General features: G+C 33.7%; 110 protein-coding genes and 1 tRNA gene (2 of these 111 cut by a window edge). 54 read left to right on the forward strand and 57 right to left on the reverse strand.

The features are described from left to right. From FLAPXU55_RS06475 to FLAPXU55_RS06500, 6 genes are all read left to right on the forward strand, one after another. Window positions 1-1,455, forward strand: the 3' portion of a protein-coding gene (locus tag FLAPXU55_RS06475) for a lipopolysaccharide biosynthesis protein (protein WP_180857029.1). 6 nt of this gene lie to the left of the window's left edge; 1,455 of the gene's 1,461 nt are visible here — the last part of the coding sequence; its start codon lies off the left edge, out of view; its stop codon occupies window positions 1,453-1,455. Window positions 1,456-1,484: 29 nt separating this feature from the next. After that, window positions 1,485-1,919 carry a dUTP diphosphatase gene (gene dut, locus FLAPXU55_RS06480; RefSeq protein ID WP_053472973.1) on the forward strand — a complete coding sequence of 145 codons (435 nt, stop codon included), beginning with the start codon at window positions 1,485-1,487 and terminating at the stop codon, window positions 1,917-1,919. Window positions 1,920-2,016: 97 nt separating this feature from the next. Beyond that, window positions 2,017-3,033 (forward strand): sugar phosphate nucleotidyltransferase, encoded by a 1,017-nt coding sequence (locus FLAPXU55_RS06485; RefSeq protein ID WP_180857030.1) that lies wholly within the window; start codon window positions 2,017-2,019, stop codon window positions 3,031-3,033. A gap of 18 nt (window positions 3,034-3,051) precedes the next feature. Continuing rightward, window positions 3,052-4,398: a tetratricopeptide repeat protein gene (locus FLAPXU55_RS06490; RefSeq protein ID WP_180857031.1), complete on the forward strand. Its 1,347-nt coding sequence runs from the start codon at window positions 3,052-3,054 to the stop codon at window positions 4,396-4,398. A 12-nt stretch (window positions 4,399-4,410) separates the two neighbouring features. Next, window positions 4,411-5,190, forward strand: coding sequence for a DUF4292 domain-containing protein (locus FLAPXU55_RS06495; protein ID WP_053472970.1), 780 nt, complete (start codon window positions 4,411-4,413; stop codon window positions 5,188-5,190). Window positions 5,191-5,214: 24 nt separating this feature from the next. Next, window positions 5,215-6,468 (forward strand): murein hydrolase activator EnvC family protein, encoded by a 1,254-nt coding sequence (locus FLAPXU55_RS06500; RefSeq protein WP_053472969.1) that lies wholly within the window; start codon window positions 5,215-5,217, stop codon window positions 6,466-6,468. A 32-nt stretch (window positions 6,469-6,500) separates the two neighbouring features. On the opposite strand, the gene FLAPXU55_RS06505 is transcribed toward FLAPXU55_RS06500, so the two are convergent. Continuing rightward, window positions 6,501-6,920, reverse strand: coding sequence for a CBS domain-containing protein (locus FLAPXU55_RS06505; protein WP_053472968.1), 420 nt, complete (start codon window positions 6,918-6,920; stop codon window positions 6,501-6,503). A 207-nt stretch (window positions 6,921-7,127) separates the two neighbouring features. On the opposite strand from FLAPXU55_RS06505, the gene rbfA reads away from it, so the two are divergent. From rbfA to FLAPXU55_RS06530, 5 genes are all read left to right on the forward strand, one after another. Continuing rightward, window positions 7,128-7,520 (forward strand): 30S ribosome-binding factor RbfA, encoded by a 393-nt coding sequence (rbfA, locus tag FLAPXU55_RS06510; protein ID WP_053472967.1) that lies wholly within the window; start codon window positions 7,128-7,130, stop codon window positions 7,518-7,520. A 1-nt stretch (window position 7,521) separates the two neighbouring features. Next, window positions 7,522-8,721, forward strand: a complete 1,200-nt coding sequence (locus tag FLAPXU55_RS06515) for an ABC transporter permease (protein WP_180857032.1) — start codon at window positions 7,522-7,524, stop codon at window positions 8,719-8,721. A gap of 169 nt (window positions 8,722-8,890) precedes the next feature. Next, on the forward strand, window positions 8,891-10,318 hold the full coding sequence (locus tag FLAPXU55_RS06520; protein WP_180857033.1) for an MATE family efflux transporter: 1,428 nt from the start codon (window positions 8,891-8,893) through the stop codon (window positions 10,316-10,318). A gap of 123 nt (window positions 10,319-10,441) precedes the next feature. Next, window positions 10,442-10,699, forward strand: coding sequence for a type II toxin-antitoxin system Phd/YefM family antitoxin (locus FLAPXU55_RS06525; RefSeq protein ID WP_073484019.1), 258 nt, complete (start codon window positions 10,442-10,444; stop codon window positions 10,697-10,699). Window positions 10,700-10,708: 9 nt separating this feature from the next. Beyond that, window positions 10,709-10,984, forward strand: a complete 276-nt coding sequence (locus FLAPXU55_RS06530; RefSeq protein WP_180857034.1) for a Txe/YoeB family addiction module toxin — start codon at window positions 10,709-10,711, stop codon at window positions 10,982-10,984. A gap of 86 nt (window positions 10,985-11,070) precedes the next feature. Here FLAPXU55_RS06530 and dusB read toward each other — a convergent pair whose 3' ends face one another. The 19 genes from dusB to FLAPXU55_RS06625 form a co-directional block, all read right to left on the reverse strand. Continuing rightward, window positions 11,071-12,063, reverse strand: a complete 993-nt coding sequence (dusB, locus tag FLAPXU55_RS06535) for a tRNA dihydrouridine synthase DusB (protein WP_180857035.1) — start codon at window positions 12,061-12,063, stop codon at window positions 11,071-11,073. A 163-nt stretch (window positions 12,064-12,226) separates the two neighbouring features. Then, complete coding sequence (locus FLAPXU55_RS06540) at window positions 12,227-13,519, reverse strand: phenylacetate--CoA ligase family protein (RefSeq protein WP_180857036.1); 1,293 nt, start codon at window positions 13,517-13,519, stop codon at window positions 12,227-12,229. Next, window positions 13,516-15,183, reverse strand: coding sequence for a C45 family autoproteolytic acyltransferase/hydolase (locus tag FLAPXU55_RS06545; RefSeq protein WP_180857037.1), 1,668 nt, complete (start codon window positions 15,181-15,183; stop codon window positions 13,516-13,518). The genes FLAPXU55_RS06540 and FLAPXU55_RS06545 overlap by 4 nt, the downstream gene beginning before the upstream one ends. A 5-nt stretch (window positions 15,184-15,188) precedes the next feature. Beyond that, window positions 15,189-16,706, reverse strand: coding sequence for a phytoene desaturase family protein (locus FLAPXU55_RS06550; protein WP_180857038.1), 1,518 nt, complete (start codon window positions 16,704-16,706; stop codon window positions 15,189-15,191). After that, window positions 16,703-20,383: a 1-acyl-sn-glycerol-3-phosphate acyltransferase gene (locus FLAPXU55_RS06555; RefSeq protein WP_180857039.1), complete on the reverse strand. Its 3,681-nt coding sequence runs from the start codon at window positions 20,381-20,383 to the stop codon at window positions 16,703-16,705. The genes FLAPXU55_RS06550 and FLAPXU55_RS06555 overlap by 4 nt, the downstream gene beginning before the upstream one ends. A gap of 163 nt (window positions 20,384-20,546) precedes the next feature. Next, window positions 20,547-21,734, reverse strand: coding sequence for a DUF2062 domain-containing protein (locus FLAPXU55_RS06560; RefSeq protein ID WP_180857040.1), 1,188 nt, complete (start codon window positions 21,732-21,734; stop codon window positions 20,547-20,549). Window positions 21,735-21,752: 18 nt separating this feature from the next. Beyond that, on the reverse strand, window positions 21,753-22,238 hold the full coding sequence (locus FLAPXU55_RS06565; RefSeq protein WP_053472958.1) for a hypothetical protein: 486 nt from the start codon (window positions 22,236-22,238) through the stop codon (window positions 21,753-21,755). A gap of 2 nt (window positions 22,239-22,240) precedes the next feature. Further along, complete coding sequence (locus tag FLAPXU55_RS06570; protein WP_053472957.1) at window positions 22,241-22,612, reverse strand: 3-hydroxyacyl-ACP dehydratase; 372 nt, start codon at window positions 22,610-22,612, stop codon at window positions 22,241-22,243. A gap of 8 nt (window positions 22,613-22,620) precedes the next feature. Continuing rightward, window positions 22,621-23,232 (reverse strand): outer membrane beta-barrel protein, encoded by a 612-nt coding sequence (locus FLAPXU55_RS06575; RefSeq protein ID WP_180857041.1) that lies wholly within the window; start codon window positions 23,230-23,232, stop codon window positions 22,621-22,623. Beyond that, the gene (locus FLAPXU55_RS06580) at window positions 23,232-23,831 is read right to left on the reverse strand and encodes a porin family protein (protein WP_053472955.1); all 600 of its coding nucleotides are present in this window, start codon (window positions 23,829-23,831) and stop codon (window positions 23,232-23,234) included. Before FLAPXU55_RS06580 ends, FLAPXU55_RS06575 begins: the two co-directional genes overlap by 1 nt. 37 nt (window positions 23,832-23,868) lie before the next feature. Further along, window positions 23,869-24,504 carry a hypothetical protein gene (locus FLAPXU55_RS06585; protein ID WP_180857042.1) on the reverse strand — a complete coding sequence of 212 codons (636 nt, stop codon included), beginning with the start codon at window positions 24,502-24,504 and terminating at the stop codon, window positions 23,869-23,871. Next, window positions 24,470-25,096 (reverse strand): outer membrane lipoprotein carrier protein LolA, encoded by a 627-nt coding sequence (locus FLAPXU55_RS06590; protein WP_180857043.1) that lies wholly within the window; start codon window positions 25,094-25,096, stop codon window positions 24,470-24,472. The genes FLAPXU55_RS06585 and FLAPXU55_RS06590 overlap by 35 nt, the downstream gene beginning before the upstream one ends. A 134-nt stretch (window positions 25,097-25,230) precedes the next feature. Continuing rightward, complete coding sequence (locus tag FLAPXU55_RS06595; protein ID WP_235991997.1) at window positions 25,231-25,944, reverse strand: polysaccharide deacetylase family protein; 714 nt, start codon at window positions 25,942-25,944, stop codon at window positions 25,231-25,233. 68 nt (window positions 25,945-26,012) lie between these two features. Then, the gene (locus FLAPXU55_RS06600; RefSeq protein ID WP_180857045.1) at window positions 26,013-27,074 is read right to left on the reverse strand and encodes a beta-ketoacyl synthase N-terminal-like domain-containing protein; all 1,062 of its coding nucleotides are present in this window, start codon (window positions 27,072-27,074) and stop codon (window positions 26,013-26,015) included. Next, window positions 27,074-28,273 carry a beta-ketoacyl-[acyl-carrier-protein] synthase family protein gene (locus tag FLAPXU55_RS06605; protein ID WP_180857046.1) on the reverse strand — a complete coding sequence of 400 codons (1,200 nt, stop codon included), beginning with the start codon at window positions 28,271-28,273 and terminating at the stop codon, window positions 27,074-27,076. Before FLAPXU55_RS06605 ends, FLAPXU55_RS06600 begins: the two co-directional genes overlap by 1 nt. A 140-nt stretch (window positions 28,274-28,413) precedes the next feature. Further along, window positions 28,414-28,671 carry a phosphopantetheine-binding protein gene (locus FLAPXU55_RS06610; protein ID WP_012023174.1) on the reverse strand — a complete coding sequence of 86 codons (258 nt, stop codon included), beginning with the start codon at window positions 28,669-28,671 and terminating at the stop codon, window positions 28,414-28,416. A gap of 2 nt (window positions 28,672-28,673) precedes the next feature. After that, complete coding sequence (locus FLAPXU55_RS06615) at window positions 28,674-29,288, reverse strand: 3-oxoacyl-ACP synthase (RefSeq protein ID WP_180857047.1); 615 nt, start codon at window positions 29,286-29,288, stop codon at window positions 28,674-28,676. Window positions 29,289-29,304: 16 nt separating this feature from the next. Beyond that, entirely contained in the window at window positions 29,305-29,736 is a 432-nt protein-coding gene (locus tag FLAPXU55_RS06620) for a hypothetical protein (protein ID WP_180857048.1), read from the reverse strand. A gap of 19 nt (window positions 29,737-29,755) precedes the next feature. Beyond that, window positions 29,756-30,367: a hypothetical protein gene (locus tag FLAPXU55_RS06625; protein WP_180857049.1), complete on the reverse strand. Its 612-nt coding sequence runs from the start codon at window positions 30,365-30,367 to the stop codon at window positions 29,756-29,758. A 71-nt stretch (window positions 30,368-30,438) separates the two neighbouring features. On the opposite strand from FLAPXU55_RS06625, the gene FLAPXU55_RS06630 reads away from it, so the two are divergent. Continuing rightward, on the forward strand, window positions 30,439-30,621 hold the full coding sequence (locus FLAPXU55_RS06630; RefSeq protein ID WP_180857050.1) for a hypothetical protein: 183 nt from the start codon (window positions 30,439-30,441) through the stop codon (window positions 30,619-30,621). 7 nt (window positions 30,622-30,628) lie between these two features. Here FLAPXU55_RS06630 and FLAPXU55_RS06635 read toward each other — a convergent pair whose 3' ends face one another. The 17 genes from FLAPXU55_RS06635 to FLAPXU55_RS06715 all read right to left on the reverse strand — a co-directional run bounded on the left by FLAPXU55_RS06635 (window position 30,629) and on the right by FLAPXU55_RS06715 (window position 46,152). After that, a complete protein-coding gene (locus FLAPXU55_RS06635) occupies window positions 30,629-31,768 on the reverse strand; it encodes a beta-ketoacyl-[acyl-carrier-protein] synthase family protein (RefSeq protein ID WP_180857051.1) in 1,140 nt (379 codons plus the stop codon). 212 nt (window positions 31,769-31,980) lie between these two features. Then, on the reverse strand, window positions 31,981-32,430 hold the full coding sequence (locus tag FLAPXU55_RS06640) for an acyl-CoA thioesterase (protein ID WP_180857052.1): 450 nt from the start codon (window positions 32,428-32,430) through the stop codon (window positions 31,981-31,983). Further along, on the reverse strand, window positions 32,405-33,688 hold the full coding sequence (locus FLAPXU55_RS06645; RefSeq protein ID WP_180857053.1) for an ABC transporter permease: 1,284 nt from the start codon (window positions 33,686-33,688) through the stop codon (window positions 32,405-32,407). The genes FLAPXU55_RS06640 and FLAPXU55_RS06645 overlap by 26 nt, the downstream gene beginning before the upstream one ends. Beyond that, window positions 33,678-34,430, reverse strand: a complete 753-nt coding sequence (locus FLAPXU55_RS06650; RefSeq protein WP_180857054.1) for an ABC transporter ATP-binding protein — start codon at window positions 34,428-34,430, stop codon at window positions 33,678-33,680. Before FLAPXU55_RS06650 ends, FLAPXU55_RS06645 begins: the two co-directional genes overlap by 11 nt. Before the next feature lie 4 nt (window positions 34,431-34,434). After that, window positions 34,435-35,433 (reverse strand): BtrH N-terminal domain-containing protein, encoded by a 999-nt coding sequence (locus FLAPXU55_RS06655; protein ID WP_180857055.1) that lies wholly within the window; start codon window positions 35,431-35,433, stop codon window positions 34,435-34,437. After that, entirely contained in the window at window positions 35,433-35,837 is a 405-nt protein-coding gene (locus FLAPXU55_RS06660; protein ID WP_180857056.1) for a hypothetical protein, read from the reverse strand. Before FLAPXU55_RS06660 ends, FLAPXU55_RS06655 begins: the two co-directional genes overlap by 1 nt. A gap of 28 nt (window positions 35,838-35,865) precedes the next feature. Continuing rightward, the gene (locus FLAPXU55_RS06665) at window positions 35,866-36,333 is read right to left on the reverse strand and encodes an ABC transporter permease (RefSeq protein ID WP_180857057.1); all 468 of its coding nucleotides are present in this window, start codon (window positions 36,331-36,333) and stop codon (window positions 35,866-35,868) included. A gap of 1 nt (window position 36,334) precedes the next feature. Continuing rightward, entirely contained in the window at window positions 36,335-36,766 is a 432-nt protein-coding gene (locus tag FLAPXU55_RS06670; RefSeq protein WP_180857058.1) for a hypothetical protein, read from the reverse strand. Beyond that, complete coding sequence (locus FLAPXU55_RS06675; RefSeq protein ID WP_180857059.1) at window positions 36,766-37,899, reverse strand: beta-ketoacyl-ACP synthase III; 1,134 nt, start codon at window positions 37,897-37,899, stop codon at window positions 36,766-36,768. The genes FLAPXU55_RS06670 and FLAPXU55_RS06675 overlap by 1 nt, the downstream gene beginning before the upstream one ends. A gap of 15 nt (window positions 37,900-37,914) precedes the next feature. Continuing rightward, window positions 37,915-38,817: a hypothetical protein gene (locus FLAPXU55_RS06680; RefSeq protein ID WP_053472938.1), complete on the reverse strand. Its 903-nt coding sequence runs from the start codon at window positions 38,815-38,817 to the stop codon at window positions 37,915-37,917. A gap of 214 nt (window positions 38,818-39,031) precedes the next feature. After that, window positions 39,032-39,913, reverse strand: a complete 882-nt coding sequence (locus tag FLAPXU55_RS06685; RefSeq protein WP_180857060.1) for an LpxL/LpxP family acyltransferase — start codon at window positions 39,911-39,913, stop codon at window positions 39,032-39,034. Then, the gene (locus tag FLAPXU55_RS06690) at window positions 39,913-40,167 is read right to left on the reverse strand and encodes an acyl carrier protein (protein WP_053472936.1); all 255 of its coding nucleotides are present in this window, start codon (window positions 40,165-40,167) and stop codon (window positions 39,913-39,915) included. The genes FLAPXU55_RS06685 and FLAPXU55_RS06690 overlap by 1 nt, the downstream gene beginning before the upstream one ends. After that, a complete protein-coding gene (locus FLAPXU55_RS06695) occupies window positions 40,160-41,395 on the reverse strand; it encodes a beta-ketoacyl-[acyl-carrier-protein] synthase family protein (protein WP_053472935.1) in 1,236 nt (411 codons plus the stop codon). The genes FLAPXU55_RS06690 and FLAPXU55_RS06695 overlap by 8 nt, the downstream gene beginning before the upstream one ends. A gap of 90 nt (window positions 41,396-41,485) precedes the next feature. Continuing rightward, on the reverse strand, window positions 41,486-42,217 hold the full coding sequence (fabG, locus tag FLAPXU55_RS06700; protein ID WP_053472934.1) for a 3-oxoacyl-ACP reductase FabG: 732 nt from the start codon (window positions 42,215-42,217) through the stop codon (window positions 41,486-41,488). Window positions 42,218-42,228: 11 nt separating this feature from the next. Further along, window positions 42,229-43,455 (reverse strand): WG repeat-containing protein, encoded by a 1,227-nt coding sequence (locus tag FLAPXU55_RS06705; RefSeq protein ID WP_180857061.1) that lies wholly within the window; start codon window positions 43,453-43,455, stop codon window positions 42,229-42,231. A gap of 39 nt (window positions 43,456-43,494) precedes the next feature. After that, on the reverse strand, window positions 43,495-44,604 hold the full coding sequence (locus FLAPXU55_RS06710) for a WG repeat-containing protein (RefSeq protein ID WP_180857062.1): 1,110 nt from the start codon (window positions 44,602-44,604) through the stop codon (window positions 43,495-43,497). Between the two features lie 27 nt (window positions 44,605-44,631). Next, complete coding sequence (locus FLAPXU55_RS06715; RefSeq protein WP_180857063.1) at window positions 44,632-46,152, reverse strand: HAL/PAL/TAL family ammonia-lyase; 1,521 nt, start codon at window positions 46,150-46,152, stop codon at window positions 44,632-44,634. A gap of 101 nt (window positions 46,153-46,253) precedes the next feature. Between FLAPXU55_RS06715 and FLAPXU55_RS06720 the strand changes: the two genes are divergently transcribed. Continuing rightward, the gene (locus FLAPXU55_RS06720) at window positions 46,254-47,504 is read left to right on the forward strand and encodes an NAD(P)/FAD-dependent oxidoreductase (RefSeq protein ID WP_053472931.1); all 1,251 of its coding nucleotides are present in this window, start codon (window positions 46,254-46,256) and stop codon (window positions 47,502-47,504) included. A 23-nt stretch (window positions 47,505-47,527) separates the two neighbouring features. Here the strand turns inward: FLAPXU55_RS06720 and FLAPXU55_RS06725 are convergent, their stop codons facing one another. The 6 genes from FLAPXU55_RS06725 to FLAPXU55_RS06750 all read right to left on the reverse strand — a co-directional run bounded on the left by FLAPXU55_RS06725 (window position 47,528) and on the right by FLAPXU55_RS06750 (window position 54,508). Next, window positions 47,528-48,601, reverse strand: a complete 1,074-nt coding sequence (locus tag FLAPXU55_RS06725; protein ID WP_180857064.1) for a hypothetical protein — start codon at window positions 48,599-48,601, stop codon at window positions 47,528-47,530. Continuing rightward, window positions 48,579-49,001: a hypothetical protein gene (locus FLAPXU55_RS06730; RefSeq protein ID WP_180857065.1), complete on the reverse strand. Its 423-nt coding sequence runs from the start codon at window positions 48,999-49,001 to the stop codon at window positions 48,579-48,581. The genes FLAPXU55_RS06725 and FLAPXU55_RS06730 overlap by 23 nt, the downstream gene beginning before the upstream one ends. Window positions 49,002-49,264: 263 nt before the next feature. Then, a complete protein-coding gene (locus FLAPXU55_RS06735) occupies window positions 49,265-50,950 on the reverse strand; it encodes a sodium/sugar symporter (RefSeq protein WP_180857066.1) in 1,686 nt (561 codons plus the stop codon). Between the two features lie 247 nt (window positions 50,951-51,197). Further along, on the reverse strand, window positions 51,198-52,259 hold the full coding sequence (locus FLAPXU55_RS06740; protein ID WP_180857067.1) for a UDP-glucose--hexose-1-phosphate uridylyltransferase: 1,062 nt from the start codon (window positions 52,257-52,259) through the stop codon (window positions 51,198-51,200). 15 nt (window positions 52,260-52,274) lie between these two features. After that, window positions 52,275-53,435 carry a galactokinase gene (gene galK / locus FLAPXU55_RS06745; protein WP_180857068.1) on the reverse strand — a complete coding sequence of 387 codons (1,161 nt, stop codon included), beginning with the start codon at window positions 53,433-53,435 and terminating at the stop codon, window positions 52,275-52,277. 17 nt (window positions 53,436-53,452) lie between these two features. Beyond that, window positions 53,453-54,508 (reverse strand): aldose epimerase family protein, encoded by a 1,056-nt coding sequence (locus FLAPXU55_RS06750; RefSeq protein ID WP_180857069.1) that lies wholly within the window; start codon window positions 54,506-54,508, stop codon window positions 53,453-53,455. Between the two features lie 103 nt (window positions 54,509-54,611). Here FLAPXU55_RS06750 and FLAPXU55_RS06755 point away from each other — a divergent pair, with 103 nt between their 5' ends. Further along, window positions 54,612-55,610: a GntR family transcriptional regulator gene (locus tag FLAPXU55_RS06755; RefSeq protein WP_180857070.1), complete on the forward strand. Its 999-nt coding sequence runs from the start codon at window positions 54,612-54,614 to the stop codon at window positions 55,608-55,610. 475 nt (window positions 55,611-56,085) lie between these two features. Here the strand turns inward: FLAPXU55_RS06755 and FLAPXU55_RS06760 are convergent, their stop codons facing one another. Then, the gene (locus FLAPXU55_RS06760) at window positions 56,086-56,775 is read right to left on the reverse strand and encodes an NUDIX hydrolase (protein ID WP_180857315.1); all 690 of its coding nucleotides are present in this window, start codon (window positions 56,773-56,775) and stop codon (window positions 56,086-56,088) included. 561 nt (window positions 56,776-57,336) lie between these two features. On the opposite strand from FLAPXU55_RS06760, the gene FLAPXU55_RS06765 reads away from it, so the two are divergent. From FLAPXU55_RS06765 to FLAPXU55_RS06840, 16 genes are all read left to right on the forward strand, one after another. Then, the gene (locus tag FLAPXU55_RS06765) at window positions 57,337-60,393 is read left to right on the forward strand and encodes a SusC/RagA family TonB-linked outer membrane protein (protein ID WP_180857071.1); all 3,057 of its coding nucleotides are present in this window, start codon (window positions 57,337-57,339) and stop codon (window positions 60,391-60,393) included. Window positions 60,394-60,423: 30 nt separating this feature from the next. After that, window positions 60,424-61,983, forward strand: coding sequence for a RagB/SusD family nutrient uptake outer membrane protein (locus FLAPXU55_RS06770; protein WP_180857072.1), 1,560 nt, complete (start codon window positions 60,424-60,426; stop codon window positions 61,981-61,983). 164 nt (window positions 61,984-62,147) lie between these two features. Then, complete coding sequence (locus FLAPXU55_RS06775; protein WP_180857073.1) at window positions 62,148-63,689, forward strand: alpha-N-arabinofuranosidase; 1,542 nt, start codon at window positions 62,148-62,150, stop codon at window positions 63,687-63,689. A gap of 12 nt (window positions 63,690-63,701) precedes the next feature. Next, on the forward strand, window positions 63,702-65,321 hold the full coding sequence (locus tag FLAPXU55_RS06780) for an arabinan endo-1,5-alpha-L-arabinosidase (protein WP_180857074.1): 1,620 nt from the start codon (window positions 63,702-63,704) through the stop codon (window positions 65,319-65,321). A 241-nt stretch (window positions 65,322-65,562) separates the two neighbouring features. Beyond that, a complete protein-coding gene (locus FLAPXU55_RS06785) occupies window positions 65,563-66,507 on the forward strand; it encodes a glycoside hydrolase family 43 protein (protein ID WP_180857075.1) in 945 nt (314 codons plus the stop codon). Window positions 66,508-66,634: 127 nt separating this feature from the next. Beyond that, entirely contained in the window at window positions 66,635-67,615 is a 981-nt protein-coding gene (locus FLAPXU55_RS06790; RefSeq protein WP_180857076.1) for an arabinan endo-1,5-alpha-L-arabinosidase, read from the forward strand. Window positions 67,616-67,628: 13 nt separating this feature from the next. Further along, entirely contained in the window at window positions 67,629-69,611 is a 1,983-nt protein-coding gene (locus FLAPXU55_RS06795) for a glycoside hydrolase family 127 protein (protein WP_180857077.1), read from the forward strand. A 163-nt stretch (window positions 69,612-69,774) separates the two neighbouring features. Next, a complete protein-coding gene (locus FLAPXU55_RS06800) occupies window positions 69,775-71,760 on the forward strand; it encodes an alpha-L-arabinofuranosidase C-terminal domain-containing protein (RefSeq protein WP_180857078.1) in 1,986 nt (661 codons plus the stop codon). Window positions 71,761-71,927: 167 nt separating this feature from the next. Further along, window positions 71,928-73,619, forward strand: coding sequence for a ribulokinase (locus FLAPXU55_RS06805; protein ID WP_180857079.1), 1,692 nt, complete (start codon window positions 71,928-71,930; stop codon window positions 73,617-73,619). Further along, window positions 73,603-74,304, forward strand: coding sequence for an L-ribulose-5-phosphate 4-epimerase (locus FLAPXU55_RS06810; protein ID WP_180857080.1), 702 nt, complete (start codon window positions 73,603-73,605; stop codon window positions 74,302-74,304). The genes FLAPXU55_RS06805 and FLAPXU55_RS06810 overlap by 17 nt, the downstream gene beginning before the upstream one ends. A gap of 138 nt (window positions 74,305-74,442) precedes the next feature. After that, complete coding sequence (gene araA, locus FLAPXU55_RS06815) at window positions 74,443-75,951, forward strand: L-arabinose isomerase (protein ID WP_180857081.1); 1,509 nt, start codon at window positions 74,443-74,445, stop codon at window positions 75,949-75,951. A gap of 95 nt (window positions 75,952-76,046) precedes the next feature. Next, window positions 76,047-77,225 carry an aldose epimerase family protein gene (locus tag FLAPXU55_RS06820; RefSeq protein WP_180857082.1) on the forward strand — a complete coding sequence of 393 codons (1,179 nt, stop codon included), beginning with the start codon at window positions 76,047-76,049 and terminating at the stop codon, window positions 77,223-77,225. A gap of 232 nt (window positions 77,226-77,457) precedes the next feature. Continuing rightward, a complete protein-coding gene (locus FLAPXU55_RS06825) occupies window positions 77,458-78,714 on the forward strand; it encodes a toll/interleukin-1 receptor domain-containing protein (protein WP_180857083.1) in 1,257 nt (418 codons plus the stop codon). Between the two features lie 18 nt (window positions 78,715-78,732). Continuing rightward, window positions 78,733-79,179: an OsmC family protein gene (locus FLAPXU55_RS06830; RefSeq protein WP_180857084.1), complete on the forward strand. Its 447-nt coding sequence runs from the start codon at window positions 78,733-78,735 to the stop codon at window positions 79,177-79,179. Between the two features lie 57 nt (window positions 79,180-79,236). Next, complete coding sequence (locus FLAPXU55_RS06835) at window positions 79,237-79,506, forward strand: type II toxin-antitoxin system Phd/YefM family antitoxin (protein WP_180857085.1); 270 nt, start codon at window positions 79,237-79,239, stop codon at window positions 79,504-79,506. A 3-nt stretch (window positions 79,507-79,509) separates the two neighbouring features. Then, a complete protein-coding gene (locus FLAPXU55_RS06840; protein ID WP_180857086.1) occupies window positions 79,510-79,803 on the forward strand; it encodes a type II toxin-antitoxin system RelE/ParE family toxin in 294 nt (97 codons plus the stop codon). Between the two features lie 126 nt (window positions 79,804-79,929). Here FLAPXU55_RS06840 and FLAPXU55_RS06845 read toward each other — a convergent pair. Continuing rightward, a tRNA-Leu gene (locus FLAPXU55_RS06845) sits at window positions 79,930-80,009 on the reverse strand. Between the two features lie 218 nt (window positions 80,010-80,227). On the opposite strand from FLAPXU55_RS06845, the gene FLAPXU55_RS06850 reads away from it, so the two are divergent. The 4 genes from FLAPXU55_RS06850 (at window position 80,228) to FLAPXU55_RS06865 (ending at window position 83,624) form a co-directional block, all read left to right on the forward strand. Beyond that, a complete protein-coding gene (locus tag FLAPXU55_RS06850) occupies window positions 80,228-81,169 on the forward strand; it encodes a ribose-phosphate pyrophosphokinase (RefSeq protein WP_053472911.1) in 942 nt (313 codons plus the stop codon). A 120-nt stretch (window positions 81,170-81,289) separates the two neighbouring features. Next, window positions 81,290-81,901 carry a 50S ribosomal protein L25/general stress protein Ctc gene (locus FLAPXU55_RS06855; protein ID WP_053472910.1) on the forward strand — a complete coding sequence of 204 codons (612 nt, stop codon included), beginning with the start codon at window positions 81,290-81,292 and terminating at the stop codon, window positions 81,899-81,901. Between the two features lie 345 nt (window positions 81,902-82,246). Then, window positions 82,247-82,873 carry an aminoacyl-tRNA hydrolase gene (gene pth / locus FLAPXU55_RS06860; protein WP_053472909.1) on the forward strand — a complete coding sequence of 209 codons (627 nt, stop codon included), beginning with the start codon at window positions 82,247-82,249 and terminating at the stop codon, window positions 82,871-82,873. 139 nt (window positions 82,874-83,012) lie between these two features. Next, window positions 83,013-83,624, forward strand: a complete 612-nt coding sequence (locus FLAPXU55_RS06865; RefSeq protein ID WP_053472908.1) for a superoxide dismutase — start codon at window positions 83,013-83,015, stop codon at window positions 83,622-83,624. Between the two features lie 64 nt (window positions 83,625-83,688). Here the strand turns inward: FLAPXU55_RS06865 and FLAPXU55_RS06870 are convergent, their stop codons facing one another. The 8 genes from FLAPXU55_RS06870 to FLAPXU55_RS06905 form a co-directional block, all read right to left on the reverse strand. Then, window positions 83,689-83,994, reverse strand: coding sequence for a hypothetical protein (locus FLAPXU55_RS06870; protein ID WP_180857087.1), 306 nt, complete (start codon window positions 83,992-83,994; stop codon window positions 83,689-83,691). Between the two features lie 428 nt (window positions 83,995-84,422). Continuing rightward, window positions 84,423-86,321, reverse strand: coding sequence for an amidophosphoribosyltransferase (locus FLAPXU55_RS06875; protein ID WP_053473031.1), 1,899 nt, complete (start codon window positions 86,319-86,321; stop codon window positions 84,423-84,425). 81 nt (window positions 86,322-86,402) lie between these two features. Beyond that, the gene (locus FLAPXU55_RS06880; protein ID WP_053472906.1) at window positions 86,403-87,326 is read right to left on the reverse strand and encodes a PfkB family carbohydrate kinase; all 924 of its coding nucleotides are present in this window, start codon (window positions 87,324-87,326) and stop codon (window positions 86,403-86,405) included. 208 nt (window positions 87,327-87,534) lie between these two features. Beyond that, window positions 87,535-87,876 (reverse strand): type II toxin-antitoxin system RelE/ParE family toxin, encoded by a 342-nt coding sequence (locus FLAPXU55_RS06885; RefSeq protein ID WP_180857088.1) that lies wholly within the window; start codon window positions 87,874-87,876, stop codon window positions 87,535-87,537. Next, window positions 87,834-88,088, reverse strand: coding sequence for a hypothetical protein (locus tag FLAPXU55_RS06890; RefSeq protein ID WP_180857089.1), 255 nt, complete (start codon window positions 88,086-88,088; stop codon window positions 87,834-87,836). Before FLAPXU55_RS06890 ends, FLAPXU55_RS06885 begins: the two co-directional genes overlap by 43 nt. A gap of 176 nt (window positions 88,089-88,264) precedes the next feature. Beyond that, the gene (locus FLAPXU55_RS06895; RefSeq protein ID WP_180857090.1) at window positions 88,265-89,167 is read right to left on the reverse strand and encodes an alpha/beta hydrolase family protein; all 903 of its coding nucleotides are present in this window, start codon (window positions 89,165-89,167) and stop codon (window positions 88,265-88,267) included. A gap of 53 nt (window positions 89,168-89,220) precedes the next feature. After that, entirely contained in the window at window positions 89,221-89,625 is a 405-nt protein-coding gene (locus tag FLAPXU55_RS06900; protein ID WP_180857091.1) for a hypothetical protein, read from the reverse strand. After that, the gene (locus tag FLAPXU55_RS06905; protein WP_180857092.1) at window positions 89,609-90,196 is read right to left on the reverse strand and encodes an RNA polymerase sigma factor; all 588 of its coding nucleotides are present in this window, start codon (window positions 90,194-90,196) and stop codon (window positions 89,609-89,611) included. Before FLAPXU55_RS06905 ends, FLAPXU55_RS06900 begins: the two co-directional genes overlap by 17 nt. Window positions 90,197-90,563: 367 nt before the next feature. Between FLAPXU55_RS06905 and FLAPXU55_RS06910 the strand changes: the two genes are divergently transcribed. After that, window positions 90,564-90,911, forward strand: coding sequence for a DUF6249 domain-containing protein (locus FLAPXU55_RS06910; protein WP_180857093.1), 348 nt, complete (start codon window positions 90,564-90,566; stop codon window positions 90,909-90,911). A gap of 70 nt (window positions 90,912-90,981) precedes the next feature. On the opposite strand, the gene rnhA is transcribed toward FLAPXU55_RS06910, so the two are convergent. Then, window positions 90,982-91,461, reverse strand: a complete 480-nt coding sequence (rnhA, locus tag FLAPXU55_RS06915; RefSeq protein ID WP_053472902.1) for a ribonuclease HI — start codon at window positions 91,459-91,461, stop codon at window positions 90,982-90,984. Window positions 91,462-91,612: 151 nt separating this feature from the next. After that, window positions 91,613-92,191 carry a phosphoribosylglycinamide formyltransferase gene (gene purN, locus FLAPXU55_RS06920; protein ID WP_053472901.1) on the reverse strand — a complete coding sequence of 193 codons (579 nt, stop codon included), beginning with the start codon at window positions 92,189-92,191 and terminating at the stop codon, window positions 91,613-91,615. A gap of 175 nt (window positions 92,192-92,366) precedes the next feature. Between purN and FLAPXU55_RS06925 the strand changes: the two genes are divergently transcribed. From FLAPXU55_RS06925 to FLAPXU55_RS07000, 16 genes are all read left to right on the forward strand, one after another. Further along, window positions 92,367-92,603, forward strand: coding sequence for an acyl carrier protein (locus tag FLAPXU55_RS06925; RefSeq protein ID WP_007137004.1), 237 nt, complete (start codon window positions 92,367-92,369; stop codon window positions 92,601-92,603). Between the two features lie 243 nt (window positions 92,604-92,846). Next, window positions 92,847-94,100 (forward strand): beta-ketoacyl-ACP synthase II, encoded by a 1,254-nt coding sequence (gene fabF / locus FLAPXU55_RS06930; protein WP_053472900.1) that lies wholly within the window; start codon window positions 92,847-92,849, stop codon window positions 94,098-94,100. A 9-nt stretch (window positions 94,101-94,109) separates the two neighbouring features. Next, complete coding sequence (gene rnc, locus FLAPXU55_RS06935; protein ID WP_053472899.1) at window positions 94,110-94,850, forward strand: ribonuclease III; 741 nt, start codon at window positions 94,110-94,112, stop codon at window positions 94,848-94,850. A gap of 125 nt (window positions 94,851-94,975) precedes the next feature. Beyond that, entirely contained in the window at window positions 94,976-95,464 is a 489-nt protein-coding gene (locus FLAPXU55_RS06940; protein ID WP_053472898.1) for an IPExxxVDY family protein, read from the forward strand. Between the two features lie 5 nt (window positions 95,465-95,469). Then, entirely contained in the window at window positions 95,470-96,903 is a 1,434-nt protein-coding gene (pyk, locus tag FLAPXU55_RS06945; protein ID WP_053472897.1) for a pyruvate kinase, read from the forward strand. 402 nt (window positions 96,904-97,305) lie between these two features. Further along, window positions 97,306-98,973 carry an arylsulfatase gene (locus tag FLAPXU55_RS06950; RefSeq protein WP_053472896.1) on the forward strand — a complete coding sequence of 556 codons (1,668 nt, stop codon included), beginning with the start codon at window positions 97,306-97,308 and terminating at the stop codon, window positions 98,971-98,973. A gap of 70 nt (window positions 98,974-99,043) precedes the next feature. Continuing rightward, entirely contained in the window at window positions 99,044-100,057 is a 1,014-nt protein-coding gene (locus tag FLAPXU55_RS06955; protein ID WP_180857094.1) for an HAD family hydrolase, read from the forward strand. Window positions 100,058-100,154: 97 nt separating this feature from the next. Then, on the forward strand, window positions 100,155-100,985 hold the full coding sequence (locus FLAPXU55_RS06960) for a hypothetical protein (RefSeq protein WP_180857095.1): 831 nt from the start codon (window positions 100,155-100,157) through the stop codon (window positions 100,983-100,985). 39 nt (window positions 100,986-101,024) lie between these two features. Then, on the forward strand, window positions 101,025-102,476 hold the full coding sequence (locus FLAPXU55_RS06965) for a DUF1254 domain-containing protein (RefSeq protein ID WP_180857096.1): 1,452 nt from the start codon (window positions 101,025-101,027) through the stop codon (window positions 102,474-102,476). 36 nt (window positions 102,477-102,512) lie between these two features. Then, window positions 102,513-103,985 (forward strand): DUF1254 domain-containing protein, encoded by a 1,473-nt coding sequence (locus FLAPXU55_RS06970; protein WP_180857097.1) that lies wholly within the window; start codon window positions 102,513-102,515, stop codon window positions 103,983-103,985. A gap of 10 nt (window positions 103,986-103,995) precedes the next feature. Then, entirely contained in the window at window positions 103,996-105,396 is a 1,401-nt protein-coding gene (locus tag FLAPXU55_RS06975) for a DUF2252 domain-containing protein (protein WP_180857098.1), read from the forward strand. A 222-nt stretch (window positions 105,397-105,618) separates the two neighbouring features. Next, window positions 105,619-106,197 carry a DUF4136 domain-containing protein gene (locus FLAPXU55_RS06980; RefSeq protein ID WP_053472892.1) on the forward strand — a complete coding sequence of 193 codons (579 nt, stop codon included), beginning with the start codon at window positions 105,619-105,621 and terminating at the stop codon, window positions 106,195-106,197. 130 nt (window positions 106,198-106,327) lie between these two features. Then, window positions 106,328-107,518, forward strand: a complete 1,191-nt coding sequence (locus FLAPXU55_RS06985) for a helix-turn-helix domain-containing protein (protein WP_180857099.1) — start codon at window positions 106,328-106,330, stop codon at window positions 107,516-107,518. A 51-nt stretch (window positions 107,519-107,569) separates the two neighbouring features. After that, window positions 107,570-108,538, forward strand: coding sequence for a SphA family protein (locus tag FLAPXU55_RS06990; protein ID WP_180857100.1), 969 nt, complete (start codon window positions 107,570-107,572; stop codon window positions 108,536-108,538). 62 nt (window positions 108,539-108,600) lie between these two features. Further along, on the forward strand, window positions 108,601-109,797 hold the full coding sequence (locus FLAPXU55_RS06995) for a BamA/TamA family outer membrane protein (protein ID WP_180857101.1): 1,197 nt from the start codon (window positions 108,601-108,603) through the stop codon (window positions 109,795-109,797). A gap of 67 nt (window positions 109,798-109,864) precedes the next feature. Continuing rightward, complete coding sequence (locus FLAPXU55_RS07000) at window positions 109,865-110,404, forward strand: alpha-ketoglutarate-dependent dioxygenase AlkB (RefSeq protein WP_180857102.1); 540 nt, start codon at window positions 109,865-109,867, stop codon at window positions 110,402-110,404. An 82-nt stretch (window positions 110,405-110,486) separates the two neighbouring features. Here FLAPXU55_RS07000 and FLAPXU55_RS07005 read toward each other — a convergent pair whose 3' ends face one another. Both FLAPXU55_RS07005 and FLAPXU55_RS07010 read right to left on the reverse strand, forming a co-directional pair. Continuing rightward, window positions 110,487-111,347 (reverse strand): CPBP family intramembrane glutamic endopeptidase, encoded by an 861-nt coding sequence (locus tag FLAPXU55_RS07005; RefSeq protein ID WP_180857103.1) that lies wholly within the window; start codon window positions 111,345-111,347, stop codon window positions 110,487-110,489. 78 nt (window positions 111,348-111,425) lie between these two features. After that, window positions 111,426-112,223: an AraC family transcriptional regulator gene (locus FLAPXU55_RS07010; protein WP_180857104.1), complete on the reverse strand. Its 798-nt coding sequence runs from the start codon at window positions 112,221-112,223 to the stop codon at window positions 111,426-111,428. Window positions 112,224-112,463: 240 nt separating this feature from the next. Between FLAPXU55_RS07010 and FLAPXU55_RS07015 the strand changes: the two genes are divergently transcribed. From FLAPXU55_RS07015 to FLAPXU55_RS07025, 3 genes are all read left to right on the forward strand, one after another. Further along, window positions 112,464-113,660 (forward strand): C1 family peptidase, encoded by a 1,197-nt coding sequence (locus tag FLAPXU55_RS07015; protein WP_180857105.1) that lies wholly within the window; start codon window positions 112,464-112,466, stop codon window positions 113,658-113,660. Between the two features lie 179 nt (window positions 113,661-113,839). Continuing rightward, on the forward strand, window positions 113,840-115,186 hold the full coding sequence (locus FLAPXU55_RS07020; RefSeq protein WP_180857106.1) for a DNA methyltransferase: 1,347 nt from the start codon (window positions 113,840-113,842) through the stop codon (window positions 115,184-115,186). After that, window positions 115,187-115,343: the start of a phosphoribosyltransferase-like protein gene (locus FLAPXU55_RS07025; protein ID WP_180857107.1), read on the forward strand. It continues 797 nt past the right edge of the window; 157 of the gene's 954 nt are visible here — the first part of the coding sequence; it begins with the start codon at window positions 115,187-115,189; its stop codon lies beyond the right edge, outside the window. It begins immediately after the preceding gene.

A 115,343-nucleotide genomic window follows, 5' to 3' on the forward strand; every position in this document is an offset into this window, starting at 1 on the left:
TTATATAAAAATCTATTCAAACAAACTGCAATTTATGGACTGGCAACCGTTTTACCGCGAATGCTCAGTTTTTTATTGGTCAGATTATATACAGGTATTTTACCGACTGCCGAATACGGCGAAGTTTCGATTGTTTTGTCTTGGATGGTTTTCTTTAACGTAGTGCTTTCTTACGGAATGGAAACGGCGTTCTTTAGATTTTACAGTGCCGAAACAGATAAGAAAAATGTAATCGCAACTTCTACCATATCAATATTTTGGTCATCGATAGGATTCTTGTTTGCGGGTTTAATTTTTAGAAATACACTGGCAAATTGGGCCGAAGTTGATGCACAGTACATTACTTATTCTGTTTGGATTTTAGTTTTAGACGCATTGGTTTTAGTACCGTTTTCAAAATTAAGAGCAAACCAGCGTCCAATGGTTTATGCGGCTATTAAAATTGGAAATGTGGTAATCAATTTACTGCTGAATATTTTCTTTTTACTATATCTGCCAAAACTTGCAGCTTCACATCCTAATTCAGTTTGGGATAATTTATATGTAGAAAATTTCCAGATTGCCTATATTTTCATCGCTAATCTGTTAGCTAGTTTAGCAACTTTCATTGTACTTTCTCCAAATTATCTTTCGCTTGGACGAAAATTCGATCCCGTACTTTGGAAAAAAATGATGAAATACGGTCTGCCAATTTTAGTTGCCGGACTTGCATTTGCAGTTAATGAACATTTCGATAAAATCTTATTAGGATATTTACTTCCAGAAAATCTTGCAAAATCAGAAGTTGGAGCTTATTCTGCCTGTTATAAACTAGGTTTATTTATGGTTTTGTTTGCAACGGCTTTTAGATTAGGAATTGAACCTTTCTTTTTCAGCCACGCCAAAAACGAAAATGCACCGCAGACTTATGCCGTAATTACAAAGTATTTTGTGATTCTGGGTTCACTAATTTTATTAGGGGTTATCGTTTTTGCAGACATTCTAAAATATCTTTTATTAGACAATAAATCCTATTGGGAAGCCATGAAAGTAGTGCCGTTAATTATTCTGGCAAACTTCTTTTTAGGAATTTACAATAACTTATCGGTTTGGTACAAACTTACAGATCAAACAAGAATTGGAGCTTATATTTCAATTGTTGGAGCAATTGTAACATTGGTTTTAAATTATTTTTTGATTCCAAAATACAGTTATTACGGATCTGCAATCGCAACTATCTCTGCCTACGGAAGCATGATGTTAATATCATATATTTTAGGAAACAAATATTATCCTATTCCGTACGACATGAATAAAATTTCGGCTTATTTAGGAATTTCAATTTTATTTTCGGCTATTTCATTTTATGGATTTAGAGAAAATTATTTTGTTGGAATTCCGTTATTATTAGCCTTTATGTACTTTGTTTATCACAACGAAAAAGACACAATCAAAGGAATAATGAATAGAAAGTAAAAGTGCTTTTTTAATCTTTTATAATAAAAATGAAAATACAAATTATCAATAAATCACAACATGATTTACCAAATTACGAAACAATTGCTTCTGCAGGAATGGACTTGCGTGCCAATATTACAGAACCAATTACGTTAAAACCTTTAGAAAGAACAATTGTAAAAACCGGACTTTTTATAGAATTGCCAATTGGTTACGAAGCACAGGTTAGACCAAGAAGCGGACTGGCAGCAAAAAAAGGAGTTACAGTTTTAAATTCTCCGGGAACTGTCGATGCTGATTACAGAGGTGAAATAGGGGTGATTTTGGTAAATTTATCAAATGAAGAATTTGTAATTGAAAACGGAGAAAGAATTGCACAATTAATTATTGCCAAACACGAAAGAGCTGAATGGATTGAAGTGGAAGAATTAACGGAAACTTCAAGAGGAGCAGGCGGATTTGGAAGTACTGGAGTGAAGTAGTTTTCAGTCGCAGTTGACAGTCCTTTACTGTATTTAAAAACTTGAACTAACCAAACGAAGAAGATTTTTTAAATCTTCCCACATAAAATAAAATTAGATGAAAATAATCGTTCCAATGGCAGGTCGCGGATCAAGACTTCGCCCACATACATTAACAGTACCAAAACCATTAATTCCGGTTGCGGGAAAATCTATCGTTCACCGTTTAGTAGAAGATATCGCTAAAATATTAAAGCAGCCAATAGAAGAAGTTGCATTTATCTTGGGAGACGAAGCGTTTTTTGGAGATGATGTTGTTACAAGTCTGCAGGATTTAGCACAAGGATTAGGAGCAAAAGCTTCAATATATCGTCAGGATTTACCTTTAGGAACCGGGCACGCGATTATGTGTGCAAAAGAATCCTTATCTGGACCAGCAGTTATCGCTTACGCGGATACTTTAATCAGAGCCGATTTCGAATTAGATCCATCTGCCGATGCTGTAATTTGGGTAAAACAAGTAGATCAGCCGGAAGCTTTTGGAGTTGTAAAATTAAATCCAAATAATGAAATTATAGAATTGGTTGAAAAACCAAAAGAGTTTGTTAGTGATTTAGCCGTTATTGGAATCTATTATTTTAAAGAAGTTGGAGATCTAAAAAAAGAGCTTCAGGGCGTTTTAGATAATAATATTCAAAATGGTGGAGAATACCAAATCAACGACGGTATCAAAGCCATGATGGCAAACGGAAAAGTTTTTAAAACCGGAAGTGTTGACGAATGGATGGACTGCGGAAACAAAGATGTTACGGTTGAAACAAACAGCAGAATGTTAGGATTTTTGCATAACGACGGAGAACATTTAGTGGATTATAATGTAACGCTGGAAAATTCAACAATTATTCCTCCATGTTATATTGGCGAAAATGTAGTGTTGAAAAACACAACCGTTGGGCCAAATGTTTCAATAGGAAAAGGCTGCCATGTAACCGACAGTTCTATTAAAAATAGCTTAATACAAACTAATTCTCAAATAAAAAATGCTAACTTAGATAATGCAATGATTGGAAATCATGTTAGTTATGATGGAAAATTCACAAGCATCAGCATTGGAGATTATTCAGTTTTAGAATAAAATGAAATCTTAAAAAAGATGAAAAAAAGGATTTTGATAATTTTATTTTTTGCTTTACTAAGCAATTCAGCTTCGGTTTTCGCGCAAACGGAACCAGAAGATATTGCTTTGGCACCAGATGAATATCAAGATGCTTTTTACGAATCTTTGAAACAAAAAGGAATCGAAAACTACGATAAAGCAATAGCATCTTTAGAAAAATGTATCAAAATAAAACCTTCTGATGCTGTCGCTTATTTTGAAGTTGGAAAAAATTACCTGGCATTAAAAGAATATCAAAATGCCCAAAATGCATTTGAAAAAGCCACGCAGTTAAATCCAAAAAACAAATGGTATTGGCTGGGAATTTACGACGTAAGTTACGAAACCAAAAACTATCCGCTGGCGATTGAAACGATTCAGAAAATTATTGTTTTTGATGAAGAATATAAAGACGATTTGATTTCGTTATATGTGCTTACAAACCAATATGATAAAGCGCTTGTGACGATTAATGAAATGAACGATAAATTCGGAAAATCTGAAGATCGTGATCGTTATAAAATGCAGATTTTATCGCAGGGAAAATATCAAAATGCAGAGATTTCAAATTTAATTGAGCAGATTAAAAAAAATCCAAAAGAAGAATCAAACTATGTTAATCTGATTTTTCTATATTCAAAATCTGACGAAACAGACAAAGCTGTTGATGTTGCAAAACAATTGGCAAAAGAACTTCCAGATTCTGAATGGGGACAGGTAAGTTTGTTCAAAAGTTATTTAGATGCCAATCAGGCCGATAAAGCCATTAAGTCGATGAACGTAATTTTGTCAAGTTCAAAAATTGATTCAAAAATTAAACATCGTACCTTAAATGAGTTTTTGATTTACGTCAATAAAAATCCGCAATATGGAGCAGATTTAGAAAAAGCCATTTCTTATTTTGACAATGATAAAGAAGTTGATGTTGCTAAAGAAATTGGAAAATTTTATCATAGTAAAAACCAGTTTGAAAACGCCATTAAATATTATGAAAAAGATTTAATGACCAATTCAGACACAGATCGTGAAACGAATTTGCTTTTGCTTGAAGCTTATACTCAGGCAAAACAATTTGCGCCAATGACAAAAAGAGCCATGACGATGATTGAAGTTTATCCAAGCCAGCCGCAATTTTATTATTATGCAGGTTTGGGAAGCAACCAGTTACAGCAATTTAAAAATGCAAAAACCGTTTTAGAAATGGGACTTGATTATGTTGTTGATGATAAAAAATTAGAGGCAAATTTTAATATTCAATTGGGAGAGGCATATAATGGATTAGGAGATGCGAAGAAAAAAGAGGAATACTTTTTGAAGGCAAATGAATTATTAAAAAAGAAGTAAGGAGAAATTAAGATGAAAAAATATATTATAATAGTATTAATGTCGGCTTTTATGATTTCGTGTAAGTCTAAAGCCGTCGCCGTTCAAAACAATAATACTACCGAAGTTGTCGCAAAAAAAGACAATAAAGCAATCGAAAAACATTACGAAAACAAATTAGATTTTTCGACCTTAAATATAAGAGCCAGCGCGAGATATGAAGACGAAAAGCAAAGTCAGAATGTTACCGCCGATATAAAAATCGAAAAAGACAAACAGATTTTAATAAGTGTTAAATTTCTGGGAATTACAATGGCAAAAGCTTTGATAACCCCAACAACAGTAAGTTATTACGAAAAAATAAAAGGCACTTATTACGAAGGAGATTTTAGCAGTTTAAGCGAATGGCTAGGAACTGACCTGGATTATAATAAAGTTCAGAATTTATTAATTGGAGAAGCTTTTGATGATTTACGAAAAGGAGAGTATACGCAGACAATTGTAGAAAATCTTATTCGTTTAGAAGATCAAAAAAGCCAGAAAATTCAAAAAGCATTTTATTTAGATCCTGAAAAATATCTGGTGCAGAAAGAACAAATTTCTCAGTCAGCTGAAAATATAAAATTAGAAATCAATTATTCAGATACTAAAACTTTCAGTCAGGGAACTATTCCAACAACATTGGTAATTAATGCATTGCAGCCAAAAGGAACAACCAATATTAATTTGAATTATAACAATATATCATTTAACGAAGAACTTTCTTTTCCGTATAGTGTGCCAAGCGGTTATAAAAAAGTTTTAATTAAGTAAATTTGTAAAAAGAAAAATAGAAAGATGCCAAAATTTCTCCTAAGCCTAATTTTTGTTTGCGCCACGACTTTTGTCTGGGCACAAGATTCGCAGCAAGAAAAACTTGAACAGCGCAAAGCGCAGATTCTTCAGGAAATAAAAGACAACGAAAAAATGCTGCAGTCTGTAAGGAAAAAAGAAAAATCAGCAGTGAATGAATATTTAATTCAGGCAAATAAAATTAAGCTTAAAGAAAAGCTGATCAATACAACAGCAAAACAGGAAAGAATTTTAAGCAACGACATGTATATTAATCAGGTTCAGGTTAATAAACTGAAAAAAGAACTGGCGGTTTTAAAAGAAGATTATGCAAAAATGATTTTGAAATCGTATAAAAGCCGTTCTGAGCAAAGTCGTGCGATGTTTATTTTATCTTCAGAAAGTTTTTTACAAGCCTACAAAAGAGCACAATATTTAAAACAATATACAAATTTCAGAAAAAACCAAGGTTTAGAAATTCAGTCTAAAACCGCACAGTTAGTTGACTTTAATGCAAAATTAGACGGCCAGAGAAAGGTTAAGAAAAAAATTATTGTTGAAAACGAAAAAGAAAAACAAAGTTTAGAAGTAGAGAAAAAAGAACAGCAAAAGCTTGTTAACGCAATTAAAAAAGATAAAAACAGAATCGCCTCTGATATTAAAGCAAAACAAAGCGAATCAAAAAGAATTGACAGACAAATTGATCGTTTGATTCGTGAAGCAATTGCCGAAGCAAACAGAAAAGCGGCACTTGAAAAAGCTAAAGAAAATCCTGGGTCTAATGCAACCGTAAAACCAGTTTCATCTTCTAAAATCGCAATGACACCAGAAGATAAAGTTTTAGCAGCCGATTTTAAAGCCAATAAAGGAAGACTGCCTTGGCCGGTAGAAAAAGGATTTATTTCGTTAGGTTATGGAGATCAGCAGCATCCGCTTTACCCAGATATTAAAGTTCATAATTCAGGAGTCGAAATTACGACTGAAGATGGTGCAAATGCAAGATCTGTATTTGCCGGTGAAGTATTTAGTGTAATGGTTTTATCTCCTGTAAATACAGTAGTTATGATACAGCACGGAGATTACTTTAGCGTTTATCAAAATCTGAGCAAAGTATTTGTAAGTAAAGGAGAAAAAGTTTCGATCAAACAAAATATTGGAAAAGTAAGAACCAGCGGAGATAGCGGAAAAACGGTTATCAAATTCTTGATTCTTCAAAACACAACCAATACCGATCCTGAAAATTGGTTACAAAACAGATAATAAAAAGGGAGCTATTTTAGCTCCCTTTTTATTTAATCATATTGTTCTAAAAAATATTTAATAACATCAGTTGTTGTTACAATCCCTTTCAGTTCTCCGTTATCTACAACCGGAAGAGCATGAAATTCTTCTTTTACAAATGTCGATGCCAAATCTTTAATAATAGTGTCAGAAGAAAGAGTTTTAGGTTTTGATGTCATAACCTGAGGAATCGTAAGCATATCTAAAATAGCTTCATCAACACCTTCCTGTCCGTCGAACAAAGCACCAAAAGTAAGACGGTTTACATCTGTACGGCTAATAATACCCACAACTTCCTTACCGTTTACAACAGGAATATGTCGAATGGAATTCGATTTTAGTTTTTCTACTACTTTTCTTAAATCGTCATTTTGATTTACAGTCACCACTGTTTTAGTCATGATGTGACTAATTGGTTCTCTTTTTTTCATAATAGATCAGTTTTATATTTACATCAAATATGTAGAATAATTCTGATAAATAACCTGACCTTTATCAGCTTTTATAACAATTAAAAACGCTATATAGTGATACTTTTTTGAGAGTAATATATTGAAAAGCATAGCGAAATTTCAATAATAATTCTTTACTTAATTTGAAATTGCAATGAATGAATTTAAAAATAGTATTTTTGCACTATGGAAACAAATAGACAGAAAAAAATAGGCAGTGTCATCCAAAAAGATTTGGTTGATATTCTGCAAGGTGAAGTGCGAAAAAATGGAGTTAGCAATTTGGTAATTTCAGTATCCAAAGTTAGTGTAACCTCAGATTTATCTGTGGCAACGGTATATTTAAGCATTTTTCCTCAAGAAAAAGCAAAGGAAACTTTAGAAGGCATAAAATCAAATACGACTTTAATAAAACATGATTTGTCGCAGCGCGTTCGTCTTCAATTGCGTCGTGTGCCAAATTTGGTTTTCTTTATCGATGACTCATTAGATTATATCGAAAAAATTGACAATGCATTAGCAAACAGAGAAAACCCAATTGAAAACCGTGATCTTTTAGAAAAAAGAAGAAAATCATAAATTGAATTTCCCATTTTACATAGCCAAACGTTATCTTTTCAGCCTTAGTAAAAATAACGCGATCAATATCATCAATTTAATTGCCAGTATGGGAATTATTGTTGGTACAATGGCTTTGTTTGTGGTTTTATCTGTTTTTAGCGGATTAAAAGTTTTCAGTCTTTCGTTTACAAATGAGATTGATCCAGATTTAAAAATGACAAGTACACACGGAAAATCATTTTTAATTTCACCCCAGCAAGAAAAAGAGCTGAAAGAAATTAACGGTGTTGCCTGTTACACAAAAATTATTGAAGAACGAGTTTTGTTTTTATTTAAAGACAAACAGCGCGTTACTTATTTAAAAGGTGTTGACAGTATCTACCCGGTTGTAAACAATATTAAAGTAAAACTTTTTAATGGACAATGGCTAAAACCAGATTCATATCAGGTTGTTATTGGTTACGGAATTGCACAGGATTTTTCGCTGGGAATTCTTGATTTCGAAAACCCGCTGCAGATATTTGCTCCAAAACCCGGAAAAGGAGCAATCGATAATCCCGAAGAAGCATTTAATAAAACAGATGTTTTACCCGTTGGAATTTACTCCATCAGCGAAGATTTAGATTCGAAATATGTTTTTGCCGATTTAGGTTTAACACAGGAATTATTGATGTATAATCCAAACCAAATTTCGGGAATCGAATTTAGGTTAAAACCAAACGCAGATGAAAATGCGGTTAATGCGCAGATTAAAAAGATTTTTAATAATAAAGTCACCATAAAGAATAGGGAGCAATTGAACGAGTCTTTATATAAAATGCTCAACACCGAAAATATTGCTGTTTATTTAATTTTTACGCTTGTAATTATTGTGGCACTTTTCAATTTGATTGGAGCTTTAATTATGATGATTTTAGACAAGAGGGCAAATTTAAAAACCCTTGTTAATCTGGGAATAGAAATAAACAGCGTGAGAAAAATTTTCATTCTGCAAGGAACTTTACTAAGTGTTTTTGGAGGTTTGATCGGACTTTATTACGGGATTATACTAGTTACATTACAGCAAAAATATGAGCTGATAATGATCACGCCAACATTGGCTTACCCAGTTGTTTTTACACTTGAAAATGTTGTAATCGTGATGACAACAATTGTTTCTTTAGGATTTATAGCTTCTCTAATCGCCAGCAGCCGTGTAAGTAAAAAATTATTAGATTAATTTTTTCTTTCAAAATATTACTTATATTTACCGCCTTGAAAATTCACAGCATATGATAGTTTCTGCCTAATCCTATTTTATTTTTAAGAATAATTAGGATACTTACGTTTTACTTTTTTCAGTTCAGATAAAACATCTGGACAAATTTTATCATTTATCCTAATATATCATGACAGAAACAACTATACAAAAAAGTTTTTTTTCTAAATTTTTTACCACTTTAAAACAAGCCTTAAAAGGCGATGAATCATTTGATTATACTGCCGGAAGTATAAAGAAAGCCGTAATTCTATTGGCCATTCCGATGGTTTTAGAAATGATGATGGAATCGGTTTTTGCTTTAGTCGATTTATATTTTGTCGGACATTTAGAGCATAGCAGTTTTGCAATCCAAACTGTTGGCTTGACAGAATCTGTGTTGACTATTATATATTCTCTTGCAATAGGAATGAGCATGGCCGCAACTGCTGTTGTAGCAAGACGTATTGGAGAAAAAGATCCGGTCGCTGCCGCAAAAGCCGGAATGCAAGCCATAATTGTAGCATTTGCTGTTAATGCTGTCCTGAGTGTTTTGGGAATTATTTATGCAAAAGATATTCTGCTTTTGATGGGCGCTTCAGTAGATGCTGCCGAACACGGTTTCAGATTCACGCAGATTATGATTGGCTCAAGTTTATGCATTATGCTTTTATTCCTAATTAACGGAATTTTCCGCGGAGCAGGAAATGCAGCAATTGCAATGAAAAGTCTTTGGATTGCCAACATTTGTAATATTATTTTATGTCCGATTTTAATTAACGGTTTTGGACCAATTCCTGCTTTTGGTTTAGTTGGAGCTGCCTTGGCAACAACTTTAGGAAGAAGCATTGGAGTTTTATATCAGGTTTATCACTTGTTCTCTGGAAATGGAATTTTAAAAATTAAAATCGCTTATTTCGCTCCAGACTTTAAGCAGATAAAAGCTTTGGTTAAAATAGCTGCACCGGGAATTTTACAATTCGTAATTGCATCATGCAGTTGGATTTTCTTAGCACAATTAGTCGCAACAACTGGTGGAGACCACGGTTCTGCAGGATATCAAACGGCACTTAGAATCATGATGTTTTTTATTCTTCCAGCTTGGGGATTGAGTAATGCTGCGGCAACTTTGGTTGGACAGAATTTAGGAGCAAAACAAATTGAACGTGCCGAAAAATCGGTTTATACAACAGCAAGATATAATGTGATTTTCATGGCAACGATTATGATTATTACTTTAGGCTTTGGCCAATATATTATTTCATTTTTCACCAATGATGAAATGGTTAAAACCATTGCGGTCGAAGCGCTGCAAATTATGAGCATCGGATTTATCTTTTACGGAATAGGAATGGTTTTGATCAATACTTTCAACGGAGCAGGAGATACCTGGACTCCAACCGGAATTAATTTCTTCGGCTTTTGGCTGTTCCAAATTCCGCTGGCTTTTGTATTAGCCAAACATTTCAATATGGGACCAACCGGAGTTTTCATCGCAATTCCCGTTGCCGAAACCGCTATAACTTTAGCCGGAATCTTTTTCTATAAAAGAGGAAAGTGGAAAAGAGTTCAAGTATAATACAAATAAAAAATGCCTTCAATTTTGAAGGCATTTTTTGTGTAAAAAAGTTAAATACTAGAAAAATTATTTTATATCACAAAGATATTGTACATTTGAGCGTACAATTAAAAGTACTATATCATGAAGGCTATTACAATATCTACATTAAGAAAAAACATTAAAAACTATTTTGATGAAGTCTCAGAATCCTCAGAAATAATTGTTGTTCCCAGAAATACTGAAGAAGATGCAGTTGTTATAATTTCAATGAAAGAGTACAATTCTATATTAGAAACACAACATTTATTATCAACTAAAGCAAATAGAAAAAGACTTTCAGAATCTATTGAACAAATGGAAAGTGGAAAGTTAACGTCTTATAATTTAGACGAATTATAGAAGAAGAATATGGATATTTGTTTTACAAAAAATGGTTGGGAAGAGTTTGAATATTGGATTGAAAACGATACAGATATTGCACTAAAAATAAAAGAATTAATTAAATCGATTAGAGAAAATCCATTTAAAGGAATTGGTAAACCAGAACCATTGCGACATGATTTAAAAAGCTTTTGGTCGCGAAGAATTAGCGGAGAACATCGATTGGTTTATAAAGTATCAGGAACAAAAGGGATTGATCAAAAATGTATAATTATACAATGTAGATTTCATTATGATGATTAATAAATACAAAAAAGACCTTCAAATAGAAGGTCTTTTTTGTATATTAGTTTTTTGTTAAAGTTCAAAACTTTAACAAAGATTATATTTTAAACAAACTCATACCCAGCATAAACCTGTTCGATTTCTTTCATAATCGCAAACAAATCTTCTGGAGCATCAGTCGTAACTAATTTCTGTTTGAATTCTTTAAAAGAATGAATCCCTTTAAAATAGTTCGTATAATGACGACGCATTTCTACAATTCCTAAACGCTCGCCTTTCCAGTCCATTGACCATTGCAAATGATTTCTGGCAGCTTCAACACGATCAATAACGGTTGGGGCAGGTAAGTGTTCACCCGTTTTAAAATAATGCTTGATTTCATTAAAAATCCACGGATAACCAATCGCCGCGCGGCCAATCATGATACCGTCGATTCCGTATTCATTTTTATATTTTAATGCTTTTTCAGGACTGTCGATATCGCCGTTTCCAAAAATAGGCATTGTAATTCTTGGGTTGTTTTTTACTCTCGCAATGTGCGACCAGTCAGAATGACCTTTATACATTTGAGCACGAGTTCTGGCGTGAATAGTCAAAGCCTGAACACCAATATCCTGAAGTCTTTCTGCAACTTCATCAATATTAATAGAACTTTCGTCCCAGCCTAAACGTGTTTTTACCGTAACAGGCAAATCTGTCCCTTTGATAACGGCTTGAGTCAAACGCACCATCAAATCAACATCTTTTAAAACCCCAGCTCCGGCACCTTTACAAACTACTTTTTTTACCGGACATCCAAAATTGATATCTACTAGATCTGGTTTTACAGTAGAAACAATTTTAGAAGACATTTCCATTGCTTCTTCATCACCACCAAAAATCTGAATTCCAACCGGGCGTTCGTAATCAAAAATATCCAGCTTCATGCGGCTTTTTATAGCATCACGAATTAATCCTTCCGACGAAATAAATTCAGAATACATCATGTCAGCGCCATGCGTTTTGCATAATCTGCGAAACGGCGGATCACTAACATCTTCCATCGGTGCGAGTAATAAAGGAAATTCGGGTAATTCTATGTTGCCAATCTTGACCATCTTCATAATTTTTTGCAAAATTACAACATTTAGTTTAATTCACAGCAAAACATTCAAGAAGCTGGAAATAAACCATATAAGTGATATAAGTTCATTTAATTAAAGCACTCATATGCGCAATCTTTTAAATGAAGTTATATTACTTATATGGTGGAAAAAATTTCTATATGTTTCTATAATCAAAAAATCGAATTGGTTTTCTACTCATTGGGTTAAAAACTAAAGGGTTTAAAGTTTCTTTTGAGGCGAATTCTATTTTTGGCGTTACTCTCAATTTTGCTCTAAAGTGATCTTTAATTTCCTGCAGAAATTCTGGTGTTTGATTTTTAACCGCAATTTTTATCACGATTTCATCAGTGCCTAAATCGTTTGTAGAAATTTCGATAATATGATTTTCGATATTGTCAAATCCGCTTAAAACATCGTTCATTGCTGGCGGATAAAGTGTTGTCCCTTTATATTTTATCATTTGCTTTTTGCGGCCAAGAACAGGACCAACACGCAAAGTATTCCTTCCGCAGCCACAAGGTTCGTTATGAAGCTGTACAATATCTCCGGTTTTAAAACGCAGTAATGGCATCGCTTCAATTCCTAAAGTAGTAAAAGTAAGCTCGCCTGTTTCGCCGTCTTTAACAGGTAAATTATTTTCGTCTAAAACTTCAACAATGATTAATTCCGGATGATGATGTCCGCCATTTCCGTGTTCACATTCTGTAAAAGCCGTGCTCATTTCGGTAGAAGCATAAGTCGAAAACAACTTAATATTCCATTTATCAGTGATTTTTTTAGATAAAGTATTCATCGAAAAATCCTGATCTCGCAAAGATTCTCCAATGCAAATTGCACCTTTTATACTCGAATTATTATAATCAATTCCGTGAATTTCGGCATATTCAATTAACTTCAATAAAAAGGACGGAACAGTAATTAAATAACTCGGATTGTATTTTAAAATCGAATCCCACTGCATTTCCGGAATTCCGGCGCCAACGCGAATTACGCCGACTTTCAATTTTCTTAAACCCAGAAAATAAGCCAGACCCGCCATGAATTTTCTGTCGATTGTCGTCATTAATTGCACAACATCACCTTCGGCAATTCCGGCGCAGGCAAACGAAATTGCTTCGTTGTAAGCCAAACGATCTAAATCAGAATCAGTTAAACCAAAAGTTACAGGATCTCCTAAAGTTCCTGAAGTAGAGGCGTAATCGATAATTTTATTTTGCGGAACGCATACAAAATCATCATTATATTGCTGTAAATCTTCTTTTGTCGTAACAGGTAAATGTTGTAAATCTTCTAAAGTTTTAATTTTTGATATATCAATATTTTGTCCGGCAAAAAGCCTTTTATAAAAAGGAGAATTTTGACTTATATATTCTAAAAGTTCAGATAGTTTTTTTTCTTGAAAAATTTTAATTTCTTCTAAAGAATCTTTTTCTATTGCTGGAATCATTTTAATTTTCTTTTGATTTTTTTTAAATATTTTTCAATTTTTTCTTTTTCAGGCAGCGTCGTAATTTCTTTGGTCAAAGCTTTTTCAAAATTAAGTTTTGCCTGCTGAAAATCTTTTATTTGGTAAAAGTACAATCCTGCCTTATAATATACAACCCAATAATCAGGGTTTAATGATTGATAATTTTGAATGAATTCTGGAGAAATCGTTTCCTTATTTTCAAGAAACGAATCTATTTTATGATCTTCAATTTTGAATTTTTTATAATTGCGAAAAGCTGCAGTTTCTAAAAACGGATCTTTGGCAATATTTAAATTTTCTTTTTGAAAAGAATTTACAGCATCATTTTTTCTTTCGCCAAAAACAGAATTCAAATCGTAACAAACAAATTCGCCCAATTGATACGGATTTGCCGAAACCCAAACTAATTTTTCTTTTGGTTTAAAAATAATTCCGTGATGCGCCATTAATTGATTTAAAGCTTTTTCTGAACCATAACCAAGTGGAATATCTTTTAAACCATTTTTATTTCGAAGAATTTCTGAAGCAATTTCCGGATTTACTTTTTGATTTTCTGCCAGAAGTTCCTGCATTCTTTCAAAGCGATATTCAGAATGACTGTTAAGAATTTGTTTCTGATTTCGTTTATCATTTTTAAATTCATCGCCTTGAAAATGATTCGAACAAATTAACTGATCCGTATTTGGAACATCATAAACGTCCATTTTTGTAGGTGAAACTTCAATCAAAATCGCTTTATTGTCGTTTGCACTTCCCACCATTATTGATTCAGAAACGAATACTTTTCTCTTTTTAGCAATCGAAATGGCTTCGTCTATATTCTTGGCATGCTGTAAAATTTCACGTGTCAAAATCGAAATTGGTGTTTTGGCAATTAGCGGAATTTTAGATTTCGAAGCATTAATCGTTACCGTTAAACCTTCCTGGTTCATTCCGGAAACAGCACCAACCATTCCCGGCCAGGTAACCATCATAAATTTATAACCAACTTTTGGATTGATGAACGCCACGATTTTATTTTCCGCGAAAGCGTCATTCACATAAAAATCAAAATTACGTCCGAGAATTAAATTTCCATCTTCTGTTTTTTCATTCCACGCAGCAAAAGACGAACAGCCAACCAAAGCCAAATCTTGTAAAGCGTGGCCAATATCGTGTGCCGCATGAAGATATAAACCACGCTGATATTTGGGCGCAATGTTATCAAGTTCATCCGAAGTGTATTCAGAAACGCCATAAATTTCCGTTTGATATTCTTCGGGAACATTCAAATATAATTTTCGATTGTACCATCTTAAAAACTGACGGAGTATTTTTTGCTGAAAATTAGACGGGATAAAATCTTTTACTTTAGAGAAAAAAACGCGCTGTTGATTTTTTAAAAGAGAATCGGTTAAAGCTCCGGTGTTTAAACCAATTTCCAGCGGATCGCCTTCGGTATACAATTCCCAAATGCCTTGTTTATTTTTTAAAAGCGAATTTTTCCCAGAAATAAAAACCGAATCAGATTTTTTTACAACGATTGGTTTTGCCGAATTATAGTGAGAAAGATCCGGTTTATGATGCATTGATTTTGATGTTCCGCAAGAAACAAGCAAAAATGTAAAACCGATAAAGAAGATAAATAAAATTCGGTTTTTCATGATTTCTATTCAGATTCGGAATTGATTTTCGTAACCAAATATTCTTTGCCCACAATTTCAGAACAGGTTGAAACAGCACCAATTGTTACGCCTAAAACGCCGTGCATATTGATACTCTGCCCTGTAAGATATAAATTATCTAATTTGGTTTTTGCCGGAATCAGCGTTTTCATCGGATTGTTTGAATCCTTAACATAACCGTACATATTTCCGTTGTAACCGCCAATATAATCACGATAAGAAAGCGGAGTAGAAGTGTGAATGGATTTTATACAACCTCTGATTCCCGGAAATTTAATCTCAATTTCATTTAAAAATTTTTCGGCTTTTCGGCATTTAAATTCCTCATAACTTTCGCCGCGGTCGCTTTCTTCTGCAGTTGTATTAAAAGTGTCGGCCCAGGGCGCAACATCTTCATATTTCATATAAGTAATAAAAGTCATTCCTTCGGCCCAGATTTCTTCTTTTTTTGAAGCATTCATGGAAGCCATAAAACCTTTTGGCCACGAATTTTCATCATATTCATGTGCCGTCCAGACTTCGCTGGTTTTCTTGAAATGATAAAAATTATGATTGATATATTTAAAAGTTTCCGGCTTAAAAACAATATATAAACTAAAGGCCGAAATAACGCCTTCAAGACTTTGCACACGATTGACAAAAGCTTTCCTGAAGTTTTCTTCCCCCGCCATTTTTAAAGTCGTTTTCGGTTCGATATTCGAAATAAACATGGAGCCAAAAACTTTTGTTCCGTCTTTTAATTCAACAAAATTGACTTTATTATCTTCAACATTAAAACGCGTAACTTCTTTATACTTGTAAAATTCTCCGCCGTATTTTTTGAGTTGTTTTAAAAGCTGTTTTGTAATCTGGCTTCCGCCGTTAATACATCGCCACGAACTTTGAATATAAGAGTTTACAGATAAGGCATGAACGTAAAAAGGCGATTTATCCGGAATACCCGCATACAAAAAATTGGAACCGGCAAGAACCGCTTTTAGTTTTTCATTCTGCGTACATTCTTCAATCGTTTCTTTTGCATTTAATGCCAGAATTTCGTTGTCGTATTTACCTTCCCAGTTTAAATTATAAAGCGGAAAAGCATCGCAGATGGTTTGCAGTTTTTCGCAGTACTTTTCAATATTTGCTTTTTCTTTGGGAAAAAAAGCAGTTAGTTGATCGACAAAATTTTGATAACCCTGTGCATGTGGATATTCGTTTTGATCGTCTTCAAACGAAATCATATCGTAACAATTCTCGTCTAATTTTTTTAAGTTGAGATGATCAATAATGCCGATATATTTAAAATATTTATACAAATTTTGACCTTCGGCTAAACCTCCGATATAATGAATTCCGGTATCAAAAATAGTTTTATCACGAACAAAAGTCTGCAGATTCCCGCCGTATTGATTGTTCTTTTCGAGCACACAAACGCTGTAGCCTTCTTTAGCCAAAATTATAGACGAAACCAATCCGCCTAAACCGCTGCCAACAATTACTACATCGTATTGCTCTTTCATTGCTTTTTATTTAATACAATTATCGCATTTTCTTCTGAAAAAATTTCGAAACCATAATCAACTAGTTTGGTTTTTAAATTAGAAGAATTGACTAAAATTATTGAAGGAGAGGCGATCACTTTTTCAAGATCCGAAACATAATTTTCATCAGAAATTAAAACTACTTCATATTGATTTTCAACTACAGAATCTAATTGATCGAGATAAGATATTTTTCTCTTTTTTAGAAAATAATTTATTTTGGCAACCAATACTTTTTCTTCGTCGTTTATAAAAGAAACTATTTTTCGCTGCGGTTCCTGTAATGCTAATAAAACGTCTAATTGCCCATAATCATTGCCAAGATGTAAAATTTTAGCTTTAGGATTAATGTGTTTATTTAAATTGAAATACGTTTCTAAATTCTGTTTTAAATCTTTTTTTACAGCATCGCCAATTTCAATTTCTTTATAATCGTAACTATTAACCAGCATTTTTTTGAAATAATCCGGCCCTTCTAACTGCTGACGAATTTTGCGATGTTCTCCTTTAAAAAAGGTACTTATTTGTTTTGTTCTTTCGGCATAATTGTTTCCAAACGAAGTATTTTCAGGAGTAATTCTTTCTAAAATAGTAACGGTTAAATTTCCATCATGAATGATAAAATCACCTTTTGGAATTAACTCTGAAGCACCATGAATAACAACCGGAATTATGTCTAATTTAAATTCTTCGGCAAGGAAAAAAGCACCTTTATGGAATCGTTTTATTACATTGTTTTCTGAACGCGTTCCTTCGGGAAAAACCATTAGCGAATATCCTTCGTTTACTTTTTTGCGTAAATGTTCAACGCCGCCTTCCAAACCTTCAGAAACAGGATAAAAACCGGCTTTTCTAACAACGCCGCCAAAAATAGGAGAGTTGTAAACCCAGTCGCTTACCAGAAAAATAATTTTTGGACTCAGCATTCCAATTGAAAGAATATCTAAAAAAGAAGAATGATTAGCAATGATAACGACAGGTTTTTCAAACGTTTCATTAAAATTGTTAACGACTTTTTTGTGTATAAAAGGGTTAGAATACAATACCGATTTCATGTATTTTGAAACGATATATCTAAAACCTTTCATTTTTGTTTTTTTACTGAGCGGCAAAATCGGCATTAATGTAAAACTGAAAAATGACATTAAAATTCCGCCCATGCCGTAATAGAAAAATGACATTACGCCATAAAGAAAAGTGCGCAATTGAAAAGGCGGGTTTCCTTTTTTAGGACGATTTGATAAAAATAATTTAAACAGAATCGGGTAAAAAATAAACGTAATAATTAATGCCGCAAAAACCCCAATTAACGAAACGGAAGAAATGGAACGCAGCGCCGGATGTTTGGCAAAAATCATCGCGCCAATTCCTAAAATGGTTGTAATTACTGCCAGAATAATGGAAGTTCTGTAAATGGCAATTTCGTTTTTGCCGTTTGTATATTCTTTCTGTAAAGCACTTGTCATGAAAATACTGAAATCGACACCGTGACCAAAAATCAAAGTACAGACAATCATGCTGAAAATGTTCATTTGAATGCCAAAAATGCCCATAATTCCGGCTGTTACAATTCCCGTTAAAGCAATTGGAATACAGCTTACGATTACTAATTCGATTCTTCGGAAAAAGAAAAACAGAATTAAAATTACAGCAACAAAAGAGTAATTAACAAGCGAATTAAAATCGGTTTTTAAAGTGCTGAAAAAAGTTTCGTTCATTTGCTGACGATCAATTGCAATAAGATTTTCTTTTGCAGAAGTCGATTTTACAAATTTGTCGCGCTGTTCTGGTGTAACTTTTACTAAAGTAGAAATCGTATAAAAACCATTTTTTTCGGTTACAAATTCTTTTAATTGTAATGCCTGAATTTTTAAATAATCTTGGGTAGAAATTGGTTTGAAATCAAAATCTAAATGATCAAAAAACAGCGAATAAGTGATTGGCTTAAAGCCGAGTTTTGAACCTTCGGTGATTAATTGAGATTTTAAAATTTGTTTTTTTTCTGCGTTCCAAAATGAATTCCATTTTGCAATTTTTTGAATTTGTTCTTTCTGCGAAAGTACAATTCCGCCAACAGAACTAAAATTCAATATTTTGTCTTGCTTTTTTTCTTCGGATAAATCAGAAAAAAGCCTGCTGTTGTTTTGCAAAACTTCTTCCATGCTTTTTCCGTAAGACGCAACATAAATGGTTTTTGAAGTTAAGCTGGTACTTTCTTCCAATTGTTTTTCAGCCGCTTTGATATCTTTCGGAACAAAATTTAATTGCGACAAATCGTTATTAAAACCAACATCATTATAAGTAAAACAACAAATAATGGTAATGATAACGCAAAAACCAATTAAGAATTTGTTATTGTGAAATGAAAAATGAGCCAATTTATCGATCGCATTTTTCTTGTGTTCAAAATTGTTTTCTTTTGGTTTGTATAAATGCGGGACAATTAAAAGAGAAAAAATTCCGGTTGCCATAACGATAACGGCAGCAAAAATTCCGAGATCATTTAAAGCGTCAGATTTTACAAAAAGCAGACATAAAAAAGCAACAGCCGTTGTTGAACTGCTCATAATTACGGGCATTGTAATGTCTTTATACAATGTTTTGATGTCGCTGTTATGTTTATAATGCGTTAAAATGTGAAGCGAATAATCGATCGTGATTCCTAATAAAATAGAACCAATTCCAAGAGAAATGGCTGAGATTTGTTCTTTTACAAAATATAAAAAGGCAACGGCAAATAAAGCCCCGAAAACTGTTGGAAGGAAAATAATTAGCGGAATAAATATTTTTCTGTAAAACAAAATCAGGATCAGCATTAGCGTAATCATGGCGATTGTTGTGGTCAACACAATATCGCTTTTAATTTGATTGGCATTTGCAACGGCAATCAAAGCAGAACCAAAATAAGTGACAGAAGTTTTTCCTTTAAATTTGGTATTTAAATTTTCCTGAATTGATTTTAGTTTTTCGGCAAAAAGAGTATTCTTTTCTGTTTCGCTTGAAGAAATATCTGAAGTTATAAAAAGCAGTAATTTCTTTTTATCCTTTGTCATTACAAAACCATTGTCGAGCGTAAAATCGTCGCCAATATTTAACTGCTGTAATTTTTTTAAAGCAATAAAAGAAATCCCAAGCGGATCCTGCAGAATAAAATCTTTGGTAATAAATCCCGAAGGCGAAATAATCGATTTGTAATTTCCCTGAACTGTTGCTGCAATACTGTCTTTTTGAAGTTTAGTTTGAATGGCAGCATAATCTTTATCTTCAAGAAAAAGCGGCAGATTATTGTAAACGAAATCAATAGTTTCCTGAATGTTTTCTTCATCAACTTTTCCCTGAATTCCGGTTATGTAAGGTTTACAGGATTTAGCAACGCTGTCTGAAAAAGCAGTAGCCATTTCTTTTAAATCTTCGGCAGAACCGTTTTTTTCGAGTTTGAAAATAACGGTCGTTTTATCGGCAAAGTTTAATTGTTTTAAAACTTTTGCGGTTGCATCAGCTTTATCATTTGTTGGGATAAGTTTGGTAATATCTTCTTCAAACTTAATTTGGGAAGCAAAAAAACCAAATACCAAAAGCATCAAAACGGCCAAAAGAACCGAGAGCGATTTTCTTCGGTTTACAAATAAATGAATGGCGTAAAAGTATTGATGCATAATTATTTATATTGTTTTTTTGCCACAGATTAAAAGTTTAGCTTTAGTTTGTCACCCTGAGCGAAGTCGAAGGGCGTTCCAATTGGACGTGGGCTTCGACTTCGCTCAGCCTGACAAACTGGATGTAAAAATCATTTTAATCCGTATAATCTGTGGCAAAATCTTATTTAATATTCGTTTTGTTTTTAGAACTAAAAGCGTTTAAAAGTAAATAACTTATAAGTCCAGCTGATAGTGCTAAAACGGATGCTAAAATAAGACTTCCGACGATATATTGTGCAGCGTTTTTTTGAATATCGTCAAGTGTGGCCGAACTATCTAAAATTAGCGGCGCATCGCTCGTAATAAAAAGACTTCCTGTTTTTAAAGAACCGTAGATTACCAGCGGAATAAAAGGCGGAAAACTCACATTTGAAGATAAAAAAGCAATGACTTTATTAAGCCTGAATAAAGCCGCAAAAGTAAAAAGAAGTATGGTTTGAAATCCCCAAAAAGGCGAAATCCCGATAAAAATTCCTAAAGCAATCGAAGCAGATTTTGTAAAATTAGAATCGTTACTTTCTAAAATATCTTCTAGGAAAAACTTTTTAAAACCTTTTTTTTTTGCTCGCCGAAAGAAATCGCGAGGTTTAATATACAGCAAAGCATTGGTTACCAAAACCGTATTTAAAATACTGATTCGGGTAAAATCCCTGAAAGGACGAAAATGAGAAACACGTTCTGCCGGATCATATAAAACCTGAATTGGAATGTTTTTTACCACAATTCCTTTCCATGCCGAACGAACAATCACTTCGATTTCAAACTCAAATTTATTGGTATAAAATCGTTTTGGAATTAATTTCAAAGGATATAATCTAAAACCGGATTGTGTGTCCTGAAGTTCAATTCCGGTTTCAAACTTAAACCAGAAATTGGAGAATTTGTTTCCGAAACTGCTTTTTTTAGGAACATTTTCCTGTGTCATGTTTCGGCTTCCAATTAAAAGCGAATTCGGTTCTTCTTGAATTGCTGAAATAAAACCTGGAATATCAGATGCGAAATGCTGACCGTCAGAATCTATCGTGATGGCGTACTCAAAATTTAGCTCAATTGCTTTTCTAAAACCATTTAGCAGTGCTCTTCCTTTTCCTAAATTTTTAGGATGATGAATTTGAGTAAACTGCGAATATTGTTTTAAAATTTCGCTGGTTTCATCTGTTGAACCATCGTTGACAATAATGATATTTTGAGTGAAATCTAAAATAGAATCCAGCACTTTTTTCAATGTTTTATGGTTATTGTAAGTGGGTACAATAACACAAAATGAAGTTGAATCGAGCAATTCCTGCTTTGATAAAATAGGTTTCATTGAGAATTTTTCATAAGCTTATTTTACAAACTGCTTCTCTTTTTCAGAGAAACTTTTCGATTGCAAAACAAAGTCTTTTAGATAATCTTTCAAAGCACCATTTTGCTCGGCATAATGTGCTGTGATGAATTTTTTATCTTCTTTAATATTTTTTCTGTAACCTGTAATTCCGGGAACATTTTCCTGAATACTCAATCGAATCATTCTGATTTCGATATTATTAGGTTCGCTTTTTATAGTCGATTCCAAAAGTTTTGCACCTTCTTTAAAACGAGAAATCTTGCTTCCTAATACACTTTCAAATTTAGAATCTAATAAAATTGAAGCTGCTTTGTAAGCCACTAAAATTTTATCATCGTTGTTTGAAACTCCGGAAAGTTTTTCGATAAATTCTTTAGAATTGGTTTCTGATTTTGCAACATCAGTATACATTTTGCGGATAGCAGCCAAATCCGGCGTTCCTGCAAAATTTATCCATAGAAGTAATGACAATAGTAATTTCATAATTATAATTTTTTATACACATTGCTTAATTTTAAAGCTGTGGTATCGTTAAAATATGTGGTGTTTTTCACCTTTACCAAATCATCTTCTGTGGTTGTAATGTCAATTTCTAAACGCAGTTCCGGATTTGTTTCCGGGTTTATTAATGCCATGAATTTTACATTCGAAAGTGTTTGTATAATCAACGAACTTTTTGTGATTGACTCCGCAAGTTCTTTAATAATCTGAATCATGCAAACGCCCGGCATTATTGGGTTTCCAGGAAAATGACCTTTAAAAACCTCATGATTGGCATTAACTAATATACGAAAATTATATTTAGCATCGCCTGTTTTCTCCTCCGAAAGCACTTTGTAAAAGTCTTTTAAAACCATATTTTTTATTATTTCACATCAAAAGAATAGGTAACACCTATTTGAAAATTGACATTAGTATTATAATCACCAAAAAAGTAATGTTCGTTTGAATTATTATGATAATAATCGCTGTCTAAAACATCATAAAGGCCTTTTTTAAATCGAATCTCAAATCCAAGTCCCGAAGGCATTTTATAAGCAAGGCCTGTAACAAATGAAAGATCATTATTTGTTTTTCTAAAAACTAAGTTGTCGTCTAAAAGAACGTCTAAAGCCGGACCAAACTGTACTTCTAAACCTTGTCCAAATTTAAATTTGTTAATCAAACCTATCGACAAATAACTTATTTGTAAATCCTGATAAACAGTTCTTTCTGTCTGTGTATTTGGGTCAATAAAATTTCGGGCAACATTATTAGAACCCTGCCTGATATAATTTATTTCGGGCTGAAGCGCATAACGTTTTGATATATTTATTTCTCCAAAACCGCCCACATAAAAATCAGGCTTGTAATCAGCATGCGTTTCGGAAATTGTCGATAAACTCAAACCAGCCCTTAAACCAGGATTAAAAGTTACCTGAGCTTTTGAGGCAAAGATTCCGATAAATAAAAAAGCAAATACGATTATTTTCCTCATTATTTTACTTTAAAAGTATAGCTGATTCCTATTTGGAAAACCTGATTTAAAATAACATCATTGTAATAGTAATCATCATTGTTATTATTAAGTCCGTCATAGCCATAAATATCAATCAATCCTTGTTTGATTCTCGCTTCAAAAGACAATCCATTTGGCAGCGTATATCCAACACCTCCCACAATTGCAAGGTCAAAACCTTCAGGATTGCTGTTGATATAATTATCACCAACTTTTATATCTAAAGATGGACCGGCTAAAACATGAAAACCTTTACCTCCAAAATGATATTTGGCAACGGCACCAAGTGTAAGATAGTTTAATTCATACTTTTCAGAATAATAACGGCCGTTTTCGAAATATCTTCCTTCATCCCCTTGTCTTGAATACGTTATTTCAGGCTGTAACGAAAAATATTTATTAAATTTAATGTCTACTAGTCCACCAATGTAAAAATCTGTTTTAGATCTATTATCATCAATATTGGTTAATGTTGAAATATTCAAACCGCCTCTAAGGCCGGGACTAACTTTTACCTGCGCTTGTGATTTTACAAGACCGATAAATAAAACGAATGCAATTAAGGTTATTTTTTTCATCTTTTTATTAGTTTAATTTTATGATTAGTTTAAGTTTCTACTCTGATTTAAAATAATTTAGCTCAATTTTAAGCTTAATATTTTGATGAATTATCTGAATCTTCTCAGCAAAAATATTGTTTTCTGAATGGAAAAACAGTGTAAATTTTTCTTTTGTTTTAGAGGCATGAACGATCTTTTCTAATTTTTGATCTTTTTTTGAGATAAAAATATAATTGTCTCTTTTGCCATCTGCCGATTTATAAATGTCATTTGATTCGTTTTCAAATTGTTCCTGAATCAAATATTGCTTTTTTAAAAGCAGGCGAAAATCTTCTTTTAATGTATTAATTAAAATTTTTCGATCTAATTCTGAAACAATCGAATTGACTTTAAAATCATTTTCAGAAATTTCAAAATCCATTAATTTATTTCCGAATTCCGTTGTAAAAACAATTCGATGCGTTGTGTCGCTTATTTTTTTTGCAATGAAAATTCCTGACAATTCATTTCCGTAAACAGATATATTAGTTTTATAAACATAATCCGTTTTTGAATCTGAAAAATAGGGAACATCATAAGCCGTTTTGTCTAATTTTTTCGGCGTATAGTTTTTTGTGACCGAGCCGCAAGAAACCAATACAATTGCCAGAAAGTAATTAATTAGTAAAAACTGAATCGTCGATTTTTGCATTGATTACTTTATTTTTAAGTACAATTCTGGTATAATCTTCAGATGATTCTAATAATTTTACCTGAACCACAGTTGCTTCTTCCTTGTCAAAAGTCAGTTCGATTTGTTTAATGTATTTTTTCAGCGTTGCATCTTTCGGAATAAATTTCGCTAAGTTCTGACCTTTCAGTTTAAAATACGAAATCGTAAATTCTTTATCATCAAACATATTTCCGCTTACGCTTCCCACGATTAATTTATTAATTCTCGCAAAGATTTTACTGTTGCCAATATCGACCGCGCTTTTCTTTCCTTCGTCGTTAATCAGTATTTTTCCGTTCTTGAAAACAATGCTGTAATTATATGGTTTTTTATATTGCCATTGCAAAAGTGCAGGTTCTTTAAAAACCATTTTTCCCGAAGTTTCAATGTCTTTCGAAAGGAAATCCAAATGTTTGTACTGAACAAAATCTGTACTTAAAGTTTTGATTTTTTTCGCCACAACATTTACATCTTGTTTAAAAGAAGCAATTTCAGCATCGGTCATTTTTTGTTCCTGAGCGAACAAACCACTTGAAATAAATAGAATTAGTAATGCTATTTTAGTTTTCATATTTTTTTAAATTGTGCTTATTATTTTGCCACGAATTTACTTCGTCTGTTCGCTATCGCTCGAGTCACCAATTTTCACGAATTTTAATTTAATAAAATCCGTTTTAATCTGCGTTTTCGCTTTAGCGAATCTGTTTAATCCGCGTTCAATTCATAAGCATTAAGATTCAAAAGTTCTTCAATCGAAACCACTTCATAATCATTCTGCTGTAAAAATTGCAAAAACTGTTCCAATACTAAAACAGAGTGCGATCCGGTATCGTGCAAAAGTACAATTCCGCCCGGAGAAACCCGTTTTATAATGCGATTGAAAATTAATTCCTGATTTTTAGTTCCCCCATCAAGAGAACGAATATTCCAGCCAATTGTTTTATGTCCGGTGATTTTTAAAGCTCTTCGAATAGAAGGCGTCGTAACTCCATAAGGCGGACGAAAGAAGTTTATTTTTTTTGAAGTAAATTTTTCCAGCAGTTTATCTGTTTTACGAAGTTCCTCAGTTACTTTATCTTCATTGTAAAAATCAAAAAATTTAGAATGAGAATAAGAATGATTTCCAACCAAATGTCCTTCTTCAATAACTTTTTGAATAATTTCAGGATGTTTTTCAATATTTTTTCCAATGCAGAAAAAAGTGGATTTAGCATTGTATTTTTTCAGAAGATCTAAAACATCTAAAGTAAATTCACTTGGGCCGTCATCGAAAGTTAAGGCAATTTTTTTCTCTGTTTCCAGCGGATTATTGCAGAAAGATTTTACATGATAATTAGAAGAAATTATAGAAGAGCCAACAGCATTTATTCCGATCCAGATAAAAATTATAGCAAAAAAATACCATAGATTTATTGCCATAAAAAGATTCAGAAGAAAAACTAAAAGCAATAAAAAGATAAAAAAGATCGAAATGTTTTTATGCGTTATCATTTTGAAAGTAACGTAAAACTATGATTTTTTCCGTTTAATTGATTGTACAATAAAATGGTTTTGTAAACTGGTTTTACAGCCGAATTTACTTTTATAATTTCTGGAATTTCCTGTGTTTTTAAAATCTTCGAAGCCATCCAAAAAGCAAAAGCCGAAGCCGTATCATATTCGCCGCTCAAATGTTTGTAGTATAAAACAGGAATTTTGGCGAAAGCATTTTCGGCAAGATTTTTATAATAATTTTCGAAAGAAGCATTTCCGTCAAAACCTAAAACCAAAGCGTCAACATCAGAAATTTCTAGATTATTTGATTTCAAAAATGATTTAATTTCAGATTCAATTTCGTTTTCTTCCAGCGTATTTACAATCGCAATATCCAAAAGTTCAGCGTATGTGTTTTCTTTTCTTTCATTTTCTAAAACAAAAAAACTGGCACCTTCTCCGTAAACAGCTCCACTCGTTGTAGAATTTAAAACATCGTAAGGCGCTGTATTATCAGCTTTAATACGTCCGTTTAGTTTAAAAAGTGAAGTCGTATAATCACCATTTTCATCAACGCCGCCCACTAAAATTGAATTCGCTTCGTCTTCCTCAATCTGCATTTTAGCATCCAAAAGTGCCGATTCAAAAGAAACCGCGCCGTTTACATACGTAAAATTATAACCTTTACATTGCTGTAAAAGTGCAATTTGCGCACCAACTGTATTGTGCGTAGATTGAATGAAAGAAGTTGGCGTTAAAAATTCTTCTTTATTATCTAAAATGCTTTTCAGGAATTTTTCAGAATCTTCGATGCATCCTAAACCGGTTCCGGTAATAATTGCATCGACTTTTTCAACATTCGCATCTTTCATGGCTAAAGCCGAAGCTACGATTCCGTTTTTTACACCTTTTGCCATTCTGCGGCTTGCAGCCGGAGAAATATATTCTTTGTATGCCGGCGAAACAATTGCCAATACATTTTCGTCGTGATTAACATTGGCCTCTTCTAAAAAAACAGTATCAAATGTTTTTTGAGTCGAAATACAGCCTACTCCATTTATATATGTTTTTTTCATTAGCTTTTTGAAAATATAAGAGTGGAACAATTTCCTCCAAATCCAAAAGAATTAGATAAAACGTGTTCGATATTTTTAGTTATTAATGAAGTCTGCGGAGTCAAATCGAATTCTTCCATCTGCGTTTCAAAATTCAAATTCGGATAAACAACATTATTCTGAATAGCCAAAACACTGTAAACGGCTTCAATTGCTGCCGCCGCCGCTAAAGTATGACCCGTAAAAGGTTTTGTCGAACTAAAATCCGGAACTTTTTCTTCTTCATAAATTCGGCGTAAAGCTCTTCCTTCAGATAAATCGTTGTTTGGTGTAGCAGTTCCGTGAACGTTGATGTAATCAATTTGAGAAGGTTTTAAACCCGAAATTTCAAACGCTTTTTTCATCGCCAGAAAAGCGCCGTCTCCATTTTCTGAAGAAGCCGTTTGGTGAAAAGCATCATTTGCATTTCCGTAACCGGAAACTCTTGCCAATACTTTTTTATTTTGTTTGGCCACAATTTCATCCGATTCTAAAACCAAAAAAGCAGCAGCTTCCCCAAGATTTAATCCTTTTCTGTTATTGTCGAAAGGTTTGTTGTAATCGTCAGATAAAATCATTAAAGTCTTAAATCCGTTGATGGTGAATTTTGACAAAGCGTCAGCTCCACCAACAATAACGCGGTCTAATTTTCCTGTCTTGATTAATCTCGCACCCAGCATAATTGAATTTGCTGCAGAGGAACAAGCCGTACTAATAGTTGAAACCATTCCTTTTAAACCCAGTTCTTCGGCAATTTTATCTGCAACATCGCCGCCGTCGTGACAGGTAATATATTTAACCAGTTCAGGTTTTTCGAAATAATCGTAATAATGTTTCTCTGTCATGTCCATTCCGCCCACACTTGTAGCCGAAATAAGCCCGGTTCTAAATTCGTTGATAGAGGTTATGCCGGCATTTTCAACAGCTTGTTTTGCTGCCAAAGTACCAATCATAGCGGTTCTCGAAAAATTATTATCACTGTTTAACTCCAGTTCGCTGATAAGTTCATCGTTGGTTTTTTTAATTTCACCTACTTTGATAACATCTGCATGAACTGTAGAAATATTAGAGATACGGGAAATCCCGATTTTATTTTCGATTAATGAATGATAATTTTCCTCAACCGAATTCCCGATTGCGGAGATAATTCCCATTCCCGTTATTGCAACACCTTTTGCCATTTTAGATTTTAGAGTTTTGATTTTAGATTCTAGAACTTTGTCAAAGTTTGAAACTTTGACAAAGTTGACGGATTTTAAAACATTTTAGATTTTAGATAACGAGATAAGAAATCTAAAATCTAAAGTCTAAAATCTGCAATCTATTTAGTTCTGTTGGCGCTAATGTAAGCCGCCATAGTTTCGATAGACTGGAAAATTGTTTTCCCTTCTTTCGGATCTACTAATTTAATTCCGTAATCTTTATCTAAAATCACGATCAATTCAAGCGCATCAATCGAGTCTAAACCTAAACCATCTCCAAACAAAGGATCGTTATCAGCAATGTCTTCGATTGTGATATCTTCAAGGTTTAAAGTCGTAATGATTTTATTTTTTAATTCTTCTTTTAATGCTTCCATGATTATTTATTGTATAATGTATTGATAGTTTCGTTTGTATATTCTGTGTTTTCGTCTTTACTTATTGTACAGAGAAAAGCTTTATAATTATCATTAAAAAATTCTACCCAACCGCATAAAACCATATCTGCTTTATTCGTATTCAACAGAATATTAGAATAATTCGACATAAATTCCGTGTTAAAAGTGTCAAATATAAAGAAAGAATTTTCACTTTTCAGCTGATGACGGATACTTATTTCACCAAGACAAATATTTGGGAGCGTATAAACGAAAACCGCCGGACTTGGAAAATAGTTTTCTTTGTCTGAAATCGATTCCTGATATTTTACATCGGTATCTAAACTTGACGATTTATTGGCCAAAACCAAAGCGATATTATGTTCTTTTTCTTCTGAAGTTATCGGACTCAAAAGCAATTCTGATCCTAAAAAAGCCAGTTTGCTCAAAGCATCCATTTTGAAAAATTTTGGATATTGCATCTCAAAATTACGATAGGCTTGTTTAGAGAAATCATTAAAATCTGTTGGTTCATTTTTGAATACAGAAGTTCCGTTCAAAACAATTTCGTTGTTTTGGATTGTGATGTAGGATTGTATGTTGGTTTTTTGAGTCATTTGTTTTTTATAGAGATTATTGCCCTCTTTCAAAAGTACTTTCAAAAATTACTTTTTTCAAAATGATATTGTTATCTACAAAATCATCAGTATCTATTATGTATAAAATTCTATTGTTATCAAAAAAATCTAAAAGCTCAGTTGTATTATATTTAGAAAAAAAATTGCCATCAATAATTTTATTTTTTTCGTTCTTTAAAAAAACATTTTGCTTTGTTATTCTTTCATAATTTTCAGTAATAGGATGTTTAAAACGAAACTGTTTGTAAATGCTATTGTGAAAGAAAAAAGTATAAAATGGATTTATAGAACCTTCAAAGAATTTTTCCTGACTTTTCCCATGATCAAATAAAATATAAATAGTATCTGATTTTTTTAAATTTTCTAAGCTTTGACTCCTTATTGTATTTATATTTATTAAAAAAAGGATAATAATAACTTTTTTCATTTTAAAAAATTCTATTTTTTTATGAAACCCAAGTTTGAACAACTTTTACAATATGCCATCTTCCTGATTTATTTTCAATTGTAATTTCAAATCCTTGCCCGCATTTTCCTCCTCCACAAGAAGCACTTGCAATTATAATTCCTGAAGTTTTATTTTTATTGAACCGAATATTAGAAATCTCGATTGTGCCAACTGGCATTCCACTTTTTTTATCTTCTATATTCCAAAATCTTTCTTCTGGAAATTTTGAAGCATATTGAAAATCAAATTTTTTATTGTTTTTAAAAGGCGTTAAATCGAATTTCTCATTTCTAATTTTATTGTTTACTATAAAATCATGAACACCAATTAAAATTCTGTTTTTGTCATTTTTAATACTGTCTTGTTCAATCTGATATCTTTTTAATTTATCGTGATATCCAATAGTATCTTCTTTATTTGTTTTGAAATCTCTTGTTGGCATTGGCGGCGGAAGCATAGTTCTTCGATCCATATAAATAGAATCTACGATTTCGACAAAGACACTATTCATTACGTGTTTTTCAAAATCAGATTCAGACACTTCTTTCTTTTTACATCCAAAAGATGAAAGCAGAATTAGAGTTATAAATATGAATTTTGATAATTTCATTTTTTAATTAACTATGTTGAACTTGTAAGATTTATTTACAAGTTGGAATTAAATTTTATAAATTTGATATCATGAAATTCTACGAAAAATATCCAATATTAAAACAAAAAAGCTTTCTATCAAAAGTTCTTATTGACACTGTATATTCTACCATGGCTTTAGAAAATCAAAATGTTTTAAAAATCAAAATCATTAAAATCGTTGATACTATTTTGAAAGAAAGAGAATTAAAAGATTCAGCATTCTTTAAATAGGATTTTTTTATTTCACTTTCTCAAAAACAACAGCCGTATTACAACCTCCAAATCCAGAAGCCGTTTTCAAAAAATATTCAATCTTCTTTTCTTCATTTTTCTCAATCACATTGATTGTTTCACTCACACCAATTTCATCAAAACCTTTTGATTCAAAAAGTGTATTTTGATTAGCAGATTCAATCGCAATTACAGTTTCCAATAATCCCGAAGCACCTAACGTATGACCGTAAAATCCTTTTAAACTATTTACAGGAACATTTTGTAAACCTAAACGATTTAAAGCAATCGCTTCCATTTCGTCGTTAAACGGAGTTGCAGTTCCGTGTGCTGAAATATAATCTAGTTTGTTAGCTTCTATTTGAGCTTCTTTTAAAGCATTCTGAATACTTCGAAACAAACCTTCACCTGTTCTTGACGGTCCAGAAATATGATTCGCATCGTTTATCGAACTGTCACCAATCACTTTTATTTTAGCGTTTTTTGCTTCCGCCGAAATTAAAACTGCTGCTGCTGCTTCGCCTAAACTTACTCCGGTTCTGTTTTTAGAATACGGTTTACAAGGTAAATCGCTCATTGCCTGAAAGGCATTAAAACCAGACAAAACAAATTCTGAAACTTCATCGCCGGCAACAACAAAAATGTTGTCATACAATTCAGATTGAATCATTCTTTTAGCAATTGAAACTGCCAAAATTCCCGAAACACAAGCATTTGAAATAACAATGGGCTGTGTTTGAAATCCGAAGAAATCTGAAATGGTTTTTGCTAAAATATCTAAATGTGCGTTATTAAAACTGTCGTCAGAATCATTTGCTAAAGCCGTAACATTTCCTTTTGTGGTAGAAAGTATAAAAGCCGTTTTTGAATTTAATTCAATTCCAGAATTTTTGATAATGGGCTCTAAAGCCAAAATCATCATTTTCTCTAAACGGGAATATTGAGTTTCAGTGCTTATTTTTGAAAAAGCACTGTTTATTTTTTCATCAGAAATAATCGAAGCATAAAATGAATTGGGCATTAAAGAAATATCATTATGAAGCTGAATGCCGGAATCGCCGCGAAGAATAGCTTCAACATTCGATTCGACATCAAAACCTAAAGGTGTGATACAATTTGTTTCTGTAATGTATATTTGTTTTAACATTTTATGATTCTCAGTTTCTCCTGCAAGGTTTTCAAAACCTTGTAGGTATTTATTTTAAAGCTTTGTCTGAAAAAATGGCTCGCAGATTTTACAGATTAAACAGGTTTACACAGATTATTTTATTTTATACCTACAAGGTTTTGAAAACCTTGCAGGAAACGAATCTTGGTTATTTTATTTTTTTATTCGTGAAAATTAGTGCAATCCGTGTTTTATAATAGTAATCCAACTTTCTTTTTCCATTCCGTATAAAAAGGAGGATTTGTCAGCATTAAATTTCCTTCTTTATCTAAAAAAACCTGAACAGTTTCGCCTGTGCAGGCAATTTCACCTTTGTCATCAATAATTTTAAAACGGTAAATCATTTTTGCAGCGGGCGTATCGACAACTGTTGTTTCGATTGTAACTACATCGCCGTAACGTAAAGACAATTTATGTTCGCAAGTCGATTTTACAATTGGCGTTGTATATCCGGTTTTGGCAATGTCTAAATACGTAAGTCCGTGCTGGCGGCCAAACGCTTCACGTCCATCTTCAAAATAAGTTATATAGTTGCCGTGCCAAACGATTCCAAGCGGATCAGTTTCGTTAAAACGAATTCTGATTTCGTGTGTAACGGTCAGGTTTGTAGCTTCGTTAAACTGCTCTTTTCTTTTTATCATAAAATAATGCGATGGCTGTGGTAAGAATAAAAAACAAAAATAGTAAACTTATTTTTGGGATGATTTCCAGGAAAGTAACGTTACGTAATAAAACGTCATAGAAAGCATCTAATCCCCAGTTCATTGGAGACGATTTAGCAATAATCTGCATGATTTTTGGCATGGCAAAAACCGGAACCCAGATGCCGCCAATTGCTGCTAAAATGATCACGCTTGTTGCGCCAAACGGAGCCGATTGTTCCTGTGTGCTTGCAATTGTTCCCAATAAAATTCCAAACCCGATGGCGGCAAAACCTGAAAATAACGCCACGACACTCATTAATGCTAAATGTCCTTCGATATTTAAAGACGGCAATCCGATGGATGGAAATAGAAAAACGGCAACGGCAACCATCATATAAAACTGAATCATACAAATGACAGAATAAGTGATCGTTTTACCAATAATCACAACTAAACTAGAAACAGGATTGGTTCTTAATCGAACAAAAGTTCCCTGAGATTTTTCTTTTACAATATTAATAGATAACGGAATTACAATAAAAAATATCGCAAAAAGTGTCCACGCCGGAACGTTATGCTGAACCGAATTTGGACGAACTTCTTTGTTATTAATCTTCGGAATTATCTCTTTGAAAGAAATGAAACTTTTTTGCTCAAAATTGGTGCTACCTTCTCCTAATTGTTTTTCGAAAGTGGTGTAAATTGATTTGGTTTCAATTTGCGAAATCATTTTGTCGATCGAACTCATGACCGCATTTTTAAAACTCATTTGAACCGCCGGATCAAAATACAGTTTTACTTCTTTTTCTTTAATTATGGGTTGAGGTTCGCTTGTCGCAGTACTGTCAGTCATGCCTAAACTGCTGACAATTTTTTCGACATTTTGATCAACTTTCGCTTGTAAATCTGAGCTTAAATTTTTTGGGATTACAATGGCCAATTGAAATTTTCCTTTGTAAACATTTTCTCTGGCAATATCTTCGGTAATTGTTTTATTGTCGATTTGCGTTACAACACTGAACAGATTACTTTTTTCTAAATTCTCAAAAACGGTTTTGGAAACAGAACCTTTATCATTGTCAACCAATAAAATGGGAATTTTAGAATCACTGACGGTTTTAAAAGTACTGTCCTGAATTAACGTAACGGTAATGACCAAAACCAAAGGCATTATAAACAGAATAATCAATCCGCCTAAATCGCGTTTAAGCAGTAAAAATTCTTTTACGATCGACATCCAAATTTTATATAGCATCTCTCAAGTCTTTACCGGTTAATGAAATAAAAACGTCTTCGAGATTTCGGGCATCTTCAACAGAATTAATTAAAGTTGAAGGCGTTCCTTTTGCGTAAATTCGGCCTCGGTCTAAAATGGCAATATTGGTGCAGAAATCTTCGGCTTCAGCCAAATGATGCGAAGTATAAATAATAGATGTTCCGTTTTGGTTCAACACTTTTAGATAATCTATAATGGCATTTTTAGACTGCACATCAACACCAACAGTTGGTTCATCTAAAAATAAAACTTTTGGTTTATGCAGAATTCCGGCAATTAAATTGACACGGCGTTTCATTCCGCCAGAGAACGTTTCAACAGGTTTGTCGGCAAATTTTAAAAGGCCCAAAAGATCTAAAGTTTCGATCACTTTATCTTTTAAGTCAGAACCTTTTAAACCGTACATGCTTCCAAAATAATGCAGGTTTTCTCTTGCTGTAAGAGTAGGATATAAGGCGTATTCCTGAGGAACAATGCCTATAATTTTTTTAATTTTTGAAGAATGATGCTGATAATCTAAACCATCAATTGAGAAATGTCCCGATGTTGGTTTTACCAATCCGCAGAGCATTGAAATTAAGGTTGTTTTTCCGGCGCCATTTGGGCCAAGTAAACCAAAAATTTCTCCTTCATTTATATTTAACGAAACGTCGTTCAAAGAAAACTGATCGGCTTCTTTGTACTTTTTCGAAAGGGATTCTATTTTAATTATGGATTGCAAAATATTAGCTGATGGCTTTTTTTAATTTTTTGAAAAAGATTTCTTCTCTGTTGGCAATGTCTAAAAGTTCATCGGCAATAGTGTTGTAAGCGTCTTCTTTAGCACTTCTGTTTTTATAAATACGTGAAGCTTCAACGGCAAAATCACGCCATGAATCTCCAATTTTTGTCATTTCTTTCGAAAGTTCTTTCAATTCTTCATTACCTAAAATAACCGAAGCTTCTTGTAAAAATGCCGCATAAATAAAACGGAAACCACCGCCTCCAGTTCCAATTTCTTCCTGCATACGAACCATTTGCGCCAAATAATGATTGGCTTTTTTGGTTCCGTGTTTTATCGGCCATTTTCTAATTTGCTTTGAAACAAATTTGATGCCGCGAACGCCTACAATTGGCATTGGCGCAAGCATATCTCGGCACGTATTTTTAATTCCTTTAATGATGGCGCTTTTTAAATCAACGTCTTTCGGAACCTGAATTGGATAATACATTTGTCCGCGAGGCGCAAAAGCACCTTTGGCAAAACGAACTTTGTCTAATTCTTCGTGCGTTAAAGTCGTAACGGTTTCCATAACTGGATCACTCACTAAATAATCTGTTTCGGTTTTTCCGTAAACAACTAAATTGTGTGCGTTGAAATGAAAACGATATTCGTCTGGAAAATAACTTAAGTTGTAAACGCCGACTTGTAATCCGGTTGGAATATTATTTTTTAAATTTTCGTCTAATTCTTTATTGGCATTTGAAACAGAAGAAAATTTTTGTCTTTTTATTTTTAAATTTAAACGATTGGCAACTTTATTAAAAATTTGTCCAGGCAGAGTTCTGTAACTAATTGCCGGAGCATAATTGACTTTTATAAAAGGCAGATATACAAAAAACAATCCAGAGCCAATACCAAAAACCATCGGTTCGCTGATGTTTAGTCCGCTGTTTTTTAGCAGATTCGACGCTACTCCATTCTCGCAATGAGCAGACTGATGATGTGTGAAAGTTAATTCCATTATTTGGTGATGCTGTTTTTTAATTCTTCAATTGAAATTTCAAAGGTGTCAGCGTATTTCTTTAAAACTTTATCGTTTAGTTTTGCAAAAACGCTTGGTTTAAAATGTCTTTTTACGCGCCATTTCCAAAGTCCTACGTAACTTGATAAAATAGTAAGATCCATTTTATTTACTTCCATAAAATAAACGATCGGGCTTACTTCGCCATTTAAAACTTGTTGTCTGGCTTCGGCGATACGCTCGTTTATTTCTTCAATAGAATTAGAGAGTGCAATTGTTTTGGGTTCCCAGCCTGTGCTTAGCGTTGTGGTATAATTGCCGTTTTCATCAGTTGCATATAAAAGCTCTTTTACATTGTTTTTAGTTAAGTTGCTTTTATCCTGAGGTACTTTATCTTTTTCCATTACCTAGTTATATTTTCAAGTGGAATTATTACGAAACTGAAACTGTTTTTTGAATGAACAAATTAATTTCGCATTCTAAGAGTATCTGATCTTCTACTGAACTTTGACAGCTCATTGTGCATAAAGTGTAATCGTCGCCGGCAAATTTTGAAACTAAATTTGCTTTGGTAATTATAGTATCGCCGACTTTTGGCAGCGAATGAATTTTTACATTTTTTAAGGCACTGATAAATCCAATTACATTTACGTTCTCATTTTCTGTTCCGTCTTCGTCAAAAAAGTATTTTTTTCCCACGATTGATGAACAAGTCTGCGCCGTATTTTCAATTAAACCTGCTTCGATAAAAACAGTATCCTGAACAAAAATATTGTCTTCTTTTATCAAAAAAGTGGTTTCTACAAAGTTGGCATCAATATCCAAAATCAAATCGACCATAAGCATTGGCGCTCGGTGCGGTAAATAATTTTGTATGTCAACTCCGGTATTCAAAATCATATTATTTAGCTAAAACGGTTTTCATTTGTCCGTTTGCAATTTCTTCATTATTTAATATCGTAACGATTTTCACCAAAGTGATTCCTGCAAATTCCTGCAAAATAGTTACTTCAGATTGAATGTTGTCATTTAGTTTTGGCAGCTTTTTAATTTCAATTTCTTTAATAGAACCAATGTAACCTGTTGGTGCAGTTTCGTTTCTTAAAAAAAACTGATATCCCGTATGCAATGCTACAGACTGTGCCATATGTTCAATTAAACCGGCTTCCAGAAAAATATCATTTTTCACGAAAATATTATCCTGCTGAATTGTTAAACCAGAAACCAAAGAAGTTTCGGTATAAGAATGCATAGCATCAACCATTACAAAAGGGAACTTTTGAGGTAATAAATTTTCGACTGTTTCTTTTTCTAAAAGTGCCATTGTTTCCATTAGCAAACTGTTAAATACGCATATGCAAAAGAAAATCTTCCGCTTTCCGGAACTGATAAAAGAATTTTATCTCCTTTTTTCAAATTTCCTGAATTCATTAATTCTTCTAAAGCCAGATAAATAGAAGCAGAACCTACATTTCCAACTCTGGAAAGATTCATGAACCATTTATCATCGCTCATTCCGATTCCTTTTTCGGTTAACCCTTTTTTCAGTCCTTCCACAAAAAAGTTAGAAGAAACGTGAGGAATAAAATAAGTAATATCGTCAGATTTGATGTTGTTTTTATCCATCGCGTCTTTCATACTTTTGGCACCTTTTGAAAGAATAAATTCATCTAAAAGTTTAACGTCTTGTTTAATTGAGAAAACAGATTCGTTCAGCCATTGTTCCGGTGCGTAATCGCTCCATGATTTTATTTCTCCGTTTTCTAATTTATCACCTCCGGCGTACATGCAGGTTTCTAATTCGTATGCATACGAAAAAGCTTCCATCCATTCTATTTTAAGAGAAATTGTTCCTCGGGGCTTATTTTCTAATAAAAATGCACCGGCACCGTCAGATAACATCCAGCGCAAGAAATCTTTTTTGAAAGCGATAATGGGCTGTTCTTCCAGATTTTTTAAATTGTCGGCTTCGTGATTGTATTTTTGAGCATTCAGCCAGGTTGAAACTTTTTCAGATCCTGTGCAGATTGCATTTTTTGAATTTCCAGAACGTACGGAAAGAAAACCAAATTTAAGGGAGTTCATTCCGGCACAGCAAACTCCTGTTGAAGAGTTTAGTTCTACCGATTTATTTTTTAGCAGACCATGAACCATCGCCGCGTGTGAAGGCAGAAAAATGTCCGGCGTTGAGGTCCCGCATGAAAGTACTTCTAAATCCTGAGGCGTAAAATTTTCGTCGAACAACGGCAAAATAGCATTGCGTGTTAATTCGGCATTACTGTGTGTGCTTTTTCCTGCTTTATCAACAGCGTAATAACGGCTTGTAATTTTGTTATTGCGCAAAATAATACGTCTTGCTTTTGAGGCAGTATCGTTGATAAGTCCTAAATAAGCTTCCATTTCATCATTTGAAACAGCTTCGTTAGGCAAATATTTTGCAGCTTTTGTTATATATACTTCAAACATAATCTAAATTCTCGTCTAAACTCCTTGATAATATTGAGTTTGTCTTTTTATGGTTTTTAACTTAAAAGGGTAGGAAATAAAGTGCAATATATACACTATTGGTGAGATTAACCAAATTGCCAAGAATAAATAAACATTAAATACTTTTAGAAGCTTTTTTCGGTTTTTTTGATTTTTAAAAATCAGGTTTGACCATTTATTGAAAATTTTATTAGCCGTTTTGTCTACTGTTACTAAGTACGGACTAATTTTTACAGCTCCAATTCCTACCAATTTTGGCTGTAAATCGTCTAAATCATTCTCATTAAATGATGAAAGTATTACTTCTCCAAATTTTGGAGATTCATTAATGTCTTTTTCTGAAACTCCCGGCAACGGAAAAATACCTAAATATTTTTTCTTAACACCAGAAAACATCCATTCTACAATTGTAATAACACTTATTAAATTTCCAACACGATCTACGAGAGCAACATTGCCTACTAATTGTGCATTGGCTTCTTTTAGTAATGTTTTAATTTTTTCCTGCGCCATAATCCACATGTTTCTTGAACCGCTGATAGTTACAACCGGCGTGTTGTTCAGAATTTTTTTGGCTTCGTCACTTTTCAAAAACGAGTTTATTGGGATTGAAGGTGATAAATACCAAACCTGATAATGGAAAAGTACCAAATCAAATTTTGTGTTTAAAATTTCTTCAGGAACTGGTTTTAATGCCGTTGGAATCTGTAAAAAAGATTCTGGAAAGGCATCAAAAAAAGCATCTTTACTCCACGGAAACGGGAAGGGTTTTTCTAATTGTATTTCGTGAAAAGTCACCTTTATATTCTCTGAATTTAGAAATGGTTTTGCGATGTTTTGCGCAATGGTTTCTAACTGTCCTGATTGAGAATAATAAATAACAAGAACATTTTTCATTGAGGTTTGTTTGCTTTGGTTGCGAACAAAAATAAGTAAATTTATTTAAACGGATTTTTCTTGTTTAACGGATTGAGGGTTTGCCACGAATTACACAAATTTTCACGAATGTATTGCGTAAAAAAGAATGTTTTATGCCACTCGTTGAGATTTATAAAATTTCACCAAACATTAAATTAGTGAAAATTTGTGTAATTCGTGGCAAAACAAAACTTTAAGATTTCAAATCATTCCAGAAATCGAAATAATTAAACCATTGCAGCGGGTATTTTTTTAAGATATTTTCTACGCTTGTTACGTATTCTTTGAGCAATGCTTTTTCGTCACGGTGTTTCACTGTGGCTTCTCTTGCGTATAAATGATAATGTAAATTTGGCTCTTTCATAACATAAACGAACACAACCGGAACTTTTAATCGTGATGCAATTAAAAATGGCCCGGCAGGGAAGTTGGCTTCTTTGCCTAAAATGTTTTCAGAAAGTGATTTTGTGCCTTCAAAATAACGATCGCCTGTAAAACAAACCAATTCATTGTTTGCCAAAGCGGCATTGATCTCAAAAATATGAGACAAATCATCTTTGATAATGATGAATTTTACGGTTGGTTTTTGGGTAATACTTTCCAGATAATTTTTAATGGCAGAATGTTCTAAATCTGTAGTGACTAAATTGATTTGAAAATCAAGATCGATATCGCCTAAAAAATGTTCTGCAATTTCAAAATTTCCAACATGTGCGCTAATTAAAACACCGCCTTTTTTTTCGGCCAACAGCTTTTTTAAAATTTCAATTCCGTCAAATTCATAGGTAAATTTGTTTCGCATTCCTGCCGAAATGGAAACCTTATCAATAATGGTCTGTCCAAAAGTGTAATAACTTTTGAAAACCATTTTTTTTGATTTAAAATAGGAATATTGAAGCCTTTCTTTAAAGTAATAAAAAATAGCGCGATTGCTTTTCTTTAAAAATAAAAAGTAATAAGAAGCGACAAAATAAAGTAAAACATAAGCAGATTTGACACCCGCTTTTTGAATCAAAAAAACGAATATTCTATAACCTAAAACAGTTCCTTTTGATTTGCCATCCCATTCACTCATTAAGCTGTTTTGGCTTTTAATTTGGTTTCGATAAGGTCATAGAAGCTTTGGAAATCAGAAATTCCAACAAAATCTGCCTCAACTAGTTTTACGCCAAAGTTTGATTCTATTGAAACTACTAAATCAACATAATCTAAACTATCTAAGCCAAGCGTATCTTTTAAATTAGCATTTGGTTCAATGTCGTCATTGTCTACTTCAAATTCATCAACTAAAAAACCATTGATTTTTGCTATAATATCTTCTTTATTCATCGTTCAATTTAAACTTTTTAACCACCAACGCCGAGTTGGTTCCTCCGAAACCGAAAGAATTGGACAAAAATATGTCAAATTTTTTGTTTAACGTAGTTTTAACTAAATTTAATTTTGAAGCATCTTCATCTGGATTGTCTAAATTGATGTTTGGTGCAATGAAATCGTTCAGCATCATTATGATAGAGTAGATAATTTCGCTTGCTCCGGCCATCCAGCATTCGTGGCCTGTCATTGATTTTGTTGAACTTACATAAGGGTTTTTCTCACCAAAAACTTCAAAAATAGCTTTGGCTTCGTTTGCATCGCCAACCGGAGTTGAGGTTGCGTGTGCATTTATATACTCAATATCTGATGCTTTTAGTTTAGCATCGTCAAGTGCTCTTTGCATTGCTGTAGCGGGACCTTCGACATTTGGAGTCGAAATATGTCCGCCGTTTGATGAAAATCCGTAACCTGAAACTTCGGCAATAATATTAGCTCCACGCGCAATTGCAGATTCGTAACTTTCAAGAATTAAAGTTGCACCTCCGCCACTCGGAATTAATCCGTCACGGCCGGCATCAAAAGGTCTTGAAGCTTTTTCAGGATCACTTTCTCTGTTAGAAAAAACGCCTAAACCATCAAAACTGCTCATTGCATATTTATTGATTTCCTGCGCTCCTCCGGTTATAATGATATCCTGAAAACCACTTTTTATTAAAAAATAAGCTAATCCAATAGAATGTGAACCGCTCGCACAGGCAGCACTTACGGTTAAATTAATACCGCGAAGTTTAAAAATCGTGGAAAGATTCATCGTAACGGTAGAATTCATCGATTTAAAAATGGCTCCAGAACCAATTAAGGCAGTATCTTTTTTCTCGCGCACGATATCTGTAGCGTCAATTATTGCTTTAGAAACGCTGTCGTTTCCGTACATAATGCCAACTTCGCGAGTGTCAAAAAAAGCATCGTCGATATTGGCATTTTTCAATGCTTCGATAGTGGCCATATAAGCATATTCGGTTTCTTCACCAATGCTCATACGCTGTCTTCGGGTCAATAGATTTTTTAAATCAGCTTTTGGAACCATTCCGGTTAAGGCTGACTGAAAACCAAATTCTTTTCGTTCTGAATCAAACTGAATACCCGATTTTCCGTTATACAATGATTCCTTTACTTCATCTAAAGAAGTTCCGATACAAGAATAAATTCCCATTCCAGTAATTACAACTCTCTTATTCATCGTCTTTCAAAGTAATTTTTTATCCTTAAAGTGTAATTTTTAAACAAAGGCACAATTTTTTTAATCTATTTATTATGCAAACATAGTATTTTAAGAATATATTCCTCCGTTTATATTAATAATCTCGCCGGTAATATAGCTCGATTTTTTTGAAATCAAAAAGCTTACCAAATCTGCAACTTCTTCGGCTTCGCCAAAACGATTTACCGGAATCAGCTTTAATAATTCTTTTTCGTCAAGTGCACTTGTCATATCTGTTCTAATAAAACCCGGTGCAACAGCGTTTACCGTTATATTACGTTTTGCAACTTCTTGTGCCAATGCTTTTGTTGCGGCAACAATTGCACCTTTTGCAGCCGAATAATTGGTTTGTCCGGCCGTTCCTTTTACACCCGAAACAGAAACCATGTTTACGATTCGGCCGTATTTATTGCGAAGCATTTTTTGAATAAAAAACTGCGTCACATTAAAAAATCCGTTTAAACTTGTGTTTACAACACCGTTCCAGTCTTCGGGAGTCATCCACATAAAAAGACCATCTTTTGTAATTCCGGCATTGTTTACAATGGCTTCCACAATAGCTTCAGGATTTGATTCCTGCCATTGCGTTAAAACAGTTTGTACTTGTTCAAAATTGGCAACATCAAAACCTAAAATTTCTCCGGTTGCGCCTAATTTTTGTATTTCCTGAAGTGTTTCTTCGGCAGCAGTTTTGTTTGAATGATAATTGATCAGAATATGATAATTAGATTCAACGGCTAATTTTTTACAAATAGCACTACCAATTCCTCTTGAACCGCCTGTTACTAATACACATTTCATTTATGTTGATTTTATTTTTTTTTCTTAGTTGCTGGTTTGCTGGCCGGTTTTGCTGTTGTTTTTGTTTCAGCTTTTGGACTTTCGGCAGCTACACTTGTTTCCTTTTTTTCTCTTTCTGCTGTTTGCGAAAACAATTCAGCATTTTCAAACCATTGATTTCCTAATACAGTTCCGTCTGGTCTTAGAAAACCCCATTTTCCTTCATTTTTTACTCTTGCAAGACCATCAATAAAACCTTTATCCTGCTGAACAAAAAGTGCAATAACGAATCCGTTTGAAGTGATTCCGTATTGTGTTGGAATTACCAATTTTCCGGCTTCATTAATAAATCCCCAGTTGCTTTCTTTTACAGGAGCTAAACCATTTGTACTAAAAACTTCTGCATCGCTGTACGTTGGTTCTATTACAAATGTTCCTTTTAAATTGATATAACCCCATTTTTTTCCAACTAAAACCGGAGCTAAATTTTTTGAGAATGCTTTTCCTTTATCATATATAGGCAGGATTACCCAATTTCCGTTTAAATCAATAAAACCAATCTTTCCGTTCTTTTTGGCATATGTTAAATCCTGAGTTTCAAAATCCCAGATTTTTTCAGCTCCATCAACAGGAGTGAATTTTCCTCCGCTTACAAGTCCGAAGGTTTTGTCTTTTCTTGCCCAGGTTGTGCCTTTAAAATAGTTTCCAATTTCTGCGTAAGCCGGTTCAACTAATTCTTTTCCGGAAGTATTTATAATTCCCCAGTTTTTATTTAGTTCTACTCTTGCATAGCCATTTTCAAAAGGTTTGATTTGGTCGTATTTTGGTTCTAAAACCACGGCAAGTTTTGAATTGATTAATCCAACTTTGTTTCCTTGTCTTATAAAAGCAACGCCGTTATTAAAATCGAATATTTTTTCGGTAGCAGGTGCTTTTAAAATTTCGCCTTTTGTATTAATATAAACCCAGTCCTTATCTTTTTGTACAACTGCAATTCCGCTGTTAAAATCTTTAGCATTATTAAAAGACGCCGGAATTACCCAGCTTCCTTTGGTATCAATAAAACCCCATTTTCCGTTGTCTTCGACAGCGGCTAAACCTTCAGAAAAACTTTTGGCAGATTTATATTGAGGTTCAATTTTAAAGGATCCGTCTTTGGAAATATATCCAATTTTTGAATTCTTTTTAACTAATGCCAGTTCTTGACTATTAACAAATTGAATAAAACTTAGCAACAAAAAAATAAGTGTTTTTTTCATGATTTTAAGATTCAATATTAATAATATAAAAATGCTTTTTTATTCCTGAAAGAGTTCAGCATTTTGAAACCATTCGATTAAAATATCTCCATTTGGTTTCAAAAATCCCCATTTACCGTTGCGTTTTACTCTTGCTAATCCGCCAATAAATCCTTTTTCTTCACGCATATAGCTTCCAAATGCTGCTGAAATTTCATAATCTGCCGGAATAACTACTTTTCCGCTTTCATTAATAAATCCCCAGCCGTATCCTTTGTTTACAGCAGCAAGTCCGTTTTCGCTAAAAGGTTCTGCATCATTGTACATTGGCTGTACCACACATATTCCTTCTAAATTGGTATAACCCCATTTTTCCCGAATGCGAACAGGTGCTAGATTATTAGAGAATGGTTTTGTTTTGTCAAATAGAGGTTTAAGAACCCATTGTCCTTCAAAATTTACAAATCTCCATTTTGCGTCTTTTTTCGCAGCAATTAAATCTTGCGTTCCAAAAGCGCCAAATTCACATACATCGTCTATTTTAATAAACTGTCCGTTATGAACCAGTCCATAATCTTTTCCTTTTTTAGCCCAGGTTGTGTTGTTGTAGTAATCTCCAACTTCGTCATAAATGGCTTCAACAACTTCTTTTCCAGATGGGTCAACAATTCCCCATTTATCATTTACGGCAGCTTTTGCATAACCATTATAAAAAGCTCTGATCACATCATATTTTGGAGCCAGAACAATTTCAAATTTATTATTGATGATCCCAACTTTATCTGCTTGTCTAAAAAATGCTGCTCCGTAATGAAAATCAAATAATTTATCAGATTCCGGATTACCTTTTAATATTTCGCCTTGTTTGTTGATGTAATACCAAACGGCTTTTTTTTCAATAGCAGCGATTCCGCTGTTGAAATCTCTTGCATTATCAAATGTTGGAGGAATTAAAAAAGTTCCCTTTCTGTCCACATATCCCCATTTTCCATTTTGTTTAACAGCTGCTAATCCATCAGAAAAATCTCTTGCACTGTCAAATTTTGGTTCAACGGCAAAAGTTCCTTCTTTTGTAATAAGACCAAATTTACCTTCTTTTTTAACTAAAGCAAGTTCTTGAGCATTAACTAATTGAAAAGCTATTAGAAATAAAAAAAATATTTTTTTCATGTTTTTTAAAATATGATTCCTGTCCAATTAATTGTTAATCAAATAATCTTTTACATTTTGAACAAATGGATACATTACCTGATCTTCCTTAAATGTTGGAATTATATTTCTAACATCATCGTACCATTTTTTGGTAACCGATGAAATTTTATCTTTTTGTCCTAAATAATCAATTGCCTGAACGATAGTAATCATTTCGATTGCCAATACTTCAAAAGCATTTTCGATAACTTTTGATGTAATTACCGCAGCGTTTGTTCCCATACTTACAATGTCCTGATTGTCATTGTTGTTTGGAATACTGTGAACGTACATTGGGTTGGATAGCATTTGACTTTCGGCAGTTGTTGAGGTTGCTGTAAACTGAACGCCCTGCATTCCGAAATTAAATCCTAATGTTCCTAAGTTCACAAACGGAGGCAGTAATTCGTTGATTTTTGAATTCAATAAATAATTCAGCTGACGTTCTGCAAGCATCGTTAATTTTGTAATAACGATTTTCAGTTTATCCATTTCCAGCGAAATATAATCTCCGTGGAAATTTCCTCCGTGATAAACGTGCTGATTTTTTACGTCGATAATTGGATTGTCGTTTGCCGAGTTAAATTCGTCTTCCAGAATAGAGGCTACATTATTGATCGTTTCTAAAACAGGTCCTAAAATTTGAGGAACACATCTTAATGAATAATATTCCTGAACTTTTTCTTTGAAGATTTCTTCGGTGTTTTCACCAGAATATAAATGGTCTTCTCTTTTACGGATTAATGTACTGTCTGAAAGATTCTGACGCATTTTAGCCGCAATTTCCTGCTGTCCTTTATGACGTTTTGTTTGGTTTAATTCTGCAGAAAAATGATCATCATATGCCTGAACCAATTCGTTTATGGCGCAAGAAGATTTTAATGACCAGTCTAATAATTTTTTAGCGTGATATACATTTACAACACCAATTCCTGTCATTACAGAAGTTCCGTTGATTAATGCCAGACCTTCTCTAATTTCTACCTGAATTGGTTTTAAACCTTCAATTTCAAAAACTTCAGGAGTTGGTCTTCTTTCGCCTTTATAAAAAACTTCACCTTCGCCTATTAAAACTAAAGCTAAATGTGATAACTGCACTAAGTCACCGCTGGCACCAACGCCGCCGTGTTCAAATATTAAAGGTGTAATATCTCTATTAATAAGTTCAGACATTAAATGAATTACTGACGGATGTACACCAGAATTTCCTAATGAAAGTGTATTTAATCGAGCCAATATTGCTGCTTTTGCACAAGCTGCATTTAATGGTTTTCCTGTTCCTGAAGAGTGGCTGCGGATTAAATTATATTGAAGCTGAATTTGATCAGACTCTTTAATTCTATATTGCGCCATTGGACCAAAGCCTGTGTTTACGCCGTAAATTACTTTATTTCCAGAGAATTCTTTTAAGAAATTGAAGCTTTCGTTTACTCGGTTTAGAACTACATCGCTAATTGTAACTTTTTGATTTCCAAAGATTATGGCTTCAAACTCTGCTAAACTTAAATATTCATTAATTGTATTCATTAAATCGTTTTTGGTTGTGCTAATTTAATTTTATTTATCAAAATAAATGTAGTTATTTTGATGATGGCAAATGTAGGTTAATAATTGATAATATTTTTATTATGACAAAGGAGTTTGTAGATGTTTTAGTAATAGGCGCCGGACCATCTGGATGCGTATCGGCATCGTATCTTCATAAAAACAATGTTAAGGTGAAAGTTGTTGAGAAACAAAAGTTTCCAAGACTTGTTGTGGGCGAAAGCTTAATTCCCAGAGTAATGGATCATTTTGCTGAGGCAGAACTGTTTGATGCTCTTAATTCAATGAACTTTGAAAAGAAACTTGGGGCCCGTTTTATTAGAGGCGAAGAGATCTGTGTTTTTGATTTCAGCAAGAAATTTGGAGAAGGCTGGGATTGGACATGGCAGATTCCGAGAGCTGATTTTGACAACACAATGGCGCAGGAAGTGGTTCGTAAAGGTGTTGACCTTGAATTTGAAACGGAAGTTTTAGAAGTTTCTTTTGAAGGAAAAAATTCAAAAACAATTGTAAAAGATAAGGACGGGAATTTAAAAGAGATTCATGCTAAATTTATCGTCGATTCCAGCGGATACGGCCGTGTTTTACCAAGACTTTTAGATTTAGATACGCCGTCGAAATTAGACCCGCATTCTTCGATTTTTACACACGTAAAAGATATTAACAGACCAGAAGGTGAGGAAGGAACGCAGATTTCATTTGATATTTTAGAAACTGAAGTTTGGCTTTGGGTGATTCCGTTTTCTAACGGAAACACGAGTTTAGGTGTTGTTGGGCCAACAGATTTTATTAATTCGCTTTCTGAAAATAAAGATAATGCGGAGGCTTTGAAAAACGCTATTCAGCTATCAGATTATTATATTAAAAGATTTAAAGGCACAGAATTTTTATTTGAACCTGTAAAGCTGGAAAATTATTCGAGAGCCGTAAAAAGAATGTACGGAGATGGTTTTGCTTTAACAGGAAACAGTTCTGAGTTTCTTGATCCGGTTTTTTCGTCTGGAGTTGCTTTTGCGACAGAATCTGGAATGTTAGCGGCAAAATTATATTTAAAAGAATCGCAGGGAATTCCTGTGGACTGGGAAGTGGAGTTTACACAATATATGAAACGTGGAATTTCAGTATTTACAACATATGTGAAGGAATGGTATACCGGAAACCTTCAGACTTTATTTTTCCATCAGCCGGAAAATCCCGAAGTAAAGGAAAAAATTTGTGCTGTTTTAGCAGGTTATGTTTGGAACGAAGAGAATTCGTTTGTCAAGAAACATGATCACGTAATAGCCAATATGGCGTATTTACTAAATATGCAAAAAGAACAAAGCCCTGAATAATCAGGGCTTTGTTCTGTCAGATATTAATTTTGGGTCGTGATTTCTTCTATTATATTTTTTATTCTTTTACTGCTTTCTGCCAATTCAATAGAATACGTAGCGATTAAATCAAGTGCAAATCTCTCTGAAGTTAAAACCTTATCTAGTGAATCTAAATTAATAATTCCATTTTTTGGAGATAAAAATTCTCTAATGCTTATAAAATAATCAATGACTCGACTATAGACTATGTCATAAGAATTTCGTAATGTTTTCATTTGAGGGTAAATTGGTTGAAATTTCATTGCATCAAAAGAACTTATTCTTTGTATTTTATCGATATTACTAATCCAAAAACTTTCATTGATTATGTATCTTGTTCTATCTAAATCTGACAAAGATTTTAGCGTTGTAATTGTTTTGTCAATTGTCATACTTATCGAGTTTGCGACTAAAGTGAACTTTTGAATTTCTAGAGAATCTTTTAGAAGTTCTTTAGATACAATTTCTGAAAAAGCATTTTTTGCTAAATCTCTAGGGCTAATTTTTACATTAGTTTCAATATTTTGGTATGGAAAAAGAGTTGAAAGTATTTTGATCCTTTTATTTCTTAAGCAAGTTGTATCCGCGATTAAACTAGCATATTTTAAAATAATTTCGGTATTTTTTAAAAGTTCTATTAGAACTTGATGATTGGAACTTAACTCTTGTTTATAGCCGACCAATAATCTGTTCTGTTGACTTTCTGGTAAATCAGATGATTGTTGCGCTATTTTAAGCATTTCGCGGATAGTTTCTGAGTTTTTGGCAATAAGAGCATTTTTCTCTTCTGTAGTACCATTAAATGACTTTAATTGTGAACATAACGAATATTGAAGAATGTCAAGTTCTTTTAATCTTTCACTTACTTCTACAAAATCTTTTTTTAAAGTAATTGAGCCAACATTTAGATTACTAATTTTTTCTTTACTTTCAATTTTTTTTGTAAGTCCTTTAATGTCTAAACTTCTGCTTTCATAAGAAAAAAAATTGTCACACTTGGAAGATGAGCAACTAGCTAATACTTGTATTAAGATTAATGTAATTAAATAACAATTATTTATTTTTAATGGTGTCATTGAGGGCTGGATTTTGAGCTATTTTTAACATTTCTTCTAAAACCTTAGTGTAATTTACAATAGCATTATCTCGTATAGAACCTTTGCTCAATCCATTAATTTGATTACACATAGCATATTGTAATAAATCCAATTCTTGCAATTTGTTATTTGCTACAACGTATTTAGGATCAATTGAAACTTCAGCGATACCTACATCTCCTAGATCTACTCCTTGACTTTTAAGTTTTAAGGTTATACCTTTTAAATCAATTTTTTTAGCACTATAAGTGTAAAATTTTGAGCATTTAACAGAACTACAACCAGATACTAAAAGAAATATAATCACTACAATTAAGTTCTTTTCTGATTTGAACTTTTCTTGAATTTTTAAAGGGAGTTTTTTTTCTTTTCTAAACATAAGATATTTATTTAGGTTACACATGATTTGCAAGTTTTATGTTGAGAATAAATATAATTTTGTAACTAAAAGATTTTCAGCTAAATATAGTGTAAAAATGCAATATAAGTTTCACGTATTTCTACCTGATTTACAGAATCTATTCATGTGATTATTTCATTATATTTAGAAAAATCACCTAAATATAATAATGAATTTATGTTTCAATAAAAAAGGGATCCCATACAGGATCCCTTTTCACTTCAAAATTACTTATTAAAAAATTACCAGAATTTAACGTACAATGCTACGATAATCAGTAATGTAATTACAATTAAAACTGTTGTTTGTGGTTTTACTTTAAACATTTCAGAGTCTATTTCAAACGCTTTTGGATTTACTTTTGGTCCAGCAAAACTGATTCCAATCATAGCTAACATCGTAAAGAAGAATGATAATCCCATACAGATGTGGAAAGGAATTTCGAAAGCTCCTTTTCCGTTAGGATAAGCAGTATACAGTAATGTCTCGTTTCCAAATAATGCCGGAGCATATTCGTTGAATAAAACAGATAAAACAAATCCTAAAATTACACCAACGATAGCTGCAGTTCCAGTAGTTCTTTTCCAGAACATACCAAGGAAGAACATTGCGAAAACTCCAGGGCTGATAAATCCGGTATATTTTTGAATGTATGTAAATCCACCAACTCCGCCAATTCCTAAAAGGTCATTCCAAGTAAATAAAACAGCTAAAAGCATGGCAGCAAAAACGGCAATTCTACCAATATTTACCTGTTGTTTTTCACCTGCATTTTTTTGAATGTATTTTTTATGGACGTCTAACGTATAGATTGTTGAGATACTGTTTACTTTTCCTGCTAATGACGCTACAATTGCAGCAGTCAGAGCAGCAACAGAAAGTCCTTTTAAACCAGTTGGTAAGAAAGTCAATACAGCAGAATAAGCTCCATCTTTTCCTCCAACTAATTGAGGTAAATGTCCGTTTTGGTATAAAACATAAGCAGCAATACCAGGAAGCATTACGATTAATGGCATTAATAATTTTAGCATACCAGCAAATAAAATTCCTGTACGAGCAGTTTGTAAATCTGCACCAAGAGCTCTTTGTGTAATGTATTGATTACATCCCCAGTAGTTTAAGTTGATAATCCAGATACCAGCAAGGTAAGACATCAAACCTGGGAAAGTCAAATATTTATCAATTTCAAGTTGAGATGAAGTCGCAGTTGGTTTTGGAATAATCATTTTAAAATGTTCCGGAGCTTCTCTCATTAAAACTTTAAAACCTTCGATTGCATTTTCGCCAACTCCAAAATATTGTCCAACTGTTGTTAAAGCAATATAAGAAGTTACTAATCCACCAATGATTAATACAGCAACCTGAATAACATCTGTATAAGCCACAACCTTCATTCCTCCAAGAGAAATAAATAAGGCAAACACAGCCAGGCCGATCATAATAATGTGAAGATATTCTCCTCCCGCAAGACCGTTAATAGCAACTGCCCCTAAATATAGAATAGAAGTTAAGTTTACAAATACATATAAAAACAACCAGAAAACAGCCATAATCAACGCAGTCGATTCGTTATAACGTGTTTTTAAGAATTGAGGCATAGTATATATCTTATTTTTAAGATACACCGGAATGAACCAAACGGCTACAATAATCAAGGCAACAGCAGCAAGCCATTCATAAGCAGCAACAGCGATTCCTAAAAAGAAACCTTCACCACTCATCCCGATGAATTGTTCTGCAGAAATGTTTGATGCTATTAATGATGCTCCAATTGCCCACCAGGTTAAATTTCCTTCGGCAAGAAAATAAGCTTTGGCATCGTGCTCGTCTTGTTTACGTTTGCGATAAACAGTGTAACCGTAGACAGATACTACGATGAAATAGATAATAAAAACCGCATAATCTGCGAGAGTGAGGTTCTGGTTCATTGTTAATAGTATTTTAGATAATTAGTATAGGTAATTGTTTAAGTTAAAAACTGAAATTAATATTTATGTGGTTTAATGTGTTTAAAAATGAAATATGTGTTTTTATTCTGTTGTTTTTTTATTAAAACAAGAACGAAAGCCAAATTTAAAATAAAAACTTAAAAAACAATCATTTTAAATGTGTTATTTACATTTATAAGTAAATAATTCTGTTAAATTTTCAAATGACAGACTATTACGTAAAAATTTAGTCAATTTTTACTGCATTTTTATAATGCACATCAGCTTGTTGTCTTAAAATTTCGGCACTTTTCTCCGGAGTAATATCTCTTTGAGATTCTCCCATCATTTCGTAACCCACCATGAATTTTTTTACAGTTGCAGAACGAAGCAACGGCGGATAAAAATGCATGTGGAAATGCCATTCCGGATGGTCAAAACCATCTGTTGGTGCTTGGTGAATTCCAGACGAATACGGAAAAGAAGTATTGAATAAATTATCGTACTTAATTGTTAACTGCTTTAAAATTTTGGCGTAAGCCGAAACTTCTTCAGCCGTAAAATCAGTTATTTTGCTGATGGCTCTTTTGCTTACAATCATTGTTTCGTAAGGCCAGATTGCCCAAAACGGAACTAATGCCACAAAATGTTCGTTTTCGATAACGATACGGCTTCCTACTTTTAATTCGGCCTGAACGTAATCTTCTAATAAAGTTCTTTGGTTTTTATCAAAATAGGATTTTAAACTGTTATGCGTTTTTTCAACCTGAGTTGGCAATGAAGACTGCGCCCAGATTTGTCCGTGCGGGTGCGGATTACTGCAGCCCATAACACTTCCTTTATTTTCAAAAATCTGAACGTGGTTAATGTATTTTATATTTCCTAAATCAGTGTATTCTTTCTGCCAGGTTTTTACAATATTTTCAATGTCTGAAACTTCCATTTCAGGAAGCGTAAGATCGTGTCTTGGAGAAAAACAAACCACTCTCGAAATTCCCTGTTCTGGTTTTGCCTTAAAAAATGTGTGCTTAATATCTTCTTCAAAAATAATTTCATCCTGTTTTAAAGCAGCAAAATCATTGTCGAAAACAAAGCTGTTTTTGTATGCCGGATTACTTACTCCGTTTGCACGAACATTTCCCGGACATAAATAGCACTCGGGATCGTGTTTAGGAAGTGATTCTGTCGAAATGGTTTCATTTTGTCCCTGCCACGGACGTTTTGCACGATGAGGTGAAACCAAAACCCATTCATTAATTAAGGGATTAAAACGTCTGTGGGGATCTTCGTTAATGTCAAAATTTTTCATTGTGTTGTGTCGGTATTAAAGTAATGTTGTTCCGTTTGAGATTTTTACATCATAAAATTTTAATTCAATCCCAAATGTATCTAAATAAAGATTTGAAAACTTACTTTTTACCTGATTTTCATGTCCTTTTTTTATTAAATTTATAGTACAGCCTCCAAAACCGCCTCCCATAACGCGAGAACCAATAATGGCGTCATCTGCTTTTGCAGTGTCTACAAGCATGTCTAACTCGGCACAGCTTACTTCATATTCCTTCGATAAACCATAATGCGTTTCAAAAAGCAATTGTCCTAAAAGTTCAATATCTCCATTGTCCAGCGCTTCGCAGGCTTTTATAACCCGGTTGATTTCTTTTACAACGAAATGAACCCTTTTAAAAACCGTTTCGCTCATTTTATCCTGAATACTTAAAAGCTGTTCTTCAGAACAATCCCTGAAACTTTTTACTTCAGGAAAATTACTTTTAATAATAGCCAAACCTTGTTCACACTCAATTCTGCGAGTGTTATACTCCGATGTAAAAAGAGAATGTTTTACATTACTATCCATTAAAATCAATGAATAATCTTTAAAATCGGCATTGTGATATTCAAAATCAAGCGTGTTGCAATCTAGTTTTATAACTTTGTTTTCAAGACCGTGAACGCTCGAAAACTGATCCATAATTCCGCAGTTAATTCCAACCCAGTGTTCTGCTTTTTGTCCTAATAATGCTATATCAACTTTTTCGATTTTTAAATCGAAAAGCTGTTTGATTCCAAATAAAGTTCCGCACTCTAAAGCTGCAGAAGAAGACAATCCGGAACCAACCGGAATATTACTGCTAAAAACACAATTGAAACCATCAAACGAATATCCGTTATCCTGCAATTGTTTTATAACACCGCGAATATAATTTGTCCAGACAACATCGCTCAGTTTTACTTCTTGAGTTAAATCAATTTCAAATTCTTCATTTAAGTCAATTGCGATTACTTTTGATTTTTTTGAATTGTTTTTTTCAAATGCAAAACAAATCACTTTATCAATTGCAGCCGGTAAAACAAAACCGTCATTGTAATCAATATGTTCTCCAATAATATTAATTCTTCCCGGAGAAAGCACCACTTTTTCTGGCTTAGAGCCAAATGATTTCTCAAAAAAAGCAGTAGTATTTTGTATTAAAATATCATTCATTATATTGTAATAGGTAGTTAGTTTATATTTTCAAATTTGTAAACCGTTTTCTGAATATACTCTTCGCCTTTTTTCAAAACCGAATTCGGAAAATGTGCGTGGTTTGGAGCATCTGGAAAATTTTGAGTTTCAAAACAAATTCCGCTTGTTTTATGGTAAACTACATCATTTTTTCCTTTTAAAATATCAAAACAGTTTCCGCCTACATATATATGTACACTTGGCTGATCTGTATAAACGCTCATTTTTAAATTATTTTTTGAGCTCGATAAAATTGCCGCAACGTTGTTTGTCGGTTCGATCACAAAAGAATTATCTATTGAAGCGGGGCAATTTTTAGCTGTTCTAAAATCAAATTCATGATTTGTAAGATCAATAAATTTTCCGGTTGGAATATTCTCGTGATTTGTTTCTACTATTTTTTCAGCATCAATAAAAATGGTCTGATCTAAAACACTTCCATCATGTCCGTCCAGATTAAAATAACTGTGATGCGTTAAATTTATAATAGTATCTTCAGTTGAAACCGCTTTATAATCTAATTTCAGTTCATTTTCTTCTGTCAAAGTATACGTTAAATCAACATGTAATTCTCCAGGATAATTTTCATCTAAATCTTTACTTATAAGACTAAAAGTTATCGAAGGATTTTCGCCCAAAGTTTGATTGGTAACATTCCATACTTTTCTTCCAAAACCATTATTTCCGCCATGCAGCGAATTTCCATTATTGTTTTTGGCCAATTCATAGGTTTTTCCATTTAATGAAAAAGTTCCTTTATTGATTCTTCCCGCATAACGTCCAACCGTTGTTCCAAAATAAGGAGCACTTGGCAGCAAATAAGACTCTAAATAAGAAGAAACAGAATCAAAACCCAAAACCACATCAACAAGATTTCCGTTTGAAACCGGAACTTGTAAAGACGTTACAGTCGCTCCATAATTTGTAATCTCGACTTTCATACCATTTTTATTCGATAATTCTAAAGAAAGAATTTCGTTGTTATCTGGAGTGAAACCAAAGGATTTAGAATTATAAGTTTCCTTTAAATGCGATTTATGTTTTATTTCCATGTAAATTTTGCCAAAAGTGAAATTCAAAAATAGAAACATTTCTTTACTTTTACATACCAGTACCTACCAGTTTTTGTATATTGCACAAAATTTCTCTTTTCCTATGAATATAATTTCGATTCAAAATAACATTGGTCTGCCAAAATATAAGCAGATAATTCTTTCAATAGAAAAAGCAATTGAAGAAGAAAAATTAGTAAAAGGCGACAGGCTTCCGTCAGTAAATAAAGTCTGTCTGGCGTTTTCATTATCGCGCGATACCGTTTTGCTGGGCTATGAAGAACTCAAAAAAAGAGGGATTATTTATGCCATTCCCGGAAAAGGATATTACGTTAAAAGCGTTGAAATCACTATAAAACAAAAGATTTTTTTGCTTTTTGATGAGCTGAATATTTTTAAGGAAGATATTTATAACTCGTTTTTAAACAACATTGGAAAAAATGTTCAGGTCGATATTTTCTTCCACCATTTCAACAGTCAGGTTTTTCAAAAGCTCATAAACGACAGTAATGGTAATTATACCAAATACATTTTGATGCCCACAAATTTAAAAGATATCGTTGCTTCGATAAAAACCCTACCAGTAGGTGATGTAATTATACTGGATCAAACAAATTCAGATTTAAAAATATATCCGGCAATTTATCAAAACCACCAAAAGGATATTTTTGAAGGACTGAAAAGAGGAAAAGAGCGCTTGCGTAAATACAAAAAACTGATTTTAATTTTTCCTGGTTTTCGCGAACCGCTGGGAATGAAATTAGGTTTTGAAGATTTTTGTGCCGAATATAATTTTGAATCTGAAGTTATCGCTGAATTTACCAACAGAGAAATTACAGAAGGGGATTTATATATCATTCCGAATGATCGTGATTTAGTTCGCGTAATCGAAAACGCCAGAGATAAAAATTTAAAACTCGGAAGCGATTTTGGAATTATATCTTATAATGAAACACCGCTGAAAAAAATCGCCGCGAACGGAATCACCACTATTTCCACACATTTTGAAGCCATGGGAAAAATCCTCGCCGAAATGGTTCTAAAAGGAAAGAAAGAACAAATTGAAAACAAATCATCGTTAATTATGAGAAATTCTTTGTAAGGACTCAACAAAGAATTTTAGCAAAAAGATTGTTTATATCACAGTAAAACAGCTTTTTGTTTGAAAAATCTAATAGTAAATTAATAAAAAACAATTTCTTGTTTTTGAAGATATATTTTGCTTACATTTGCAAATGTAAATTTTACACTTATTAATTTGTTTTAGCGGTTAGTGTTCATAATGACCGTTTAAAACAGGGTTAAAAAGATAATAAATAATTTTGTTTATTTTTTTAATAGTAGTTTTATTGAAGAAAAAACCCTGAAAATTGTGGATTTCAGGGTTTTGTTTTTTATAGATATTGCCACAGATTAAAAAGATTCACACAGATTTTAAAAATCATTTTAATCTGTGGCTAAACTTAAAACGTATAATCTGCGGTATCTGCAAAATCTGCGTGAAAAACTTTATTCGGTTTCCCAGAAAAAAAATTAAGATTAGTCCAAATCCGTAAAATCCGTGGGCAAAACTTTTCTTATAAATTCAATACAAAATCATTAAGTAATTTCTCTTCATACTTCTCTTTGTTAAAAGTATAGAGATAAGATCCTTTTCTGGACGACTGCATGTCTTTTTCATCCAGTTTATTCAGAATTTCAAGAGAATTTATTTTACTGATAAAATTTCTCTTATCTAATTCTTTGCTTAAAATCGCTTCATACAATTCTAAAAGCTGACGCATTGTGAATTTTTCCGGCAGCAATTCAAATCCAATTGGTTTTATCGAGGTTTTATAACGAAGCCTTTTTATCGCATTTTGAACCATGTCGTTATGGTCAAAAATTAAATGCGGTGCTTCATTAATAGGAAACCATTCAGCGTGATAATTTTTAATTAATTCTTCATTGTGGTTTTCGATATTAATCAAAGCAAAATACGAAACCGAAATTGTTCTTTCGACAGGGTCACGATCAATCTCACTGTAAGCATATAACTGCTCCATATAAATATCGTTAAGACCTGTATATGTATTTAAAATTCGGATAGCCGCATCGTCTAAAACTTCATCACGTTTTAAAAACCCCCCAATTAGAGACCATTTTCCCTTTTCAGGTTCAAAGTCCCTTTGAATTAAAAGTATTTTTAAACCGTCACTGTCGAATCCAAAAATAATACAATCTACCGCTAGTAAAACCTTATCGGCAGAGCTATAACTGTTTAGCATATTCAATATTTTATTGGTAAAGATATAAACTTCCTCAATTGTTTCATAATTTATTAATGTAGATTTCACACTTACAATAATAACACTTCAAAAATAGAGTTAAAAAAATCACTTTTTGGACAAAAATAACATTCATTTTTCTTTTTTAAGATTTTTTTAATTCAAAAACAGGATAATACAGGACAGTTTTTTGAAAAAAAGTTAAAAACGGCAATTATTTAAATAGGTTTTTATTTACAAAAATAGCAATTAAATTGTGTTTAAATAATTAAAAAACAACTCATTTATATCTTTTTTTAATAAGGCGGTTTTTTGATTAAAAAGTGGCTTTTTGATTAAAAGTGTACTTTTTACACAATTAACGCATCAAAAAAGTTTCTTTTTTTGAAATAAATAGCAATTTTTTAAATGTTACAAATACACTTAAATTACGATATATGTTTTTTTTAAGATGTTTTTTTGTCATATTAATTTGTTTTTGCGCATTTTTTTTATTTAAATTTACAAATGTAAGATTAACACTTATTAACTAACCACAAAACCAACCTTAAACAAACCAGTATGATAACAAACCAACAATTAATTTTTTACTGCAATTTTTTATTGCCAAAAAAAGACTGGATTTTAGCAATTTGCATGCTAATTTTTTCTGTTAATCAAATGTCGGCTCAAGGCAAAACGATTAGCGGAGTTGTTACTTCGGCACAAGACAATCTACCTTTGCCGGGAGTAAACATCATGATAAAAGGAACCAAAACAGTTGTTACAACTGGATTTGACGGAGAGTATACGATTAAAGCATCTTCTACAGATGTTTTAGTTTATTCATTTATAGGATTTCAAATTCGTGAAATCCCGGTAGCAAATCAATTAAAAATAGACGTAGCCTTAAGCGAAGACACAAACAAATTAAATGAAGTTGTGGTTATTGGTTACGGAACACAAAAGAAATCAGACTTAACAGGTTCTGTAAGTGTTGTAAACTTAGAGTCGGCAAAAAAAACAGTTACTTATGATGCGGCAAAAATGCTGCAAGGACAAGTTCCGGGCGTAACCGTACAATCATCAGGAGAGCCGGGAGGTTTTGTCAATATCAAAATTAGAGGGATAACTTCCTTTACCAATAATAATCCGCTTTTTGTAATTGACGGAATTATGGTAGATGCTCCGTATGATTTTGCTCCGGGAGAAATAGAATCTATGCAGGTTTTAAAAGATGCCTCTTCGGCAGCAATTTATGGTGTTCGTGGTGCAAATGGAGTCGTAATTATTACCACAAAAAAAGGGAAAGCAGGCCGAATGGACGTGAAATTCAAATCGATCGTAGGACTTCAGAAAGTAGCTAAAAAATGGGATGTTACAGATCGTGAAGGTTACCAAAAAATTACCAGTGAAGCCGAAAGAAACAGAGATATTAGAGCGGGTGTTCCGGTAAGTATTGCACCGGGAAATGATCCAAACAGTCCTTCTTATATCACAAATGTAAACACAGACTGGCAAAAAGAAGCTTTACAAACGGGAGTTGTACAAAATCAAGCGCTTACACTTAACGGAGGTGCAGAAAACATTGCCTATAGTTTTAATGTCGATTATTTTAAAAACACGAGTTATATTAAAACGCCTCAGGATTATGAAAGATTGTCCACAAATTTGAATTTAAATGGTAAAAAAGGAAAATTCAAATACGGTGTAAAAATAGGCTACACCCAATCTGATAAAGAAATTTTTAATGAATACAATGCAGGACAAACGGTTATCAGCGATATCCTGGGAGCAGTTCCAACAATGCCGGTTTACGATTCTAACCGATTGGGCGGCTACGGCGGAACAGATAATTTAACGCAAAGAGCGATTTCGATGAATCCAATTGGATATAATAATTTAATTGAAAATAATGGAAAAAGAAACCGTTTCCTTGGTGATGTATGGGGAGAAATTGAAATCGTAAAAGGATTAAAATATAAACTAGATGTAAGTTACGACAGAACCGACTGGCAAAACAGAAAATTTATTCCGCCAAGTGATTTAGGATGGTATTATATCACCACAAATGATGAAGCTTCTTTAGACATATCTAACGGAAATGAATTAAGAACGTTCCTGAATAATTTATTAACGTATGAAGTTACGCTTGGTAAACACAAAATAGACGCTCTTGCCGGATGGATTCAGGAAAGAAGAGAAAATTACAACCACTGGTCAAGAGGCGTAGGTTTTAAACCGGGCGAAATCAGCATGATGCAGTACGCAGATTCCAGAGACGCAGGTGAATATAAATTTACCATAACCGGAATATCTTATATCAGCAGATTAAATTATTCTTATGATGACAGATATTTGCTTCAGGCCAATTTTAGACAAGATAAAACCTCTCTTTTTAGTGAGATCAATAATTCGGCAAATTTTTATTCTTTTTCAGGAGGATGGAAAATCAGCAACGAAAAATTCATAACCTTACCAAAATGGATCAGCAATATTAAACTTCGCGGTGGTTACGGTACATTAGGTAATAACACGATTCCGCAATACTTTTTTGCTTCAACAGTAAACAGTTTCGCCGGATATGATTTTAACAACGAACTGGCACCGGGTACAACCGTAGTAAGTTCACTTGACCCAAATGTAAAATGGGAGAAAACAAGCAGCAATAACATTGCTTTAGAACTTGGGTTTTTTAATAACGATTTACAGTTTACAGCAGAGTATTTTTCTAAAAAAGTTACAGATATCTTAGTTACTGTACCTCTGCCGTTTTCTACAGGAGCTTTTCCGGCGAGTATTTTTACGAATGCAGGAGACATGAAAAATCATGGTTTAGAATTTACAGCATCATACAGTAATCATCATCATAAATTTAAATATGATATTTCGGCCAATTTTGGAACGCTGAAAAATGAAGTTACTAAAATTGGAGTGAACTCAAATCCACTTTATGGAGCAGTTTCAAAAACAGAAGTAGGAAGATCTGTGGGTGAACTTTTTGCATGGGAAGCAATTGGAATTTTCCAAAATGCAGCTGAGGTTGCGGCTTCTCCAACACAAACGGGTGCGGCTCCCGGAGATATTAAATTTAAAGATGTAAACGGCGACGGCGCCATTACAGATGCCGATAGAACTTTTCAAGGTGTAACAATTCCTAAATATGGTTTCGGAGTGAATTTTAGCGCTTCTTATGCCAATTTTGATTTCTCAATGTTCTGGCAGGGCAGCGGCGGAAATAAAATTTTCAATGCCATGTACCGTAATTTGATGATTGGGCAATATACTAACCATCACACAGATGAATTAAATTATTGGACGCCAACCAATACAAATACGAATGTTCCGGCTCCGGTTATTGGTGATCCTAACGGAAATTCAAGAGACTCCAATAGATTTATTGAAAGCGGTGATTATGTAAGACTGCAAACAATGGAATTAGGATATAACATTCCGTTAAAAGATAAATTTATTCAAAGTGCTAAGGTTTACATCAATGGGCAGAACTTATTAACGATCACAAAATATAAGGGTTACGATCCTGATTTTAATAGTGATGGACTACTTTCAAGAGGATATGATGCAGGATCTTTTCCAAATCCAAGAACTATTTCTTTGGGTGTTGAAGTAAATTTTTAAACGAGCCTAACCAACTAAAAACGTATTAAAATGAAATATAAAATATTTAACTATATAGCGGTTTTCTTTTCACTGGCTGTTGTAACAACAAGCTGTGTTGACGATGAAGATTTGACCCAACTCGACCCAAATAATGATGCAGTAGATTCTTTTTGGAAAACAGATCAGGATGCATTGGAAGGAATTAATGCCGTATACGGAAGTTTATTAACAGATGGAACGTACATGAGAAGTACGCCATTATTATTAGATGCCAAAGCAGATGATTCTCGCACAAACAGTCCTTGGCCGTCTATGTATAATGTTGGACATTTTAATTCCAATGTAGCCGATGCAGCGATTTACGGATGGGCTTTTGAAACTTATTATCAAGGTATTTATCGTGCCAATCAGGTTTTAACCAATGTTCCTGATATTCAATTTGAAAATGAAGCACTCAAAAACAGAATTTTAGGACAGGCCTATTTTTTAAGAGGATTGTATTTGTTTCACGCCGTAAATATGTTTAAAAATGTACCAATTCCGTTAGATGTTGAGGTATATCATCCGCAGAAATCAAACGAAGAAGGCTGGGCTCAGGTTATTGCCGATTTTAAAACAGCGGCCGAATTGCTGCCTAATTCTTACGTTGGAGTTACAGGTCCGGATGCAGGTCAAAAAGGACGCGCTACAAAAGGGGCAGCTTTAGGATATTTAGGAAAAGCCTATTTGTTTACTAAAGATTTTACAAATGCCAGAACTACTTTTAAACAAGTTATTGATTTAGGAGTGTATTCTTTAGTTTCAAACTATCGAGATAATTTTACAACAGCAAACGAAAACAATTCAGAATCCCTGTTTGAAGTACAATTTAGCAGAGATGCCGGCGGTGTTGATTTAGGTTGGGGCGGTGCACCTGCATCTGGCTGGGGGAAAACATCTGCACGTGCCATTACTTATGCACCAAGAGCTTTTGGATGGACAGATGTGCAGCCAACATGGGCATTATTTAACGAATTTCAGGAAGAAAAAACAAAAACAGGAGACGTTGATCCGCGTTTAGATGCTACTATTTTTTACAATAAACCCGGAACAAAATTATACGGAAGAGATTTTGCTGCTTTTTATGCTTCAAGTCCCGGAGATTTAAATGATTTGTTCTGTAGAAAATATCAAAATTCTGATGGTGAATTTGCAGACGAATACGACTGGCGTTCGGGAATTAACGAGCGATTGCTAAGATACGCCGATATTCTTTTGATGTATGCCGAAACTTTAAACGAAACTGGCGATACACCGGGAGCATATGCGTACATTCAAATGGTTAGAAACCGAGTAAATCTGCCGGATTTATCAGTTACAAAACCGGGAATGAACCAGGACCAGATGAGAGAACAAATTGGGCACGAAAGATTTTTAGAATTCCCTCTGGAAGGCCACCGTTTTGATGACATACGTCGTTGGGGATGGCTGCAGAATCCAACAAAATTAGCATGGCTGAAAACAAGAGATGCCGAGTTTAATTCGTATACAGCAGGACGTGAATATTTCCCAATTCCGCAGTTAGAAATGGATAATAATCCGGGAACAAAACAGAATGACAGTTATTGAGTTTTCAGTCTCAGTCACAGTCTCAGTTTACAGTCCCAGTATCACTGTAAACTGTGACTGAGACTGTAAACTGCGACTAAAAAATAAATTTTGAGTTAGTTAGAATACCTAATATCATGTGAAGAATTCAAAATCTTCACATGATATTCCAACATTAAAAACCTATGAAAAAAGCACTTTTAATTACATTTCTTATCGCCCTTTGTAATCAGGCAGGATTCTCTCAAAGCACAGTTGTTACTATAAAAAACAATGCTGATGCGCCAACAATCAACAAAAATATCTACGGTCATTTTGCCGAACATTTAGGACGCTGTATTTACGGAGGTTTTTTTGTGGGAGATACTTCAAAAATACCTAACACAAAAGGAGTTAGAAATGATATTATCGCGGCTTTAAAAGATTTAAAAATTCCAAATTTAAGATGGCCTGGAGGATGTTTTGCCGATACGTATCATTGGAAAGACGGAATTGGACCAAAAGAACAAAGACCTACAATTGTAAATCAATGGTGGGGTGGTGTAACCGAAGATAACAGCTTTGGAACACACGACTTTTTAAACTTATGTGAAGTCTTAGGAGCCGAACCGTATTTATCAGGAAATGTAGGCAGCGGAACCGTTCAGGAATTATCAGACTGGGTTCAGTACACCAATTTTGGAGGTAAAAGTCCGATGAGTGATTTGCGTGTAAAAAACGGAAGAACAGAACCTTGGAAAGTAAAATTCTGGGGAATTGGTAACGAAGCCTGGGGCTGCGGTGGAAACATGACAGCAGATTATTACGCTGGCGAATACCGAAAATTCACCACTTTTATGTCAGATTGGAATAATTCTGGCGGAATTACCCGCATCGCATCTGGAGCAAACAGCAGCGATTACAACTGGACAGAAGTCTTAATGAAAAACATTCCGCTAAATATGTTAGGCGGAGTCGGCGTTCACCATTATGCCGTAATTGACTGGGGTAAAAAAGGAGACGGCGTAAATTTTTCTGAAGAAGAATATTTCAAAACTATGCAGTCTGCCTTAAAAATGGAAGAACTCGTTACTAAACACGCAGTCGTGATGGACAAATATGATCCAGAGAAAAAAGTAGCCATGGTTGTTGACGAATGGGGCGGATGGTATGAAGTGGAAAAAGGAACAAACCCGGGATTTTTATATCAGCAAAATACTATGCGTGATGCTGTTTTAGCCGGAGCAACTTTAAACATTTTCAATAATCATGCAGACAGAGTTCGTATGGCAAATTTAGCACAATGTGTAAACGTTCTACAAGCCGTAATCCTTACCGATAAGGCTAAAATGATTGTAACGCCAACCTATCATGTAATGAAAATGTACAGCGTTCATCAGGATGCAAAATTACTGCCAATCACTTTTCAATCGCCATTGTATACCGTTAAAGGAGAAACACTTCCTGCGGTATCCGTTTCAGCATCAAAAGATAAAAACGGAGCCGTTCATATTTCAGTAGTCAATGTTGATGCTAAAAATAAAAACAAAATAGAAATCGACACCAACGATCTTGGCGTTAAAAACTTTACAGCAACAATTTTAACATCGGCAAAATTGCAGGATTACAATTCATTCGATACACCAAACAAAATTGTACCAACAGTTTTTAAAGGTTTTGAAAACAAAAAAGGAAAACTAGAAATCACCATTCCTCCTTTCTCTGTAATTGTTTTAGAAGGAAAATAAAAGATAAAAAAGATGAGAAAATCAAATTCCATTTTAAAAATTGTTTCTTTCATCGGGTTTTTGGTGGTAGCTGTTTTATCCGGCTGTTCCAAAGATGATCCGGCGTTAGAAACTCCTACTCCGCCGGTAGTCGTAGATCCGCCTGTGGTTACGCCAACTTTTCCGGGGCCGACTTATGCCGATAATTACACAGCAATAGCAAGCTGGGGAAACAGAACACAATGGAATTTAGCCAACGTACACGATCCATCAGTAGAAAAATCGGGAGAGTATTATTATATGTACCAAACCGATGCTTCTTATGGAAATGCTCATGAAGGAAACGGACATTTTTTCTACAGAAGATCAAAAGATTTAATCAATTGGGAATTTATGGGATCATCAATGACACAGGCTCCCGCTTGGGTAAAAGATTCCTTAAATAATAAAAGAGCCAGAATGAATCCGGCACTTCCTCCAATAGAAAATCCTAATTATGGATATTGGGCACCTTGCGTTCGAAAAGTGGGCAATATCTACAGAATGTATTACAGCATTGTAGTGACCAACCCAATCACTGGAACAGACACAAATACGTCATGGACAGAACGTGCTTTTATTGGTTTGGCCGAAACTACAGATTTGGCTTCAAACAATTGGACAGATAAAGGAATGGTCGTTTGCTCAGAACCTGACGGCGTAAAAAGTTACGTTCGAAACGGAGGAAACGATTGGGACGCTTATTTTAAATTCAACGCCATTGACCCCAGTTTTATCGAAACTCTAGAAGGCGATCAATATTTAATCTATGGTTCATGGCATTCGGGAATTGCTGCTTTAAAACTAAATCCAGCAACCGGAAAACCAGACAAGTTAAAAACAATCGACGATTACGGAACCAGAATCGCCGGACGCGGAAATGTAAATACAAACCGCTGGCAGGCACTCGAAGGTCCTGAAATTATTTACAATCCAGATACGCAGTTTTATTATTTATTTCTGGCTTATGATGAATTATCAGTTGCCTATAATACCCGTGTAGCACGCTCAAAAAACATTTTAGGCCCTTATGTAACCAATACCGGAATCAGTATTACCAACGGAGCAGAATGTTATCCAATGATAACACATCCGTATCAGTTTAAAAATCATACCGGCTGGGTTGGATTTTCTCACTGTGCCGTTTTTCAAAACCCAACAACCAAACAATGGTATTATGCTTCACAAGCGCGATTGCCCGAAGGTGTTGCCGGAATCAACGTTTCAAACGCTGTCATGATGGGACATATTCACGGAATTCAATGGACAGAAGACGGCTGGCCTGTTGTAGAACCGGAACGTTACGCAGGAGTTCCAACAACTACAATTGCCGACGCAAGTTTAGTGGGAACATGGGAACAAATTACTATGAATTACCAATATAAAACCATGCAAAAATCAGTTACGATTTATTTAACCGCAGATAAAAAAGTAAACGGTGGTATATCCGGAACATGGTCGTATGACGCGACTAAAAAAATTGCAACCATAAACGGAGTTAAATGCAACGTAATTGATGCCTGGGATTGGGAATCAGCAACAAGAAAAGTGACTTTAACTTATACCGGAATAAACAGCGCAGGATTAGCCGTTTGGGGAAAGAAAATAAATTAAAAACTCAATGAGAAAATTCCAATTTTTTAAAATCCCAAATTCCAAGTATTAAAGAATGGCCACAGATTAAAGGATTAAAAAAGATTAAAAAATCTGTGTGAGAAAAATAAGCCACGAATTTCACGAATCTCCACAAATTTTAATTCGAGAAAATTGGCGCAATTCGCGACAAAAAAATAAAGTCAAAGATTAAAAAAAATCATTTTAATCCATTTAATCTGTGGCAAAAAAAATAATAATAATGAAGAAACTATTTACAAGCCTATCCATTTTGCTTTTATCGATTGCAGGAACTGCCCAATCGATAAAAACAAACAATCCTATTATAAAAGACAAATACACTGGAGATCCGGCAGCATTGGTTTATAAAGACAAAGTGTATTTATATGCCGGTCACGACGAAGCACCAAATGATTTTCATTTCTATAAAATGAATGAATGGCTGGTATATTCTTCATCAGATATGAAAACGTGGGAATCGCATCCCGTGCCCCTAAAAGTAACCGATTTTAAATGGGCAAAAAATGATGCATGGGCTTCGCAGGTAATCGAAAGAAACGGAAAATTTTATTGGTATGTAACGGTTGAACACAGTTCTGTACCCGGAAAATCAATAGGCGTTGCCGTTTCAGACAGTCCAACAGGACCTTTTAAAGATGCCTTAGGAAAAGCCTTAATTACAAACGACATGACCAAATTTTCCAATATAAGCTGGGACGATATCGACCCAACAGTTTATATCGATACCGACGGACAAGCGTATTTGTTTTGGGGAAATACCGCCTGTCATTACGCCAAATTAAAAGAAAATATGACTGAAATAGACGGTGAAATTCATCATATAAAACTACCAAATTTTACAGAAGCACCATGGATTCATAAACATAAAAACTGGTATTATTTATCATACGCTTATGAATTTCCTGAAAAAATTGCATACGTCATGAGCAAATCGATCAACGGCCCATGGGAATTTAAAGGAATTTTAAACGAAATCGCCGGAAATAGCAACACAAATCATCAATCGATAATTGAATTTAAAGGACAGTCGTATTTCATTTATCACAACGGAGCATCAATTCCAGACGGAGGAAGTTTTAGAAGATCAGTCTGTGTCGATAAATTATTTTATAACAAAGACGGAACGATGAAAAGAGTAATTATGACATCGGAAGGAATTCAATGATTAGTGTTCAGTTCTCAGTTTTTAGTGTTCAGTAATAGTTTAACTTATATGATTTAAAAAAGTCTTCAGTCAACGCAAAACTTAAATTTTCTTACATCACTTATATGGTGAAAAAACAATAACTTATATGGTTTATAAAAACATAAAACAGGCACTTTTTGTTCTAATCTTCTGGATTGGTTTAGTCTCGTATGCACAGGAAATTATAGTTCACGATCCCGTTGTCATCAAACAAAAAGACACGTATTATTTGTTCTGCACCGGAAAAGGAATCAGTGTTTTTAGCTCCAAAGATTTAAAAAACTGGAATCCCGAACCACAAGTTTTCAAAGACAAACCAGTTTGGGCAGACGGAGTTGCAGCCGATTTCAAAAACCATATTTGGGCGCCCGATATTTCATTTCACAACAACACTTATTATCTCTATTATTCGGTTTCGGCTTTCGCCAAAAACACTTCGGCGATTGGTGTTGCGACTAATACGACTTTAGACTCAAAAGATAAAAACTACAAATGGGTCGATCAGGGAATTGTCATTCAGTCGCAGCCCAACCGCGATATGTGGAACGCCATTGACCCAAATTTAATCTTCGATGAAAACAATACACCATGGCTTGCTTTTGGTTCTTTTTGGGAAGGACTGAAAATGGTAAAATTAAATCCCGATTTAAACTCAATTGCCCAGCCTCAGGAATGGCACACCATTTCAAAACGAAAAAGAACTTTTGAATTACCAGATTCTGATCCCGGAGACGGCGCACTCGAAGCTCCATTTATTTTTAAGAAAAACGAATATTATTATCAATTTCTTTCTTGGGATTTATGTTGTCGCGGAGAAAAAAGCACCTATAAAGTTGTAGTTGGCAGATCAAAAAATGTAACCGGACCTTATGTTGATAAAGACGGGAAATTATTGACAGAAGGCGGCGGAAGTGTAGTCGTTCAGGGCGATGAAAATTATTTTGGTGCAGGCCATAACAGTGTTTATACGTTTGATGGTAAAGATTATATTTTTTACCATGCCTACGAAAAGAAATCCAACGGAACGCCAAGATTAGTAGTAAAAGAAATGCAATGGGACGCAGATTTATGGCCAATTTTAAAATAGAATAATCAATAGAATGAAAAAATATACTTTTATATTAATACCAATTTTAATCGCATTTCTCGTTTTGATTTCTTGTAAAGAAACCAAAAACGATGTCGTGCAATCGAATAAAACTTCGGCCTTAAAAGCAGGTTACGAAATAGAGCCCGTTAATATTCAAAATGTAAAATTGACAGATTCTTTTTGGCTGCCAATTATCAAAAGAGTGCAGGAAGTTACGATTTCATACGCCATTCAGAAATGTAATGAAGAAGGCCGTTTCGAAAATTTCTTAATTGCAGGAAAACAAAAAACAGGAGAAGTTCGCGGGCAAATGCCTTTTGACGATACCGATGTTTATAAAATTATTGAAGGCGCATCAAATACTTTAATTTCTGCCCCAAATCCGAAACTGGAAAAAGTATTGGATTCTTTAATTGCCATTGTAAAAATTGGTCAGGAAAAAGACGGTTATTTAACCACATGGAGAACCATAAACCCAGCAAAACCACCAGCACCTTGGGTTCCTGTTATTGAAGGAAAACGTTGGGAATCATTACAAATTAGCCACGAATGCTATAACGCAGGCCATTTAATTGAAGCTGCGGTTGTTCATTATGAAGCAACCGGAAAAAGAAACTTTCTTGACATCGCCATCAAAAATGCCGATTTATTAGTCAAAACTTTCGGCGATAAACCGGGTCAGGTAAAAGGTGTTCCTGGACATCAAATTGTGGAAACAGGTTTGATTAAATTATATCAAATTACAGGAAAAGAAGATTATCTAAAACTGGCAAAATACTTTCTAGACAATCGCGGAAATCCAAACAATCATAAATTATATGGCGAATATGCACAGGATCATATTCCGGTAATTCAGCAAAATGAAGTAATTGGACATGCCGTAAGAGCTGTTTATATGTACGCAGGAATGACTGATATTGCCGCCATGACAAAAGATCAAGGTTATACTAATGCCGTAAATAATTTATGGGAAAACATGGTAAACAAAAAAATGTACATCACAGGTGGAATTGGTTCAAGACATGACGGAGAAGCTTTTGGAGCCAATTACGAATTGCCAAACTTAACCGCATACAACGAAACCTGCGCTGCAATTGGCGACGTTTACTGGAACCACAGACTGCATAATTTATACGGAAAATCACAATATTTTGATGTGATCGAAAGAACCATGTACAACGGATTAATCTCTGGAATTTCGTTAGATGGAAAAGAATTTTTCTATCCAAATGCCTTAGAAGCTGATGGTGTTTTTAAATCAAACAGAGGCTCTTGTACGCGTCAGGTTTGGTTTGACTGTTCTTGCTGCCCAACGAATTTAATTCGTTTTATTCCGTCGATTCCGGGGCTTATTTATTCGAAATCAAAAGATGTTTTATATGTGAATTTGTATGCTTCAAACAACGCATCATTCGCTCTAGGAAAAACCGATTTACAGATTTCACAACAAACATCTTATCCTTGGAATGGAAAAATTACAATCTCAGTAAATCCAAAAAAAGAAAGCCAATTCACAATTAAATTTAGAGTTCCGGGCTGGGCAAGAAATGAAGTTTTACCGGGAGATTTATATTCTTATAAAAAAGCTTCAACTCAAAAAACGACAATTAGTTTGAATGGAGAAACATTAGCGATTCAACCACAAGACGGTTATTTCATAATTACAAGAAATTGGAAAAAAGGCGACAAAATCAATCTTAATTTCCCAATGGAAGTTCAGGAAGTAGAAACGAATTCAAAAGTAGAAACTAATAAAAATAAAGTTTCTTTAGAATACGGGCCAATCGTTTACGCCGTAGAAGAAATCGACAACAAAACCAATTTCGACAAAATAAATGTAGCGTCTCAAGATACTTTCAAAGTAAAAAAAGAAGCCAATTTATTGCAAGGCGTAAATGTCATAGAAAATTCAAAATTCAAAGCAATTCCATATTATTCTTGGTCAAATCGCGGAGTTGGGAAAATGAAAGTTTGGTTGGATTATAAGAACTAAGATTCTATTCCTGCAAGGTTCCAAAACCTTGTAGGTTTAATTTTTAAACTTAAGGAACTTAATAATACCTACAAGGTTTTGGAAACCTTGCAGGAGAACAAAAAATTAAAAATCCGTTTTTATCCGCGTCCTCTGCGTGCCATAAAAACATAAATATAAAAAAATGAAGCCCAATTTAATTACCAAAATTACTCTTTGCGGAGCCTTGCTGACGAGCATTTACACATCGGCACAAAAAAACAATTTTGAAGTAGACGCATCCAAAACCATCACGAAAATTCAACCGACGATGTACGGAGTATTTTTTGAAGACATCAATTTTGCTGCGGATGGAGGATTATACGCCGAAATGATCAAAAACAGATCATTTGAATTTCTATTTCCAATGATGGGATGGAATGAACCAAACAGCGACCGTCATAAACTAAACCAGCAATCTGGAATTGCAACAGTAATTCAGTATTCTCAAAAAGGGCCAAACCACAATTACTGCAGGGTTACGATTAACGATGCTAATGGTTATCAATTGGTAAACGAAGGCTTCAGAGGAATGGGAATCAAGAAAGATTTGAAATATAATTTGACTTTAAAAGCAGCCAAAATTTCGGGGAATATTTCGAAAATCAAATTCCAGTTTATTGATAAAGGCAATAAAGTTTTAGGAGAAACTTCGGTTGTTCCAACATCAGCAGATTGGTCAAATTATACGGCACAATTAACAGCAAATGCAACAGAAGCTAAAGCAAAACTCAAAATTACTTTTGAAGGAAACGGAGTAATCGATCTGGATAATATTTCCTTATTTCCGGAAGATACCTGGGCAGGAAGAAAAAATGGACTTCGTAAAGATTTAGTACAATTATTATACGATTTGAAACCGGGATTCTTGCGTTTTCCGGGAGGCTGTATTGTTGAAGGAAGAACACTTGCAGAGCGTTATCAATGGAAAAAATCAGTTGGAAAAGTAGAAGAAAGAGAAACGGCAGTGAACCGTTGGAATATGGAATTTGCCCACAGACTAGCGCCGGATTATTTCCAGAGTTTTGGTTTAGGTTTCTTCGAATATTTCCAACTTTCAGAGGATATTGGCGCTTCTCCGCTTCCAATTTTAAGCTGCGGAATGGCTTGTCAATTCAACACAGGACAATTAGTTCCGATGGATCAGTTAGATCCTTATGTGCAGGACGCTTTAGATTTAATCGAATTTGCAAATGGCGATGCAACAACAGCTTGGGGAAAAGTAAGAGCTGATATGGGACATCCAAAACCATTCAATTTAAAATTCATTGGAGTTGGAAATGAACAATGGGGACCAGATTATATCGAGCGTTTTAAAGTTTTTCAAAAAGCTATCAAATCAAAATATCCAAACATTACTATTGTTTCAGGTTCAGGACCATTTCCTGACGGAGATTTTTATGATTATGGCATGAAAGAACTTAAAAAGCTGAATGCAGAAATTGTTGATGAACATTACTATAAAGATCCGGCTTGGTTCCGTAAAAACGTAACACGTTACGATAATTATGATCGAAAAGGGCCAAAGATTTTTGCCGGAGAATATGCAGCGCAAAGTGTAGCAATTGCAAGCCCGGATAACAAAAATAATTGGGAATGTGCATTTTCTGAAGCCGCTTTTATGACCGGAATGGAGCGAAATGCTGAGGTTGTTCAATTAACTTCTTATGCGCCGTTATTAGCTCACGTAGAAGGCTGGCAGTGGACACCGGATATGATTTGGTTCAACAATTTACAATCGTACGGAACGCCAAATTATTATGTTCAGAAATTATTCTCAAACAATAAAGGAACAGATTTAATCAACATTACAAAAGACGGAAAAGCGGTTACAGGCCAAAATGATTTGTTTGGATCGGCAGTAAAAGATGTGAATTCTAAAGAAGTAATTCTGAAAATTGTGAATGCTTCTGCAATGCCTCAAAATACTTCAATTGATGTAAAAGGAGCAAAATTAGATTCAAAAGGAAAGGCAATAATTTTAAAAGGAGATGGAATAAATGATGAGAATTCTTTTGAGTTTCCAACTAAAATCAGCCCAAAAGAAAGTGAATTTAAGGTGAACGGAAGTAAGGTTCAATATGATTTTCCGGCATACTCGGTTACTGTTTTGAAAATTAAGATGAAATAATCGCAATGTAATAAATGTAACACTAACATTTATTTTTTGTTTTGGTCTTAAACCCTTGTTTTAATGCATTATTTGTAAAAATTCAGAAGCTATATTTTATTAAGTGTTTTTAATACACTTATAAATTATTTATAATTATATTTGTCATTATTTAAAATTAATTTCGAATGAAAAATTACGTAATAGGATTAGACTACGGAACAGATTCTGTTCGTGCGGTGCTTATCGATACTGAGAATGGACAGGAATTAGCATCTAATGTTTCTCATTACAAAAGATGGAAAAACAAGCAATATTGTGACGCATCTATAAATCAATTTCGTCAGCATCCTTTGGATCATATAGAAGGATTGGAAATCACAATTCAAACCGTTATAAAAGAAAGTAAAGTTGATCCAAAACTGGTTCGTGGAATTTGTATCGACACAACAGGATCTTCTCCGGTTCCCGTTACAAAAGATGGAATTCCATTAGCATTGACAAAAGGTTTTGAAGAAAACCCAAATGCGATGATGGTTTTATGGAAAGACCATACTTCTATAAACGAAGCAAACGAAATCAATGAACTGGCAGTAAGCTGGGGCGGAGAAGACGTAACTAAATATGTGGGTGGAATTTATTCATCAGAATGGTTTTGGGCAAAAATCCTGCACATTGCCAGAGAAGATGAAGCGGTTCGAAATGCAGCGCACACTTGGATGGAGCATTGCGATTTAATGACGTATTTATTGATTGAAGATAAAGATTTAAAAACATTCAAAAGAAGCCGTTGTGCTGCCGGACACAAAGCAATGTGGCACGCAGACTGGAACGGACTTCCGCCAGTTGAATTCTTAGAAAAATTACATCCGTATCTAGCACAGCTTCGCGGAAATTTATATGATGAAACGTATACATCAGATTTATCAGCAGGAAATTTAAGCAAAGAATGGGCAGACCGTTTAGGACTTTCTACAGATACTGTTGTAGCTGTTGGAACTTTCGACGCACATTCTGGAGCTGTTGGAGCTAAGATTGGAGAGAATACTTTAGTCCGTGTTATGGGAACTTCAACCTGCGATATTTTAGTTGGTTCTTATGATGAAGTTGGAACCAAAACCGTTCGCGGAATCTGTGGGCAAGTTGACGGATCGGTTATTCCAGGATTTATTGGTCTTGAAGCCGGACAATCTGCTTTTGGCGATTTATTGGCTTGGTACAAAGAATTATTACTTTGGCCTACAGATCATTTATTAAGTTCTTCAACTGTTTTAAATGATGCTCAAAAAGAACAATTAAGAGAAGAATTCAGCGATAAACTAATTGTAGAATTGACAAAAGAAGCGGAAAAAATTCCGGTTTCAGAAAGTCTTCCAATCGCTTTAGACTGGATCAACGGACGTAGAACTCCAGATGCAAACCAAGAATTAAAAAGCGCGATTTCAAATCTTTCTTTAGGAACAAAAGCGCCTCATATTTTCAAAGCTTTGGTAAACGCAATTTGTTTTGGCGCGAAGAAAATCGTAGACCGTTTTGAAGAAGAAGGAGTAAAAATCGACAGCGTAATCGGAATTGGAGGCGTTGCTCGTAAATCTCCTTTTATCATGCAGACTTTGGCAAATGTTTTAAACAAGCCAATTAAAATTGCGGCTTCAGATCAGACTCCGGCTTTAGGAGCAGCAATCTATGCAGCCGTTGCAGCTGGAATTTATCCAAACGTAATTGAAGCAAGCCAAAAAATAGGAAGTGATTTTGACGGAGAATATTTCCCTCAATTAGATAAAGTAGCAGCGTATCATAAACTGCTTTTAGGATACGAACAACTTAGTGCTTTTGCAGATCCAAACCTTAAAATATCGGAACATGAGCTCTCTTTATAAAGATTTAAAACAAGAATGTTACGAAGCCAACATGCAGTTAAATGCATTGAATTTGGTGGTATATACTTTTGGAAATGTGAGTGCCGTGGACAGAAAAAATGGTGTTTTTGCTATTAAACCAAGTGGTGTTCCGTACGAAGATTTAAAACCGGAAGATATCGTAATTGTTGATTTTGATAACAACATTATTGAAGGTACAATGCGTCCGTCATCAGACACAAAAACACATGCCTATTTATATAAAAATTGGCCAAATATTGGAGGCGTTGCACATACACACGCAACGTATTCGGTTGCTTGGGCACAGTCGCAAAGAGATATTCCAATTTTCGGAACAACACACGCAGACCATTTAACAGCAGATATTCCGTGCGCACCGCCAATGGCAGATTCTCTTATTGAAGGAAACTACGAACACAATACCGGAATTCAGATTTTGGAATGTTTCAAAGAAAAAAATCTTTCGTACGAAGAAGTAGAAATGGTTTTGATAGGAAATCACGGCCCATTTGCATGGGGAAAAAATGCAGCAAAAGCGGTTTACAACAGTAAAGTTCTGGAAGTTGTGGCAGAAATGGCCTACCTGACTTTGCAAATAAACCCAAACGCACCAAAATTAAAAGATTCATTAATAAAGAAACATTACAACCGTAAACACGGAAAAGATTCGTATTACGGACAGTAAGGATTTTAGATTTTAGATTAACGATTTTAGATTTAGGATTGAAATCTGAAACAAAACAAAATAATAAAATAACAATTCAAGCTTTTTCAGATTCCAACAACCTGAAACCTGAAACTTGAAACAAAATAAACAAAAACAATGATAGACATTTCTCAAAAAGAAGTATGGTTTGTAGTAGGAAGCCAGGAATTATACGGTGAAGAAACACTTAGAAAAGTAGCAGAACATTCTCAGATTATTGCAAAAGGATTAGATGCATCATCTAGTATTCCGGTAAAAGTGGTTTATAAAGATGTGGTGAAATCTCCTTCGCAGATTTTAGATGTTTGTTTGGCTGCTAATTCGGCTAAAAACTGTATCGGAATTATTGCCTGGATGCATACTTTTTCACCGGCAAAAATGTGGATTGGCGGATTAAATATCCTAAAAAAACCATTATGCCATTTACACACACAATATAATGCTGAAATTCCGTGGGGATCTATCGATATGGATTTCATGAACTTGAATCAATCGGCTCACGGAGATCGTGAATTTGGTTTTATCATGTCAAGATTACGTAAAAAACGTAAAGTTGTAGTTGGACATTGGGAAGATCAAAGAGTTCAAAAACAATTAGGAATCTGGTCAAGAGTTGTCCTTGGATGGGATGAACTTCAAAACTTAAAAGTAGCTCGTATTGGAGATAATATGCGTGAAGTTGCCGTTACAGAAGGTGATAAAGTGGAGGCACAAATTCGTTTTGGTGTTTCAGTAAACGGATACGATTCTTCGGATGTTACGAAACATATTGAGAAAGTAACGGATAAGGAATTAGCTGATTTATTAGCAGTTTACGAACAATCATACACTTTAACGGATTCTTTAAAAGAAGGCGGAGTACAAAGAAGTTCTTTGGTTGAAGCTGCAAAAATCGAACTAGGATTAAGAGCTTTCCTTGAAGAAGGAGGTTTTGGTGCTTTTACAGATACATTCGAAAATCTTGGTGTTTGGAAACAATTACCGGGAATTGCGACGCAAAGATTAATGGCCGATGGTTATGGTTTTGGGGGAGAAGGAGACTGGAAAACGGCGGCAATGGTAAGGGTTTTAAAAGTAATGAATATTGGGCTTGAAGGCGGAACATCTTTTATGGAAGATTATACGTATCATTTCACACCTCAAAAATCTTATGTTTTAGGATCGCACATGTTAGAAATCTGTCCTTCTATTGCTGATGGAAAACCGTCTTGCGAAGTACATCCGTTAGGAATTGGCGGGAAAGAAGATCCTGCACGTTTGGTATTTAATTCGCCTGCCGGAGATGCAATTAATGTTTCTTTGGTAGATATGGGAACTCGTTTCCGTTTAATTGTTAACGAAGTCGAAGCGGTTAAACCAATGGCTGAATTACCAAAATTGCCAGTTGCAAGAGTTTTATGGGATTGTAAACCAAACCTTGAAATTGCTGCAACAGCATGGATTCTTGCCGGAGGAGCGCATCATACTGTTTACAGTCAGTCATTAACAACAGAATATATGGAAGATTTCGCCGATATCGCTGGAATCGAATTATTGGTTATTGATGAAAAAACTACGGTAAGAGAGTTTAAAGATAAGATCAATGCTAATGAAGCTTATTTTCATTTGTTTCAGCATGGACTTTAATTGAAGTTGCAAAGGTTCAAAGAGGCAAAGATTCAGAGTTTTTTGTACTTTTAACCTTTAACATCTAACTTTTTACAAACCAAAAAATATCATTTATGAATGTATTAAAACGTTGTATTTTTGGAATCGGCCTGTTAAGTGTGGCTTTAGTTTCAGTTCAATGCAAAAACGATAAAAAAATGGATTCGACAGTTTCAGATCAAAAAGCAGCGGTAACAATTGAAAAATCTTCTTATGGAACAACTGCAAAAGGAGAAAAAATCGATAGTTACAAGCTGAAAAACCAAAACGGAATGGAAGTAGATATCATCACTTTTGGTGGTATTATTACGGATTTAAAAGTTCCGAATAAAGAAGGAGTTTCTGAAAATGTGGTAACTGGATTTAATTCTTTGGCAGAATACGAAAAAGAAAATCCGTTTTTTGGAGCCTTAATTGGAAGATTCGGAAACCGAATTGCTAAAGGAAAATTTACGTTAGACGGAAAAGAGTATCAATTAGCAATCAACAACGCTCCAAATGCTTTACACGGCGGACCAAAAGGTTTTTTTAAAGTAGTTTGGAAAGCTGAGGAAATTAAATCTGGTGAAACAGCTTCTTTAAAATTATCTTATTTAAGTAAAGATATGGAAGAAGGTTATCCCGGAAACCTAAAAGTTTTCGTAACATACACGTTGACAAATAATAATGAGTTAGAGGTTTTGTATGAAGCAGAAACAGATAAAACAACGGTTGTCAATTTAACACAGCATACTTATTTCAATTTATCCGCAGATTTTTCGAAAACGATCTTAGATCACGAATTGACTTTAAATGCTGATAAAATTGTTCCGGTAGATGCAACTTTAATTCCAACGGGAAAATTAGAAGATGTTGCCAACACGCCTTTCGATTTTAGAAAACCAAAATTAATTGGAAAAGACATCGAAGTTAAAAACGAGCAATTAGAAAGAGGAAAAGGTTACGATCATTGCTGGGTATTGAACAATCCTGAAAAAGGAAAAACAATCATTGCAAAAGTATATCACGCACCAAGCGGAAGAGTTTTAGAAATGACTACAGATGAACCTGGAATTCAGTTTTACTCAGGAAATTTCCTTGATGGAACTTTACCAACGCGCGACGGAAAAACATACGCTCACAGAACCGGACTTTGTTTAGAAACTGAACATTATCCAGATTCTCCAAACCAGAAAAATTTCCCAACAACGGTTTTAAACCCGGGAGAAAAGTACAAAACTAAAACTACCTTTAAATTCTCAGTGAAGAAATAGTTTTAGAATTTGTTTATTAGTTTAATTCTCTAAGGAACCTCGAAAGTTTATGCTTTCGAGGTTTTTTATTTATAATATTTTAAAGTATACGTGTATTGATAAAGTAGATAAATTCTTTCTTAAATTTGTTAAAATAATGTGACATTAAAAAACATCATTAATGGATATTGGTTGAGAAAAATTTAGCCATAATGAAATTAATTTAAGGGTAATTTTTTAAGAAGAAATATTTATGATAAGTCAAGAAGAGTTATATCAATACTTAGCTAAGGAACAGTGGGAAGAGTTACTAGATATCTTGTATAAGCATAAAGAGCAAATTAAAAATGATGCACTTTTAAATCATGCAGCCAAAACTTTTGAAACTGAATTTTTGAGAAAGACTCAAGGATATGATAAATCGAGAGTAGAAATAATAAAATATCTAGAAAAATTTATTTTGTTGCATCATGGAGGGTTTTATAAGCTTACGGATGAAAATTACAAAATATTAGTTATTGAAATTGTTAAACGAAAAAAGCTAAAAGAGGCAAATGACTACGCAACTTTACTTCCAAATGAAGAAATTTGTAAAAAAGTAATTTCTGAATATAATTTTTTTAAAATTAAAGAAGAAGGATTTAAACTTAAACAAACAAACAAACTACCTATGAATTGGATCGAAATTTATAATAGACTTTTTGAGTTGATTAATAATCAGGGCGATCCTGCAACGTATTTTTCAGGACCGAGGTTTATAGATACAGTTAGACAATATGAGCCTTATTTTCCCGACTACGCTCAATTTATAAATCAAAGAAATATTGAGGGGAAAAGTACGACAAGGAAAATTTTTTATTACGACATTTTGCTTGGTTTAAGTGATGAAGTGAGGATTAAGGTTGTTAATCGAATATTAGAAATACTTAAACCATTTTCAAAAGATAAGGTTTTGGAAATTGAAAATATTATAGAAGATAGAAAACCTATATCAAAACCAGAACCAGAATTAATTTCTGATTCAAGAAGACCAATTGTTTTTATTTCATATTCTTGGGATAATGAACAACATAAAAAATGGGTTCTTGATTTGGCAGATAAACTTTGTGCAGATGGAATTGATGTTATATTGGATAGATATTATTTGAAACCAGGAGCTAGTTTGCCACATTTTGTAGAGGATAATTTGAATAAGGCAGATAGAGTAATAATAATTTTTACACCAAACTATAAATTAAAAGCAGATAAAAGAGCAGGAGGTGTAGGTTATGAGTATTCTATTATGAATGTTGAGCTATATAAAAATCAAACTTCAAATGAGAAAATAATTCCAATATTAAGAGAAGGATCAGCAGAACAAAGTATTCCAACATTTATGCAGCAGTTTATTCATATAGACACTAGAAATGATGAGAATTTTTTAAACAGTTACAATGACTTAATAAGAGAGATTTATAATGAACCAGAAATTAAAAAACCAATAATTGGAACAAAGCCTTTATTTGGATAAAACTTAATTCGTTGATCTATGTTATTCAAAGCACAATTAAATTGGACTTCAAAACAAAAAACAGCTGAATCATCCAAAAAATTCTACAGCAAAAGCCATCAAATAAAAATTGAAGGGAAACCCGTTTTGGATATTTCAGCCGCTTTCAAAGGCGATCCTTTATTGTATAATCCTGAAGATTTATTGTTAAGCAGTTTAGTTTCCTGCCACATGATGTCATACTTATATGTATGTTCTCAAAATGGAATAGAAGTTATTGAATATTCAGACAACGCAGAAGCAACTTTGGAAGTAAATCCAGATGGAAGCGGACGTTTTGTTGAGGTTAGATTGTATCCAAAAGTAAAAATTTCAAATCCAGATCAAATTGAATTAGCTTTAGAACTTCATAAAAAAGCAAATCAATTATGTTTTATTGCTAATTCGTGTAATTTTCCTGTTTTGCATGAGGCGAGTTGTGAATAATAGATAAAGAAATTTTTTTACGTACAGAAAAGCGTACATTTGTAAAAAATGAATTATATGAAAACAGTTAGTGTAACGGAATTTAGAGGAAATATTAAAAAATATCTTGATATAGCTGAATCTGAAAAGCTAGTTATACATAGAAGTAAAGGTCGATCTTTTGTTGTTGTTCCTTTAGATGAAGAAGATGATAATTCCTTATTAAGTAAAGAGCAGAAAGCAGCAATTGATGAAGCTTTGGAAGATGTGGCAAAAGGTAGAGTACAATCTCATCAAGATGTCATGGATGAAACTAAAAAACGTTTCCCACACTTATTCAATAGATAATTCATGATAAGAATAATTTGGACAAAGATTGCAAAAAATGATTATTGGAAGAATATAGAGTATTTAGAAAAAGAATGGACCTTGCAGGATGTTTATAATTTTATAGATAAAACAGATGCTTTAGTAGATTTGTTGTTAAAGCAAAATTTAACTTTCAAACCAACGAATTATAAAGACGTATTTCAGATTCCAGTTACCAAACAAGTAACATTATACTATAAAATTTTAAAAAATAATGATATTGAACTTTTAAGATTTTGGAATACCTACCAAAATCCTAAAAAATTAAAGCTGTAATTTTTCTCTACGATAGATTTTGTGTTGTTAAATTGACTGATATTAAATGAATTTATATAACTTATATGGTGGAAATAATCTTTCCTAAAACTAAAAAAACCTCTTCCGTTAAGAAGAGGTTTTTTGTACCCGGAGCCGGAGTCGAACCGGCACGGTTTCCCACAGGTGTTTGAGACCAGCGCGTCTACCAATTCCGCCATCCGGGCTTAGCAGACGAAAAAATAATGATAAATCAGTTATTTTAACGCAATAGAATGAGATCAAAAATGTGCCCATTCCTTTAACACGGTGCAAATGTAAAAAATAAAATTAAATCATCTACTAAAAATACTTAAATATTTCCTTTCAGTGTCCAATAAATTTTATAAATTTGCACCTCGCTAAAACGACGCACACACAACTAACTACAAAACAACAAATTATAATGTCGCACCTAGAACCAGAAGCTAAAATTTTTGCTTGTTCACAAAGTGTTTATCTTGCAGAAAAAATTGCAGAACAATACGGAATTCCGTTAGGAAAAGTAACGATGTCAACGTATAGTGACGGAGAATTTCAGCCGTCTTACGAAGAGTCAATCAGAGGATTACGTGTTTTTATTGTGTGTTCAACTTTCCCATCTGCAGATAATTTGATGGAATTGTTATTAATGATTGATGCGGCAAAACGTGCATCAGCAAGACATATTACTGCTGTTATGCCTTATTTTGGTTGGGCAAGACAGGATAGGAAAGACAAACCAAGAGTGCCGATTGGAGCGAAGTTAGTAGCAAATCTATTAACCGCTGCAGGAGCAACAAGAATCATGACAATGGATTTGCATGCAGATCAAATTCAGGGATTCTTTGAAAAACCGGTAGATCATTTATTTGCATCTACAATCTTTTTGCCTTATGTGCAGAGTTTAAATTTAGAAAATTTGACTATTGCCTCTCCAGATATGGGAGGATCAAAAAGAGCTTATGCTTACTCTAAGTTTTTAGAATCAGATGTAGTAATCTGTTATAAACAAAGAAAAGCAGCCAACGTTATCGACACTATGGAATTGATTGGTGAAGTAAAAGGTCGTAACGTAATATTAGTAGACGACATGATCGATACAGGAGGAACTTTAGCAAAAGCTGCCGACTTAATGATCGAAAAAGGAGCGCTAAGCGTAAGAGCAATTTGTACACACGCTATTTTATCAGGCGGTGCATATGAGAAAATTGAAAATTCGAAATTAACAGAATTAATCGTTACTGATTCAATCCCGTTAAAGAAAGAATCAAATAAAATCAGAGTAGTGAGTTGTGCACCTCTTTTTGCAGAAGTTATGCACATGGTGCACCACAACAATTCCATTAGTGGAAAATTTATAATGTAAAAGCAGTATGCTGTAGGCTTTAAGCCGTAAGCTTTTGTTTATATTTTAAAAAGCATAAAGCCTAGTGCCTAAAGCTTAAAGCAAATTAAGAATATTTATTAATAACTATATTTTTTTACAATGAAATCGATTACAATTAAAGGATCAGAAAGAGAAAGCGTGGGCAAAGTGTCAACTAAAGCCTTACGTAATGCTGGAGCGGTTCCTTGCGTGTTATACGGAGGAAATCAGGCAGTACATTTCTCAGCGGACGCTGCGGCATTCAAAAACTTGGTTTACACTCCAAACGCTCACACAGTTGTGATCGAACTTGGAAAAGGAAAATCATTCAATGCAATTTTGCAAGACATTCAGGTTCACCCTGTATCTGACAAAATTTTACACATTGACTTCTTCCAATTATTTGATGACAAAGAAATCACAATGGAAGTTCCTGTGAAAATTGTTGGTACATCTAAAGGTGTTCTTGCTGGAGGTGTTTTACGTTTAAACACTCGTAAATTAAAAGTAAAAGCTTTACCTAAAAATCTTCCTGATTTTGTTGAAGCTGATATTACTCCACTTGAAATGGGTAACAAATTATACGTTACTAAAGTTGGTGCTCCAGAATACAAAATCATGCACCCAGACAACACAGTTGTTGCTCAAGTAAGAATTTCTCGTGCTGCTATGAAAGCTGCTCAAGAAGCTGCAAAAGCTGCAAAAGCTCCTGCAAAAGGAAAGAAAAAATAATTTTTTTTCAACTCAATACAAAAAGCCCCAATCTTACGATTGGGGCTTTTTTTTGAGTTTCTAAGTTTCTAAGGTGCTGAGATACTAAGTTTTTTCATTGCTGTCAAGCTGAGCGAAGTCGAAGCCCGCACAAAGTATTAAATTTAGATTATCGAACACCTTACGGTCCTTCTCCGGAGACTTTGGGATCGCTCAGGATAACAATATTGAACATACAAATAAAAATCAGTGTAAACCAGTTTCATCCGCGTCATCTGTGTGCCATTCTTAACAATCTTCGCTGTTAAAAATAATTATCTAATTAACCAATTGGCACATTCTCTAATTAATCTTACTTTTGCAAACATGATAAAATGGATAACAAAACTGTTTTCATCAACACAAAAAGAAGAGAACATAGATAATATGAAGAAATATTTAATCGTTGGTTTAGGAAATATTGGAGCCGAATACGTAAACACAAGACACAATATTGGATTTAAAGTATTAGACTTTTTAGCCAGAAAAGAAAGCCTGTCATTTGAAACCGTAAAACTAGGATCTTTAGCCGAATATAAGTTTAAAGGAAGAACATTTCTTCTGCTTAAACCAAACACTTACATGAACCTTAGCGGAAAAGCAGTAAAATACTGGATGGATAAAGAGAATATTCCGCTGGAAAATATTCTTGTAATTACAGATGATTTAAACCTGTCATTCGGAACCATCAGAATCAAACCAAAAGGAAGCGATGGAGGCCATAACGGATTAAAAAACATTAATCTCGTTTTGAATACACAGCAATATACCCGTTTTAGATTTGGAATCAGCGATCAATTTAAAAAAGGACAGCAGATAGATTATGTTTTGGGAGAATGGAATGATGATGAAAATTCGAAATTACCGGAACGTTTAGAAACTTCAGCCGAAATTATTAGATCTTTTGGAACGGCAGGATTAGAAAATACCATGACAACGTTTAATGGAAAATAAAGATTTTCAGTTATTTATATTAAAAAAAATCAATTTATCAATTAATTAAATTGAATTATAACGAAATAGTATTTTCAATTACAAAGTTAAATGTCTAAATTTGGGATAAATTATTATAAACCATAAAAATCCTTATATCATGGCTTTTGAATTACCACAATTACCTTATGCATATGATGCATTAGAACCACATATTGATGCGCGTACAATGGAGATCCACCATACAAAGCACCACAATGCATACACTACAAATCTTAACGCTGCTATCGCAGGAACAGATTTAGAGGGAAAAACAATCGAAAATATCTTAATTAACTTAGATAAATCAAACGCTGCAGTTCGTAACAATGGTGGAGGTTTTTACAACCACAACTTGTTTTGGACAGTAATGTCTCCAAACGGAGGAGGATTACCAACAGGAGATTTATTAGCTGCTATCGAAGATTCTTTTGGAACTTTTGAAGAATTTAAAGCAAAATTCGCTAAAGCCGGAGCAACTCAGTTTGGTTCAGGATGGGCTTGGTTAACAGTACTTAAAGGAGGAAAATTAGAAGTTGTAGGTACTCCAAATCAAGATAATCCATTAATGCCGGAAGTTGCTGGTAATGGTGGAACTCCAATCTTAGGAATGGACGTTTGGGAACATGCTTACTATTTAAACTACCAAAACAGAAGACCGGATTATATTGAAGCTTTCTTTAGTGTAATTAACTGGACAGAAGTTGCTAGAAGATATGCTTTAGACAAATAAGAAGATAGAGCAAAGAATAAAGAGAAAAGACGGATGACTAAAAAGTTATCCGTCTTTTTTTATTTTACCATTTTCCGAAGAAACTGTTGATGTCAAAATAATATTTAACCTCTTCTCCTTTTTCATTGGTTAAATTTAATAAATCGTAATGTTTATTTCCTTCACTTAATAGAGCTTGTCCGTTCATTTTGCAATTAGGACAAAGCTGTCTCACAATTTGATATTCTTCTGAAACACTTTTTACTTTGATGGCATTTTTAATAGAACTGCCATCTTTAGTTGTATTTGCAGTAGTAGATTTTGTTCCGGAACAACTGATAAAAGAAAGACTTAGGATAATAAGAATAAAAAACTTTTTAAGAAATTGCATATGATTGGTTTAAATAATTGAAGTGCGATATTAATAATTTTATAAACCGAAAAACTTTGATTTTATTGTAATAAAAAAGGCGGAATCTCTTCCACCTTTTTTGCCCCAAATCTACCATAAACTTAACCTACTAATGTTATGGTTTTATAAATGTATGACAGTTATTTTTATTAAGAAAATTTTTCGGATGAAAGGTAAATATATCCGATGAAATGACTATAATATGTTAAAGGAGAAATACTTGAGTTTATTCCAATAAAAAAGGTGGAATCTCTTCCACCCTTTTTGCCCCAAATCTACCATAAACTTAACCTACTAATGTTATGGTTTCCCAAAAGTATTGTAGCTTTTCATTTTTACCAAACAAACAGGATAAACGGCAAAAAAAACCGATGAAATGCACAAATTAACCTTTTATTAATACTTTTTTAATACGCTCTGGCGTCTTTTCCTTCGTAGAAATTCATAAATGCTCGATTTACAACGCGGTTTCCTCCTGGGGTAGGATAATCACCTGTAAAGTACCAGTCTCCTAAGTTTTTAGGACATGCAATATGTAAGTCTTCTACTTTTTGGAAAATAATTTTTACCTCGGCATTAATTTCCGGAGAACTTAACATCTCGGCAATTTTATCTGAAATTTCTTCTGGTGTAAATTGATCGTAAATTGCAGTTACATAATTCACAACATCTGTGTCTGCAAAGTTTTCCTGAGCTTTACATTTAGCATAAACTTCGTCAACAATATGATATAAGTTTCTTTCTTTCAATAACGTTAAAGCAGCTCTAAAGGCAACAAGCCCTTCAAGTTTTGCCATATCGATTCCGTAACAGTCAGGATAACGAATTTGTGGTGCCGATGAAACAATAACAATACGTTTTGGTTTCAAACGATCCATCATTTTAATGATACTCATTTTTAATGTAGTACCACGAACAATACTATCGTCAATAATAACCAAATTGTCTTCTGGTTTAATTACACCATAAGTAACATCATAAACGTGAGCAACTAAATCGTCACGACTGCTGTCTTCAGTAATAAAAGTTCTAAGTTTAGCGTCTTTAATAGCTACTTTTTCTGTACGTATTTTTACAGCTAAAAGCTCTTGAAGCGTTTCTGCAGTAAGTGTATTTCTGTTTTCTAGAATATAATTGTTTTTTCTTTGATTTAAGAAATCCTGAGCAGCTTCGACTAAACCATAAAATGAAGTTTCGGCTGTATTTGGAATATAAGAGAAAACAGTATTATCTGTATCACTGTCAATTGCGTTAAGAACAGCAGGTAGAATTAATTTACCTAAATTTTTACGTTCCTGATAAATTTCAGCATCACTTCCTCTTGAAAAATAAATTCTTTCAAACGAACAAGCTTTCTTAACCGTTGGTTCTAAGATTTGATTCATAGAAACTTTTCCATTTTTCTTGATAATCAAAGCGTGACCCGGATCGATTTCCTGAACACTTTCAAAAGGAACATTAAATACGGTTTGAATAACAGGTCTTTCAGAAGCGACAACGACTACTTCGTCATCTTGGTAAAAGTAAGCTGGACGAATTCCGGCTGGATCTCTAAAAACAAAAGCATCTCCATGACCTAATAAACCGGCCATTGCATAACCACCATCTAAGTTTTTAGCAGAACGTGCTAATATTTTTGCAATATCCAAACGCTCAGCAATTACTGGCGAAGCTTCTCTTTTTGAGTAACCTTCGGCTTTACAGTCTTGGTACAATTGCATAACTTCTTTGTCTAAGAAGTGACCAATTTTTTCCATTACTGTAACAGTATCTGCCATTTCTTTTGGGTGCTGTCCAAGTTCAACTAAGTTTTCGAAAAGTTCTTTAACATTCGTCATATTAAAGTTTCCTGCCAAAATCAAGTTACGGTGCATCCAGTTACTTTGACGTAAAAATGGATGAACACTTTCGATGCTGTTTTTTCCGAAAGTTCCGTAACGAACGTGTCCTAAAAACAATTCGCCAACATATGGAATTTCAGATTTTATTTTTTGAACATCATCACCAATTTCAGGCTGTGCTTTTAATTCCTCACTGATTCTCTCATTGATTTGTTTAAAAACATCTTGTATTGGCTGCGAATGGTTTGAACGAACTCTGCTGATGTAGCGTTGTCCAGGCTCAACATCAAGTTTGATGCTTGCAAAACCAGCTCCGTCTTGTCCGCGGTTGTGCTGTTTTTCCATCATCAAATACATTTTCTGAATTCCGTAAAAAGCAGTTCCGTATTTCTCTTTATAATATTCAAGCGGTTTAAGAAGTCTAACTAAGGCTATACCACATTCGTGTTTTAAAGCGTCGCTCATTGTTTTTTGTATTTTGTGTTGTTGTAAGTTGTGTGTATTAACGTAATAAAAAAAGCCCCGTGTTATCGAGGCTTTTGGGCATTATATTTCTATGTCAAACTGAGTTAACGACTTAAATTGCTGTAATCGAATCGCTACTTCTGCTTTGCTTAATGTTTCCATCCTTTCAGTTCCAAATTTCTCCACGCAGAACGAAGCTAAATTTGAACCGTAAATAATTGCATTTTTCAAATTGTTAAACGAAATGTTTTCGCTTTGTGCAATGAATCCAGAAAATCCTCCTGCAAACGTGTCTCCGGCTCCGGTTGGGTCAAAAACATCTTCAAGCGGTAAAGCTGGTGCAAAGAATACCTCTCTGTTGTGGAATAAAAGCGCGCCGTGTTCTCCTTTTTTGATCACAACATATTTTGGTCCCATATCCTGGATTTTAGCTGCTGCTTTTACTAATGAATATTCACCAGAAAGTTGTCTTGCTTCTTCGTCATTGATTGTAATAACATCTACACGTTTAATAACGTCTAATAATTCTGGAAGAGCACAGTCCATCCAAAAGTTCATTGTATCTAAAACAACTAATTTTGGTTTTTTCTCTAATTGATCTAAAACGCTGCTTTGTACTAACGGATGTAAATTTCCTAACATTACAACATCAGCATCTTTGTAGTTTTGAGGAACTTTTGGCTGAAAATCAGCTAAAACGTTTAACTCAGTTACTAATGTATCTCTAGAATTTAAATCATTGTGGTATAAACCGCTCCAAAAAAACGTTTTACCGCCTTTTACAATTTCGATACCAGAGATATCAATATTTTTTGAAGTTAATAAGTCTAAATGTTCTTGAGGAAAATCATCGCCAACTACAGAAACTATGGCCGATTGCAAGTTGAAAAATGAAGCTGATAAACCAATGTACGTTGCAGCACCACCTAAAATTTTATCTGTTTTTCCGAAAGGAGTTTCAATCGCGTCGAAAGCAACCGTTCCAACAATCAATAATTTATTCATTTTATGAATTTCGAATTAGGGTGCAAAGATACTCTATAAGTTACAATCTTGCAACGGTTTAGGTTCTCAAAATTTTCTTAAAAAAAAGATATCGATTTCGGGTCTAATTCTATTGTAAATGAATGAATTATATTTAGTTTTCTGGAGTGCTTAAAATATGTTTTCCGGATTTAAATCGCAAGTTTTATTTTGAAAAAAAATCAAGATTTTATCGAAGTCTTTTAAATGAAGAAACTTTTCTTTTTCCACTTAAAACGCCAAGAATTGTAATGTGATTGTTTTTTATTTTAAATATAATGAGCCAAGTTTTATATGTAGCTTCCCTGTAAATCTTGGTTTTAGTTGGCAAGTTTTCACATTGAGAATAAATCAAAGGATTCTGAATTATTTTATTCATTGCTTTATTTATTCCATTACCAATTTTAATCGCATTTAATGGTTGAAGTTTTTCGAAAGCAATATAATCAACAATTTCTTCTAAAGTTTGAAAATAATTTTCAGATATATCTATCGTATATTGTTTTGAATTTTCAGCTTTTTCTCTTCCCATTTTTCATTAAACATTTCTAGAGACATCGTTGGGGATTTTTCAGCAACTTTTATCCATTCCATTAAATCTTCTTTAGATAAATTGCTTTCAATTTGATCATTTTCATCTTCAAAATCAATAGATACTTTTAATGCTTTTCCAACATAATTCTTTGGAATCTCAAAAGAAAGATTCACAATTTTATCTTTAGGAATAATGGTTTTCTGTATCATTTTCATGAATTTAATGAACTTTACAAAGTTATGATAAATAAATTCATCATTGTTGATATAATTTTTTTTAACAATCTTATAGCTCAAACTTCTTATAAAAAGAATTTTTAAAAAGCTTAAAACATGTTGTAGTTGCTATTAGCGATATTTCCCATCTTTTTTCATTTGTAATTCTTTCATTTATCTATATTTTTAATCCAATTGATCGCATCCTTCATAGGCTCTTCAGAGTCTGAAAATGCAGTATTGTGTCCCAAGTTTGGAAATAATTTATATTCATAAGGATTTCCTTTAGATTTCAATTTGTTAAGATATTCGATTGATAGATTCGCAGGTACTTGAATATCTTTGCCTCCATAAATCCAGAATCCTGGAATTGATAATTTAGAAAGAATGTCGTTTGGATTTGTATCAATGAATTCATATTTATCAGGATCGTTGAATACATGCTTTCTCGCTTCTTCTTCGGAGTGTGTTTCCCAAAATTTTTTATGTCCATTTGTATAAAATTGGAATCTCAATTGCTCTTTAACTGTTATAAGGGCTCCGCTGAAGATTGTCATAAATTTAACTTTCTTATTTTTCTCTGCCGTCAATGGAATTATCCATCCAGCTTGGCTACCGCCTATTAAACCAATAGGTATTTTATTATTTGACAAGGATTTAGATAAAGTATTTACAGCAGCGCTAGCATCTAAAGACAAAAGATTTAGATTGGAGAAATCAACATTGTTAGTTCCTACTTCAGGTCCAGCATATACACCAGCTGATTCGCCGACACCACGCTTATCATACGTTAAAACTGCAATTCCGTTGTTGGCTAGAATTGTAGCAAAGTTTATCATTCTTTTTTCTTGCCCAGATCCATGAACAATCACAACAGCTGCCTGTATATTGTTAGGTGTAAAAATAGTTCCGGCGAGTGAAACTCCTTCGCTAACAAATTTTATTTCCTTAATTGTAAAGTTTGGTGCAATTGCTGATACATAACTAGTGAAAAACAATAGGATTAAGAAATAATACTGGCGTATTTTTTTTGCTCTTATAATGCTTTTAAAAAATACCAGTTTATTTTTCATTTTTTTAAATCTTGATTAAATAAATTGCTTTTGCTTTCATTTCTTGAGTTAATCTACAACTGATACTTCTTATCAAAATAATTCTTCAAAACCCCAACCTGAACTAAAATCATAAAAGGAACAATCAAAAATGCGTACAAAATATTTTTCGAAAAATGAATTCCTGAAAATGCTGTTGAAATTTTATTAGAATATAATTTTCCAATTTCATCGATTTTCAAATTGTTTTCTGAAACTGAAAAAAGAGAAATATAAATCACTAATGCTGCTACAGCCAATCCGATAAAAATCCAAACCGATTTAGAAATTAAAGGTTTGTATACTTTGATTTTTTTCTCTTCTAATAATTCGACTTTTGCCATTATTTTTGAGGTAAAATCTATTGATGGCGACTGCAGTTTTTCTTCGGCCATCATTTTTTCAATAAGCTGCTCTATATTTTTATCGCTCTCTTTCATAACATTCTATTATTTCAGGTTCTAACTGCTGTCTCAAAATTACGGCTAATTTTTGTCGGCTTCTAAATAATTTTACTTTCGCATTATTTGCGGATATATTCATGATCTTTCCAATTTCTTCTAAATTTTGATCATCAAAATAAAATAAAGTTAAAAGGAATTTTTCATCACTTGGTAACAAATTTAAACATTTTTGAATGGTTTGCTTTCGTTCTTTGTCTTCTAAAGCGCTTAAAGCAGTATCCATTGTTTTTATTAAATGAGATGAAAAATCATCTATCGAAATATTAAAATCATCTTTTTTACTTTTCTTTAATCTGTCCAGACAAGTATTATAAGCAATCTTATAAATCCAGGTCGAAAATTTAGATTCACCTTTAAATTTATTCAATGAACTATAAATCTTAATAAATGTATCTTGTGAAACTTCTTCTGCTTCTTCTCGATTTTTAACCATTTTGAGTGCCAAAGTAAAAATCATATCCTTATAACGATCCACCAGAACGGCAAACGCATTTGTCTCGCCCTGCAGAACTTTATCGATATAATGTTGATCACTTATTGTACTCATATTATATAGGACGACAGTTTGTTTAATTAGGTTACAAGAAATTTAAAATAAATTCTATTTTTTTTTGAAAGAACAAATTCTAAATGGAAATTTCAATATTAAAATTCCAAATTCCAATTTTGTTATATATACATATATATAAGTATAGAACTTTGTCAAAAATTTATATTCACAATTTGTTCACGTATTCTTGTCATTTCGACTCGTATTTGTTACTAAATACTTTTAATAAATCTCAAAATTAACTGATAATCAGTAGGTTTTGGGATTTGGAATTAAAAATTTTAAATTTTTTTAATTTTCTTGTAACCTCAATTTAAAAAGCCTCGTCATATGGAGTATCAATCAATTAAAAAAATATAAAATTATGGGACCAGAAATTTTAGTACCACTTAGCTTTTTTGCAATGATCTTCGGGATCGTTTATTTAGTTTACTCAACAAGAAACAGAGAGCGTTTAGCACTTATAGAAAAAGGTGTTGATGCTAGTATCTTTTTACAAGCAAAAAAAAATGGAGTCTCGCCTTGGAAAATACTTGTTGTAAATCTGGCATTTTTATTAATAGGAAGTGGCGTTGGAATTTTTCTTGCTTTATTGATTACAACTTACACTTCACTAAATGACGGAGCGGTTTATCCTTCAATTATTTTTATAATGGCAGGAATTGGACTTTTGACTGGATTTAAAACAGCAAAAGATTTGGATAAAGAGTAGCAGAGTTTGTAAAGATTTTAAGTTAGTAATTAAAAACGCGTTTAAAGCAATTGTTTTAAACGCGTTTTTGTTATTCTTTAGATCCAATAGTTTCGTAATAAACATCTACAGAAAGCTTTGGCTGTGCTGATGCCATAACAGCAAGTTCGTCGCAGCGTTCGTTTTGTGGATGATTATTGTGACCTTTTATCCATTTAAAATCTACTTGATGTTTACGATAAATAATTAAAAAGCGTTTCCATAAATCGGGATTTTTTCTACCGGCAAATTTCTTTTTCTCCCAGCCTAAAACCCATTTTTTTTCAACAGAATCCACTACATATTTAGAATCAGAAATTACAAGGACTTTCATATTTGGCTTTTTAAGTTTTTCTAAACCAACAATTACAGCCAGAAGTTCCATTCTGTTATTAGTAGTAAGACGAAAACCTTCGTAAAATTCTTTTTTATGCGGAGTTCCCACTAATTCCATGACCACGCCATAGCCGCCATTTCCCGGATTTCCTTTTGCGGCGCCATCTGTATATATATGTACTTCGTGTTGGGTCATTTTATTTTTTTGTTAACCATATAAGTTATATAAGTCCATTTAAAATATTGTCTTATATTTCTTAGGTTATTAAAAGTTCATTCTAATTTTTAGTATTTCTTATCTAGTTTTAAACGCCAGCCTTAAATTATCTTATATAACTTAATATGGTTTAAATTTTAGAATCTGAATCTTCAAGTATTCTATGAATAATCTCAGGAAAATGTTTTTGTTCTAATTCATGAATCTTTTCAGCCACCGTTTCAGGAGTATCTTCATCAGTTAAAACAACATTTTGCTGAAATATGATACCGCCTTCATCATAATTTTCGTTTACATAATGAATAGAGATTCCGGTTTCTTTTTCCTTATTATTAACTATCGCCCTGTGTATATGCATTCCGTACATTCCTTTGCCTCCATATTTAGGTAAAAGTGCAGGATGAATGTTGATTATTTTGTTTGGATACTGCTCAATTATGTTTTCAGGAAATTTCAACAAAAAACCAGCAAGAACTATCAAATCCGGGTCGATTTTTTGTATTTTTTGTAATACGTTTCGCTCTAAAAGTTCGTTTTTTTCGAAAATTTCGACTGGAATTTGATGATTTTTTGCTCTTTCAATAACTTTTGCCGAAGCATTATTTGTAAAAACCGAAACGACCTTTGCAATTTCAATGTTCGAAAAATATTTTATAATGTTTTCTGCGTTAGTTCCTGATCCTGAGGCAAAAACGATAATTTTTTTCATAATAGAATTTATTTTGAGAATGCAAAAAACGGAATAAAAATCGAAAATAAATAGCTTTAAAAGACCTTTCTTGAAATTAATTTTATAAATTAGTGTCACATTTATAAACTAAATAGTTGTTTTAAAATAAAGTTTTTTATTTTTGCCAACAAATTAAATTCTAAAATTAAAGATTATGTCAGACATTGCATCAAGAGTAAAAGCGATTATCGTAGACAAATTAGGTGTTGACGAAAACGAAGTTGTAACAGAAGCAAGCTTCACTAATGATTTGGGAGCTGACTCATTAGACACTGTTGAGCTTATTATGGAATTCGAAAAAGAATTTGATATTCAAATTCCAGACGATCAAGCAGAAAACATTGCTACTGTAGGTCAAGCTATTTCTTATATCGAGGAAGCTAAAAAATAATAATACCACACCCGAATTTTAAAAATTCCAAAGTTTGAATGTCCAAATTCCAAAATTGGAATTTGTTTTTTTTAAAAAATTGGAATTTCTAGAAATCGGGTGTTATTATTTTTTTAAATTTAAATTTCGATTGATTTTCAATCAAAAAGATATATTTATATTGTAATACCCATGGCTCTTAAGTAACAAAACTGTTAAGAAAGCGTGGGTTTTATTTGTTTAAAGACACAAAATACATAATTTATGACATTAAGGCGAGTTGTGGTAACAGGATTAGGTGCACTTACTCCTATCGGGAATAATATCCAGGATTATTGGAATGCACTTGTGAATGGGGTAAGCGGAGCCGCTCCTATCACATATTATGATACAGAGAAGCATAAAACGAAATTTGCCTGCGAAGTGAAAAACTTCAATATTGAAGATTACATGGATCGCAAGGAATCTCGAAGATTAGATAAATTTGCTCAATATGCAGTTGCTGCCAGTGATGAAGCTATTAAAGATGCCGGACTTACAGATGATAATGTCGACAAAACTAGAGTTGGTGTTATCTGGGGAGCAGGAATTGGAGGTTTAGAAACATTCCAGGAAGAAGTAATTTATTATGCAAAAGGTGATGGAACCCCAAAGTTCAATCCTTTTTTTATTCCAAAAATGATTGCCGATATCGCTCCAGCGCATATTTCTATGCGTAACGGCTATATGGGACCAAATTATACTACAGTTTCTGCATGTGCATCTTCTGCAAATGCATTAATTGATGCTTTCAACTACATTCGTTTAGGAATGTGTGATATTATTGTATCTGGTGGTTCTGAAGCTGCAATTACCATTGCCGGTATGGGAGGTTTTAACTCTATGCACGCTTTATCAACAAGAAACGAAAGTCCGGAAACAGCTTCAAGACCTTTTGATGCAACCAGAGATGGTTTTGTTTTAGGAGAAGGAGCAGGAGCTTTAGTTCTTGAAGATTACGAACATGCAAAAGCAAGAGGTGCAAAAATTTACTGTGAAATTGGAGGAGGCGGAATGTCATCTGATGCTTACCATTTAACAGCACCACATCCGGAAGGAATTGGAGTTATTGCAGTAATGAAAAATACACTGAGAGATGCTGGAATGAACCCTGAAGATGTTGATCATATCAATACTCACGGAACTTCTACTCCACTTGGAGATGTTGCAGAATTGAAAGCTATTAGTGCCGTTTTTGGTGATCATGCAAAAAACATCAATATCAACTCAACAAAATCAATGACAGGACATTTACTTGGTGCTGCCGGAGCTATCGAAGCTATTGCTTCTATCTTAGCAATGAAACACGGTATTGTTCCTCCTACGATTAACCATACAGTAGTTGATGAGAATATCGATCCTGCATTAAACCTTACCTTAAACCAACCTCAAAAAAGAGAAGTGAATGTTGCTATGAGTAACACATTTGGTTTTGGCGGACACAATGCTTGTGTGTTATTTAAAAAAATCGCTGACTAATTTTCGTATATGAATATTATCAAAAAAATATTTTCTAAATCCCGTTCTCTAGAAGACGGGATTTTTTTTGACACTATTCAGAAAATTCTTGGTTTTCAGCCTGTAAATATTGAATTTTACAAAAAAGCTTTTACCCATAGATCGTCAAATAAATTAGATGAAGCAGGGCATCCTATAAATTACGAACGTTTAGAATTTTTAGGAGATGCTATGCTAAGTGCTGTAATTGCTGCGCATTTGTTTAATAAGGCACCAAATGGAGACGAAGGATATTTAACAAAAATGCGCTCAAAAATCGTAAGCCGCGAACATTTAAATGAACTTGGCAAAGATTTGAATTTAGTGCGTTTTGTAGAAAGTAAAGTACCTGTTCAGCATTTTGGAGAAAATATTCATGGTAATATTTTCGAATCGCTTATTGGTGCTATTTATTTAGATAAAGGTTATTCGTATTGCGAAAGATTTATCCAAAAAAGAGTAATTACACCTTATGTCGATATTGCAAGACTTGAAGGAAAAGTAATTAGTTATAAAAGCTTAGTTATCGAATGGTGTCAGAAAGAAAAGAGGATCTTTCATTACGACATTTTCGAAGATAACGGTATTGACGGACAACGCTTGTTTGGTGTCAAATTAAGTATAGACGATAAGGTGATCGCACGAGCGCGGGCAACCTCAAAAAAGAAAGCAGAAGAGAAAGCTTCACAAAGAGCCTATTTTGCATTTCAGGAAAAAATAGATAAGAAATAATTACAATTTTGATGTAATTTTCTTAATGCTAAATCGTTTTCGTTTATAAATTAACAAAAACAAGCTGCTTATAACTATTGATGCTCCGTTAGAAATAGTATATTTACAACTTGATTTTTCATGACATGGCTATTCATAGATTGGATTTAGACGAATTTGACGAAATTGATTATTATTTAATGGCAATTCATACTTCATTAGAAGATTATAGACTGGCCTATTTTATCAATAAGAACCTTCCGATTAACTTAAGTAAGAGCAAAAACGAGATCCATGCTCAGACTAAAGAAGGTGAGGCAAATTTTTCGAGATTTTATTATTATGATTCTGAGAAAGCTGTATCGTGGAATTTGATTCAGAATAAAAATGAGATCATTTCTGTGAGTACAAATGATTTCCAGAATTTGTTTTCTAATGAGACAAGTGAGGTTTCTACAACAATTCATTTACTTCCTGAATTCAAAAAAGTAGATTTTTTCCTGAAAATCGATAACAGTGAGGAAGCTGTCGATTTTTCAGAAATTCAGCAACAACTAAATTCAATAGAAAGTATTGCGGCAATTTATGCTGTGGATACCAATAAAATAAAATCAAAAAACAATCTAATTTTTTAAAAAAAATGTTAACAAACAAGAAAACCAAAATTGTAGCTACATTAGGCCCTGCATGTGGTACGAGAGAGATTATCAAGGATATGATCGACGCAGGGGTGAATGTGTTTAGAATCAATTTTTCGCATGCAGACTACGAAGGAGTAAAAGAAAAAATTAACATTATTAGAGGCCTGAACGAAGAGTTTGGTTACACTACAGCGATCTTAGGAGATTTGCAGGGACCAAAACTTAGAGTTGGTGTAATGGAAGAAGGAACGGTTGTACATGATGGTGACGAAATTACTTTCACTACAGCAGAAGATATTATCGGAAATGCAAAAAAAGCATTCATGAAATATCAAAATTTCCCAAATGATGTAAATGTTGGAGAACGTATTTTGCTTGATGATGGTAAACTGATTTTCGAAATTGTTTCAACAGATAAAAAAACAGAAGTTGTTGCTAAAGTAATTCAGGGTGGAGAATTAAAATCTAAAAAAGGAGTTAATCTTCCAAACACTAAAATTTCTTTACCGGCTTTAACTGAAAAAGATATTGCAGATGCCATTTTTGCAATTGAACAAAAAGTAGACTGGATCGCACTTTCATTTGTGAAAACTCCTCGCGATTTACAAGATTTACAAGAATTAATCGCTAAGCATTCAGAATATAAAATTCCAATTATTGCTAAAATTGAAATGCCGGAAGCTCTTGAGAACATGGATAAAATTGTAGCATATTGCGATGGTTTAATGGTTGCTCGTGGAGATCTTGGAGTTGAACTTCCTGCTCACGAAGTACCATTAGTACAAAAAGATTTGATTCGCAGAGCAAAAACAGCTAGAATTCCTGTTATCGTTGCAACCCAAATGATGGAAACAATGATTACAAGTTTAACACCAACAAGAGCAGAAGTAAACGACGTTGCTAACTCAGTAATGGATGGTGCAGATGCTGTAATGTTGTCTGGAGAAACTGCAACTGGAAATTATCCGGTACAAGTTATTCAAAGAATGACACAAATTTGTGAGGCTGTTGAGAATTCTCCACTAATTCAGGTTCCACAAAACACTCCACAAATTAAAACAAAACGTTTTGTTACTAAAACAGTTTGTCACCAGGCAGCTTTATTAGCAAACGAAATCGAAGCTAAAGCAATTTGTACATTGACAAACAGCGGTTATACAGCTTTCCAAATTTCGGCTTGGAGACCATCTTCGGCACATATTTTAGTATTTACTTCAAACAAAAGAATCTTAACACAATTGAATTTATTATGGGGAGTTAAATCATTCTTCTATGATAATGAAGAAAGTACAGATGATACTGTAACCGATGTAAATAAAATTGCAGTTGAAAAAGGCTATGCATCAAAAGGTGATTATTTAATTAATCTTGCTGCAATGCCAATTAAAGAAAAAGGAATGGTTAATACCATGAGAGTTTCTGAAATAGAATAGTTTTCTTTTTTAAGATCACGATATTTTAAAATCAAATCCACCCATTCGGGTGGATTTTTTTTGCTTTATATATTCTTCAGTTTATAAATCCTGACGTTTCAAGTTATAATTTGCAACATCATGGAGCAAAATAAAACCATTTTCATGTTGCAAGTTATAATTTGCAACAACGTAAAGCCTTAAAAATAGGATTATTCGTGTTTTTATTACTTAATTTTGAGATACTTAACAAAACGTTAAAAAAAACAGTTTCTGCAAATTCCCTCAAAGGCAACAGCTAAATGTTCTAAGAAATTGCTTTACATACAGGTTACTTTTTCTACTTCATTTTTGTAGAAAATTATAGTTCGATTTTTAGATAAAAACCATTATACAAACGAATTATTAACAAATCTTATTACCATGAAACAAAGTAAATTTAGAAATGCCATAATGCTTTTTGCATTCATATGCTTCACGATTGTTCAGGTGAAAGCTCAGAAAAAAGTCAACATTTTAGTATTGTGGGGCGATGATATTGGTACTACCAATATTAGCGCCTATAGCGATGGACTTATGGGATATACTACACCCAATCTTGATCGTTTAGCCAATGAAGGAATGCGTTTTCTTCATTATTATGGAGAACAAAGTTGTACTGCAGGACGTGCTGCTTTTTTAACAGGACAGCATGGTCTTAGAACCGGACTTACAAAAGTTGGTTTTCCTGGAGCGCCAATGGGTATGAGCCAGTTAGATCCTTCTATTGGAGGGATAATGAAAAGTTTAGGATATGCAACAGGTCAATTTGGTAAAAATCACGTGGGAGATCGTAATGAAAATTTACCAACCGTAAACGGTTTTGATGAATTTTTTGGAAACCTCTATCACTTGAATGCTGAAGAAGAACCAGAATTGCCTGATTATCCTAAAGATCCGGAATATCTAAAAAGATTTGGACCAAGAGGGGTATTAAAATGTACAGCCACAAGTGCAGATGACGGAACTGTAGATCCTCGCTTTGGAAAAGTTGGAAAACAAAGAATCGAAGATACAGGTCCACTTACTAAAAAAAGAATGGAAACGGTAGATGACGAAACTTCGGCAGCAGCTATTGACTTTATCAAAAGACAAAATGCAGCAGGCAAACCATTTTTCTGTTGGTTCAATGCTACACGTATGCACCTTCGTACACACGTTAGAGCAGAGCACAGAGGAAAATATACACATGGAGACAGTGAGTATATTGATGGTATGATTGAGCACGACGAAACTATTGGAAGTATTTTAAAAGCTTTAGATGATCTAGGAATTGCCGACAATACGATCGTGGTTTATTCAACAGATAATGGCCCTCACATGAACACATGGCCAGATGGAGCAATGACACCATTTCGCTCTGAGAAAAATACAAACTGGGAAGGAGCTTTTCGTGTACCTTGTATTGTACGCTGGCCAGGACATATCAAAGCAGGAACTGTAACTACTGAATTGATGAGTCATAATGACTGGATTCCTACATTTGCTTCAATTGCAGGAGAACCCGATATCGTTAACAAGCTTTTAAAAGGTTACTCAGCAAACGGAAAAAACTATAAAGTACATTTAGATGGTTTTGATCAAAGTAAATTTTTAGAAGGCAAAACACCAAAAAGTGCCAGAGATAAATTCTTTTATACAGATGATGATGGTCTTTTAGTTGGTTTAAGAGAAGGCGATTATAAATATGTTTTTGCAGAACAGCGTTTGGGAGGTACATTGGGAGTTTGGGCAGAACCTTTTACCAAACTGCGTTTACAAAAAATATTCAATTTGTACCAGGATCCTTTTGAAAGAGCCGATATTACTTCAAATACTTTTTGGGACTGGCAGATGAATCACGTACAATTAATGTATGGAGCGATACAAGATGTGGTAGTTTTTGCAGAAACATTTAAAGAATATCCTCCAAGATCAATTCCTCCAAGTTTCTCAGCTTATACTATCATGGAAGAAACAATGAAAGATATTAAGGCACAAAAATATATTGAGAAAAACGTTTTACCTAAATTAAAAGAGGAAGAAGCAACAGATTCAAAAAAGAAAAAGTAGAAAATAAATGTTTAGTAGAGCTTGAATTATTACCCCATAATTCAAGCTCTATAACTTAAAAATCAATACTATGTATAAGAAAATATATGTATTGTCTCTGCTTTTATTTTTATTGGTTTCATGCAAAAATAAATCAGATGACGCTACAACTGTTAATCCTAAAGACAGTTCGGCCGTTATAGTTGGAGATCCGCTTCCCAGCTGGAACAAAGGAACTTTAAAAGATGACATTATTGCTTATGTCGAAAAAGTAACCAAGAAAGGAAGTCCTGATTTTATTCCAATAGAGAATAGAATCGCCACTTTTGATAACGACGGAACATTATGGGCAGAAAAACCATATGTTCAGGAATTATTTGCTTTTTATCAGGTAAAAAAAATGGTAGGAGCCAATCCGGCTTTGGCACAAAAACAGCCTTTTAAAGCTGTAGTAGAGAAAGACAAAACCTTTTTTGAAAAAGGAGGCGATAAAGCCCTTATAGAACTTGTAGCTGCAACCCACACCGGAATGACCGAGGACGAATTTGAAAAATCAGTAAATGATTTTTTTAAAACGGCTAGTTATCCGGGCAAAAATATTCCGGTAAAACAAATACGATATCAGCCTCAATTAGAACTGCTGGATTATCTCCGTGCCAACGGATTTAAAACCTATATCGTAACAGGCGGTACAATTGAAGTGGTGAGAGCAATATCTCAGGATTTTTACGGAATTCCAAAAGATCAGGTCGTAGGAACGTCTTTTAAATACCAATACGACGATGCTAAGAATGCCGTACAAAGAGAACCAGCTTTAGATCATTTTAATGATAAAGTAGGAAAACCGGTTGGCATCCAGCTGCATATTGGCCAGCGTCCGGTTTTTGCCTGCGGAAACGAAGGCGGAGCAGGAGATATTGCCATGCTCAAATATTCGCAGGGAAACAAATACCCATCCTTTCAATTATTGGTCAATCACAATGATTCCATTAGAGAATACAGCTATCAGGAAAAAGATAATTTATCATTAAGCACAGCCGCAAAAAACAAGTGGCATGTAGTAAGTATAAAAGACGACTGGAAAAAAGTTTTTGCAGATAAATAATTTGAATTAGTTAGGATCTCAAATGAAGCAGCTTTTGACATCAAAAGTTGTTTCATTGAGATTTTTAGATGAATTAAAAATCTTAAAAAAAACAGTTATGAAACGAATCAGTTATTATATCAGTCATAAATTATTTTTCAGCGCTCTGTTTTTTACTTTCTCTTTTGTTATTTCCGCTCAGGAAGCCGCGCCAAAAGCCGGAGCAAGTGCGCAGGAATTAGCAGATAAACTCGCAAATCCGGTGGCGAGTTTAATTAGTGTGCCTTTGCAGAACAATTTAAATTATGGTATTGGCCCTTTTAACGGATCAAAATATATAATAAATATACAGCCGGTAATTCCGTTTAAATTAACAGAAAATTTAAATCTAATTACCCGTTATATATTGCCAGTAGTTGATCAACGAGATATTACAGGAAACAATACACATCAATTTGGATTAAGCGATGCAACGGTTACCGCTTTTTTTGCTCCAAAAACAAAAGGCCTTATTTTAGGTATAGGTCCGGCATTTTTAATTCCAACAGCAACAGATGAATTATTAGGAACAGAAAAATTTGGAGTCGGTCCAAGTGTATTAGTAATGCATCAGGGAAAAGGACTTTCAGTAGGTTTCATAGCCAATCAAATTTGGTCAGTTGCCGGGAATGAAGACCGCGCCGATTTTAATCAGTTTTACACCCAGATATTTCTTTCTCACAGTTATAAAAGCGGTGCCAGTTTAGGTGTAAACGCCGAAATAACTCAAAACTGGGATGCAAAAACAACCCTAATCTCATTAAATCCATCTATTGGTGCCGTAACAAAATTAGGCGATCAGGTCGTTCAGTTTGCGATTTCGCCCTTAATTCCAATTACAGGTCCTTCTGAATCAAAACCAGATTGGGGATTACGTGCTATTTTGGCCTTTGTTTTTCCGGGTTCATAACATCGTTTAGGAGTTTCTTTCATCTTAAAAAAACAAATCATGAAGTTAAACATTTTATCCATTATAATAATGAGTTGCTTGGTCTCGTGTACCAATTCTACAACAAAAAAAGAAACTTCAATTCCTGCCGATACTACAAAAACAGCAGTATTTAAACCTGCAGATTTTGAAGAACAGCTTGTTTATAATCGAGCATTTGAAGCCGTGATTTGGGGAATTCCTGCGGTAAATTCAGAATTGCTTCATGAAAGTCTTGTAAAAGTAAAAGGCGATTACAATCAAATTATTTATTGGTCTGGATTAATCAGTTCCAAAAACCAAACCTTAACCCCAAATCCAGACGTAATTTATGTAAATCCATTATATGATACACGACAAGGCCCTGTTGTTTTAGAAATTCCTCCCGTTGAAGGCGTTTCATCATTAACAGGAAGTTTAGACGATGGCTGGCAAACCGCAATAGAAGATATTGGTCCCGCAGGTGTCGACAAAGGAAAAGGAGGCAAATACCTCATTTTACCGCCAAATTATAAAGAAGCCGTTCCGTTAGGTTACATACCAATGCCCTCTTCAACTTTTACAGGATATGCCATACTTCGTTCAAATCTTACAGACGGAAGTCCAAATGATATTAAAAGAGCAGTTGACTACGGAAAAAAAGTTAAGATATATCCTCTTTCTGAAGCTGATAATCCGCCCGCTACAACATTTGTTGATTTATTAGAAGTTCCATTCAGTAATACCATTCCGTACGATTTTCATTTTTTTGAAATATTGAATCAGTTTATTCAAAGAGAACCTTGGATAACCCGCGATTTAGCAATGATTGATCAGTTAAAAACAATTGGAATTGAAAAAGGAAAAATCTTTCAGGCCGATGCCAGAAGACAGGAAATTTTAAATGCCGCAATAAAAGATGCACATACCTGGATTGATTCAGAGTATCAAAATGCGTTTAAAATACCTTTTTATAATGATACTAAATGGGCATTACCGGTTTCGCAGGATTTTGTAAAATCAATAGCAAGTGATTATTCCATACCAAATCTTTATCCGGTACGCGAAAGAGCGATCGCCTATTCAATAGCCTATTTTAGTGCCAAACATTTAGGAACCGGACAATTCTATTTAATATCCATTAAAGATAATAAAGGCGAAGAATTTGACGGCTCAAAATTGTATAAACTTCATTTGCCTGCAAAAGTTCCGGTAAAATTATATTGGTCAGTAACAGCTTACGATCGCGAAACCCATGCACTTATTTTAGGAATGAAATATGCAAGTCGTGCCTCAACATCGCCGGGACTTCAAAAAAACAGTGACGGTTCTGTAGATATTTATTTTGGAGCAAAAGCTCCGGCAGGGAAAGAATCAAATTGGGTTCCGACAGATCCAAAACGAAAATTTGAATTACTGGCACGTTTCTATGGCCCGGAAAAAGGGTTTTTTGACAAAACATGGAAAATGGGAGATGTTGAAGAAGTAAAATAATTACTCCCTGATTTTAAACCAAAATGATTAATCATTATGAAAAATAGATGTTTTATAATTTTAGCAGTAATTACTCTGATATTAAATTTTGGATGTAAAAAAGAAACATCAGAAACCACATCATCAACGCTGGTTTCAGAAAATGGAACTCAGATTAAATTAGATGGCGAACTGCCTTCAAAAGAATCTATTCCGGCATTGTTTGACGAAATGGATTTTCAACAGGCAACGCAATGTTACTTATGGGGATTGCCTATTGTGGCTTTCGCCGAATGGCAGCAGCAACACTACAAAACATTTAAAGCATCAAGTAACGATCTTGTTTTATATAACTCTTATGACGATCGTTTAGGAATTCTTACCGCAAATGCTACAACGCCTTATATCATGACGTTTATAGATTTAGCAGCAAATGGTCAAACCGTTATCGAAATGCCGGCTGGACATACTGCCGGTGGACTGGCAGATTTTTGGCAGCGAGAACAAGCAGTAATTGGAGAAATGGGACCAGATAAAGGAAAAGGAGGTAAATACATCCTGGTTCCTCCAACAATTAAAGATTTTAAAGCCGATGGATATTTTATAGTTCCATGTAATACAGTAAATATGTTTTTCGGGTTTAGAGCTTTAGATCCTGATCCTAAAATTACAGAAACGCTGCTAAAACAAGTAAAAATTTATCCGTACGCACAAAGAGCAAATCCCGGACCAACAAAAGTGGTTAGCCCGCCGGCAGGTAAAAAATGGTTAGGAATTCAGCCGGCAGGAATTAAATATTGGGAACGACTTCATGCTATTTTACAAAATGAACCAGTAGAAGAAAGAGATCGTTTTTTTATGGCTTGGTTAAGAAATCTTGGCATAGAAAAAGGAAAAGTTTTTGCTCCGGATGAACGTCAGAAGAAAATTTTAATTGTCGCTGCCGAGAAAGGCCAGCAAATGGCAATGGCAAATTCCTTCAGTAAACGTTTTGCAGATATAAAACACTGGCCAGACAAAAAATGGGATTATGTACTGATTATGAAAGACCCATCGCAACATGCTGATAATTATGATGAGTTTTTTGAAAGATCATCCTATTTCTATGAAGCCGTTACGTACTCAAAAGCCATGATAACTAAAATACCAAACGTGGGTCAAGCCTATTTAGGATCATATTATGATAATGAAGGAAATTGGTTAGACGGAGGGAAAAATTATACACTAAATATTCCGGCAAATCCGCCAGCAGTTAATTTTTGGTCCATTACGATTTATGATTCGGCAACCCGATGTTTAATAGATAATCCGCAGAAAAATGCAGATTTATCTTCCCGTAAGGATTTAATAAAAAACACAGATGGTTCTGTCGATTTGTATTTTGGACCAAAAGCCCCAGCCGGAAAAGAGAAAAATTGGGTTCAGACTTTACCGGGAAAACATTGGTTTACTTATATGCGTTTTTACGGACCAACAACAGCTTATTTTGATAAAAGCTGGAAAATGGATGATATAAAAGAAGTAAAATAAAAATCCTTTTATGATCGAAAAAGCAGCAGATAAAACAGAAATTTCATTTGATCCATTAGCATCAAAAACAGAACGTTATGAGAAAGGTGCAGCGATTAGAAAGGCCGTTCCGCACGCTTCACATCAGGAATATATTGCTGCAAAAGACAGGGAAGATCCTATCGATATTTTGATAAAAACCAGTATTGGAAGAATAGAAAGTTTACTGCCCATTCGATACAGGAGAATGATGGAATCGCCATTTGCCTTCTTTCGTGGTGCGGCAGCAATTATGGCAGCAGATTTGGCAAAAACACCAAACACGGGAATCGATTTACAGCTTTGCGGCGATTGTCATTTAATGAATTTTGGAGGTTTTGCGACACCAGAACGTAAATTGGTTTTTGATATAAATGATTTTGATGAAACTTTTCAAGGCCCTTGGGAATGGGATGTAAAACGTTTAGCCGCAAGTTTTGCGATTGCAGGAAGATGGCTCAAATTTGCTGATAAAAGCAATAAAGAATTTGCCTGGCACGTGGCAGACAGTTATAAAAGGCATATGCTGGATTACAGCAAATTATCGGCACTTCAAATTTGGTATGCTGATATTGATCTTGCCGAACTTATCGAACTGGGAAAAGATGAAGAAATAAAAGAATTTCATCAAAAGCGAATAAAAAAAGCAGCCGAATATACGACACATGAAAAGGAATTTGCAAAAATGACATATCAGGATGGAGTTCGGGCCCGAATAAAAGATGAACCGCCTTTGATATTTCATTCCTCTGGAAATGATGAAAAGATCATTATGAAAGAAGCAGAATTGGTTCATAAGCGTTACATAGAATCATTGCCAGAAGACAAGCAAATTTTGTTAAGCAGATATTCTATGCATGACTTTGCGATAAAAGTGGTAGGCGTAGGAAGTGTAGGTACACTTTGCGGCATAAGTTTATTAATGTCTGCCACGGGCGAGCCCATTTTTTTGCAGTTTAAGGAAGCAAGACAAAGCGTTTTAGAACAATATGTAAAGTCGAAAAAGAAATACAATCAGGAAGGCGAGCGAATTGTAATGGGACAAAAGCTAATGCAGTCTGCTTCGGATATATTTTTAGGATGGACCAATGACGATAGAGGAAGATTTTTTTACATCCGTCAGCTTCGTGATGCTAAAGTCAAACCCGTTCTTGAAATAATGAAAGAAGAAAACCTGAAAGATTATGCCAAAGCCTGCGGATGGGCACTTGCAAGAGCGCATGCCCGCTCTGGAGATCCATCTGTTTTATCCGGATATATTGGTGATAATAATGAATTTGCCAACGCAGTTTCGAAGTTTTCTCTTTTATATGCAGATCAAAATGAGTTAGACTACAACAAAATGATCCAAGCCATAAAGGAAGGAAGACTGCCGGTTTCTGCAGAAATATGATTTTGCAGGATAAATAAAGCAATTATAAATAAGTAAGAATTTTTCGCTAAATGTTTATGTCAATAAAATAAATTGATTATCTTTGAGTGTTTGCTAAAAGCCTGTAATATAGTTCTTTGTGTTTTTTAACGCATTATCGAAGCCGTATATTCTTTCATTCAAGATTTTTCAGAATTAATAATTTCGAGTTAAGTAATTAATCATTAATTTAAATTCTACAAAATGAATATTAAAAGAACAAATCTTCGCATAATCCCAATTTTATTTTTGGGTTTAATTTACAGCTGTTCCCCAACAGTTAAGGTTACAACAGATTACGATCACTCTGCAAATTTTAGTGAATATAAAACTTTTGCAGTTTATGATTTAAAAGCGCAGCAAGGTCAGGTAAATCAATTAAATGTAGACCGTGTTACAAATGCAATTCGTGCTGAAATGATTGCAAAAGGATTTACAGAAAGTTCAAATCCTGATTTAAAAGTAAATGCAGTTTCTATTTTAAAAAATAAAACACAAGTTACAGCCGATTCTAATTTTTATGGTTATGGCGGAATGTATCGTCCATACGGATATTGGGGCGGTGGAGCCATGATGGGCGGCGGCACAACAACATTTAATACTTATGATTATGTTGACGGCTCATTAGTTATCGATATAGTTTCTACAAAAACACAAAAATTACTTTGGCAGGGAATTGGAAATGCTCAAATTGACAGTAAACCAGATAATCCTGAAGAATTTATAAATAATTCTATCAAAAAAATCTTAGAAGGATTTCCTCCTGGGGCAGTAAAAAAATAGCATAAAACTACTGTTTTAAATAGGCTGTACTTTCCATTTTAGTAAGTACAGCTTATAATCGCACATTTTATTTTCTTTGAAAATCCCCCTTCTCAAAGAAAAAGGACAAACTAATCAAAGCTTAAAACGTATGACCGATATAGTACTTTCGCTTTTCTTTTTTATAGCTACAATTGTAGGATTTGCGACTTCATTTATGGTTCTTTTCTCGAAGAAAAACTATTCTAAAAGTTTTTTCTTAGGACTGTTTTTGTTTAGTCTTGCAATTGTAAGTGTCTATAATTTTTACTTATCGGCAAATGTTTTTAAGGAGTTTCCGGATTTGTTCATGATCACTAAATCGTTTATTTTTTTAGCAGCTCCCTGTGCATTTTTATACGTTCGAAATATTTTATTTCCAAATTCATACTATAAAAAATACGACTGGTTTCATTTCCTGCCATTCCTCATTTATTTCTCATTAACTATTTTAGTCTGGATTGGAAATTACACTAATATTTATTTAATAGACTATATTTCGGTAAAAACAAAAAATCCTTTTTCAATGTTAAGTCTCAGCGTTTGGCTTATGTACGCATTTTGCCAAACCATGATGATTTTAAATTATGACATTAAAAAATTTAAGGAAAATCACCTGCAGCGAATCAAAATATTAGGCTGGATCAGGGTTTATAATCTGGTTATTTTATTTTTGTTTTCAACACTTTTCGTGCATTTCTTTTTAATCAATAACGTCGACAATTTAGATTTATCCTGCTACATTCTTATTTCATCAGTTTTAATATTTACGGTTGGCTGGCTGTATTTTAAACCGCAGCTTTTTTATGATGCAAACGAAAATGAAACAGATTTTGTCAATGAAGATTTGAGAACCTACGCTTCACAAGAAACCAAAAACTCACAGCCAATAGTAAAAGAGTTAACGCTGGAAAAACGACAGCTGTATCTGGCCAGACTAGAAAGTATTTTTGATTCTAAAAAACTCTTTTTAAAGAAAGATTTAGTGATTCGGGATATTTCAGAAGAAACCGGAATTACCGTAAACAATCTTTCCTGTTTAATTAATTCAGAATTCAACCTGCACTTTCAGGATTATATTAATTTAAAAAGAATAGAATATTTTAAAGAAAAAATAAACGATTCAGACTGGAAAGATCTTTCACTCGAAGGAATGGCCTGGGCATCTGGTTTTAAATCCAGAACAACCTGCTTTAGGGCTTTTATAAAACATACCGGAAAATCTCCTTCAGAATATTTTAGGGTAATCAGGATTAACCCTGAAAAAAGCAGTTCTTATTTTTTTAAGCAATCTACAAATTAAAATAATTTGTAAAGACGGATTGTAAAGTCTCATCAATTTAAAGAAGAAACCATGAAAACGAAATCAAGACAAATCATAAAATCAGTATTCAACTTATTATTTCTGTTCGTTTGTTTTTTAGGAAATGCACAGTTAAAAGGCGGTCATATTCTTGGAGCAATGGGATTACAATCCGGAACTCAGACTCCGGCAAATACTTTAAGCGTTTACGTGCCGGGTTATTTATATGATGCGGGTTCACTGCGAAATGCAGACGGTGACGAATCTGTTGCAAATCCAGACATTACGATGTTTATAACGGGAGTTGGAGCTAATTATGTAAGTGATTTCAAAATTTTAGGAGCTAATTACGGAGCTACTATTTTGCTGGCTTTTGCTTCAAATACCATTCAGGGAAATTCACTCGATGCAACAAATTCACTCGCTTTTACAGATATGTATGTACAGCCCATTCAATTAGGCTGGCACAACAAAAGAGCCGATTTTGTTTTTAGTTATCAATTGTATCTTCCAACAGGAAAATTTACCGCAGGAGCTTCAGATAATGCCGGTTTAGGAATGTTGATGAATGAATTTTCGGCCGGAACAACCGTATATTTTAATGACAAAAAAACATTTCATTTTTCGGCTTTAGCCTCTTACGAAATAAACGGAAAAAAGAAAGATACCGATATAAAAACCGGAGATATCTTAAGTGTTGAAGGAGGTTTAGGAAAAACCTTTTACACGCTTAATGCTGCGAAAACTGCTCCAAGCGGAATACTAAATGCAGGAGTAATTTATTATCTGCAATATAAACTTTCAAACGATAAAATTCCGGTGGGGAATTTAGTGCTTGAACCAGACAAAGACAAAATTGGAGGCGTTGGTGCTGAGGTAAATTATTTCCACATAGGCTGCAAAACTTCTGCAGGACTTCGCTGGATTTCAGAATTTGGAGCCGAAAGCCGTTTTCAGGGAAATACTTTTTTCCTGACACTTGCGCATGTATTCAGCTTGGCAAAAGAGAAAAAAGAATAATCCTCAGAATGATTTAAGTTGATGTTTTTTAAAGGAATAAGATAAATTTTAAATTGATTTAAATGAGAAATACATATTCAGATTCTTCCATAAAAAACAGAAAACTTTTTCTACAACTGGTTTTCATTTTTGCTTTGTGTTTTTTTTCTCTTCACAACATAACCGCACAAACGGCGCAGAAACCGCATATAACCACAAAAGATTCTCTCGATGGAGCTTTTGACTTAAGCGATTATATTATTTATGCACACGGTTTTATTGTAGTTCCCACCGTTATTACAGAACCGGCTTTGGGCGGAATTGGAGGTGCAATCGTGCCCGTTTTTCTTAAAAAACGTCCGCCGGTTGTAGACGAAAACGGCAAAAAACGTTTTATAAACCCAGACATAACAGGAGGAATTGGTATGTATACCGAAAATAAAAGCTGGATGGCAGGTGCATTTCGGTCTGGAACTTTAGTCAAATCCAGAATTTTATATCGTGTTATGGCCGGTTATGGCGACATGAATTTATCTTTTTATGCTAATAATATCCCAAATGCAAAAGATCAGGAATTTAAACTCAATTTTAGATCAACTATTTTTTATACACAATGGCTAAAACAATTTAGAAACGCAAAATGGAGCGCCGGGCCGCAATACCTCTTTTTAAACTCAAAAATAAACCTGCCAGATGTTGATCTTCCGCCGCCATTTGTACAGCCAAAAGATATTAAAAGTACCATAAGTCAGCTTGGAGCGGCGCTTCAGTTTGACGGACGCGACAATATATTTACACCAGATAAAGGAATCCGGCTTCAGTCAGATTTCTTTTGGTCAGATGATGCAATTGGGAGCGATTACGATGCCTGGCGCGTCAATTTATCGGCAATAGGATTTTATCCCTTAACAAAAAAATTAATTGGCGGGCTTAGGGTAGAAGGAGAGCAGGCGTTTGGGAGTCCGCCTTTTTATCTTTTGCCCGGAATCAATTTACGCGGAATTCCCGCCGCCAGATACCAAGGAAAAACAAGTATCGTTACCGAAGCCGAATTACGATGGGATTTATACCGAAGATGGAGTCTTATGGGTTACGGCGGCCTTGCAAGTGCTTTTAACGATTGGGATAAAGCTTTCGCAAAACCCGTTGTATACAGTTACGGAACAGGTTTCAGGTATTTATTGGCCCGAAAATTCAAACTCAGAATGGGTGTCGACGTTGCAAAAGGCCCCGAAGATTGGTCATATTATATTGTTTTTGGTAGCAATTGGTTACGATAGAAAGAGCTTATAAACTTTCAGGGTTCTCATAAATCTTCTTATTTTTATATCCAAAAAGTAAAAAATAATGGATTTAAACCAGTTGTTAAACGAAATAAAAATAGAGAACAATATTGTAAACAATCATGATTTTTTGTTTGAACTGGTAAAAAACGCTTCAAATTGGGATACCTCGATAAAATCCAGAAAAACGGTTAGTTATGGTACTCCTTACAACTATTCTGAAATGGAATATCCATTTTTGCCATTACCAGATCATATTGAAAATGTGATAGATGTAATAAAAGACAAAATTGATTTTGTTCCAAATAACTGTCTTATCAATTATTATACTGATGGAAAATCGAAAATGGGATTTCATTCTGATCAAACCGATATATTGTTTGAAGGAACAGGAATCGCAATTGTTTCATTAGGAAATAATAGAATAATGAGATTTAAAAATAAAATAAACAAAGAGATTACTCATGATATAGATTTAGAACCTAATAGTTTATTTTATATGAGTAAAGAAGTACAGGAATTTTGGCTTCATGCAATTTTACCAGATGAGGTTAATGATAATGCCGAAAGAATAAGCTTAACGTTTAGAAAACTTATAGAATAATTTCAAAAAAAATTCCCGATAATAACGATCGGGAATTCAAATATAATTTGTGGAAATTCGTGCAATTCGTGGCAAAAAAACTCTATTTCGCCCAATACGGCTTGATAATTTTATTCTGTTTGTGGTTTAAAACTAATAGAATAATAGTTGCAGCGGCACAGAATATAATAGCCTGAATCGATCCTTCGGGACCAAATTCTCCTCCGGTAATAAATTCCGGACCTTGTATTTTGGCTTCTAATAAACTGCTTGTTTTTTCGTTTCCGGAAGTTATGGCTCCAAAAATTCCCGACTGCGTAAAATTCCATGCAAAATGCAAAGCAATTGGCATCCATAAATTACGGCTGTACATGAAAATAGCTCCAAATAAAAAGCCTGCAGTTGTGATACAGATTCCAGAAATCAAAGTACCGTGAGGATTTGCCAAATGAAAAACACCAAATAGAACAGCAGAAATTGTAAGGGAAATATAACTTCCCAGTTTTTCTTCTACAATTCTAAAAATAATTCCTCGCACCAATATTTCTTCAATAATAGCAACGGTAAACATTATGGTAAACGGAATCAGAATAAACGAAACAGGATTGATATTTACAACACTGTAACTTCCGTTAAGGTAAATTACTAAAATGGTTAGGGATTGTAAAACAAAGCCAATCAGAGCTCCAATACTAATATTTTTAGCAAGTCCTTTTGTAGAAAATTCTGTAATGGTTCTTTTTTCATATTTTTTAAAGAAAAGAATGTAACTGAAAATACACGAAAAGGAAACAAAAAGTCCTTTTAAAAGATTTCTATAATCTTTGTCAAGAGATGTCAAAGCCAATAATTTTACGGCAATTTGCTGGCCAATAATAACAACAGCCATAAAAGTAAGCAGAGCAAGTAAGATTTTGACAACAGGGAAATTAAATATTTTTTGTTTTCTGGTAAGCGTTTCCATTTGATTTGTTTTATTGATTTATGATGAGACAAAAGTATCGCGCATCAAAAACAAAAAATAGAATGAAATTTGCCTCTTTTATAATTTTTGAAATTGTTTTGGCAAAAATCCCGTCTGGCTTTTAAAGGTTCTAATAAAATGACTTTGATCTGCAAAACCGCATTCGAGGGCAATTTGGGTTAAATTACTTTCGTGCGATTGTATCAGCGAAAGCGAACGGTTTATTTTAATTCTGCGCATGTATTCGCCTAAAGTACAGCCAAAATACTTCGGAAAATGTTTTGAAATCGTAATTGGATTTAAATTTAAAACCGTTGCCAAATCTTGTAAATTTGGGTTTTCGTTCCAGCAATCATTCAGTAATTCCTGTAAACTTTTCACCCAAAACGGACTTTTTTCAAAACGTTCCAAATGATTTTGAGCATTCGAAATCTGCGAAAAAAGCATCGTAATAGTATCGGCAGAAAAAGTATCAGAAGTAAGCGTTTCTTTAAAAATCTTCAAAATTAAAAACTTAGTAAACGCTGAATTTTGAACCGATTTTTCGATCACAGCTTCAGATAGTTGAAGATCTTTCAGCAGGTTTTCTTCAATTTCGATATTAATATTTCGGGACGGAAAAAGTGTATTTTGATTTAAATGCAATTCGTCACTGTGGTAAAATAATAAGGAACCGGGACCTACGGTTTCGCTGAAATTTTTTCGTTTTTCAGTTGTTCCGCCTTTTAGGAAAAGCGTTATATGTGCATTATTGTGTGAATGCCAGCCTTCGTAAACCTTGTTTTGATACTCGGTTTCGACAACCGCAATTCCCTGCTGGGTATTGAAGCTCTTTTTAGTATTGCCTAAGTATTTCTCTTTTTCGAGTTCGTACATTTTGGGGTTTATAGTGTGGCATTTCAACAGCCAAATTACTATTTATTTGCATATAAAATCAAAAAACATTTGATTGTAAACAGATTATGTTTTTATATAGTTTGTAAGGTTTTGAGGATTAATAAAAACATTGTATAAACATTAACTGTTAAATAATAGTTTATTTACCGAATATTTAATTTTTTTGTAACAAAAATATAATACAGGCTACTAATAAGTAACTATTTAAATCTTTTGATTATGTATAAAAATACGATGAAATCAGTTTTCGCGGCATCTGCTTTTTTAGTTGGTGTAAGCGGCTGTTTTGCGCAGGACATTTTGGTAAATTCCTTAAAGCTAAATGCGAGTGATAAAAGTAAAGAAGCTTTTAAATTCACTGAGGTAGTTAACTTAGGAACAACGTCGATTAAAAACCAAGGTTCATCTGGAACTTGCTGGAGTTATGCATCAAACTCATTTTTAGAGTCAGAAATGATTCGTTTAGGAAAACAGCCTGTTGAGCTTTCTCAGGTTTTTTCTGCAAGAAATGTGTATGTTGACAAAGGAATAAATTATGTTCGTATGCACGGTGCGATCACTTTAGGTGACGGAGGTTCGCTGCACGACGTAATTAATATGTACAAAAAATACGGAACCGTACCAAGAGAAGTTTACACTGGATTGAACTACGGAACAGATAAAAATAAATTTGCCGAAATGTCTGCACTTATCGAAGGTGTTTTGGCTGCGGTGGTTAAAAATCCAAACGGAGAGTTAACACCAAACTGGCAAAAAGCGTATGCTGCCGTTATCGATTCTTATTTAGGAAAAGTGCCGGATAACTTCAACTACAAAGGAAAAAACTATACGCCGCAGTCTTTTGCTAAAGAAGTGGTAGGAATTAATCCTGACGAATATGTAGAAATGTCTTCGTTTACAACTGCTCCATATTACCAAAAAACAGTTCTTGCAGTGCCAGACAACTGGTCTTTAGATCAGGTTTACAATGTAAAAGTAAACGACATGACAGATGTTATCGACAATGCATTGAAAAAAGGATATACTGTAGCTTGGGCAACAGACGTAAGCGAGAAAAGTTTTAGCTGGAAAAACGGTGTAGCGTATGTTCCAACAAAGAAATTTGACGACATGACGGCCGAAGAAAAAGCAGATATGTTTAACGGACCAAAAGCAGAACCGGAAATTACTCCAGAAATGCGTCAGGCTGCGTTTGACAATTACGGTACAACAGACGACCACGGAATGCACATTATTGGTCTTGCAAAAGATCAAACCGGAAAAGAATATTATATCGTAAAAAATTCTTGGGGAGAAACAAACGACTACAAAGGTTTCTTGTTCGTAACCAAAAATTTCGTAAAATATAAAACAACTGCCTTAATGGTAAACAAAGGCGGAATTCCTGCTGAAATTGCTAAGAAGTTAGGGGTTTAAGAAGTTTAAGGTTTTTTAATTAAAATAGAAAAGCGCTGTAATCTTTGGATTATGGCGCTTTTTTATTGACATACTTTTATAAAAAAGATGAAGAACAATATTGATCTTTAAATAAGAAGATTTTATAGGCAAATTTTTATAATTATAATAATGGTGTTACATTTACAAAAAAACTTTTATTGAAGACAAAAGAAAATAATTTTGATTTAATTTTTGAAGAACTTTTAGAAGTTTATTCTAAAGATCAAATGCCTGTGCGAATTAATTTTAAGGAGATGGTTGACCATGTCAAATTTCAAGACAGAGCAACACATTCAATACATATATATCCGGCAAAATTAATTCCAAATATTCCATATTTTTTTGTGAACAATGATTTTTTTGTAAAGGAGAATGAATTTGTTTTAGATCCTTTTAGTGGTTCAGGAACGGTACTTTTGGAAGCGAATCTAGCCGGAAAAAATGCATATGGTTGTGATTCTAATCCTTTAGCAAGATTAATATCAAAAGTCAAAACGTCAGATTATAACATAAAAGTTTTAAGGAGATTATTAGAGTCTTTAAGAGTAGAAATTCAGAATGTTACAGTTGATGATAATGAAAGCTTTCCCGATGTAGTTAATATAGATTATTGGTTTTTACCCAATATTAAATTACAATTACTCGCAATTTTAAAAACTCTTAAAACTATTTCAGACGAGAATTACAAAGACTTTTTTCTTCTTTGTTTTTCAAATTGTATAAAAAAAGTAAGTTTAGCCGATTCAAGAATTTCAGTTCCAGTAAAAGCAAAATTGAATAGAGAAACAAATAATCTTCATCCATTTTTCGACGAATCAAAATCAAAATTGAAAAATCTTGAGAATTTAAATGTTTTTGAAAAATTTGCAGAAATAGTTAATGATAACATAAAAAGATTTGAGAATAAGCAAAAAAATATTTCGAAATCTCAAAGAACTCAAATTATTTCTGAAGATGCAAGAAGTCTGAATTTATTGGACGAGAGTGTTGATTTAATTATTTCATCACCTCCATATGCTGGGGCACAAAAATATATACGCGCGTGTAGTTTAAATCTTGGATGGACAGAGCTTTCGACAAAAGAAGATTTGCGTACTTTAGATAAAAAAAATATAGGAAGAGAAAATTATTCGAAATCAGATTATTTGACCCTAAAAAAGACAGGGCTTGAAGAAGCAGATATACTTCTTCAAGAAGTTTATTTAATCAACCCTTTGCGAGCTCATATAGCTGCAAATTATCTTTTAGAAATGCAACAAGCAATAATTGAAGCTTCTAGAGTTCTTAAAAAAAACAAGCATTTTGTATTAATTGCAGCGAATAATCAGGTTTGTAATAGAGAGTTTAAGACACAAGAATATTTACGTCAAATAGCAGAGAATGCTGGTCTCAAAACTATCTGCAGATTGGTTGACGATATTAAATCATACGGATTAATGACTAAAAGAAATAAGACCGCAAGTATTATTACATGTGAATGGGTATTAATACTTAAAAAAGAATAAATGGACCTAAAAGATAAACTTCACGCAAAAATTAAATGTTTAAATGAAACTCTTTGGGATGGAAAAGGTTCATATAAAAAGGTTAATGCATGGTTGAATAATTTTCAGGATGATGAAAAAATACATGCACTTTATTTATTGTCACAATGTGTATATT

The sequence above is a fragment of the Flavobacterium panici genome (assembly GCF_903819335.1).
GTDB lineage: Bacteria > Bacteroidota > Bacteroidia > Flavobacteriales > Flavobacteriaceae > Flavobacterium > Flavobacterium panici.

Coding starts and splice junctions, on each gene's coding strand:
- FLAPXU55_RS06795 (WP_180857077.1), top strand. CDS start 67,629: ATGAAAAAATATACTTTTATATTAATACCAATTTTAATCGCATTTCTC.
- FLAPXU55_RS06850 (WP_053472911.1), top strand. CDS start 80,228: ATGTCGCACCTAGAACCAGAAGCTAAAATTTTTGCTTGTTCACAAAGT.
- rnc (WP_053472899.1), top strand. CDS start 94,110: ATGAATATTATCAAAAAAATATTTTCTAAATCCCGTTCTCTAGAAGAC.
- FLAPXU55_RS06955 (WP_180857094.1), top strand. CDS start 99,044: ATGTATAAGAAAATATATGTATTGTCTCTGCTTTTATTTTTATTGGTT.
- FLAPXU55_RS06715 (WP_180857063.1), bottom strand. CDS start 46,152: ATGAATACAATTAATGAATATTTAAGTTTAGCAGAGTTTGAAGCCATA.
- FLAPXU55_RS06530 (WP_180857034.1), top strand. CDS start 10,709: ATGGATATTTGTTTTACAAAAAATGGTTGGGAAGAGTTTGAATATTGG.
- FLAPXU55_RS06615 (WP_180857047.1), bottom strand. CDS start 29,288: ATGACTCAAAAAACCAACATACAATCCTACATCACAATCCAAAACAAC.
- rnhA (WP_053472902.1), bottom strand. CDS start 91,461: ATGACCCAACACGAAGTACATATATATACAGATGGCGCCGCAAAAGGA.
- FLAPXU55_RS06785 (WP_180857075.1), top strand. CDS start 65,563: ATGAAGAAACTATTTACAAGCCTATCCATTTTGCTTTTATCGATTGCA.
- FLAPXU55_RS06525 (WP_073484019.1), top strand. CDS start 10,442: ATGAAGGCTATTACAATATCTACATTAAGAAAAAACATTAAAAACTAT.
- FLAPXU55_RS06830 (WP_180857084.1), top strand. CDS start 78,733: ATGTTATTCAAAGCACAATTAAATTGGACTTCAAAACAAAAAACAGCT.
- FLAPXU55_RS06870 (WP_180857087.1), bottom strand. CDS start 83,994: ATGCAATTTCTTAAAAAGTTTTTTATTCTTATTATCCTAAGTCTTTCT.
- FLAPXU55_RS06760 (WP_180857315.1), bottom strand. CDS start 56,775: ATGCTAAACAGTTATAGCTCTGCCGATAAGGTTTTACTAGCGGTAGAT.
- FLAPXU55_RS07015 (WP_180857105.1), top strand. CDS start 112,464: ATGTATAAAAATACGATGAAATCAGTTTTCGCGGCATCTGCTTTTTTA.
- FLAPXU55_RS06810 (WP_180857080.1), top strand. CDS start 73,603: ATGAGCTCTCTTTATAAAGATTTAAAACAAGAATGTTACGAAGCCAAC.
- FLAPXU55_RS06780 (WP_180857074.1), top strand. CDS start 63,702: ATGAGAAAATCAAATTCCATTTTAAAAATTGTTTCTTTCATCGGGTTT.
- FLAPXU55_RS06640 (WP_180857052.1), bottom strand. CDS start 32,430: ATGATAAAAAGAAAAGAGCAGTTTAACGAAGCTACAAACCTGACCGTT.
- pyk (WP_053472897.1), top strand. CDS start 95,470: ATGTTAACAAACAAGAAAACCAAAATTGTAGCTACATTAGGCCCTGCA.
- FLAPXU55_RS06695 (WP_053472935.1), bottom strand. CDS start 41,395: ATGAATAAGAGAGTTGTAATTACTGGAATGGGAATTTATTCTTGTATC.
- FLAPXU55_RS06620 (WP_180857048.1), bottom strand. CDS start 29,736: ATGAAAAAAGTTATTATTATCCTTTTTTTAATAAATATAAATACAATA.
- FLAPXU55_RS06585 (WP_180857042.1), bottom strand. CDS start 24,504: ATGCAAAAATCGACGATTCAGTTTTTACTAATTAATTACTTTCTGGCA.
- FLAPXU55_RS06740 (WP_180857067.1), bottom strand. CDS start 52,259: ATGAAAAATTTTGACATTAACGAAGATCCCCACAGACGTTTTAATCCC.
- FLAPXU55_RS06500 (WP_053472969.1), top strand. CDS start 5,215: ATGCCAAAATTTCTCCTAAGCCTAATTTTTGTTTGCGCCACGACTTTT.
- FLAPXU55_RS06985 (WP_180857099.1), top strand. CDS start 106,328: ATGACCGATATAGTACTTTCGCTTTTCTTTTTTATAGCTACAATTGTA.
- FLAPXU55_RS06665 (WP_180857057.1), bottom strand. CDS start 36,333: ATGATTTTGAATACCGGAGTTGACATACAAAATTATTTACCGCACCGA.
- FLAPXU55_RS06970 (WP_180857097.1), top strand. CDS start 102,513: ATGAAAAATAGATGTTTTATAATTTTAGCAGTAATTACTCTGATATTA.
- FLAPXU55_RS06855 (WP_053472910.1), top strand. CDS start 81,290: ATGAAATCGATTACAATTAAAGGATCAGAAAGAGAAAGCGTGGGCAAA.
- FLAPXU55_RS06610 (WP_012023174.1), bottom strand. CDS start 28,671: ATGGAAGCATTAAAAGAAGAATTAAAAAATAAAATCATTACGACTTTA.
- FLAPXU55_RS06875 (WP_053473031.1), bottom strand. CDS start 86,321: ATGAGCGACGCTTTAAAACACGAATGTGGTATAGCCTTAGTTAGACTT.
- FLAPXU55_RS06980 (WP_053472892.1), top strand. CDS start 105,619: ATGAATATTAAAAGAACAAATCTTCGCATAATCCCAATTTTATTTTTG.
- FLAPXU55_RS06900 (WP_180857091.1), bottom strand. CDS start 89,625: ATGAAAGAGAGCGATAAAAATATAGAGCAGCTTATTGAAAAAATGATG.
- FLAPXU55_RS06805 (WP_180857079.1), top strand. CDS start 71,928: ATGAAAAATTACGTAATAGGATTAGACTACGGAACAGATTCTGTTCGT.
- FLAPXU55_RS06940 (WP_053472898.1), top strand. CDS start 94,976: ATGGCTATTCATAGATTGGATTTAGACGAATTTGACGAAATTGATTAT.
- FLAPXU55_RS06495 (WP_053472970.1), top strand. CDS start 4,411: ATGAAAAAATATATTATAATAGTATTAATGTCGGCTTTTATGATTTCG.
- FLAPXU55_RS06925 (WP_007137004.1), top strand. CDS start 92,367: ATGTCAGACATTGCATCAAGAGTAAAAGCGATTATCGTAGACAAATTA.
- FLAPXU55_RS06730 (WP_180857065.1), bottom strand. CDS start 49,001: ATGTTTAGAAAAGAAAAAAAACTCCCTTTAAAAATTCAAGAAAAGTTC.
- pth (WP_053472909.1), top strand. CDS start 82,247: ATGATAAAATGGATAACAAAACTGTTTTCATCAACACAAAAAGAAGAG.
- FLAPXU55_RS06520 (WP_180857033.1), top strand. CDS start 8,891: ATGACAGAAACAACTATACAAAAAAGTTTTTTTTCTAAATTTTTTACC.
- FLAPXU55_RS06975 (WP_180857098.1), top strand. CDS start 103,996: ATGATCGAAAAAGCAGCAGATAAAACAGAAATTTCATTTGATCCATTA.
- FLAPXU55_RS06755 (WP_180857070.1), top strand. CDS start 54,612: ATGAATATAATTTCGATTCAAAATAACATTGGTCTGCCAAAATATAAG.
- FLAPXU55_RS06725 (WP_180857064.1), bottom strand. CDS start 48,601: ATGACACCATTAAAAATAAATAATTGTTATTTAATTACATTAATCTTA.
- FLAPXU55_RS06485 (WP_180857030.1), top strand. CDS start 2,017: ATGAAAATAATCGTTCCAATGGCAGGTCGCGGATCAAGACTTCGCCCA.
- fabG (WP_053472934.1), bottom strand. CDS start 42,217: ATGAAATGTGTATTAGTAACAGGCGGTTCAAGAGGAATTGGTAGTGCT.
- FLAPXU55_RS06685 (WP_180857060.1), bottom strand. CDS start 39,913: ATGAGTGAATGGGATGGCAAATCAAAAGGAACTGTTTTAGGTTATAGA.
- FLAPXU55_RS07000 (WP_180857102.1), top strand. CDS start 109,865: ATGGATTTAAACCAGTTGTTAAACGAAATAAAAATAGAGAACAATATT.
- FLAPXU55_RS06645 (WP_180857053.1), bottom strand. CDS start 33,688: ATGCTATATAAAATTTGGATGTCGATCGTAAAAGAATTTTTACTGCTT.
- FLAPXU55_RS06635 (WP_180857051.1), bottom strand. CDS start 31,768: ATGTTAAAACAAATATACATTACAGAAACAAATTGTATCACACCTTTA.
- FLAPXU55_RS06580 (WP_053472955.1), bottom strand. CDS start 23,831: ATGAAAAAAATAACCTTAATTGCATTCGTTTTATTTATCGGTCTTGTA.
- FLAPXU55_RS06905 (WP_180857092.1), bottom strand. CDS start 90,196: ATGAGTACAATAAGTGATCAACATTATATCGATAAAGTTCTGCAGGGC.
- purN (WP_053472901.1), bottom strand. CDS start 92,191: ATGAAAAAAATTATCGTTTTTGCCTCAGGATCAGGAACTAACGCAGAA.
- FLAPXU55_RS06605 (WP_180857046.1), bottom strand. CDS start 28,273: ATGGCAAAAGGTGTTGCAATAACGGGAATGGGAATTATCTCCGCAATC.
- FLAPXU55_RS06840 (WP_180857086.1), top strand. CDS start 79,510: ATGATAAGAATAATTTGGACAAAGATTGCAAAAAATGATTATTGGAAG.
- FLAPXU55_RS06575 (WP_180857041.1), bottom strand. CDS start 23,232: ATGAGGAAAATAATCGTATTTGCTTTTTTATTTATCGGAATCTTTGCC.
- FLAPXU55_RS06505 (WP_053472968.1), bottom strand. CDS start 6,920: ATGAAAAAAAGAGAACCAATTAGTCACATCATGACTAAAACAGTGGTG.
- FLAPXU55_RS06560 (WP_180857040.1), bottom strand. CDS start 21,734: ATGAAACCTATTTTATCAAAGCAGGAATTGCTCGATTCAACTTCATTT.
- FLAPXU55_RS06710 (WP_180857062.1), bottom strand. CDS start 44,604: ATGAAAAAAATATTTTTTTTATTTCTAATAGCTTTTCAATTAGTTAAT.
- FLAPXU55_RS06995 (WP_180857101.1), top strand. CDS start 108,601: ATGAGAAATACATATTCAGATTCTTCCATAAAAAACAGAAAACTTTTT.
- FLAPXU55_RS06545 (WP_180857037.1), bottom strand. CDS start 15,183: ATGAAAAACCGAATTTTATTTATCTTCTTTATCGGTTTTACATTTTTG.
- FLAPXU55_RS06630 (WP_180857050.1), top strand. CDS start 30,439: ATGAAATTCTACGAAAAATATCCAATATTAAAACAAAAAAGCTTTCTA.
- dut (WP_053472973.1), top strand. CDS start 1,485: ATGAAAATACAAATTATCAATAAATCACAACATGATTTACCAAATTAC.
- FLAPXU55_RS06660 (WP_180857056.1), bottom strand. CDS start 35,837: ATGGAAAAAGATAAAGTACCTCAGGATAAAAGCAACTTAACTAAAAAC.
- FLAPXU55_RS06625 (WP_180857049.1), bottom strand. CDS start 30,367: ATGAAATTATCAAAATTCATATTTATAACTCTAATTCTGCTTTCATCT.
- FLAPXU55_RS06690 (WP_053472936.1), bottom strand. CDS start 40,167: ATGAATAAAGAAGATATTATAGCAAAAATCAATGGTTTTTTAGTTGAT.
- FLAPXU55_RS06540 (WP_180857036.1), bottom strand. CDS start 13,519: ATGATTCCAGCAATAGAAAAAGATTCTTTAGAAGAAATTAAAATTTTT.
- FLAPXU55_RS06910 (WP_180857093.1), top strand. CDS start 90,564: ATGGGACCAGAAATTTTAGTACCACTTAGCTTTTTTGCAATGATCTTC.
- FLAPXU55_RS06490 (WP_180857031.1), top strand. CDS start 3,052: ATGAAAAAAAGGATTTTGATAATTTTATTTTTTGCTTTACTAAGCAAT.
- fabF (WP_053472900.1), top strand. CDS start 92,847: ATGACATTAAGGCGAGTTGTGGTAACAGGATTAGGTGCACTTACTCCT.
- galK (WP_180857068.1), bottom strand. CDS start 53,435: ATGAATGATATTTTAATACAAAATACTACTGCTTTTTTTGAGAAATCA.
- FLAPXU55_RS06835 (WP_180857085.1), top strand. CDS start 79,237: ATGAAAACAGTTAGTGTAACGGAATTTAGAGGAAATATTAAAAAATAT.
- FLAPXU55_RS06825 (WP_180857083.1), top strand. CDS start 77,458: ATGATAAGTCAAGAAGAGTTATATCAATACTTAGCTAAGGAACAGTGG.
- FLAPXU55_RS06960 (WP_180857095.1), top strand. CDS start 100,155: ATGAAACGAATCAGTTATTATATCAGTCATAAATTATTTTTCAGCGCT.
- FLAPXU55_RS07010 (WP_180857104.1), bottom strand. CDS start 112,223: ATGTACGAACTCGAAAAAGAGAAATACTTAGGCAATACTAAAAAGAGC.
- FLAPXU55_RS06965 (WP_180857096.1), top strand. CDS start 101,025: ATGAAGTTAAACATTTTATCCATTATAATAATGAGTTGCTTGGTCTCG.
- FLAPXU55_RS06565 (WP_053472958.1), bottom strand. CDS start 22,238: ATGAAATTACTATTGTCATTACTTCTATGGATAAATTTTGCAGGAACG.
- FLAPXU55_RS06680 (WP_053472938.1), bottom strand. CDS start 38,817: ATGAAAAATGTTCTTGTTATTTATTATTCTCAATCAGGACAGTTAGAA.
- FLAPXU55_RS06720 (WP_053472931.1), top strand. CDS start 46,254: ATGACAAAGGAGTTTGTAGATGTTTTAGTAATAGGCGCCGGACCATCT.
- FLAPXU55_RS06675 (WP_180857059.1), bottom strand. CDS start 37,899: ATGTTTGAAGTATATATAACAAAAGCTGCAAAATATTTGCCTAACGAA.
- FLAPXU55_RS06750 (WP_180857069.1), bottom strand. CDS start 54,508: ATGGAAATAAAACATAAATCGCATTTAAAGGAAACTTATAATTCTAAA.
- FLAPXU55_RS06570 (WP_053472957.1), bottom strand. CDS start 22,612: ATGGTTTTAAAAGACTTTTACAAAGTGCTTTCGGAGGAGAAAACAGGC.
- FLAPXU55_RS06880 (WP_053472906.1), bottom strand. CDS start 87,326: ATGAATAAATTATTGATTGTTGGAACGGTTGCTTTCGACGCGATTGAA.
- FLAPXU55_RS06670 (WP_180857058.1), bottom strand. CDS start 36,766: ATGGAAACAATGGCACTTTTAGAAAAAGAAACAGTCGAAAATTTATTA.
- FLAPXU55_RS06990 (WP_180857100.1), top strand. CDS start 107,570: ATGAAAACGAAATCAAGACAAATCATAAAATCAGTATTCAACTTATTA.
- FLAPXU55_RS06595 (WP_235991997.1), bottom strand. CDS start 25,944: ATGGCAATAAATCTATGGTATTTTTTTGCTATAATTTTTATCTGGATC.
- dusB (WP_180857035.1), bottom strand. CDS start 12,063: ATGGTCAAGATTGGCAACATAGAATTACCCGAATTTCCTTTATTACTC.
- FLAPXU55_RS06590 (WP_180857043.1), bottom strand. CDS start 25,096: ATGAAAACTAAAATAGCATTACTAATTCTATTTATTTCAAGTGGTTTG.
- FLAPXU55_RS06705 (WP_180857061.1), bottom strand. CDS start 43,455: ATGAAAAAAACACTTATTTTTTTGTTGCTAAGTTTTATTCAATTTGTT.
- FLAPXU55_RS07005 (WP_180857103.1), bottom strand. CDS start 111,347: ATGGAAACGCTTACCAGAAAACAAAAAATATTTAATTTCCCTGTTGTC.
- rbfA (WP_053472967.1), top strand. CDS start 7,128: ATGGAAACAAATAGACAGAAAAAAATAGGCAGTGTCATCCAAAAAGAT.
- FLAPXU55_RS06735 (WP_180857066.1), bottom strand. CDS start 50,950: ATGAACCAGAACCTCACTCTCGCAGATTATGCGGTTTTTATTATCTAT.
- FLAPXU55_RS06790 (WP_180857076.1), top strand. CDS start 66,635: ATGGTTTATAAAAACATAAAACAGGCACTTTTTGTTCTAATCTTCTGG.
- FLAPXU55_RS06765 (WP_180857071.1), top strand. CDS start 57,337: ATGATAACAAACCAACAATTAATTTTTTACTGCAATTTTTTATTGCCA.
- FLAPXU55_RS06600 (WP_180857045.1), bottom strand. CDS start 27,074: ATGAAAAAAACATATATAAATGGAGTAGGCTGTATTTCGACTCAAAAA.
- FLAPXU55_RS06770 (WP_180857072.1), top strand. CDS start 60,424: ATGAAATATAAAATATTTAACTATATAGCGGTTTTCTTTTCACTGGCT.
- araA (WP_180857081.1), top strand. CDS start 74,443: ATGATAGACATTTCTCAAAAAGAAGTATGGTTTGTAGTAGGAAGCCAG.
- FLAPXU55_RS06890 (WP_180857089.1), bottom strand. CDS start 88,088: ATGATACAGAAAACCATTATTCCTAAAGATAAAATTGTGAATCTTTCT.
- FLAPXU55_RS06885 (WP_180857088.1), bottom strand. CDS start 87,876: ATGGGAAGAGAAAAAGCTGAAAATTCAAAACAATATACGATAGATATA.
- FLAPXU55_RS06820 (WP_180857082.1), top strand. CDS start 76,047: ATGAATGTATTAAAACGTTGTATTTTTGGAATCGGCCTGTTAAGTGTG.
- FLAPXU55_RS06950 (WP_053472896.1), top strand. CDS start 97,306: ATGAAACAAAGTAAATTTAGAAATGCCATAATGCTTTTTGCATTCATA.
- FLAPXU55_RS06555 (WP_180857039.1), bottom strand. CDS start 20,383: ATGCATCAATACTTTTACGCCATTCATTTATTTGTAAACCGAAGAAAA.
- FLAPXU55_RS06895 (WP_180857090.1), bottom strand. CDS start 89,167: ATGAAAAATAAACTGGTATTTTTTAAAAGCATTATAAGAGCAAAAAAA.
- FLAPXU55_RS06550 (WP_180857038.1), bottom strand. CDS start 16,706: ATGAAAGAGCAATACGATGTAGTAATTGTTGGCAGCGGTTTAGGCGGA.
- FLAPXU55_RS06865 (WP_053472908.1), top strand. CDS start 83,013: ATGGCTTTTGAATTACCACAATTACCTTATGCATATGATGCATTAGAA.
- FLAPXU55_RS06655 (WP_180857055.1), bottom strand. CDS start 35,433: ATGGAATTAACTTTCACACATCATCAGTCTGCTCATTGCGAGAATGGA.
- FLAPXU55_RS06800 (WP_180857078.1), top strand. CDS start 69,775: ATGAAGCCCAATTTAATTACCAAAATTACTCTTTGCGGAGCCTTGCTG.
- FLAPXU55_RS06775 (WP_180857073.1), top strand. CDS start 62,148: ATGAAAAAAGCACTTTTAATTACATTTCTTATCGCCCTTTGTAATCAG.